General features: G+C 60.3%; 101 protein-coding genes, 1 tRNA gene and 2 riboswitches (1 of these 104 running past the window's edge). Of the genes, 36 read left to right on the forward strand and 66 right to left on the reverse strand.

The features are described from left to right. Positions 1–72 precede the first annotated feature (72 nt). The 3 genes from pulA to ACT3TP_RS06845 form a co-directional block, all read right to left on the reverse strand. Positions 73–5,742, reverse strand: a complete 5,670-nt coding sequence (gene pulA, locus ACT3TP_RS06835; protein ID WP_444620122.1) for a pullulanase-type alpha-1,6-glucosidase — start codon at positions 5,740–5,742, stop codon at positions 73–75. Between the two features lie 403 nt (positions 5,743–6,145). Beyond that, positions 6,146–7,693, reverse strand: coding sequence for a DEAD/DEAH box helicase (locus ACT3TP_RS06840; protein WP_444620006.1), 1,548 nt, complete (start codon positions 7,691–7,693; stop codon positions 6,146–6,148). A 303-nt stretch (positions 7,694–7,996) separates the two neighbouring features. Next, a complete protein-coding gene (locus ACT3TP_RS06845; RefSeq protein ID WP_374955691.1) occupies positions 7,997–10,114 on the reverse strand; it encodes an MMPL family transporter in 2,118 nt (705 codons plus the stop codon). Positions 10,115–10,225: 111 nt separating this feature from the next. On the opposite strand from ACT3TP_RS06845, the gene ACT3TP_RS06850 reads away from it, so the two are divergent. From ACT3TP_RS06850 to pabB, 4 genes are all read left to right on the forward strand, one after another. Next, complete coding sequence (locus tag ACT3TP_RS06850) at positions 10,226–10,726, forward strand: MarR family winged helix-turn-helix transcriptional regulator (protein WP_105553363.1); 501 nt, start codon at positions 10,226–10,228, stop codon at positions 10,724–10,726. Between the two features lie 9 nt (positions 10,727–10,735). Beyond that, complete coding sequence (locus ACT3TP_RS06855) at positions 10,736–11,359, forward strand: LysE family transporter (RefSeq protein WP_105553273.1); 624 nt, start codon at positions 10,736–10,738, stop codon at positions 11,357–11,359. 115 nt (positions 11,360–11,474) lie between these two features. Then, positions 11,475–11,984, forward strand: a complete 510-nt coding sequence (locus tag ACT3TP_RS06860; protein ID WP_105553364.1) for a low molecular weight protein-tyrosine-phosphatase — start codon at positions 11,475–11,477, stop codon at positions 11,982–11,984. After that, complete coding sequence (gene pabB, locus ACT3TP_RS06865; RefSeq protein ID WP_444620010.1) at positions 11,971–13,983, forward strand: aminodeoxychorismate synthase component I; 2,013 nt, start codon at positions 11,971–11,973, stop codon at positions 13,981–13,983. Before ACT3TP_RS06860 ends, pabB begins: the two co-directional genes overlap by 14 nt. 10 nt (positions 13,984–13,993) lie before the next feature. Here the strand turns inward: pabB and cls are convergent, their stop codons facing one another. Further along, entirely contained in the window at positions 13,994–15,490 is a 1,497-nt protein-coding gene (gene cls / locus ACT3TP_RS06870; RefSeq protein WP_444620012.1) for a cardiolipin synthase, read from the reverse strand. 160 nt (positions 15,491–15,650) lie between these two features. On the opposite strand from cls, the gene ACT3TP_RS06875 reads away from it, so the two are divergent. Next, positions 15,651–16,526 carry an aminodeoxychorismate lyase gene (locus ACT3TP_RS06875; protein WP_105553276.1) on the forward strand — a complete coding sequence of 292 codons (876 nt, stop codon included), beginning with the start codon at positions 15,651–15,653 and terminating at the stop codon, positions 16,524–16,526. Here the strand turns inward: ACT3TP_RS06875 and ACT3TP_RS06880 are convergent. Together ACT3TP_RS06880 and ACT3TP_RS06885 are read right to left on the reverse strand one after the other, a co-directional pair. Beyond that, positions 16,523–18,859, reverse strand: a complete 2,337-nt coding sequence (locus tag ACT3TP_RS06880; RefSeq protein ID WP_444620124.1) for an ATP-binding cassette domain-containing protein — start codon at positions 18,857–18,859, stop codon at positions 16,523–16,525. The genes ACT3TP_RS06875 and ACT3TP_RS06880 overlap by 4 nt on opposite strands. Position 18,860: 1 nt before the next feature. Next, entirely contained in the window at positions 18,861–19,478 is a 618-nt protein-coding gene (locus ACT3TP_RS06885; RefSeq protein ID WP_096283298.1) for an ECF transporter S component, read from the reverse strand. A 71-nt stretch (positions 19,479–19,549) separates the two neighbouring features. Further along, positions 19,550–19,668, reverse strand: a riboswitch (TPP riboswitch). 74 nt (positions 19,669–19,742) lie between these two features. On the opposite strand from ACT3TP_RS06885, the gene ACT3TP_RS06890 reads away from it, so the two are divergent. Beyond that, complete coding sequence (locus ACT3TP_RS06890) at positions 19,743–19,994, forward strand: DUF4235 domain-containing protein (RefSeq protein WP_096283297.1); 252 nt, start codon at positions 19,743–19,745, stop codon at positions 19,992–19,994. Positions 19,995–20,057: 63 nt separating this feature from the next. On the opposite strand, the gene mnhG is transcribed toward ACT3TP_RS06890, so the two are convergent. From mnhG to ACT3TP_RS06920, 6 genes are read right to left on the reverse strand one after another with little or no spacing between them, the layout of a single operon-like run. Continuing rightward, the gene (gene mnhG / locus ACT3TP_RS06895) at positions 20,058–20,471 is read right to left on the reverse strand and encodes a monovalent cation/H(+) antiporter subunit G (RefSeq protein WP_096283296.1); all 414 of its coding nucleotides are present in this window, start codon (positions 20,469–20,471) and stop codon (positions 20,058–20,060) included. Beyond that, entirely contained in the window at positions 20,471–20,737 is a 267-nt protein-coding gene (locus ACT3TP_RS06900) for a monovalent cation/H+ antiporter complex subunit F (protein WP_096283295.1), read from the reverse strand. The genes mnhG and ACT3TP_RS06900 overlap by 1 nt, the downstream gene beginning before the upstream one ends. Further along, positions 20,734–21,366, reverse strand: coding sequence for a Na+/H+ antiporter subunit E (locus tag ACT3TP_RS06905; RefSeq protein ID WP_105553278.1), 633 nt, complete (start codon positions 21,364–21,366; stop codon positions 20,734–20,736). Before ACT3TP_RS06905 ends, ACT3TP_RS06900 begins: the two co-directional genes overlap by 4 nt. Before the next feature lie 12 nt (positions 21,367–21,378). Beyond that, entirely contained in the window at positions 21,379–22,983 is a 1,605-nt protein-coding gene (locus ACT3TP_RS06910; RefSeq protein WP_096283293.1) for a Na+/H+ antiporter subunit D, read from the reverse strand. Positions 22,984–22,985: 2 nt separating this feature from the next. Continuing rightward, a complete protein-coding gene (locus ACT3TP_RS06915; RefSeq protein ID WP_096283292.1) occupies positions 22,986–23,435 on the reverse strand; it encodes a Na(+)/H(+) antiporter subunit C in 450 nt (149 codons plus the stop codon). Next, a complete protein-coding gene (locus tag ACT3TP_RS06920) occupies positions 23,432–26,407 on the reverse strand; it encodes a Na+/H+ antiporter subunit A (RefSeq protein WP_096283291.1) in 2,976 nt (991 codons plus the stop codon). Before ACT3TP_RS06920 ends, ACT3TP_RS06915 begins: the two co-directional genes overlap by 4 nt. Positions 26,408–26,617: 210 nt before the next feature. Between ACT3TP_RS06920 and ACT3TP_RS06925 the strand changes: the two genes are divergently transcribed. Then, entirely contained in the window at positions 26,618–27,946 is a 1,329-nt protein-coding gene (locus tag ACT3TP_RS06925; protein ID WP_096283536.1) for an MFS transporter, read from the forward strand. Positions 27,947–28,012: 66 nt separating this feature from the next. Then, a complete protein-coding gene (locus ACT3TP_RS06930) occupies positions 28,013–28,738 on the forward strand; it encodes a VIT1/CCC1 transporter family protein (protein WP_096283290.1) in 726 nt (241 codons plus the stop codon). A 100-nt stretch (positions 28,739–28,838) separates the two neighbouring features. Here the strand turns inward: ACT3TP_RS06930 and dcd are convergent, their stop codons facing one another. Both dcd and ACT3TP_RS06940 read right to left on the reverse strand, forming a co-directional pair. After that, on the reverse strand, positions 28,839–29,420 hold the full coding sequence (gene dcd / locus ACT3TP_RS06935) for a dCTP deaminase (RefSeq protein WP_096283289.1): 582 nt from the start codon (positions 29,418–29,420) through the stop codon (positions 28,839–28,841). A 101-nt stretch (positions 29,421–29,521) separates the two neighbouring features. Next, positions 29,522–30,016, reverse strand: a complete 495-nt coding sequence (locus tag ACT3TP_RS06940) for a hypothetical protein (RefSeq protein ID WP_096283288.1) — start codon at positions 30,014–30,016, stop codon at positions 29,522–29,524. A gap of 242 nt (positions 30,017–30,258) precedes the next feature. Here ACT3TP_RS06940 and ACT3TP_RS06945 point away from each other — a divergent pair, with 242 nt between their 5' ends. Next, positions 30,259–31,122 carry a M15 family metallopeptidase gene (locus ACT3TP_RS06945; RefSeq protein ID WP_096283287.1) on the forward strand — a complete coding sequence of 288 codons (864 nt, stop codon included), beginning with the start codon at positions 30,259–30,261 and terminating at the stop codon, positions 31,120–31,122. A 75-nt stretch (positions 31,123–31,197) separates the two neighbouring features. Here ACT3TP_RS06945 and ACT3TP_RS06950 read toward each other — a convergent pair whose 3' ends face one another. Further along, positions 31,198–32,904: a fumarate hydratase gene (locus ACT3TP_RS06950; RefSeq protein ID WP_096283286.1), complete on the reverse strand. Its 1,707-nt coding sequence runs from the start codon at positions 32,902–32,904 to the stop codon at positions 31,198–31,200. Positions 32,905–33,015: 111 nt separating this feature from the next. Between ACT3TP_RS06950 and ACT3TP_RS06955 the strand changes: the two genes are divergently transcribed. The 8 genes from ACT3TP_RS06955 to ACT3TP_RS06990 all read left to right on the forward strand — a co-directional run bounded on the left by ACT3TP_RS06955 (position 33,016) and on the right by ACT3TP_RS06990 (position 39,974). Further along, the gene (locus ACT3TP_RS06955) at positions 33,016–33,501 is read left to right on the forward strand and encodes an SseB family protein (protein ID WP_176484064.1); all 486 of its coding nucleotides are present in this window, start codon (positions 33,016–33,018) and stop codon (positions 33,499–33,501) included. Between the two features lie 104 nt (positions 33,502–33,605). Then, a tRNA-Gly gene (locus ACT3TP_RS06960) sits at positions 33,606–33,676 on the forward strand. Between the two features lie 84 nt (positions 33,677–33,760). Next, a complete protein-coding gene (locus ACT3TP_RS06965; protein WP_105553283.1) occupies positions 33,761–34,690 on the forward strand; it encodes an AEC family transporter in 930 nt (309 codons plus the stop codon). A 157-nt stretch (positions 34,691–34,847) separates the two neighbouring features. Further along, positions 34,848–35,654 (forward strand): transporter substrate-binding domain-containing protein, encoded by an 807-nt coding sequence (locus tag ACT3TP_RS06970; protein WP_444620015.1) that lies wholly within the window; start codon positions 34,848–34,850, stop codon positions 35,652–35,654. An 88-nt stretch (positions 35,655–35,742) separates the two neighbouring features. Continuing rightward, entirely contained in the window at positions 35,743–36,405 is a 663-nt protein-coding gene (locus ACT3TP_RS06975; protein WP_444620017.1) for an amino acid ABC transporter permease, read from the forward strand. After that, positions 36,395–37,165, forward strand: a complete 771-nt coding sequence (locus ACT3TP_RS06980) for an amino acid ABC transporter ATP-binding protein (RefSeq protein ID WP_096283281.1) — start codon at positions 36,395–36,397, stop codon at positions 37,163–37,165. The genes ACT3TP_RS06975 and ACT3TP_RS06980 overlap by 11 nt, the downstream gene beginning before the upstream one ends. 63 nt (positions 37,166–37,228) lie before the next feature. After that, positions 37,229–38,932, forward strand: a complete 1,704-nt coding sequence (locus ACT3TP_RS06985) for a helicase HerA-like domain-containing protein (protein WP_444620019.1) — start codon at positions 37,229–37,231, stop codon at positions 38,930–38,932. Between the two features lie 40 nt (positions 38,933–38,972). Continuing rightward, on the forward strand, positions 38,973–39,974 hold the full coding sequence (locus tag ACT3TP_RS06990) for a hypothetical protein (RefSeq protein ID WP_096283279.1): 1,002 nt from the start codon (positions 38,973–38,975) through the stop codon (positions 39,972–39,974). 7 nt (positions 39,975–39,981) lie between these two features. Here ACT3TP_RS06990 and ACT3TP_RS06995 read toward each other — a convergent pair whose 3' ends face one another. From ACT3TP_RS06995 to ACT3TP_RS07045, 11 genes are all read right to left on the reverse strand, one after another. After that, complete coding sequence (locus ACT3TP_RS06995) at positions 39,982–41,235, reverse strand: MFS transporter (protein ID WP_096283534.1); 1,254 nt, start codon at positions 41,233–41,235, stop codon at positions 39,982–39,984. A 174-nt stretch (positions 41,236–41,409) separates the two neighbouring features. After that, on the reverse strand, positions 41,410–43,326 hold the full coding sequence (locus tag ACT3TP_RS07000; RefSeq protein WP_444620022.1) for an NHL domain-containing thioredoxin family protein: 1,917 nt from the start codon (positions 43,324–43,326) through the stop codon (positions 41,410–41,412). Positions 43,327–43,431: 105 nt separating this feature from the next. Continuing rightward, positions 43,432–44,199 (reverse strand): hypothetical protein, encoded by a 768-nt coding sequence (locus tag ACT3TP_RS07005; RefSeq protein WP_444620024.1) that lies wholly within the window; start codon positions 44,197–44,199, stop codon positions 43,432–43,434. Continuing rightward, positions 44,189–46,303, reverse strand: a complete 2,115-nt coding sequence (locus ACT3TP_RS07010; protein WP_444620026.1) for a cytochrome c oxidase assembly protein — start codon at positions 46,301–46,303, stop codon at positions 44,189–44,191. The genes ACT3TP_RS07005 and ACT3TP_RS07010 overlap by 11 nt, the downstream gene beginning before the upstream one ends. Positions 46,304–46,408: 105 nt before the next feature. Then, on the reverse strand, positions 46,409–47,632 hold the full coding sequence (locus tag ACT3TP_RS07015; protein WP_444620028.1) for a Dyp-type peroxidase: 1,224 nt from the start codon (positions 47,630–47,632) through the stop codon (positions 46,409–46,411). Beyond that, a complete protein-coding gene (locus ACT3TP_RS07020; protein ID WP_444620030.1) occupies positions 47,633–48,181 on the reverse strand; it encodes a copper chaperone PCu(A)C in 549 nt (182 codons plus the stop codon). A 159-nt stretch (positions 48,182–48,340) separates the two neighbouring features. Next, a complete protein-coding gene (locus tag ACT3TP_RS07025; RefSeq protein WP_444620032.1) occupies positions 48,341–48,943 on the reverse strand; it encodes a copper resistance CopC family protein in 603 nt (200 codons plus the stop codon). A gap of 58 nt (positions 48,944–49,001) precedes the next feature. Next, the gene (locus ACT3TP_RS07030; protein ID WP_444620034.1) at positions 49,002–49,592 is read right to left on the reverse strand and encodes a hypothetical protein; all 591 of its coding nucleotides are present in this window, start codon (positions 49,590–49,592) and stop codon (positions 49,002–49,004) included. 184 nt (positions 49,593–49,776) lie between these two features. After that, a complete protein-coding gene (locus ACT3TP_RS07035; RefSeq protein WP_096283271.1) occupies positions 49,777–50,061 on the reverse strand; it encodes an HU family DNA-binding protein in 285 nt (94 codons plus the stop codon). Positions 50,062–50,348: 287 nt separating this feature from the next. Further along, positions 50,349–50,633, reverse strand: a complete 285-nt coding sequence (locus tag ACT3TP_RS07040) for an HU family DNA-binding protein (protein ID WP_096283271.1) — start codon at positions 50,631–50,633, stop codon at positions 50,349–50,351. A 172-nt stretch (positions 50,634–50,805) separates the two neighbouring features. Then, the gene (locus ACT3TP_RS07045) at positions 50,806–51,801 is read right to left on the reverse strand and encodes an SDR family NAD(P)-dependent oxidoreductase (protein ID WP_444616750.1); all 996 of its coding nucleotides are present in this window, start codon (positions 51,799–51,801) and stop codon (positions 50,806–50,808) included. A gap of 100 nt (positions 51,802–51,901) precedes the next feature. Between ACT3TP_RS07045 and ACT3TP_RS07050 the strand changes: the two genes are divergently transcribed. Beyond that, positions 51,902–52,423, forward strand: a complete 522-nt coding sequence (locus ACT3TP_RS07050; protein WP_444620036.1) for a J-domain-containing protein — start codon at positions 51,902–51,904, stop codon at positions 52,421–52,423. A 179-nt stretch (positions 52,424–52,602) separates the two neighbouring features. Here the strand turns inward: ACT3TP_RS07050 and rpsN are convergent, their stop codons facing one another. The 10 genes from rpsN to ACT3TP_RS07100 form a co-directional block, all read right to left on the reverse strand. After that, entirely contained in the window at positions 52,603–52,908 is a 306-nt protein-coding gene (gene rpsN, locus ACT3TP_RS07055) for a 30S ribosomal protein S14 (protein ID WP_060702423.1), read from the reverse strand. Between the two features lie 3 nt (positions 52,909–52,911). Then, positions 52,912–53,082 carry a 50S ribosomal protein L33 gene (gene rpmG, locus ACT3TP_RS07060; RefSeq protein ID WP_022874359.1) on the reverse strand — a complete coding sequence of 57 codons (171 nt, stop codon included), beginning with the start codon at positions 53,080–53,082 and terminating at the stop codon, positions 52,912–52,914. A 1-nt stretch (position 53,083) separates the two neighbouring features. Further along, positions 53,084–53,320, reverse strand: a complete 237-nt coding sequence (rpmB, locus tag ACT3TP_RS07065; RefSeq protein WP_096283268.1) for a 50S ribosomal protein L28 — start codon at positions 53,318–53,320, stop codon at positions 53,084–53,086. Positions 53,321–53,652: 332 nt separating this feature from the next. Next, positions 53,653–54,153 (reverse strand): MarR family winged helix-turn-helix transcriptional regulator, encoded by a 501-nt coding sequence (locus ACT3TP_RS07070; protein ID WP_096283267.1) that lies wholly within the window; start codon positions 54,151–54,153, stop codon positions 53,653–53,655. Between the two features lie 408 nt (positions 54,154–54,561). After that, a complete protein-coding gene (locus ACT3TP_RS07075; protein WP_096283532.1) occupies positions 54,562–55,359 on the reverse strand; it encodes an ABC transporter permease in 798 nt (265 codons plus the stop codon). 9 nt (positions 55,360–55,368) lie between these two features. Further along, positions 55,369–56,286 (reverse strand): ABC transporter permease, encoded by a 918-nt coding sequence (locus ACT3TP_RS07080; RefSeq protein WP_096283530.1) that lies wholly within the window; start codon positions 56,284–56,286, stop codon positions 55,369–55,371. 11 nt (positions 56,287–56,297) lie between these two features. Continuing rightward, positions 56,298–57,458 carry an ABC transporter ATP-binding protein gene (locus ACT3TP_RS07085; protein WP_444620039.1) on the reverse strand — a complete coding sequence of 387 codons (1,161 nt, stop codon included), beginning with the start codon at positions 57,456–57,458 and terminating at the stop codon, positions 56,298–56,300. A 6-nt stretch (positions 57,459–57,464) separates the two neighbouring features. Further along, entirely contained in the window at positions 57,465–57,764 is a 300-nt protein-coding gene (locus ACT3TP_RS07090) for a hypothetical protein (RefSeq protein WP_444620041.1), read from the reverse strand. 9 nt (positions 57,765–57,773) lie between these two features. Then, positions 57,774–58,688, reverse strand: a complete 915-nt coding sequence (locus ACT3TP_RS07095; RefSeq protein WP_444620043.1) for an extracellular solute-binding protein — start codon at positions 58,686–58,688, stop codon at positions 57,774–57,776. Between the two features lie 10 nt (positions 58,689–58,698). Then, positions 58,699–59,931, reverse strand: a complete 1,233-nt coding sequence (locus tag ACT3TP_RS07100; RefSeq protein ID WP_444620045.1) for an ABC transporter substrate-binding protein — start codon at positions 59,929–59,931, stop codon at positions 58,699–58,701. 271 nt (positions 59,932–60,202) lie between these two features. Here ACT3TP_RS07100 and ACT3TP_RS07105 point away from each other — a divergent pair, with 271 nt between their 5' ends. After that, positions 60,203–60,676, forward strand: a complete 474-nt coding sequence (locus tag ACT3TP_RS07105; RefSeq protein WP_444616761.1) for an Lrp/AsnC family transcriptional regulator — start codon at positions 60,203–60,205, stop codon at positions 60,674–60,676. After that, the gene (locus ACT3TP_RS07110; RefSeq protein ID WP_444620047.1) at positions 60,673–62,055 is read left to right on the forward strand and encodes an aspartate aminotransferase family protein; all 1,383 of its coding nucleotides are present in this window, start codon (positions 60,673–60,675) and stop codon (positions 62,053–62,055) included. Before ACT3TP_RS07105 ends, ACT3TP_RS07110 begins: the two co-directional genes overlap by 4 nt. A gap of 86 nt (positions 62,056–62,141) precedes the next feature. Here ACT3TP_RS07110 and ACT3TP_RS07115 read toward each other — a convergent pair whose 3' ends face one another. Continuing rightward, positions 62,142–62,558, reverse strand: a complete 417-nt coding sequence (locus ACT3TP_RS07115) for a hypothetical protein (protein ID WP_096283262.1) — start codon at positions 62,556–62,558, stop codon at positions 62,142–62,144. 93 nt (positions 62,559–62,651) lie between these two features. On the opposite strand from ACT3TP_RS07115, the gene ACT3TP_RS07120 reads away from it, so the two are divergent. After that, on the forward strand, positions 62,652–63,317 hold the full coding sequence (locus ACT3TP_RS07120; protein ID WP_096283261.1) for a helix-turn-helix transcriptional regulator: 666 nt from the start codon (positions 62,652–62,654) through the stop codon (positions 63,315–63,317). Positions 63,318–63,551: 234 nt separating this feature from the next. After that, a complete protein-coding gene (locus ACT3TP_RS07125) occupies positions 63,552–65,528 on the forward strand; it encodes an acyl-CoA dehydrogenase family protein (protein WP_096283260.1) in 1,977 nt (658 codons plus the stop codon). Here the strand turns inward: ACT3TP_RS07125 and ACT3TP_RS07130 are convergent. After that, on the reverse strand, positions 65,525–66,337 hold the full coding sequence (locus ACT3TP_RS07130) for a shikimate 5-dehydrogenase (RefSeq protein ID WP_444616765.1): 813 nt from the start codon (positions 66,335–66,337) through the stop codon (positions 65,525–65,527). The genes ACT3TP_RS07125 and ACT3TP_RS07130 overlap by 4 nt on opposite strands. Before the next feature lie 52 nt (positions 66,338–66,389). Then, positions 66,390–68,012, reverse strand: coding sequence for a PucR family transcriptional regulator (locus tag ACT3TP_RS07135; protein ID WP_096283258.1), 1,623 nt, complete (start codon positions 68,010–68,012; stop codon positions 66,390–66,392). Between the two features lie 124 nt (positions 68,013–68,136). On the opposite strand from ACT3TP_RS07135, the gene ACT3TP_RS07140 reads away from it, so the two are divergent. From ACT3TP_RS07140 to ACT3TP_RS07160, 5 genes are all read left to right on the forward strand, one after another. Next, a complete protein-coding gene (locus tag ACT3TP_RS07140) occupies positions 68,137–69,645 on the forward strand; it encodes a CoA-acylating methylmalonate-semialdehyde dehydrogenase (protein ID WP_444620049.1) in 1,509 nt (502 codons plus the stop codon). Between the two features lie 45 nt (positions 69,646–69,690). After that, a complete protein-coding gene (locus ACT3TP_RS07145; protein WP_444620051.1) occupies positions 69,691–71,061 on the forward strand; it encodes an aspartate aminotransferase family protein in 1,371 nt (456 codons plus the stop codon). A gap of 93 nt (positions 71,062–71,154) precedes the next feature. Next, positions 71,155–72,525: an FAD-binding oxidoreductase gene (locus ACT3TP_RS07150; RefSeq protein ID WP_258133547.1), complete on the forward strand. Its 1,371-nt coding sequence runs from the start codon at positions 71,155–71,157 to the stop codon at positions 72,523–72,525. 105 nt (positions 72,526–72,630) lie between these two features. Then, the gene (locus ACT3TP_RS07155) at positions 72,631–73,092 is read left to right on the forward strand and encodes a hypothetical protein (RefSeq protein WP_181148205.1); all 462 of its coding nucleotides are present in this window, start codon (positions 72,631–72,633) and stop codon (positions 73,090–73,092) included. A 100-nt stretch (positions 73,093–73,192) separates the two neighbouring features. Further along, positions 73,193–73,666: an HtaA domain-containing protein gene (locus tag ACT3TP_RS07160; RefSeq protein ID WP_181150516.1), complete on the forward strand. Its 474-nt coding sequence runs from the start codon at positions 73,193–73,195 to the stop codon at positions 73,664–73,666. A 71-nt stretch (positions 73,667–73,737) separates the two neighbouring features. On the opposite strand, the gene ACT3TP_RS07165 is transcribed toward ACT3TP_RS07160, so the two are convergent. From ACT3TP_RS07165 to ACT3TP_RS07180, 4 genes are all read right to left on the reverse strand, one after another. Further along, on the reverse strand, positions 73,738–75,150 hold the full coding sequence (locus ACT3TP_RS07165; RefSeq protein ID WP_105553315.1) for an aldehyde dehydrogenase family protein: 1,413 nt from the start codon (positions 75,148–75,150) through the stop codon (positions 73,738–73,740). A gap of 15 nt (positions 75,151–75,165) precedes the next feature. Further along, complete coding sequence (locus ACT3TP_RS07170) at positions 75,166–76,602, reverse strand: APC family permease (RefSeq protein WP_105553316.1); 1,437 nt, start codon at positions 76,600–76,602, stop codon at positions 75,166–75,168. 104 nt (positions 76,603–76,706) lie between these two features. Next, positions 76,707–77,636, reverse strand: a complete 930-nt coding sequence (locus tag ACT3TP_RS07175; RefSeq protein ID WP_181148203.1) for an AraC-like ligand-binding domain-containing protein — start codon at positions 77,634–77,636, stop codon at positions 76,707–76,709. Positions 77,637–77,743: 107 nt separating this feature from the next. Then, complete coding sequence (locus ACT3TP_RS07180; protein ID WP_105553318.1) at positions 77,744–78,331, reverse strand: TetR/AcrR family transcriptional regulator; 588 nt, start codon at positions 78,329–78,331, stop codon at positions 77,744–77,746. Between the two features lie 127 nt (positions 78,332–78,458). Between ACT3TP_RS07180 and ACT3TP_RS07185 the strand changes: the two genes are divergently transcribed. The 5 genes from ACT3TP_RS07185 (at position 78,459) to ACT3TP_RS07205 (ending at position 84,481) form a co-directional block, all read left to right on the forward strand. Then, complete coding sequence (locus ACT3TP_RS07185) at positions 78,459–80,378, forward strand: primary-amine oxidase (RefSeq protein WP_444620056.1); 1,920 nt, start codon at positions 78,459–78,461, stop codon at positions 80,376–80,378. A gap of 46 nt (positions 80,379–80,424) precedes the next feature. After that, positions 80,425–80,781: a hypothetical protein gene (locus tag ACT3TP_RS07190; RefSeq protein WP_146113292.1), complete on the forward strand. Its 357-nt coding sequence runs from the start codon at positions 80,425–80,427 to the stop codon at positions 80,779–80,781. A gap of 358 nt (positions 80,782–81,139) precedes the next feature. Beyond that, positions 81,140–82,585 (forward strand): NAD(P)/FAD-dependent oxidoreductase, encoded by a 1,446-nt coding sequence (locus ACT3TP_RS07195; protein ID WP_105553321.1) that lies wholly within the window; start codon positions 81,140–81,142, stop codon positions 82,583–82,585. Beyond that, positions 82,585–82,953 (forward strand): cupin domain-containing protein, encoded by a 369-nt coding sequence (locus tag ACT3TP_RS07200; RefSeq protein ID WP_105568671.1) that lies wholly within the window; start codon positions 82,585–82,587, stop codon positions 82,951–82,953. The genes ACT3TP_RS07195 and ACT3TP_RS07200 overlap by 1 nt, the downstream gene beginning before the upstream one ends. Before the next feature lie 37 nt (positions 82,954–82,990). Beyond that, on the forward strand, positions 82,991–84,481 hold the full coding sequence (locus ACT3TP_RS07205) for a gamma-aminobutyraldehyde dehydrogenase (protein WP_444620062.1): 1,491 nt from the start codon (positions 82,991–82,993) through the stop codon (positions 84,479–84,481). Here ACT3TP_RS07205 and ACT3TP_RS07210 read toward each other — a convergent pair. Genes ACT3TP_RS07210 through ACT3TP_RS07220 form a run of 3 tightly spaced genes read right to left on the reverse strand, consistent with a single transcriptional unit; the run spans position 84,478 to position 87,999 of the window. Beyond that, entirely contained in the window at positions 84,478–85,596 is a 1,119-nt protein-coding gene (locus ACT3TP_RS07210) for a CDP-glycerol glycerophosphotransferase family protein (RefSeq protein ID WP_105568669.1), read from the reverse strand. The two genes, ACT3TP_RS07205 and ACT3TP_RS07210, sit on opposite strands and share 4 nt — an antisense overlap. Positions 85,597–85,616: 20 nt before the next feature. Beyond that, on the reverse strand, positions 85,617–86,675 hold the full coding sequence (locus tag ACT3TP_RS07215) for a metal ABC transporter solute-binding protein, Zn/Mn family (RefSeq protein WP_105553325.1): 1,059 nt from the start codon (positions 86,673–86,675) through the stop codon (positions 85,617–85,619). Positions 86,676–86,721: 46 nt separating this feature from the next. Beyond that, positions 86,722–87,999, reverse strand: a complete 1,278-nt coding sequence (locus tag ACT3TP_RS07220) for a YibE/F family protein (protein WP_444620065.1) — start codon at positions 87,997–87,999, stop codon at positions 86,722–86,724. Between the two features lie 156 nt (positions 88,000–88,155). Between ACT3TP_RS07220 and ACT3TP_RS07225 the strand changes: the two genes are divergently transcribed. Continuing rightward, positions 88,156–89,313, forward strand: a complete 1,158-nt coding sequence (locus ACT3TP_RS07225; RefSeq protein WP_105553327.1) for a CPBP family intramembrane glutamic endopeptidase — start codon at positions 88,156–88,158, stop codon at positions 89,311–89,313. 71 nt (positions 89,314–89,384) lie between these two features. Here the strand turns inward: ACT3TP_RS07225 and ACT3TP_RS07230 are convergent, their stop codons facing one another. From ACT3TP_RS07230 to ACT3TP_RS07290, 13 genes are all read right to left on the reverse strand, one after another. Next, positions 89,385–90,515, reverse strand: a complete 1,131-nt coding sequence (locus tag ACT3TP_RS07230) for a baeRF2 domain-containing protein (RefSeq protein ID WP_444620067.1) — start codon at positions 90,513–90,515, stop codon at positions 89,385–89,387. Positions 90,516–90,657: 142 nt separating this feature from the next. Continuing rightward, positions 90,658–91,767 carry an oxidoreductase gene (locus ACT3TP_RS07235; protein WP_444620069.1) on the reverse strand — a complete coding sequence of 370 codons (1,110 nt, stop codon included), beginning with the start codon at positions 91,765–91,767 and terminating at the stop codon, positions 90,658–90,660. Between the two features lie 66 nt (positions 91,768–91,833). Beyond that, positions 91,834–93,198, reverse strand: a complete 1,365-nt coding sequence (gene mgtE, locus ACT3TP_RS07240) for a magnesium transporter (protein ID WP_444620071.1) — start codon at positions 93,196–93,198, stop codon at positions 91,834–91,836. Positions 93,199–93,605: 407 nt separating this feature from the next. Beyond that, positions 93,606–95,015 carry an L-serine ammonia-lyase gene (locus tag ACT3TP_RS07245; protein ID WP_105553330.1) on the reverse strand — a complete coding sequence of 470 codons (1,410 nt, stop codon included), beginning with the start codon at positions 95,013–95,015 and terminating at the stop codon, positions 93,606–93,608. A gap of 188 nt (positions 95,016–95,203) precedes the next feature. Further along, positions 95,204–96,526, reverse strand: a complete 1,323-nt coding sequence (gene glyA / locus ACT3TP_RS07250) for a serine hydroxymethyltransferase (protein WP_444620074.1) — start codon at positions 96,524–96,526, stop codon at positions 95,204–95,206. Then, on the reverse strand, positions 96,526–96,906 hold the full coding sequence (gene gcvH / locus ACT3TP_RS07255) for a glycine cleavage system protein GcvH (RefSeq protein WP_096283236.1): 381 nt from the start codon (positions 96,904–96,906) through the stop codon (positions 96,526–96,528). The genes glyA and gcvH overlap by 1 nt, the downstream gene beginning before the upstream one ends. A 60-nt stretch (positions 96,907–96,966) precedes the next feature. After that, positions 96,967–98,094: a glycine cleavage system aminomethyltransferase GcvT gene (gene gcvT / locus ACT3TP_RS07260; protein ID WP_444620076.1), complete on the reverse strand. Its 1,128-nt coding sequence runs from the start codon at positions 98,092–98,094 to the stop codon at positions 96,967–96,969. 9 nt (positions 98,095–98,103) lie between these two features. Next, positions 98,104–100,950 carry an aminomethyl-transferring glycine dehydrogenase gene (gcvP, locus tag ACT3TP_RS07265; protein ID WP_444620078.1) on the reverse strand — a complete coding sequence of 949 codons (2,847 nt, stop codon included), beginning with the start codon at positions 100,948–100,950 and terminating at the stop codon, positions 98,104–98,106. Between the two features lie 165 nt (positions 100,951–101,115). Then, positions 101,116–101,213, reverse strand: a riboswitch (glycine riboswitch). 97 nt (positions 101,214–101,310) lie between these two features. Further along, complete coding sequence (locus ACT3TP_RS07270) at positions 101,311–102,102, reverse strand: SGNH/GDSL hydrolase family protein (protein ID WP_096283233.1); 792 nt, start codon at positions 102,100–102,102, stop codon at positions 101,311–101,313. Further along, on the reverse strand, positions 102,099–103,247 hold the full coding sequence (locus ACT3TP_RS07275; protein WP_105554550.1) for a serine hydrolase domain-containing protein: 1,149 nt from the start codon (positions 103,245–103,247) through the stop codon (positions 102,099–102,101). The genes ACT3TP_RS07270 and ACT3TP_RS07275 overlap by 4 nt, the downstream gene beginning before the upstream one ends. A gap of 58 nt (positions 103,248–103,305) precedes the next feature. Then, positions 103,306–104,202 (reverse strand): RNase H family protein, encoded by an 897-nt coding sequence (locus tag ACT3TP_RS07280; protein WP_096283231.1) that lies wholly within the window; start codon positions 104,200–104,202, stop codon positions 103,306–103,308. 160 nt (positions 104,203–104,362) lie between these two features. Further along, positions 104,363–105,472 carry a glutathione S-transferase family protein gene (locus tag ACT3TP_RS07285; RefSeq protein WP_105570301.1) on the reverse strand — a complete coding sequence of 370 codons (1,110 nt, stop codon included), beginning with the start codon at positions 105,470–105,472 and terminating at the stop codon, positions 104,363–104,365. Between the two features lie 142 nt (positions 105,473–105,614). After that, a complete protein-coding gene (locus ACT3TP_RS07290; protein ID WP_444616794.1) occupies positions 105,615–106,190 on the reverse strand; it encodes an NADPH-dependent FMN reductase in 576 nt (191 codons plus the stop codon). A 151-nt stretch (positions 106,191–106,341) separates the two neighbouring features. Here ACT3TP_RS07290 and ACT3TP_RS07295 point away from each other — a divergent pair, with 151 nt between their 5' ends. After that, positions 106,342–106,830, forward strand: coding sequence for a MarR family winged helix-turn-helix transcriptional regulator (locus tag ACT3TP_RS07295; RefSeq protein WP_096283228.1), 489 nt, complete (start codon positions 106,342–106,344; stop codon positions 106,828–106,830). On the opposite strand, the gene ACT3TP_RS07300 is transcribed toward ACT3TP_RS07295, so the two are convergent. Further along, positions 106,827–107,693 carry an ABC transporter ATP-binding protein gene (locus ACT3TP_RS07300; protein WP_444620081.1) on the reverse strand — a complete coding sequence of 289 codons (867 nt, stop codon included), beginning with the start codon at positions 107,691–107,693 and terminating at the stop codon, positions 106,827–106,829. The genes ACT3TP_RS07295 and ACT3TP_RS07300 overlap by 4 nt on opposite strands. Further along, positions 107,693–108,655: an ABC transporter ATP-binding protein gene (locus ACT3TP_RS07305; protein ID WP_444620083.1), complete on the reverse strand. Its 963-nt coding sequence runs from the start codon at positions 108,653–108,655 to the stop codon at positions 107,693–107,695. The genes ACT3TP_RS07300 and ACT3TP_RS07305 overlap by 1 nt, the downstream gene beginning before the upstream one ends. Before the next feature lie 105 nt (positions 108,656–108,760). On the opposite strand from ACT3TP_RS07305, the gene ACT3TP_RS07310 reads away from it, so the two are divergent. Further along, the gene (locus ACT3TP_RS07310) at positions 108,761–109,210 is read left to right on the forward strand and encodes a MarR family winged helix-turn-helix transcriptional regulator (protein ID WP_176484060.1); all 450 of its coding nucleotides are present in this window, start codon (positions 108,761–108,763) and stop codon (positions 109,208–109,210) included. Positions 109,211–109,293: 83 nt separating this feature from the next. Here ACT3TP_RS07310 and ACT3TP_RS07315 read toward each other — a convergent pair whose 3' ends face one another. From ACT3TP_RS07315 to ACT3TP_RS07325, 3 genes are read right to left on the reverse strand one after another with little or no spacing between them, the layout of a single operon-like run. After that, positions 109,294–111,198 (reverse strand): SIP domain-containing protein, encoded by a 1,905-nt coding sequence (locus ACT3TP_RS07315; protein ID WP_444620084.1) that lies wholly within the window; start codon positions 111,196–111,198, stop codon positions 109,294–109,296. A gap of 3 nt (positions 111,199–111,201) precedes the next feature. Then, positions 111,202–112,227, reverse strand: coding sequence for a FecCD family ABC transporter permease (locus tag ACT3TP_RS07320; RefSeq protein ID WP_444620086.1), 1,026 nt, complete (start codon positions 112,225–112,227; stop codon positions 111,202–111,204). Continuing rightward, positions 112,227–113,270 (reverse strand): FecCD family ABC transporter permease, encoded by a 1,044-nt coding sequence (locus tag ACT3TP_RS07325; protein WP_105554541.1) that lies wholly within the window; start codon positions 113,268–113,270, stop codon positions 112,227–112,229. The genes ACT3TP_RS07320 and ACT3TP_RS07325 overlap by 1 nt, the downstream gene beginning before the upstream one ends. 20 nt (positions 113,271–113,290) lie before the next feature. On the opposite strand from ACT3TP_RS07325, the gene ACT3TP_RS07330 reads away from it, so the two are divergent. Further along, entirely contained in the window at positions 113,291–114,091 is an 801-nt protein-coding gene (locus ACT3TP_RS07330) for an MBL fold metallo-hydrolase (protein ID WP_444620088.1), read from the forward strand. Between the two features lie 3 nt (positions 114,092–114,094). Here the strand turns inward: ACT3TP_RS07330 and ACT3TP_RS07335 are convergent, their stop codons facing one another. Both ACT3TP_RS07335 and ACT3TP_RS07340 read right to left on the reverse strand, forming a co-directional pair. Further along, complete coding sequence (locus ACT3TP_RS07335) at positions 114,095–115,138, reverse strand: ABC transporter substrate-binding protein (RefSeq protein ID WP_105554539.1); 1,044 nt, start codon at positions 115,136–115,138, stop codon at positions 114,095–114,097. 174 nt (positions 115,139–115,312) lie between these two features. Then, positions 115,313–115,343 carry the 3' end of an FtsX-like permease family protein gene (locus ACT3TP_RS07340; protein WP_444620091.1) on the reverse strand. 1,301 nt of this gene lie beyond the right edge of the window, so only the last 31 of its 1,332 coding nucleotides appear in the window; its start codon lies off the right edge, out of view — the gene reads right to left on this strand; the stop codon is at positions 115,313–115,315.

Below are 115,343 nucleotides of genomic sequence, written 5' to 3' on the forward strand. Positions count from 1 at the left end.
GATCAGTTCATCTACCAACAATGGTCCTGCGAATAATCCCTACAGATGGTCCAGTAGGAATGCTCCGTTCTACTACTTAGCCGAGCCCTGAGGTTCCACTAGGACTGCCGCGGTGCGCGCCGGAATAGTCAGCTCACCGGTGGCACTGTCGAACGAAGTTGACTTCACCCGGTCATCACTGCCTTTCGCAAGAGACTTGGCAAGCGAGTAGTCGTGACCTACCAGCTCCTCAAGCTTTTGCGTGCTCTCCTTCGGCGAGGCATTGAAGAGGACTAAGGCACCGTCATGCTTGCGATCGACATCCTTACCCACCGTGTCGTCAATGCGCATCACGATAATTCCCGGTTCAGCCTCAGACCCGCCCAGCGGGAAGCTCACCTTTTGCCCAATGAGATCAGCTGAGCCCAATCGCAAGAGTCCAACTTCCTTGCGGGTCTGCAGCAAGTCCAAGGCTGCCCCTTCAGCATCAGCCATGGCCTTGGCATCCGGCTTGAGCGCAGGGTCTTCTAATAGTGGAGCCATCAGATCCCACTTCTCCCCGTTATCTGCCTCGGGCGGAAGACCCGAGCCAAAAGTATTTTCCACTCCGGTGAAGTCGATGCGGTTGAACCAGTCCCCCGAGTTATAGGAATTTCGGTCCAAAGACTTTGAACGCAATAACTCGGTTCCGGCATGCCAGAACGTAACAGCTTGTGAATACATCACGGTTGCTTGCGAGAGAGTATTCATCCGCACCCGATCCTCCATGGAAGTATCTCGTGGCAACTTGAGCACAGTGAGGTCGTAGAGCGTTTCATTATCGTGCGCGTCAACATAGTTGATCACTTCTCCCGGCTGCGAAGCATAGCCTGCTTTCGCTCCGCGGTAATCCAATTCATCACCACGGTGCACACTGCCATCCGAAGCGAGGAATTCGAAGTCTGCGAGATTGCCAGCCAAGCCGAGCTTCACTAGGTCGGTTTCGTGGCCGAGATCTTTCAACGCTTCCTCGGTGCTCCCATTGACCTTTTTACCGTTGGGATCCGTTCCCAAGCCAGTACCAAAGCCCTGACGGAATGTTGAGGATGATTCAACAGGACTGCCACCATGAACGGCATCGCGCAGTCGGTCGTTAAAGGTCCCGATGCCGGTACCGTTCATTTGCCCCTGAGTCGCTTGATAGAAGCGAGCATTGTCCGCCACCTCACCAAAGTTCCATCCTTCGCCATAGAGGTAAATGGACTTGCCGTCCACTCCGTCACGTCCCGGCTTCAGTTCATCTAATGCACTGCGTACGGCTTCCATGGTTTCTCGTGAGTGGTGGCCCATGAGGTCAAAACGGAATCCATCAACCTTATAGTCCTTGGCCCACACCACCAGGGCATCAACCATCAGTTTCTGCGCCGCAGCGTGTTCCGTGGCCAGGTTCTGACAGCAGGTCGAGGTTTCCACTTTCCCGGTGGCATCAAGTCGGTGGTAGTAGCCAGGCACGATCTTATCCAGCACACTGCGATCGGCTTGACCCGAGGCTGCGGTGTGGTTGAACACCTGATCAAGCACTACTTCTAGCCCCATGCTGTGCAAGGATCCAACCATCGAGCGGAATTCTTCGACACGGTTCGCTCCTTCAGGGTTCGTGGCGTACGAACCTTCCGGAGCCATGAAATGGAAGGGGTCGTACCCCCAGTTGAATCCGTCTTCATCACCGTGGGCAGTAACGCACTCTTGTTGTTTGCTGGAAGCTGCCGGCAGCGACTTCAGATCACAGTCCGTCTCAACACGTTGTGACTGTTCCTCCTCAATGGTGGCGATATCAAAACTTGGCAGCAGGTGAACGGTAGTCAGGCCAGCCTCGGAAAGCTGTTTGAGCTGTTTACTCCCGGCCCCATTTGCTCCAAACGCTCCGTAGCGGCCCCGCTGATTCTCGGGCACCGAAGCATCTGAAATCGAGAAGTCACGGATCTGCAGTTCATAGATGCTGCGGTCCACGTCCTTTTCGACGTTTTTGGCTTTGGCCTTACGCCACTGTTTTGGCTGGTGGTGAGGGTCTTCCAAGCTCACCGCGACCGAGTGGGTGGAACTAGTGGTCAACGCAACCGAATATGGATCGGTAACAATATTCGTTTCGATCTTGCCCGTTTCAGGGACAAAGACCTGAACTTCCCACCGGTACTTCGCCTCAGCCATCTGAGGTTTACCCTTTACCGTCCACACACCGCTGTCCTTCGAATAGCTAGCAGCGTATCGTGCAGTCTTCTCCTTCTTGTCAGTAATCAGCAGTGTTGTTTTTTGGGCCGTGGGTGCCCAGAGCCTAAAGGTAGGGCGTTTTCCGGTGAAGCTCACGCCGAGTTCTACATCGTCAAGCGCCTTGGCATAGAGATCATCAATGACACCAGCACTCTGAACTCCGGTGAAGGCGGTGAGTTTCTGGGTATCCCCTTCGCCATCAAATCGTGCCAATGCCAGTTGTGAACGCAATGCAGAGGCTACGTCTTCGCGATCTAGCTCAACACGCAAGGCACGGTAGTCGGCAAGGTGTGGGAACTTCTTGCGTTGTTCGGCACTCAACCCACCAATAATTTCTTTGAGCTCGATTGGCTTCGCACCGGAGATCTCTTCTCCCTCCAATTTCAAGCTGGCGTCCTTTGAAGCGTAGAGGGCATAGTTTTCACCAGTGCCTAGATCACGAGGAATCGCTAGGGTGTCAGCGGAAATCCACTGCGCTTTCATTTGACCAACGCCGGCGACTGTTTGGGTGTCAGAACCAATCTGCAACAGGTGAGTCTTCGAGTCGTAGCTGAAGCTCACTGGCTTTCCTTCGGTTACCGAAAGACTGTAGTTAGCACCTCCGACGGCACCGTCAACGCCATAATTTTCGTCCCACCCGAAGTTGTGTGACACCTTAAATTCGTAGGTACCAGCCGGGATCTTCTCCGTAGTGAATTCGTAGGTACCGTCAGCATCAGAGTCCGCCATTAAAGTAGCGAGACAGGTTGGATCCCAGTCGGATTCACAGCCCAATTCGTCTTGAAAACTTCCCGGTAAGGTGATCATCGGACCCTGTTGATCGCTTTGTGCGATGTTGTTGCGGGGATCGAAGAAGAACTTGACGGTCCCACCTTCGTGAGAATATTTAAGGTTGTCACCACCGGCAATACCAGCAGCGCCATAGTTCAGATCCCATGATCCATTGATGGCTACCTTGTATTCATAGTCCCCTGCTGGGACATCGAATTCACCAGAATAGACCCCGCCAGGCTGTTCAGTGAGTTTGGCTGCCTCGCAGGCCGGATCCCAGTCGGTGACACAACCCATTTCGGTGTTATGGCTTCCCGGCACGGTGACCATGGAGATATCCGATTCAGCCGGTTTTTCCTTCGCAAACCCGGAAACGTCGTTGCCCACGGAAGCATAGGTGGAAGCGGCGCTGTGTTCTCCTGCGGCATTGGTACTCACGGCACGATATTCCACCAAGGTGCCTTGTGGTAGCGATGAAACGTCGTGGAAGACTCGTGGGGTGTGGTCTTCTGCCACGCCCAGTAGGTGCCACTTCTCGGTGCCCACTTCACGCCACGACATGCTTGTTTCAGCCCACGCCTGTTCGCCTAAATCCACGGATACGGGTGTTGCGCCGCTGAGCCCGGCCCCAGATTTTGGAGCGGAAATCTCAGGTGTGAAGGCAGCACTATCTACGTTCTTGTCAGCTTTATAAACCACTGCAGATAGCGCTGGCACCGTCACGTTGAGTTTCCCGTCCGCAGCACTGCTGAGTTTGTCTTCGGCGCCATAGAGCGCTGAGTAGGTTGCGTCGGAGGTCAGAGTCGACAACTCAACATCAGCGGATTCTTCCGAGTTGTTCAGGGCCACCAGGTATTCGGTTTTCTCGTCACGGTCCACACGCGAGAATGCATAGACTCCCTTGGAATCTTGGGCGTATAGCTCTACTTGTGCCCCGCCCTTCAGCGCTTTGTTTGATTCGCGAAGTTTAGAGAGGGCCGCGATGTGCTGGTACATCGGAGAATCACTGTCATAACGATCTTGGGTTCCGAGCTTTTCTCCGGTAATCAATTCTTGGTTCTGATACTCCGAGACTTGAGAAGCGAACAGTGATTGGCGAGAATCCTTGTCTCCACCGGTGCCTGCAAATCCTTGTTCGTCACCGTAGTAAACCACCGGCTGGCCACGGGTCAGGAACATCAGTTCATGGGCCAGTTCATCACGTTTGAGTTTCTGATTGCTGTTGTTCAGGAAGTACCCAATGCGCCCCATATCGTGATTGCCAAGGAAAGTTGGTAGAGCATCAGCTGAGGTGTTTGCCGTGGTGTAGTAGTCATCCGCCGAGAACAGCGTGCTTAGCGTTTTGGCTGAATTTCCTCCCGCGAAACCGGCAGCAGCAGATTGGAACGTGAAATCAAGGACGGAATTCATTTCCGTCTTACGCACGTAGGGCGAAAGCTTCTTTGCATCGGCATCATAAACTTCGCCAAACATGAAGAAGTCGTCTTTACCCTGGGCTCGTGCATAGTCCTGAACTTGTTTGGTCCATTGTTCCCAGAATTCAAAATTCACATGTTTTGCGGTGTCGATGCGGAAGCCATCAATTCCGAAGTCCACCCATTTCTTGTAGACCTCTGCGAAACCGTTGACTACCTTAGGATTTTCGGTCATGAGGTCATCAAGCCCCTGAAAATCGCCATAGGTGACCGACTCACCTTCCCAGGTTGAGTCCCCGCGGTTGTGATAGAGCGTTGGATCATTGAGCCAGTCGGGGACCTTCTTGACTTGGTCAGAAACAACCGGGGTATAAGGGAAGGAACTGGAAGCGTCTAGCTCTGGGAAGGTATCACTGCCTGCGTAGTCCGCCGGGTCAAAGGCTTGACCCTGAGCATCCTTATAGGGAACGGAAGACTGCTCAACGTAGGAATACTTCTTTTCCTTATTGTCGATGAGATCCGCGGTATGGTTCACGAGGATGTCGAAATACACCTTGATGCCACGCTTGTGGGCGTCATCAATCAGTTCGGAGAGTTCTTCATTGGTGCCTAGATGTGGGTCGATCTGAGTGAAATCGGTGACCCAATAGCCGTGATATCCGGCGCTGGCATCATCACCACTACCCTGAACCGGCATGTTCTTAAAACTGGGCGTGAGCCAGATGGCGCTGGTGCCAAGGCCCTGAATGTAGTCGAGCTTGGAGTGTAAGCCTGCGATATCACCGCCTTGATAGAATCCTTTGTCCGTCGGATCAAACCCGGTGGTTAGTCGATCACCTTCCAAACCGCCGGTGTCGTTAGCCGTTGAGCCATTGGCAAAGCGGTCTGTCAAGACGAAATAGAATTGCTCACCAGAACCGGCTTGCCTGACCGGCGCAGCGACCAATTCGGCATCAGTATCTGAATATTCTCCGCGAAGGTCCAGTGGCACAACTTGTGTCAGCCCAGTGGCCGTATCAAAGGTGAAGCGCAATCGGCTATCCGCACTCAGGGCTAGGGGAATGTTCTCTTCTCCCCCATCCAGTCCATGAGACGTGTCAAAGCTTTTGTTCAACGCTACTTTGTATTCATAGTTCCCCGCCGGAACTTCCACTTCCAGGCTGTATTGCCCTTCCTGGTCCGTGGATTGCAGGCTGGTAGCTTCACAGTCAGCCATCCAGTCAGCGGAACATCCCAACAACGACTGAAAAGAACCGGCCAGAGTCACAGAAGTTTCATCTGCCACGGCGGGAATATTAGCCAGGGGTGCCATGGGTGCGAGCGCCAGCATCGGGGTTGCGGCCAAGGCGGTGACCCAACGACGCCAACTACGTTTATGAAGGTATGGTGGCAGTGGCTGACTGCGCACGGAGGAAGCAGCGCTTTTGCTGTTCACGAAATGCTCCATTGAGTTCGAAGGTGCGAGCGGCAAGCCATAAGAGCTGACTCGCCAGTGATTCAGCCCACACTACTGAGCGAATTCCATCAAGTGCAAGCGTTTCCAACATTTACACTCGGATGCAGGGAAAACATCAAACTTTTCAGTATTTTTCCAACTTTTTACATAGGAAACGTTTGCACAATGCGGCACAAAAGTCTCCAATTCCCATTGTCCGGTCAGGTCGGCAACCCCACTACAAAAAGAACCTCCAGACAGCTTTTGGCTGTCTGGAGGTTCTTTTTCGTACTAGTTCTTACCGTCCGCCGGTAGCAGGGCTTGATGCACGACGTGGTCCACGTGAGCGACCACCTGCGGCACCTGCAGCATTGCGGCCTCCGGATCGTGCTGAGCGTGAGGAGTTCGACGGACGCTCGCCATTCGCTCCACGAGCCGAACGGCTTGGACGCTCAGCATTAGCGCCGCGTGATTCGCGTGCTGGACGCTCCGACTGGTTCGATGCACCGGAACGATCTGAACGGCGACGGTCTCCGCCGCGGCCCTGTGCCTCACCGGCAGGCTTGCCGCCGCGTGCATTGCGTGCGCCACCGCGTCCGCCACGGGCGTTCGAGGATTCGCCGGCAGGCTTCTTCTTCGCTGGGTTGCGGGTCTGCTGTGCTGGAGCAACATAAGGAACGAGTTCGGCAACTTCGCCGACGACCTTAGCCACAACTGGCGAGTTCAGGTTGACCTTTTCGAAAGGTACCTTCAGCCCGGCCTGCTTCAGCAAAGTCGAAACGTCGCCCTGCTGATCAGGGGTGCAGATGGTCACTACGGTTCCATCCGAACCTGCACGTGCGGTACGGCCCGAGCGGTGGGTGTAGGCCTTGTGTTCTGCCGGTGGGTCCACGTGCACAACGAGCTCCACACCATCAACGTGTACGCCACGGGCGGCCACGTCGGTGGCTACCAGTACCTTCGCCTCACCCGAGGAGAAGGCTGCGAGGTTGCGATCACGAGCGTTCTGCGACAGGTTGCCGTGCAAATCAACTGCCGGGACTCCAGCCTTTGAAAGGACAACTGCCATCTTCTTGGCGTGGTGCTTGGTGCGCATGAACATGATGCGGCGTCCGGTGCCCTGAGCCAGAATACGGATCAGTTCCTTTTTGTCGTCAGCCGGGATCACGAAGACGTGGTGTTCCATGGTGTTCACCGCGGCTTCCGGGGCATCAACCGAGTGGATGGTTGGATTGCTCAGGTAGCGCTTGACGACCTTGTCCACGCCATTGTCCAAGGTGGCGGAGAACAGCATGTGCTGGATTCCTGTTGGCATGCGGTCCATGATGCGGCGCACTACCGGCAAGAAGCCCATGTCGGCCATGTGGTCGGCCTCGTCCAGAACCGAAATTTCCAGCTGGGACAGGTCAACGACCTTCTGCTTGATCAAATCGTCAAGGCGGCCGGGGCAGGCAATGACAATGTCAACGCCCTCGTTCATGGCCTTCTCCTGGCGGCTCTGAGCCACGCCGCCGTAGATCACGGTGGTGCGCAGTCCGGAGGCTGCCGCCAGTGGGTCCACTGCCTTGGCAATCTGGGTGGCCAATTCGCGGGTTGGAGCCATGATCAATGCTCGTGGGAAGCGAGCCTTGCGACGCTGTGGTCGCTGCGCCAAGCGCGCTACCAATGGGATCGAGAAGGCAAGGGTCTTGCCGGAACCGGTCTGTCCACGGCCCAGGACGTCGCCGCCTGCAAGTGTGGTGGGAAGGGTCGCTTCCTGAATGGGGAAGGCCGATTCGATGCCTAGCTTCGCCAAGACATTCGATAGGTTTTCGGGCACGCCAAGGGCGCTAAAAGTTGTAGTCACGCTCAAACTTTCTCTCTGATTCGCACGCCGGTTTCGACGTTTGGTTTCGCCGAGCCAGGAGGAAGTCCACCACAAGCAAAAGCCATAATCGGGCCGATAACTTGGGGAGAGGAAAGGCGCATTGCGGCGCAGATCATCAGCGGGAAATCTAAACTGTCGACGAATGCGCACCGAGCTTTCCGGGAGAATCACCAAATCACTTACTGGTGCGCACAACCCCAGTCTACAGGCCATTGACGGACCCAGACAGTGCCTGAGTCCGTCAAATGCCCGCAAATCAAGAGATCTCAGACACGTCGGGGGTTATTCGGCCTTCTTCGCGAGCTTCGAGGGCCACCAGACTTTCGGCCCGATTTCCTCCACTAGCGCCGGCACCAGCAGGCTTCGAACGATGAAGGTATCAAGCAGAACCCCGAAGGCCACGATGAATCCCAGCTGGGCGAGGAACATGATCGGCACGACACCCAAGGCCGCAAAAGTCGCTGCCAGAACTACACCCGCCGAGGTGATCACCCCGCCGGTTACCTTCAGCCCCCGGCGCATGCCCTCGCGGGTTCCATACTTCAAGGTTTCCTCACGCACCCGGGTCATCAGGAAGATGTTGTAGTCCACGCCGAGGGCCACCAGGAATACGAAACCGAACAGGGGCACCGCCGGGTCTGCGCCGGAGAAGTTGAAGATGCCGTTGAACACCAAGGCGCTCACGCCCATTGCGGTTCCGTAGGAGATGACCGTGGTGACGATCAACAGCACCGGCGCGAGCACCGAACGCAGCAACAGCATCAGAATGATCAGGATCGCTATGAGTGTCAGCGGAATGATCTTGGCCAAATCCGCCAGAGCGGTATCGGCCGTGTCGAGCTGCGTCGCGGTGGTTCCGCCGATCAGCGCCTCGGCGTCCACCGCATGAACCGCCGCGCGGAGTGCGCCAATGGTTTCCTTGGCTTCATCCGAGTCCGCGGCGTCGCTCAATGTGATGGAGATCAGGCTGCGTCCCTCGATCACTTGCGGGTCGGCACCGCGTGCGGCCATGGCTGGCCCGCCGTCTTCTGCCTGCAAGTAAGCGGAGTCCACTCCGGTGACATCCAGTACATCTTCGAGGATGATGGCCGCATCGGCTTCGCTCACCACCGCGATGGCTGGTGAGCCGGATCCCGCAGGGAAGTGCTCACCGAGGGCGGCCTGCCCGTCCCGTGATTCCGAACCGCCAATGACCAGCTCGCTTTGCGGAACGCCATGCGCCTTGAGCTGGGTTACCCCCAGCGCACCCGCGGCAAGAACCAACAACGTGAGGATCCAGATGGGACGCGGATGGGCAGCGACGAAGTTCGCGATGCGCCCCCACAGCCCTTCTTTCACCACGGCATGCTCACCGTGCTGTGCGGCTTTCGGCGGGAATGGCCAATAGGCGGCCCGGCCGAGCAGGCCAAGCACTGCGGGCAGGAAGGTCAGAGCGGCAATGATGGAGAAGATGATGCCGCTGGCCCCAATCGGCCCCAGCGCCTTGTTCGAGTTCAGATCGGAGAACAGCAGGCAGAGCAGGCCGACCGTCACGGTGCCGCCGGAGGCGACAATCGGCTCCAAGGAGCTGCGCCAGGCCTTGGCGACGGCTTGGCGCTTGTCCTTGCCTTCCGCCAGAGCTTCCTTGTGCCGCGCCACGAAGAGCAACGAGTAATCCGTCGCCGCACCGATCACCAGAATCGACAGGATTCCTTGCGACTGCCCGTCGAGGCTGATCCACTGCGCATCGGCCATGTAGTAAACAGTGAGGATCGCCGCGCAAAGCGCCACCACCGAGGTGAGCAATACTGCAAATGGCAGCAGCACCGATCGATAGACCAGCAGCAGGATGACGAGCACGGCCACGAGGGCTACGCCCAGAAGCACCCCGTCAATTCCGCCGAAGGCTTCGGTGAGGTCGGCGCTGAACCCGGCGGGGCCGGTGACATAACCCGTGGTGCCATCGGGGATGATCTGCGCCAGCTTCGCCCGAAGGTCTTCGACTCCAACATTCGCTTTCACCTCTGCGCTCACCGGCACCAGCAGTTCAACGGCTTGCCCGTCTTCCGAAACGAAGGGGCCGGTAACCTGCCCGTCAAGATAGGCGAAGTCCGCGAGCTGCGCGGCCAGGTCCTCCCCGGCACTGGCCGGGAGGTCGGTTTCGCTCGTGACCAGAACCACCGCCGGAATCGCATCCGAGGTGCGGAACTTGTTCTGCCATTCAAGGGCTCGGGTCGCCTCTGCGGTTGCCGGCAGGAAGGCAACCTGGTCATTCGTCTGGACTTCGGAGAGCTTGCCGAAAGTTGGCCCGCCCACCCCTGCAATCGCCAACCAAAGCAAGATCACCAGGGAATACACCCCCAAGCGGACTCCCACGGCTTTCTTTTTCGAAGGCAACTCTGGCTTTCTCAGATGCGGCACGATTTGTTCCTTTTCGCAATGACACGGTTCTGCCAAGAATGTCGGGCAAGCTCAGCCTAGCAGAAAGTAGTTCCATCATGGAATGATTAAATGAACTATACAATCAAAGCCATGTCTACGACTACAAACCATCAGCTTGTGGCGCTATTAAGAGAATTCGGCCTTGCATCCGATCGATATGTTGAGTCGACCGGATCGATCCACGGCACGCACCGCACGGATATGAACGCGCTTTCGATCATCATGAAGCATCAGCTGCGCGGCGCCCTTCCCTCCCCGCGGGATCTAAGCCGGGACCTGCAGTTAAGCTCGCCGGCAACGACGGCGATGCTCGATCGGCTGGAAAAGATCGGCTATATCGAACGGCAGCGAACCGACAAGGACCGCCGGGTCGTGCGCATCGCGATGACCGACAAAGCACGCCGCGCAGGGAAGGAGATGTTTCTGCCGCTGGGCAAGAACATGCTCGAAATCGTCGCCGACTACGATTCCGAGCAAATCTCGCTCATTACCGATTTCATGAGCCGAGTCGTAGCCGGGGTCGACGCCGCCAGAGCTGAAGTCGTGTCACGTCACGAAGCCAAATCCGCTCCGGGGGCCGAAACACACTAAGCTGATCCAGTGACTCTTGCACTTTGGATCTCCCTGCTCGGAGCGAGCATCGTCATCAGCTTCACCCCGGGCGCTGGCGCAATCAATACGATGACCAACGCGATGAGGCTTGGCTTCCGCTCATCCATCTGGGGAATCCTCGGCCAGCAGATCGCGTTGCTCATGCACGTGATCATCGTTGCCGCTGGAGTCGGGCTGCTGGTTGCCGGATCACCGGCGATCTTCGCCGCGGTGCGCTATGCCGGCGCGGCCTATCTGGTGTATTTGGGCATCCGCATGATTCTTTCCAAACCGGATGTCGCCTCGGACGGAACCACTCAAGGCGGTGCGGTGGGCCGCTGGGCGATGGTTCGGCGCGGAATCCTGGTGAATCTGCTGAACCCCAAAGCCATCGTGTTCTTCCTGGCGTTCACACCGCAGTTCATTCGTCCGGACCAGCCGCTGATCGCGCAGTATGCCATCTACATCGGCACGATCATTTGCGTGGATATCTTGGTGATGTGGTTCTTCTTCGCCGCCACGGCACGCACCTTTCAACGATTCACCGCCACCACGCGCGGAGCGAAGATCCTTAATCTGGTCTTTGGCACGCTCTTCATTTTCGTGGCCGCACTGCTGCTTTTCCTGCATTAGTCACCGCGCAGCACCACGGCACCGAAGCGCGTAGCAAAATCGTTGCCTTTTTGTTCTCATAAATTAGGGCGCGTAGCTCTCGAAGGTTAGCCCCACTTGTGCCTAGACTAATGACATGTTCCGGATAATGATCGTGTGCACGGGAAACATCTGCCGTTCGCCTATGGCCGAGTACATGCTCAAAAATGCGTTGGGCGACGCGGGGGTCTCCGAGGTCGAGCTCTCTTCCAGGGCGACCACCGACGGGGAAGTTGGCCATCCCATCGACCCGCGGGCGGCAAACACCCTGCGCGAGCACGGTCTTGATGCCACCGAGCATGTGGCGCAACAGGTCACCGTCGAAGAACTGGCGCATATGGACCTGGTATTGGCAATGGACACCGATCACTTCGAATTCCTTGTGCCGGACCTAGCCGAGATCGACCAAGCCGATCGACCGCTGCTTCGCATGTTCCGGTCTTTCGATCCGGCAATTGCCAACGAGCCCCATGACAGCCAGGGCGTTTACGACCCTTGGTATGGCGACGCCGGGGATTTCAGGGAAACTTGGAAGATGATCGCTGCCAGCCTGCCCGCCCTCGTCGATTATGTGCGGAGTAATATCGCCTCCCGTGGAAACCGCTAGACCATATATTATTGCCCTCGACGGTCGTTCCGGCGCGGGCAAAACACAATTCGCGGCCGCCCTAGCCACCACCCTGGGGGCCAGCGCAAGCGCGGATATCTTGCACCTCGAAGACCTGTATCCCGGATGGGATGGGCTCGGACGCGCCCGGAAGCTCTACGCTGAGATCCTGCCCGAACTGGCTCAAGGCCACGAAGTGGCTTGGCAAGCCTGGGACTGGGAAACGAACCAATATGGGGCGCCACGAACCTTTGCCCCCGGCCCGGTGCTCATCATCGAAGGCGTTGGCGCCGCTGGAACCGCTGCGCGCGACTACGTGGATGTGAGCATCTGGCTGGACGCGCCCGCGACCCTGCGCCGCGAGCGGGCGTTGGCGCGAGACGGCGAAACCTACCGCCCGTACTGGCAGCAGTGGGCTGCCCAAGAGACGGCCTATCTCCACGCAGAGGCCCCGCAAGAACACGCCACCATCGTGCTGAATGCGGCAACGGAGCAAACCCCGAGCCAACAGCTACGCGCGGCGCATCGATTCCTCCCGGCCGCGCTGCAACGCCTGCTCCCCCACGATGAACCGGCGCCGGCCCCAGCGCTGCAGGCGACCTTCGCGGCGCCGGCAGATGTAGCGGCCCTGTTTGAGGCCGTAGCCTCCGCCCTGCCGAGGGCCGCACTGCTGGAATCCACGAGCCACAAACTTACCGATCCGTTGGATCGCAATAGGTACTCGGTGCTCGCCTTGGCGCTGGATCCCGCCGCCGCAGTCCTTTCGAGCGTAGCGAATCGAACCGTAGTCCATGCCGGCTCGGCCACCGTGCAGCAAGGCGGGGAGTTCTTCACCGCCCTGCACCGTTTGTGGCCCCCGCACTCGGCGCTGGCCCAGGAGTATCCGCTGCCGCAATGGGTGGGCTATCTGGGCTATGAATTGAGCCGCGAGCTCGGCGCACGAGATCGCAGCGTCCTGTTGGCCGATGGCAGCACTCGGCCCGACGCGCAGTTCTTCTGCCCCGATGCCCTCTTGGTCGTCGACCACCGGCTGGATCGCCTGATGCTCCACTGCGCCGCCGACCGCGTAGCCGCGCTTAGCGAGATCATCGCGGCGGCCGCCGTGGCCGGTACGCGCCAGGGCGCCCCATTGCCGGCCCTGGCCTTCGAATGCGCAGATTCCGCCAACGGATATCGGCAGAAGGTCCGGACGGTTCAACAACAGATTTTTGAGGGAAACACCTACGAGGCCTGCCTCACCACTGTGCTGAAAGCCCGGGTCGAAGATTTCTCGCCCTTCGAAGCCTATTGCCGGATGCGCGAATCCAGCCCCGCACCTTTTGCGCACTACCTTCGCATAGCGGATCTCGAGGTCGCCAGCATCTCCCCGGAAAGATTCCTGAGCTTGGACGCCCACGGCAAACTTCGTGCCGAACCGATCAAGGGAACCCGCCCGCGCGGTAAAAGCGAGCCCGAAGATCTGGCGCTGGCCCACGATCTGGCCACGCACCCGAAAGACCGCGCCGAAAACATCATGATCGTGGATCTGCTGCGCAACGATCTGTCGCACTATGCGCTCCCCGGCACGGTAGCCGTCAAGCGCCTGTGCGCGGTGGAGACCTATGCGACGGTTCATCAAATGGTTTCCACCATTGATGCCCGGTTGCGAAGCCGCCAAGACGCGGCCCTGGCCCTGCGCGAAGCTTTTCCTCCGGGGTCGATGACCGGAGCCCCGAAGCTCTCGAGCATGGAGATCCTCGACGAATTGGAAGAGCAACGGCCCCGCGGGCTATACTCGGGCGCCGTAGGCTACCTTGGCCACGATGGATCGGCGGATTTTTCGGTAGTCATCCGTACCCTTGTCTGCGATCGGTTGTCCACCGATGGCTGGGAATTGAGCCTCGGGCTTGGCGGTGCCATCACCGCCGATTCCGACCCGCAGGAGGAATGGGAAGAAGTGCTCACCAAATCCGTGGGTGTGCTTTCGGCGCTCGGCACAGAATTCCCGGTGCGAGACTGAGCCCCGTGGATTACTGCAGCGTAGCGGTCAGCCGGCAGACGTTGTCGATCCAGCGCTGCAAGCGTGGACGGCGGCGCCACTCGCTCAAGGTCAGCTCCGAAGATATTTCGCGGTAGTGATCTTGCACCTTGTTCACCGCGTCGACAATCTCCGGGCCGAGCATCATCACCGAAATCTCCATATTCAAGCTGAACGACCGCATATCCATATTCGAAGAGCCGACCACGGCAACATCGTTATCGGCGGTGAAACACTTCGTGTGCAGCACCTTCGGGGCCGGGTAGCGGTAGATTCTCACGCCAGCTTGCAGCAGCTGCTGATAATAGGACTGTTGCGCGTGATGCACCAGGAACTGGTCTCCTTTTTCGCAGACGAAAAGCTCGACCTCCACGCCGCGTTGCGCGGCGGTGGTGATGGCATAGAGCAGCGAATCATCGGGGACGAAATACGGGCTGGTGATTTTCAGCCGTTCGGTGGCCGAGTACATCAGGGTATTGAATAGCCGCAAGTTATTTTCGGATTCGTAGCCCGGTCCACTCGGCAATACCTGGGCGAGTGTTGCTCCGGGTTGATCTGCCTGCGACAGCGGGTGCGAGGCTTCGGTCAAATCCGACAAGACATCGGTAGTGTCATCTTCCTGCCACCAATCGGTCGCGAAGGTGACGTCCAGGCTACGCACCAATGGACCCTCGACGCGCAGCATCATCTCGACCCATTCGCGGCCTAGGGCATGGGCTGACTCGCGCTTGTAGCCCGGTTCGATCAGGTTCTGGCTGCCGGTGAACGCTACCGCACCGTCCACGACGAGGATCTTGCGGTGGTTGCGCAGATCCGGGCGTCGCCAGCGCCGGCCAATCGGGTCGATGGGCAGCATCGCGCGCCATTCGATGTCCGATTTGCGCAGCCGCTTCTTCAAATCCCGGTAGCCGATCACGCGCAAGGTGCCTAGGTGGTCGAAGAGCAGGCGGACGTTCACCCCGCGGCGTGCGGCGGCCTCCAATGCGTCGAGGACCGGGCCAACATATTCTTCATCATCGCCCATGATGTAGAACTGGATGTGCACGTAGCGTTGCGCCTGCTCGATGGCCTGGCGCATGGATTCCAGGGATGCCTTGTAATTGGAAAGCACCTCAATTTTGTTTCCTCCGTCAAGCGGGAACGCCCCAAGCTTGCGATTGAGGACGACCGCAGACTCCACCCATTCTTCGGTGGAGTGGAATTCTTCGGGAAGCTGCATGTGGGAGGTGGCGTTCGTGATGCTTTCATTGGCGCGGCGTTGCTTCTCCAAACGACGCCGCGAAAGCCTCGGATTCGCAAAAAGCAGGTAAGCGGCCAGGCCTGCCACGGGAATGAAATAGATCGCCAATAGCCAGGCCATGGCGGTGGTTGGACGGCGGTTTCCGGGGACGATGCCAATCATCACGAAGCGCACAATGATGTCAATTGCTACGGCAATTGGCCACAGGAAGGCACCAATCTGAAGCAACAGTTCGCCGCTAGGCAACATCTAAACACGCTCCGCTCTCTTTTTCATTTACGAATTTAGCGTCTTTGACGCAGTCAGCGCGCCAAACTCCTTGACTTAGACTATCCAATCCGTGGCGACTTGTGCGTGCTTGAAGCCCTCATTGGTGCGTAGTGCGGCAAAGTTTCGATAATCTTTAACTATGAGCTCACTCGTATTCCTTGATCCGGCGTATCCTGCCGGGCGCTTGGCAGACATTAACGCACCACAACTTCCAGTAACCGCCCAAGGCGTGACTCGAGGCGATGGCGTGTTCGAGTCGATGCTGTACACCAACCAGGCCGTACGCAAAATGGAAGCGCATCTGGCCCGTCTGGCTATTTCCGCCGAGGCCTGCGATCTTGTCATCCCTGACGAGCACCGTTGGCGCGCGGCCATCGATACCGCCGTGGCTGACTTTGACGCCGATGGCGGCGCCGAAGAAGCAGTGGTCAAACTCGTGGTTTCGCGCGCTGATTCCGACGCCGAGCAAGCGCTGTGCTGGGTAACCGTGGCCCCCGCCCCGCAGTTGGGCAAAGACCAGCGCGAGACCGGAATCGACGTTCTGCTGCTGGACCGCGGCTACGATTCGAAGCTTGCCGAGCGGGCCCCCTGGCTTCTGATGGGCGCCAAAACCTTGTCCTATGCGGTGAATATGGCGGCCTTGCGTTTCGCGCACAAGCACGGAGCCCAGGACGTCATCTTCACCTCCTCGGACGGTGTGGTCTTGGAGGGCCCAACTTCAACCGTGCTCATTGCCCAACGCGATGGAGACACCAAACGGCTGATCACCCCGATGCTTGAAACTGGCATCCTGCCCGGCACTACCCAAAGCGCGATCTTCGACGCGGCGGAACAGTACGGTTGGGAGCTGGGCTACGGTCCGCTCCGACCGGAGGACCTCTATCAGGCCGATGGGGTCTGGCTGGTTTCTTCGGTACGGCTGCTCACTGCGGTCCACACCCTTGACGCGAAACCGCTGCGCCTAGACGCCGAGCTCCATGCGGAGCTCAGCGAGCTCAGCGCTTCGGTCCGCTAACTCCAGACCAGGTTGAAGGTGCCCGCCCACAAGGCGGCACCGATGGCCACGGTACCCAATAGCACACCCGTTGCCAACACTGCGCCGTCACGCCATGTGAAGGACACCGAGCGCACCCAGGTACGTGTTCCCGTGCCGAAGCCCTTGGCTTCCATGGTCACCGCAAGCCTTCCGGCACGGCGCAATGCCTGCACCAACAGCGCGAGCACCTGCCCGAGCTTCGCCTTCACCCGTTGGGTCGGTGAGCGAAGGTCGCCGACTCCTCGCGCGCGGCGGGCCAGCGTCAGGGTGGTGAATTCCTCCACCAGCAAGCCCAGCAACCGCATCCCGGCCAGGGCTCCCAAGACGAAGCGGTGCGGAACCTTGAGTTGTTGCGCCAAGGCGCCGCCGAGGTCGCTGGGGTTCGTGGAACTGAGCAAGAGCACCGTGGGCACCGCGAGCGCCAGGGTACGCAATCCGGTAGCTACTCCGGCGCTCACCGATCCTTCGGTAATGCTGAGTATCCCCAGGCTTAGCAGCGTTTCGCCGGAGTCTTCACCTACCAAGGCAATTCCCCAGGCGGCGAGGGCCCCGGCAACAATAAGCGGCCAGCCGCGGCGCATAAACGTGCCCAAACGCAAGCCCGCCAGCGGCAAGGCAAAGAGCGTAGCAAGGATGACCACGCAGGCAGAGACCCAGTCGATGGTCGAGATCAACGGAAAGGTTGCCGCAGCGATCGCACCCAGCTTGGCCAACGGATTGATTTTTGCCAGCCAGCTATCCCCCAAGGGCGCGTCGAGCATCGGGCCTTGGCGTACCGCTGCCGGCTTGGCATCCGGCCCCTCGCGAGTCATTACGATCTGCGCCGCGTTGAGCGCGTGAGCGAAATCTTCATCGTGGGTCACCGCGACCACGGTTATCCCCGATTCGAGCGCCTCGATCAGGATGTTTGCCAGTTCCAGCCACGTATTGGCATCTTGCCCGAAGGTCGGTTCGTCCAAGATCAATACATCTGGTGAGGCGGCCAGCACCGTCGCTACCGAAAGTCGGCGTTTCTCGCCACCGGAGAGCGTGAACGGGTTGGCCTCGCCCAGATGGGCAAGCCCCAAGCGGTCCAGCAGTTCCTCCACCCGCAGAGCAATCTGCGCTGGAGCGTACTTCTCGTTCTCCACCCCGGCCTGGCGTGCTCGGGTAGGTGCGAATGCCAATTCTTCGCGGACGCTTTGCGTGACGAATTGATGTTCCGGTTCCTGGAATACCGACCCGATCCGTGCAACCAATGCCCCTGCCCGCCAGCTGAAGGGTTGCGGACTCAACCCATCGGCCAGGTCGCTGCTTGCTTCGACACTGCCCGTGGCCGGCTCGAGCAATCCGCCTAAGGTCAGCGCCAAAGTGGATTTCCCTGCACCATTTTCCCCGCGAATGACCAACGCTTGGCCGGCGCGCAGCCGCAAGTTGATTTCGGCCGTGCGCACCGCCTGCGGATGGCGCGCCGCGCGCAAGTTCACCGCCGCGAGCAGTTCCGCTCCCTCGCGTGAGTGGAGAGGTTCGGTGTGCGGAACGTAGCCGGGAATCCAAATGCCCGCCCTGGCTAATTCACGGCGAATCTTTTCATTCTCAAAGAGCGCCCGCGGCTCGAGGTCATGGGCGATCCCTCCGCCAGGGGCAAGGACGAGTACGCGGTCTACGTGTTCTGCCCAGGCCTGCAAGCGATGTTCCACCACAAGCAGTGTCGCACCGGTGGCATTGGCGGCGGCAATCACCGCATCACGCAGCGGCGCGATCCCCGACGGGTCAATGTTTGCGGTGGGTTCGTCCAGGAGCATCAGACCGGGGCCCATAGCAAGAATCCCGGCCAAGGCCAGCCGCTGCTTCTGGCCACCGGAGAGTTCCTGGGTGCGGTGCGACAAATCCAGATTCCCAAGTCCTACCGCGCGAAGCACCTCGGGGATTCGCGCGCGGATCAGTTCCGGAGCCATTCCAAGATTCTCCGCACCGAAGGCGACATCGTCGCCGACCCGGCTCTGCACGATCTGTGTTTCGGGGTCTTGCTGCATCAACCCGACCGGGAAGCTGCGGGCAAAGGCATCCCGTCGCTGAATCTGCAGTTTGCCAGTGGCCTGCTGCCGTTCGTCGATCTCCAGAACTCCAGCCAAGGCGTGCAAGAGCGTTGATTTACCGGCGCCAGATGCGCCTAGCAGCAGGACCTTCTGCCCGGCGGGAATATGCAGGTCCAGTCCGCTAAGCGCCGGCAATGGACGTTCGGCATGGTGCCAGCCAAAGTTGTCGGCCGTGATCTCAAAGCCGCCACCGCCGAGGTGCCCGGGGGTGGCTTCGGTAGTCGAAGAACTCAATTCAGGCACTGCGCAGCGAACCTTCAAGGTGTGCCGAACGGCTAGCCAATGCTCCCAGAGCACCGGTCTTCGCCAGAGCACGGGTTGCCAACCACGAGAGAAGTCCGGCAATAACTAGGCCGGAAATGCCCATGGCAACTACGTGGAACAGCTTCATCGCCTCGGTGTACTCAGCGAAGTAACCCAGCAGGTAGGCTTCGCCGATTCCGCCGAAAATTCCCGACATGAATCCCGCAAGCAGTGCCACCGGCAGGTTCCACCGGCGGTACCTCACTGCGGCAAAGACCACCTCGGCTCCGAGCCCCTGGATCAGGCCGGAGAACAGCACCGCTAATCCCCATTGGGAACCTAGCAAGGCTGAGATGACGGCGGCGAGGATCTCGCAATACAGCGCGGCACCGGGTTTCCGGATAATCAACGCACCGAGCACCGCGGGAAAAAGCCACATGCCAGATACGAAGGCGCTTGCCGGTGGGAAAGCCACGAAAGCAAGGCTGACCAATCCGTATCCGGCGTTCCAAGCCCAAAAGATAACGCCCGAGGCGACCGCGATTACCGAGGCCACAACGATGTCGACCACGCGCCAGCTGGCACGGTTAGTTGCTGGTGCAACGTTCATAAGGTTTGTCCTCCTATGTAAGGAGGGGAGATGCACGGACCGGTGGGCGTTTAATCGCGCGCCATGATCCGCATCCGAGATGCTCGACTTCCTTCGCCGGTACTAGCCGGGGCAGGTTCGAGGGTCTGCGATCTATCGCACTCTCAGCGTCTTGCACCGCGAACGGCATGACGCTCCCCTGTCGGAATGATTACTGCTCAACCACCATACCGCAGGTATGCTGGGCTACAGAACGAAACCTTACGACGCGAATGCGAGGTCCTCATGAACTCAGTGCAGAAGCTTGTTACCCTTGGAATTTCAATGGGAGCGGGAATGCTTGGAAGCCGACTGGTCGACAAGGTCTGGAAAGGCTTCACCGGAAACGACGCGCCACGTCACGGCAAGGAAGCAGCCGCGGAAGCGAGTATGCGCCAGGCTTTGGGGTTCGCCATTTTCTCCGCCGTGGTCGCATCGATTATCCAGGTGCTGGCTGATCGCGGCACCAACAAGGCCATGAAGAAGTTCAGCAAGTAACATTGCCGAATTCCTTTGGTGGGGCAGGCCATTTGGCCTGCCCCACCAAAGTTTAACCAGCAGCTAGGTGCTCTCGGGCTCGTCGTTCTGTGCAGGTTTCGCTGGCGGCACCGCTGCGGTGGTTCCGGTCGTCTGCGAATGATTGCTAATGACCTGTTTTAGTTCATCAACATGCAAGGTTTCTTTCGCCACGTGCTTCGTGCGATATCCGGCGCGGCCAATCATGTGCGCCGATACCGGGGCAGTCAGCAGCTGCAATCCCCAGGCCAAAGCAAAGACCGGGATCAGTCCCCAGCTGCGCAAGTGGATGATGAGTCCGGCGAAGAGCAGCAGGAAGCCCAATACTTGTGGTTTGGTGGCCGCGTGCATGCGTGAAAGCAGATCCGGGAAGGTAATTAAACCGATTCCGGCGATCAGCGACATCAGGGAACCAAGTACCAGCAAGAGCGCAGCGAGTGCTTCTAAGAACGTGTCCATTAGGCGTTCCTCTGATCCGATACGAACCGCGAGACGGTAACCGAGCCGATGAATCCCAAGGTGCAGGCAACCACCGTGAACAGCAGGTAATCGGTGTGCCGGTTCAGCGCCATGTCTAGGCACAGCGCACTGGAAATGATCAACAGCATGACGTCGAGAGCGAGCACCCGGTCAAGAATCGAGGGGCCCTTGAAAACCCGCCACAGGCAAGCGATAGAGGCCAGCGCCAGCATCACTCCGCCAATCCATACAGCTATTTCAATCATTTCTTGGGCTTCCTGCTGGAGAAATCCGGACCGCATTCATTCTTGATCGCCTCGTATTCATCGGGGCTTCCGATGGCCATGATCAACCGGCGTTCAATGTCGTGGATATTCGCTCGCGCCTTTTCCACATCCGCATCGCTATTCACATCGAGATAGTGCAGGTACAAGGTGGAACTGCTGCGGTCCACGTCCACCACGAAGGAACCTGGGATCAGGGTCAGCACATGGCCCACGGTCATCACTACCAAGTCAGATTCGGTGCGCAGCGGCACTGCGATCACCGCGCTGCGTGCCTTCTTACGGCGTACTATCGCAACTCGCGCCACATGGCCGCTGGCGACGAATACCTGACCGAGGAACCACGCGAAGAGCTTCAGGCAATACCAAAGGTTTATTCGTCCGGGAAGCACCACCGGCGGCAGCGGGAATAGATTCACGATGACGATCGAAATAATCGCGCCAAACAATAGATTCCCGGCCGAGAAGTCCTGCCACAGTGCACCCCATACGAAGATGAGCAGCAGGAGCAACGGCCACTCCTGCTTGAAGGTGGCACGGTGACGGACACCGGAGGTATCCAGCGCATCATCGATGCGCTGGTCACGATGTTTGAGGTTCTTGTCCTTCATGCGCCTTTCCTCCTAACTCAACGGTAGTACTGCGTTGATGAATGGTTCACGTGCAATCAATTCGGCCGCCACGCGTTCACAGAAGGCGAAGATCGGCCCGGCGAAAATGGTCAGCGCGATACCTGCGGCAACGAGCGAACCGGTCGCGTAGCGCATCCCCCAAGGCAGGGACTCGGATTCCAACTCGCGGGCAAGCTTCCTGCCCAGATGCGGGGACTCGGCGCCGCCTGCCGCGGCATGTTCCAGAACCCGCGTCGATTCTGCGATCAATTGCGCGTTCGGCACCTCGGCATCCGCCGCACGGCGCCAGAACATACGCGCCCACACACGAATAATCGCAAGCAGGGTCAGCAAACTGGTCAGCAGCCCGGCGCCGATGACCACCCAAGTCAAGGCGTCTGCCTCGGACGACGCCGCATGCAACAGCCCGAACTTCCCGAGGAATCCGGAGAAGGGCGGGATGCCGCCGAGGTTGATGGCCGGAATGAAGAAGAGCACGGCAAGCATCGGAGACAGCTTGGCCAGCGAGCCGAGTTTGGTCACGTTCGCGCTGCCTGCTCGGCGTTCGATGAGCCCGGCAACCATGAATAGCGAGGTCTGCACGATGATGTGGTGGCCCACGTAGTAGATGGTGGCGGCGATGGCCAGCGGTCCGCCGACGGCAACACCGAAGATCAGGTAGCCGATGTGGCTGGTGAGCGTGAACGAAAGCATACGTTTGAGGTCCGTCTGGGCCAGCGCACCGAGAATACCGATGACCATGGTCAATGCCGCAACCACCAGCAGCGCGGCGTTAACCGTCCCGCCGGGGAACAACAGCGTTTCGGTACGGATGATCGCGTACACCCCGACCTTGGTCAGCAGCCCGGCGAATACCGCGGTGACCGGGGCCGGAGCCGTTGGATAGGAGTCCGGAAGCCAGAGCGAGAGCGGGAAAACGGCGGCCTTGATGCCGAAGGCAATAAGCAGCAGCACGTGCAGGATCAGGTGCGGGCCTTGGTCCAGTTCGGGCAGCTTCACCGCCAGGTCTGCCATGTTCACGGTACCTGTGGCGGCATAGATCATTGCGATCGCCATCAGGAAGATCACCGAGGACACCACCGAAACCACCACATAGGTGGTTCCGGCGCGGATGCGTTCGGCGGTACCGCCGAGGGTCAGCAGCACGTAGCTGGCGGTCAGCAGGATTTCGAAGCCGACATACAGGTTGAATAGATCCGCGGCGAGGAAGGCGTTGGACACGCCGGCGAGCAGAATCAGGTAGGCCGGGTGGAAGACCGATACCGGCCCCGGTTCGTCCCCATCGGCCAGGCCCTGGCTGGTCGCGTAGAACAGCACCGCGAGGGACACCACGGTCGAAATCAGCAGCATGAAGGAGCTGAAGCCGTCGACCATCAGCGCAATGCCGAACGGCGAGTCCCAGCCGCCAATATGGATGGCATAGCTTTCGCCGCCCCACACCGCTGCCACCATGCCGGCTTCGAGAACCAGCGTCAGGCAGAGGATGCCGATCGTGATCAGCCGCTGGACACGGAGGCGGCGGCGCGCCAGGAACGCTGCGCCGGCACCGAATATCGGCAGCAGAACAGCCAGCGGGGAGAGTTCGAGAAATTCCATGGTTACTCTTCCCCTTCTCTAATCGGTCGGCCTTCTTCATCGACGAATTCTGTCGTGTCCTCGGCTACCGGCGAATCTTCTTCTTCGTCATATGCGGTGGACTGCGAAACCTTAATATCCTCGGTATCGTCGGCAACCACATCGGCGCTGGTCAGCGCCCAGGAACGATAGATCATCGCGAGCAGGAACGCGGTCACCGCGAAGGTGATCACGATGGCGGTGAGGATCAAGGCCTGCGGCAACGGATCGGAGTACTCCTCCGGGGCAATGCTCGAATCGAACAGCGGCGCCACCCCGCGGCGTCCGCCGCTGGTCAGGATCAGCAGGTTCACCCCGTTGCCCAAGAGCATGATGCCAAGCAGCACGCGGGTCAGGGTACGTTCCAGTACCAGATAGAATCCGGCGGCCAGCAGCACGCCGGTAATCACCAGGAAGGTAATATTCACGCTCATCGTCCTACCCCCGAAGCCGTGGCGTGGGTGACATCGTGTTGTTCGATCGGTGAGCGCCCCTCGGAGAGCTCATCGATTTCGCTACCCAGGGAGCGCAGGACGTCCTGTACGAGGCCAAGGACCACCAGATACACTCCAATATCGAAAATCGTTGAGGTGACGAACTTATGTTCGCCAAAGACCGGCAGCCAGAATTCCCATACGTAGGTGGTGAAGATCGGGTCGCCGAAAAGCACCGGAATCACTCCGGCAATTCCGGCCAGGGCCAAGCCGCCACCGATCAGCATGCCAGGTGCGACACGCATCGATTCGGAGAGCTCCACGCGTCCGCCGGCAAGGTAGCGGATGGTCAAGGCCAGCCCCGCGATCAGCCCGCCGGCGAATCCCCCGCCGGGGGCGTTGTGCCCGGCGATCAGCGCATAGACGCTGAGCAGCAGCACCGTGTGGAATACCAGCCGGGTGACAATCTCGAAAATGATCGAACGCCGTTCGGCCACCAGCGTGTTGCCGGCCATCAGCCAGTCCTGGTTGCTGGAGCTGGCGAAACGCCGGGCCACGCGCAGCCCAACTTCCTTGCTCCGCTGGTCGCCCATGGCTTCGGAGCCGCGGTCGATGCTTCCCGGTGCTACATGATGGGCGCGCACGCGCTGCCCGAAGCTCCGGCCGGCGAAGATCAGCGAGGCCACGCCCGTGGCCGCAGCCGCCAGCACGGTGATCTCGCCGAAGGTATCCCAGACGCGGATGTCCACCAGCGTCACGTTCACGATGTTCTCGCCGAAGCCCTCGTAGTAGGCCAGATCCGGGTAGGCCAGCGAGATCGGGGCTTCGGTGCGTGCGGCCATCATCGCGATAGCGATATACACCACCATGATCGCCAGCGCGATGGCGAGCACCGCGCGGCCCCAATTGATCTCGGTCAGGCCAACCCAGAGGCGTTTGGGCAGGGCGCGCAGCGCCAGCACGAAGGAGACCAGCACGATGGTTTCCACCAACAGCTGGGTGAGCGCCAGATCCGGGGCGCCCTGCAGCGCGAAGATGGCAACCATCCCGTAGCCGGTCACCGAGACCATCAGCACCGCCATGAAACGCTTCGGCGCCACGATCGCGATCACGCAACCGGTGATGATGATCGCGCCGATGACCAGCTGGGCCGGATGATCGGCAATGACCCAGTTGGTGGGCCACGGAGTTTCGACGGTCAACGCGATGGACAGCGGCAAGATGAGCACGACCATGAGGATCACGCCCAGGTAGAAGGACAGCGAACCACGCTGGGTACGACCGGTGGTCCAAATGGCGACACGGTCCAGCACGTTGATGCTCCCGCGGTAGACTTCCTCGGCGGAAATCACGCTGCGCCGCAACGGCGCTCCGGTATCGGTGCGCTTGCGCAGCCAGAAGAACAAAATACCGATGGCCACCGAGATGGCGCTCAGTCCCAAGGCCGGGTTGAACCCGGCGAAAAGCATTAGATGCATCTGCCCCGGTCCGCCCTGCAGGAGCGACCAGTGGGCGATCAGCGGTTCGATGAATTTCGGGTAGAGGCCCAGCGCCAGGGTGCACAAGGTCAACACCAGCAGGGGGCTCAGGAAGATCAGCGAGGGACGCTTATACGTGGTCTCGCCGGCGATCTTCGGTTTCACGCCGAAGGCCCCGATGAGGAAGCGCAAGGAATAGGCCATGGTCAGCGCGGCGCCCAGAACCAGCCCGATCAGCGCGAACGTCCCCCAGCCGGTGTCCAGGTGCAAGGCGGCCTCGTAGACCGCCTCCTTGGCGACGAATCCGAACAATGGCGGGATCCCCGCCATCGACGCGACGGCGATAGCGGCGATCAGCGCCAGGATCGGCATGCTGCGCCGCAGTCCGGAGAGCTTGCGGATATCACGGGTACCGGTGTTGTGGTCGATGATGCCCACGGTGAGGAACAAGGTGGCCTTGAACAAGCCATGTGCCAGCGTCAATGCCAGCGCGGCGAAGGCGGCTTCGGCGGTGCCGAAGCCGAAGATCGCAATGATGAAGCCAAGCTGCGAGACGGTGCCGAAGGCAAGGATCAGTTTCAGGTCATACTGTTTCAGCGCGCGGTAACCGCCGATCAGCATGGTCAGCACGCCAATGCCTACGGTGAGCGGCACCCAAAAAGCAGTTTCGGAAAAGCCCGGGGCCAGTCGGGCGATGAGGTATACCCCGGCCTTGACCATGGCCGCGGCGTGAAGATAGGCGGAAACCGGGGTCGGTGCGGCCATCGCTCCGGGCAGCCAGAAGTGGAAGGGAACCAGCGCGGATTTGGAGATGGCTCCGAGCAGGATCAAGGCGATTGCCACGTCAACGAACATTCCGGTGGAGACCAGCTGTTCGGACTGCGCGATCCACTCGGAGAGCCGGTAGCTGCCGGTTTGAGCGCCAAGCATCAGCAGCCCGGCGAGCATGGCCAATCCACCGAAGGTGGTTACGATCAGCGCGTTCATTGCCGAGCGTCGCGCGGTGATCAGGTGCTGGCTGAAGCCGATGAGCAGGTAGGAAAGCACCGAGGTGATTTCCCAGAAGATGAACATGATGATGACGTCGTCGGCGGTCACCAGGCCGGTCATGGCGCCGGCGAAGGCGACCATCTTGGCGGCGAAGCCACCGATTTGCGGGTCATCGTTCTTGAAGTAGCGTCCGCAGTAGATCAGCACGAGTGCGCCAACGCCGAGGATCAGCAGCAGCAGGCTTGCGGCTAGCGCATCCATGCGGAAGTTCAGCCCGATATTCAGGCCCGGGATCCAGTCGATGCTCAAAGAAGGTGGCGCGTTCGGGGCCCCGGATGACAAGGTCGGGTCTGCTGCCAGGACGGCCGGCATGCGTGTGATGAGCCAGATAAAACCCACTGCGGGAACAATTGCCACTACATAGAAGGCGTTTCTTTTGAGCGCCCGGAACAGCATTGGGGACAACGTCGCCGTTGCAAAGAGTGCAATGAGAATTATTAACACACGTCTCCTCTGTCGACTGAACAAGGGGCCAGAGTCCGACGAACAGAAAATGTCCGCTACGCAATTTTATCAGTCCAGAGGGGATTTTATGCACTGTTGAGCGCTTCGGGGAGTAATTGCGCCACCGGAGAACAACATGATGAATTCCGACACTGGCATATGCATGTGCTAATTCATTTTCTGATCACCGCAAACCTGTACGATGCCCACATGGGATCGAATATTGAACCGGTGGTAGACCAACACGGTGGCAAGTGGCTCAATAAGTACACCTGGGCTTGGGCAAGTTGGGATTGGGGCCAGGCGGCGATCAACGCAGTGATGATCACCTTCGTGTTCACCGTGTATCTGACCAGTGAACTTTTCGGTGATACCGACCATTCATCGCTGGTCCTCTCGCAAGCCCTATCCATCGCAGGCTTGTTGATCGCCTTGCTTGTTCCGGTGACCGGGCTCCGGGCGGACGCCGCCGGGCGGCGCAAACTCTGGATCATCGTTAATACCTTGCTGCTTGTGCTGGTCTGCGCCGCCGGCTTCTTCGTTTACCCCGATCCGAACTACCTGCTCTTTGGTGTCGGGATCATTGCGGCCTTGTCGCTGTTCTCTGAATTCGCCGGGGTGAACTACAACGCGGTCCTGAACCAGATTTCCACGCGCGCCACCGTTGGCAAGGTCTCCGGCTTCGGCTGGGGCATGGGGTATGTCGGCGGAATTCTGGCGCTGGCCCTGGTGCTCTTCGGATTCGTCCAGCCAATCGTCGACTGGCCCGGAGCGAACACGGCCGACTCGCTGAACTTGCGGTGGGTCGCGGTGTTCAGCGCACTGTGGTGCCTGATCTTTGCGCTGCCGCTATTCTTCGTCATTCCCGAAAGCACCTCGACGGTGTCGACGAAGATTCCGTTGTCGCAGTCCTACAAGGTGTTGTGGGGCCGCATCGTGGGTCTGTGGCATGAAGACCGCAATCTGCTCTTCTTCCTAGGCTCCTCGGCCGTTTTCCGCGATGGGCTCAGCGCGATCTTTACCTTCGGCGGCGTGATTGCCGCCGGAACCTTCGGTTTTACGCTCACCGAGGTCATCATCTTCGCAATTGTGGGCAATATGGTCGCCGCGCTCGGCGCGGTAATAGGCGGTCGCCTCGATGACGTGATTGGACCGAAGGCGGTAATCACCGGTTCGCTCATTGGCTTGCTGATTGCCGGGGCCGGGGTGTTCTTCTCCCCCGGTGCCTCAGGATTCTGGATCTTCGGACTGCTGCTCACCCTATTCGTGGGACCGGCCCAGTCGGCCTCGCGCTCCTACCTGTCCCGGATGATCCCCGAAGGGCGAGAGGGCGAACTTTTCGGTCTCTACGCGACCACCGGACGTGCGGTCTCCTTCCTTGCTCCGACGCTCTTTGGACTGTCCATTGCCCTTGCCACCCCCTTGGTGGAGAGCGGTCAGGCACAACGTTATGGAATCCTGGGAATTTTAGTGGTGCTTCTGCTAGGCCTGTTGTTGCTGCTGCCGATCCGCTCGCCTCACAAAACACCGGGCAGCTAGAAACGCGAATGCCGTAAATCTTCTCCTGCTGGCTAAGCCCGGTGCACTTGTGATTGACTGTCGCTCATGAACGCAGAAAATACCGAGCACGGTGTCGAGCCGCATGATTCGGGGGTGGCCGAACGGCTCAATTGGTTACGCGCGGGAGTCCTCGGGGCAAATGATGGAATCGTTTCGGTTGCCGCCGTGGTCGTCGGTGTTGCCGGTGCCACGACCGCCAACGCTCCGATCCTCACCGCCGGCGCCGCAGCCGTGATTGGTGGAGCCATCTCCATGGCTCTCGGTGAATATGTGTCGGTCGCCAGCGCCGCAGATTCTCAGCGGGCGCTGATCGAGAAGGAGCAGGCCGAACTGCGCGACACGCCCCAAGCCGAGCTCGAAGAGCTGACCCAGCTCTACCGGGACAAGGGGCTGAGCGCCCGCACCGCGGCACAGGTTGCCGTTGAGCTGACCGAGCACGATGTGCTCAGAGCCCATTTGGATGCCGAATTGAATCTTGATCCGGATGAGGTGCTCAGTCCGTGGCACGCGGCCATCGCCTCGGCTATTGCTTTCCTCAGCGGTGCGGTCCTGCCTTTTGCCACCGCCGTCCTGCTGCCTGGGCCACTGAAGATTCCGGTGACCTTTGCCGCGGTGTTGCTCGCGCTGGCGGTCACCGGCATCTTAGGTGCCAAGCTCGGTGGCGCACCGGTGCTACGCCCAACGCTGCGCGTGCTGATCGGTGGGGCCACGGCATTGGTCGTCACCTTCGCCATCGGCTCTTGGCTCGGCGGAAGCGCCCTGATGCTTTAAATGGCGATGGTGTGGTTGCTCCTTATCGCTAAGGAGCAACCACACCTCGAAGGCCAATCCGGGCAGCCTGCCCAAGAACAGCGCGCGGGGAACTCGGGACTTATTCTTCGATAGTGGTGCGGTGGAAATTCAGGTGGCTACGTGAAGCGGTCGGCCCGCGCTGCCCCTGGTAGCGATTCCCGTATGGACCCGAGCCGTAGGGGTGTTCGGTATCCGAAGTCAGCTTGAAGAAGCACAGCTGCCCGATCTTCGATCCCGGCCAAAGCTTGATCGGCAGTGTTGCCATATTCGACAGCTCCAGGGTTACGTGACCGGAGAAACCCGGATCGATAAATCCCGCGGTTGAGTGCGTCAGCAGACCCAGGCGGCCCAAGGAGCTCTTGCCTTCGAGCCGCGCAGCAACTCCATGGCCAAGAGTCACCGCCTCATAGGTGGATCCCAGCACGAATTCTCCCGGGTGCAAGATGAAGGGTTCGTCCGGGGCGACCTCAACAAGCCGGGTCAGCTCATTCTGATCCTGTTCCGGATCGATATGAGCGTACTTGTGATTATCAAAGAGCCTAAAGAATCTGTCCAAGCGCACATCAACCGATGCGGGCTGCACCATCTCAGGGTCAAACGGCTCTAAGCCAATTTCACCGGATACAATTTCTCGACGAATATCACGATCTGAATACAACACGTAACTAAATTTATCCTGTTCATCCCTGTAAGTCGCAGTAGGAAACCCAAAAAGTAGCGTTTTTAGGGCAAACTATTCCCGAATCTGCTGAATCGCTCACCCTAGGCGCGCGTTTGAACGATATTCGCGTAGGGTAGCTGGCCATAGTGCGCAAGGAACTTCGCTTGATAGTTGGCCAGAGCCTGGTTCAGGTCTTCGGCTGGTAGTTCCTTCCAGGCAATGATGAGCTTCCCGGAGCCCGCAAGTTGCCAGAGCAAACGGCTGTCCCAGTGCCCCGGGGGTTTGCCCGCCCCAAAATCGATGATCTCTTTCAGTTGTATGCGGAGGCCGCGATTTCCTTGGCTGCCCGGGCTGGCCTTTCCGATATACAAGATGTCCGCCTCCTGGACCCAGCGGGCTTTCAAGTCTTCAATCGGCAGCGAAGGGTTTTTCTTCTTGAATATTCCGGCGCCGCTGCGCGCCAGGAAACGCGGTTCGAAATCCGCGGGGCGCAAGACCGCAAAGATGCCCTGACGCTGTGGCACACGGTTCGTCTCCAGCGCCTTAAAGGGCCGAAAACCGGTGAACCCATCGGCCTTGAGTTCGTTCTTATTCAACTAGATCGAGTTCCTTGCATGATTGGGGCTAGGTGCGGATCTTATGCGCGAAGCAAGACTCTTGATTCGTCTCCTTGATGCTACCGGTCATTCTCGCGGACACTGTGCTGTGCACCGGGTGAACCCGGTGACATCGAAACATGTGGTTCTGCTCAAATTCCCATAGTTTATAGAGGATTTGAGGCTATCGTGGTCTAGGGACTTGTGTCCCATTCGCCGATCCACAACAGAAGGTACGTTTCATGCGCTTGGCTTCAGCAGTCACTAGTGCCGTTTTGGCGGGCGTTGTTGTGCTCTCTGGCAGCGTGGCAGCTCATGCGGCTCCCGAAGCGCTGCCAGTAGTCGAGGCTGGAGAGTTTACCGATGCCGCAAGCTTCCTCGCGTTGATCAATCCCGACACCCAGCTCTCCCCTGCCGATTACACGCCAAAGAAGCTGGTGGATGTCGCGGGAACTTCCCATAAGCTGCGCCCCGAAGCGGCCGAGGCCGTTGAGGCTTTGATTGCCGGGGCACGCAAGTCCGGTCACCCCATCAAGCTTTTGAGCGCCTACCGATCCTATGGACGCCAAGCGGTGCTCTTCAACCAGTACCAGGCCAAATACGGTACGGCCTATGCCGAACGCATTTCTGCACGCCCAGGAACCAGCGAGCACCAGCTTGGCTTGGCCGCAGATGTTGGAAGCATCGGCGGCAGCACCGATCTCAAAGAATCTTTCGGCCTAACGAACGCCGGCATGTGGGTTGCCGAGCATGCGGTGGACTACGGATTGATCATTCGCTATCCGGAAGGCATGGAAGAGATCACCGGCTATAAGTACGAGCCATGGCATGTGCGTTATATCGGCAAGGAGCACGCCGCGGCCATGAAGGAATCGAAGGCCGAAACCTTCGAGGAGTATCACGAATTCCTGCACGACGCGAAAGCAGCGGCAAGCGAAGAGGCTGGCGAGAAAACCGTGGAAAACGCGGCAACCGTCGAAGAAGATTCCGCTCCGCCGGCTTCCAAGAAGAAGGACGAATCAGGTCCGGTCAAGGACGACGACCTGCTGGTGCTTCGTTTCCTTCCCCCGTATCGCGACTGGGGTTTCGGTTTCACCGAAAAGTAGTTCAATACCCATATGTTAAATGCTTGGGGGCTCACCATTCGGTGAGCCCCCAAGCATTTAAGCCACGTTCGCGTACTACTTGGCGCGAACCGGAATGCCGGTGAAGGTCGGCTTCATGGTCGCTTCAAAGAAGTCATTGCCCTTGTCATCGACAACGATGAACGCCGGGAAATCTTCGACGTCGATCTTCCAGATAGCTTCCATGCCAAGCTCCTCATATTCGACGACCTCGACCTTCTTGATGCAGTCCTGCGCCAAGCGGGCGGCCGGGCCGCCGATCGAACCGAGGTAGAACCCGCCGTGGGTGTTGCAGGCCTCGGTGACCTGGCCGGAGCGGTTGCCCTTGGCCAGCATGACCATCGAGCCGCCGGCTGCCTGGAACTGATCCACGTAGGAGTCCATGCGACCGGCGGTCGTTGGGCCGAAGGAACCCGAGGGCATGCCCTCGGGAGTCTTCGCCGGACCCGCGTAGTAGACCGGGTGGTCCTTCAGGTACTGCGGCATCTCTTCGCCGGCGTCCAGCCGTTCCTTGATCTTGGCGTGCGCGATATCGCGAGCCACGACCAGCGGACCGTTCAGCGACAGTCGGGTCTTGACCGGGTATTTGGACAGTTCGGCCAGGATCTCATCCATGGGCTTGTTCAGGTCGATTTTGACCACGGAGGATCCGCCGGTGCCGGAGACCCCAGCGGTTTCGTCGTCGTGCGCGGCGATCGCCGGGTGGTTCTCATCTGGCATGAAGCGCGCCGGATCGGTTTCCAGCTGCTCGACGAACAGTCCGTCGGCGGTGACCTTCGCCATCATCTGGCGGTCGGCGGAGCAGGATACCGCGATAGCCACCGGCAGCGAGGCACCGTGGCGTGGCAGGCGCACCACGCGCACGTCGTGGCAGAAGTACTTGCCGCCGAACTGGGCGCCGATGCCGAAGTGGCGGGTCAGCTCCAGCACCTTGTCTTCAAGCTCCGTATCGCGGAATCCGCGTCCGGTCATGGCACCCTCGGTGGGCAGCGAATCAAGGTATTTGGCCGACCCGTATTTGGCGGTCTTCAAGGCCATCTCGGCGCTGGTTCCACCGATGACGATGGACAGGTGGTACGGCGGGCAAGCGGCCGTTCCCAGCGAACGCAACTTCTCATCCAGGAACCGCAGCATCGCATTCTCGTTGAGGATCGCCTTGGTCTCCTGGTACAGGAAGGACTTGTTGGCGGAGCCGCCGCCCTTGGCCATGAACAGGAACTTGTAGTCGGTGTCGTGGCAGGCCTTGGTGTCTGCGTACAGGTCAATCTGCGCGGGCAGGTTGTTGCCGGTGGCCTTCTCTTCCCAGGTGGTGATCGGGGCGAGCTGCGAGTAGCGCAGGTTCAGCCGGGTGTACGCGTTGTAGATGCCGCGCGATAGCGAAATCTCGTCCTGCTCTTCGGTCAGCACACGCTGGCCGCGCTTACCCATGACGATTGCCGTTCCGGTGTCCTGGCACATGGGCAGGATGCCGCCGGCGGCGATATTTGCGTTCTTCAGCAGATCCAGTGCCACGAACTTGTCGTTCGGGCTGGCATCGTCATCGTCGAGGATGTTGCGCAGCTGCTGCAGGTGGGCCGGACGCAGGTAGTGCGAGATATCGTGCAGTGCGGTTTCGGCCAGCTGTTCCAGTGCCTCGGGGGCTACCTGCAGGAAGTTCTTGCCGTCCGGTCCGGCGACAACTTTGACGCCCTCGGAGGAAATCTTGCGGTATGGGGTCTGATCCTCGCCAATTGGCAGAAGATCTTCATAGCGAAATTCAGGCATGCTCAGTCCTTGGAAATGATGATGATTGCTCTTCAACTATTTTAGGCCTTTGCGCCGATTTTCCTCATTCGGCGTTTGCACCTGCGGGTTTGGCGCGACATGCTTGAGTACATGAGCTCCGATAACAGCAACGCCCCGCGGGACGGACGCAATCCCGACGAACAGCCGAATATGGTCGTCGAAACGCCAATGGACAAGGAACGCGAACGTCCCAAAACGCACTTCGAGATGATGTTGCAGGCCGGACTTAACAAACCCGAACTTTCCGGATCCGTGATCAGCGCCTTCATGACCGCCGAGGTTTACTTCCTCTCACGCGAAGAGGTGACCGAGGACAACAAGAATGCGCAGCCGATGCTGCTCACCAACCCGGCAGGGGCCGCAATGGTCGCGCTGTTTACCGGATTGGATCGTATCCCTGGCTCCTACATCGACATGGCCCCCTATGGAGTTAAGGTGCAGGGTGCCACGATTGTGCGCGCGTTGGAAGGAACCGGTTTCGTGGTGAATCCGGGAGATGAACTGAGCTTTGAAGTTCCAGCGGATGGAGTGGCCATCCTGAAGGAAGAACTGCTCAAGGAAAAACGGGCCGAGTGAGATCGGGTCAAAATTCGGACATCTCGGTTCGCAGATTTCTGACCTGCGATTTCGTAGGATAAGCTGGACTTCGCCCGGGCCGCCATTAGGCCGCCCGGAGCATTGCGGGCGTAGCTCAATGGTAGAGCGCTAGCTTCCCAAGCTCGATACGCGGGTTCGATTCCCGTCGCCCGCTCGCATTATGCCGAACGTCGGGACACCTCAGGTGTCCCGACGTTTTGCGTTGGCATCCCGCGCCTTATCGAACCGAGGAGTTTCCATGACCGGTGTGCTGTCAGGATTCTCAATCATCTGGATAGTGATCTTGGTGGGTTATCTGGTGGGTCGCACCGGAGTGCTGGGCGAACAGGGACGCCATGTGCTGAGCCGGCTGACGTTTTTCGTCGCCAGTCCGGCGCTGTTGTTTGTCACCTTGGCCGAGTCGGAACCGGTGGCCGTACTGGGGCCGCTGATGTGGGTTGCCGCGATCTCTGCCGGTTTGACGGCTCTGGCTTACCATCTGGTGACCTATAAGTGGCTCAAACGCGAACCGGCCGAACGAATCGTGGCGGCCATGTCGGCCTCCACGGTGAACTCCGCGAATCTTGGCCTGCCCATCGCCTTGTACGTGCTGGGCGACGTGTCTCATGCGGCGCCCATCATCCTGTTTCAGCTGGCTCTCTACCAGCCGATCAATCTGGCCATGCTAGATGCTACGACCAGCACACATCGCACTACCCCGATAGCCTTGGTGGTTGCCACTGCGAAGAACCCGATGATTATCGGTTCGATGCTGGGACTAGTGGTGGCGCTGACGGGATTCGAGGTTCCCGAATTGGTCTTGGCGCCCATCGAACTAATTTCCGGTGCGTCGATTCCAGCCATGCTGATGGCATTCGGCATCTCCTTGGTCGGTTCCAAACCCTTGGAAAAGAAGTCCGGACGCCGGGCAGATGTATTGCTGGGTTCGGTTGCGAAGCTATTCCTGCAGCCACTGCTCGCATGGTTGGCCGCCGCCTACCTCTTTGGCCTTTCCGGTGGGATGCTGGTCGCGGCGGTCATTATGGCCGGGCTACCCACCGCACAGAATATTTTTGTCACCGCGCAACGCTACGAGCGTGGTGTGACGGTCGCCAAGGATACGGTGTTAATCACCACTATCTGCGCCGTCCCCATGATGATGATTCTGGCATTGCTCCTCGGGCTTTAGCGGAAGATTCCGTGAAGGATGATCGATTACAGAAGAAGATATATGACATGTCAGTTGCTTCATAGGTTTATTCACGGAAATCTTACGGAATACCCGGTAAGTCAGCACCGTTGATTTGGGTAGAGAACACCTCGTCACCTCGAAATGTTAGGTCATCATGAAGCGCACAGCTCCCCTTCTGGCAATTACGGCAGTACTCGCACTGGCACTGAGTGCATGCGGTGCCTCAAGTACAGACTCCGCCAGCTCCCCCGCTGCGGATGAAAACCTGCTGCAGCATGTGAAAGACAGCGGCGTGCTGACCGTGGGCACCGAAGGCACCTACCGTCCCTTCTCCTTCCACGAAGGCGAGCAGCTGACCGGTTTTGATGTTGAAGTCATTGAGGCAGTCGGCGATCAGCTCGGCGTAGAGGTCGAGTTCCAAGAAACCCAGTGGGATGGCATTTTCGCCGGTCTGGAAGCCGGACGGTTTGACGTCATCGCCAACCAGGTCAACGTAACCCCGGAACGCGTTGAGAAATACCTGCTTTCCGAGCCATACAACTTCTCCAGCGGTGTCATCGTGACCAAAAGCGATAACACCGACATCACTTCCTTCGATTCGCTGGACGGTAAAACCACTGCCCAGTCGCTGACCAGTAGCTTCCACGATGATGCCAAGGATGCAGGCGCCAAGATCCAGGCGGTCGAGGGTTGGGCCCAGGCCGTCACGCTGCTCAAGCAGGGCCGGGTTGATGCCACGGTCAACGACAAACTGACCTTCCTGGATTCGCAGACGACCAACCCGGATGACAGCATCAAGATCGCTGCCGAGTCCGAGGAGAAGTCCGAGACCGTCGTCGCCTTGAAGAAGGACCAGGCCGAACTTCGCGATGCCATCAACACCGCGCTGGAGGAATTGTCGGCTGACGGGACGCTCACCAAGATCTCCGAAAAGTACTTCGGCGAAGACATCACCAAGTAACTAGCCTCGATCGTCACACCCCGACACGTAAGCTGGCCCAAGGACCCCTTTGGGCCAGTGTCCGCTGTCTAGGACGGGAAGAGAACAAATGGATTCACTCTGGCAGCTAGCCTTGGATTCGCTGTGGCCGATGGTCAGCGGCGCGTTAATGGCCACCATTCCGCTGACCTTGATCAGTTTCACCCTGGGCTTGGCGTTAGCGCTGATGGTCGCGCTGATGCGGATCAGCGCGAACAAGCTGGTCTCCGGAATTGCCCGTGGTTATATTTCGATCATCCGCGGCACCCCGTTATTGGTCCAATTGTTCGTCATCTTCTATGGCTTGCCCTCGCTGGGAGTAACCATTGATCCCTGGCCTTCGGCCATTTTGGCATTCACCCTCAACGTCGGAGGCTATGCCGCGGAAATCATCCGCGCTGCAATCCTTTCGGTGCCTGGCGGGCAGTGGGAAGCCGGTTACACCATTGGGATGTCCCGTACGCGCACCCTGTATCGGCTCATCTTGCCGCAGGCGACGCGTGTGGCAGTACCGCCGCTGTCGAATACCTTCATTTCGCTGGTTAAAGACACTTCGCTGGCATCGATGATCCTGGTGACCGAGATGTTCCGGCGCGCCCAGGAAATCGCCGCTACCACCTATGAATTCATGCTGCTATATCTCGAAGCGGCAGCCATCTATTGGGTCATTTGCCTGATCCTTTCGGCAATCCAGGACCGCATGGAAAGCAGGCTTGAAAAGTATGTCGCCTAGGAATACCACCCCCTTGCTCAACGTCACCGGGCTGCACAAGGCATTCGGCAGCAATCAGGTTCTGCGCGGCATAGATTTTACTGTGCATTCCGGTGAGGTTGTAGCACTCATTGGACCGTCTGGTTCGGGTAAAACTACCGCACTGCGTTGCTTAAACGGCCTGGAAAATCCGGATCAAGGAGTCGTAGCTTTTGCCGGTGGCCCCGAGGTGCATTTTGTCCCTGGGCTGCCGACCAAGAAAGCCCAGGTGCTCCGCGATCGCTCAGCGATGGTTTTTCAAGGTCACCACTTGTTCCCCCATCTCACGGTGCTGCAAAATGTGACCATTGGCCCCTTGCAGGTGCAGCGCCGGCCCCGCGAAGAGGTGATGGCTAGAGCCAATGAACTGTTGGAGCGCGTCGGACTTTCGCAGAAGGCCGCGGCTTATCCTTCTTCGCTCTCCGGCGGTCAGCAGCAGCGCGTGGGTATCGTGCGGGCGCTGATGCTGCAGCCGGACCTGTTGCTCTTTGACGAGCCAACCAGCGCCCTGGATCCGGAACTTGTCGGCGAGGTGCTGACCGTGATCAAGGAGTTGGCACAGGAGGGCTGGTCAATGGTGCTAGTCACCCACGAGCTGGCTTTTGCCCGTGATGTGGCCGATACCGTGGTGTTCATGGATGGTGGAGTTGTGGTCGAACACGGGCCGGCCGCCCAGGTTCTCGGTAATCCCTCGCATCATCGCACCAAGGCCTTTATGCAGCGGCTTTTGCATCCCTTCTAAGTCTTCTACGAATTTTTACGTGCCGTTCTCCCGATAGCTTCACGCGATGCGTAGGCTATGTGCATGGTTGAAAGTACCTCGCAGGAGATCATCACGCAGCTTCGAGCTGGTTACGCCTTCGACGGCGCAGGCTTGGAGCTTGGCGCTGCAATTGTCGCTGGAACGCCGGAGCCTGAGGCACAAGTTCGTGTTCCCTTACGAATGCTGAACCGCCATGGCATCATTGCCGGCGCTACGGGCACAGGCAAGACCGTCACCCTGCAGGTGATGGCCGAGCAGCTCAGCGCTCAGGGCGTGCCGGTTTTCTTAGCCGATATCAAAGGCGACCTGGGCGGTCTGGCCCAGCAGGGAGAGCCCAGCGACAAACTCACCGCACGCCTTTCAGGTATTGGCCACGAGTTCACCGCACGAGCGAACCCGGTGGAATTCTTGACCCTTGGCGAGGGCACCGACGGGCTTTCGGTGCGTGCCACCATTGATTCTTTCGGCCCGATCCTGCTTGCACGCGTTTTGGAACTCAATGAGACGCAGGAGGAGTGCCTCCAGTTGGTTTTCCACTACGCCGACCAGCGTGAGCTGCCCATGGACGATCTCAAGGATCTCAAAGCGGTCTTTAATTTCTTGCTCAGCGATGACGGCAAGCAGGACCTCGAAGGTCTCGGCGGAGTTCCCGCCGCAACGGCCGCAGTCATCTTGCGCGGACTGACCATCATGCAGTCACAGGGCCTGGATAAATTCTTCGGCCAGCCCGAATTCGATACCGATGACTTTCTGCGTTTCGACGAGGCCGGGAACGGCATCATCAGCTGCCTGGAACTGCCCTCGCTGAATCGCCAGCCGCTGCTGTTCTCCACCTTCATGATGTGGTTGCTTGCCGATCTCTTTGATGACTTGCCAGAAGCCGGCGATCTGGACAAGCCAAAGCTCGTCTTCTTCCTCGACGAGGCGCACCTGCTGTTCAAAGACGCTTCCAAGGCCTTCATCGATGCGATCATTTCGACCGTCCGCCTCATTCGATCCAAGGGTGTTGGCCTATTCTTTGTCACGCAATCGCCCGCGGATCTGCCCGACGAGGTCCTCGGACAGCTCGGCAACCGGATACAGCATGCCGTCCGCGTCTTCACGCCCAAGGACGGTGAAGCACTCAAGGCGATTATCAAGACTTTCCCTGCTGGTCCCCTGGACCTGCGCCAGGCTCTCACCCAAGCCGGTGTTGGCGAAGCTGTCATTACCGTGCTCAATGAACGCGGTGCGCCGACGCCGGTGGCTTGGACCAAGCTCACCTCGCCGGGCTCACGCATCGGTCCGCCGTCCCCGGAAACCCAGGCTTCGCTGATCCAGGCTTCTGAGCTGGCAGCAAAATACGCCACGGCGGTCGATAGGCGTTCGGCCATGGAGATGCTCAATGGCCAACCGGCGGCCGCAGAGGCGGCACCCCCGGCTGCGGCGCCAGGTTCCGGATCATCGGACGCGCAAGATGTCGATGCCGAAGCACGCCGGATCGCAGATTCAATTCTTGGCAAGCCCACTTCGGTACCGCCCAGTTCGCAGAGCCCGGCGGAACAGCCACCGGTTGAATCCACGCCGCCGTCTTCGTCACGTACGAAATCATCTCCGTCGTCCTCCGGGCCCCCACAGCGCCCCAACGATTCTTCAAACAATCAAGTCAACCCGCTGATGGACTTCGCGATGGACGCGGCGAAAATGGTGGGGCGCGAAATGCTCCGCGGAATGTTCGGCACGAAACGCCGACGCCGCCGCCGTTGAGTTACAACCTCTGAACGGAAACCCGCTAGCCTGATTAATAATGAAATCTCGTATCTCCGTGCCGCGCCTCGCCCTGCGCTGGGCAACTGCGGCCATCATCATCGTTGCACTGGCGGTAACCAGCGCCCTCGTTGCCAACCGCACGCTGTTCTCAGCAGAGCACGCGGTCGAGTCGTTGCACAAGCATCTGCTTGCCGGTGAAGGCGCCGAGGCACTTGGCCTAATGGGAGCCCAAGTTCCCCAGGGCGACGCCGTGGCACTCGACGGTGAGGTGCTCAAACGCACCCAAGCGGGGATTACCGAATTCGACGCGCAGAAGGCCGATTCTTCCGAGAACGACCCGGATTTGCATACGGTCACCGCCAAGTACAAGGCCGACGGTGTCGAACAGGAATCCACCTATACCCTGCGCCGCACCGGCAAGTCCTGGCTGTTCTTCGACCAGTGGTCCTTTGAACCGGTGATGCTCCCTACGGTGCGGGTCAAGGCCAATACCGTCAACGAGGTCGCCGTCAATGATCAGAAGATCCCTCTGGTCAAGGGGGTGAGCACCCTGCCGGTGTTCTACCCCTCGATTACCGACGCGAGCTTCAGCACCAAGAACTTCGAGGCCGACACCCGTGGAGTCGTGGTGACCGGTCCTGCCAAGGAACCGGTGGAAATTTCCTTGAAGACGCAGCCGACCAAGGAATTTATTGCTCAGGTCAACTCCAAGGTACGCACCTACCTCAATGAATGCGCCGCGCAGCAGGTGCTGATGCCTTCGGGCTGCCCCTTCGCCTATCACACTCCCTCACGGGTGAACCCCGAGACCATCGAGTGGTCCATCGCGAAGTACCCGACCATTGAAGTCAATTACTACAATGGCGCGTGGGTGCTCAGCCCGTTGAAAGTGACCGCAAAATTGTCGTTGACCGAGCAGGATCTGCGTACCGGTACGCTGGAGAAGAAGACCGTGAATGAGCAGTTCTCCTTCACCGCCCAGCTGACCACCAGCACCTCCGAAGTCAGCGTGGTTCCGGTAGCAGGCACCGAGGAATAAGTCCGGATTAGCCTCGTCGTTTGCGAACCGGTACGAGTTCTCTGAACTGGGTGCGCAATGGCACCGCGTCGGGACGGAAGCGCTGCCAAACCAGCAGAGCGACGACGCTGACCAGCAGCGAAAGCACCGCGCCGAATGCCACTGCTGCGCGCACGCCCAGCAGCTCGGCGAGCCAACCCACCAGCGGGGCGCCTAGGGGCGTTCCGCCTTGCACCACCATCAGATAAAGCGCCAGAACTCTGGCCCGGTACTGTGGCGAGACGGAGGTCTGCACCATGGTGTTGCAGCTGTTGAGGAAGGTCAGCGCGCTCAACCCGACGAGGACCAGGCTCGCGGCGAAGAGCAGATAGTGCGGCATGAACGCCGAGAGCAATGCGGTCGCACCGAAGGCGATGCCGCCACCGATCACGAAACGCCAGCGTGGCCTCGAGCGACGTGCCGCCAGCAAGGCGCCGGCGAAGGTGCCGACCGCCATAATGCTGCCCAGGATTCCGTATTCTGCGGCGCCCACCCCGAACACTTCGGCGGCCATCATCGCGTTGGTCATCTGGAAGTTCAGCCCGAAGGTGCCAATGACAAAAGCCATGGCAAAGATCAGCAGCAGGTCCTTGCGGTTTTTAACGTAGTTGAATCCCTCACGCACCTGCCCCTTGGCGCGAGCCACGGGTTTGGACTGGCTCAGTTCGGAGACTTTCATGGTGCTCAGCGAGAACAGCACCGCCAAGAAAGACAAACCGTTGAGCAGGAAGGCCGGGCCGGTCCCGACCAAGGCGATCACCGCACCGGCAATGCCCGGTCCCGCGAGCCTGGCAAGGTTGAAGTTGGCGCTGTTCAACGCCACCGCGTTTGTCAGATGGGTGCCGGGCACAATCTCGGAGACGAATGCCTGACGGGCGGGGGCGTCAAAGGCCGATCCGATGCCTAGCAGGGTGGCCAGCACATAGACATGCCACAGCTGAACCGTTCCGGTGATGACCAAGGTGCCCAGCACCAGCGCGCAGAGGCCCATAAAGGTCTGGGTGGCGAGCAGGACCTTGCGTTTGTCATACCGATCGGCAACCAGGCCTGCGTAGGGCCCGAGGAGCAAGATGGGCAGGAACTGCAGGCCGGTGGTGATACCGGTGGCCACCCCGTCATGATCGGTCAGCTCGGTGAGCACCAGCCAGTCTTGGGCCACGCGTTGCATCCAGGTGCCGATATTTGAAACGAGCGCACCGATAACCCATAAACGATAGTTCGGCACTTCCAGTGCCCGGAACATCTTATTTGCCACGAATTAATTAGCCGAACACCAGATGTTTCGACTCCTCCCGTCGGCATCCAGTCTAGCGACCGGGTACCGAAAAATTGGTGAGGTTTCCTCAATTTCCTGTCACTTAAATACTCGGGGCGCACCAAGCCATACTTGGTGCGCCCCGAGCTGAGTGCATGATTGCTAGTTCACGCCGCGCAGATCAAGCAATAATTCGTTATCGCCGCCGGCATCGAGTTCTACCGGGATGCCCCAATCCTGCTGGTACAGGTGGCACGCGGCATGATCTGGGATCTCGCCGCCGGGCTCGCCATCGCAGGCCGCTGCACGTGCGGTGATATGCAGGACGCCGTCGGCAATTTCAGGGTTCAGCACCAAGGTGCGCGTCAGCCCCACCGAGGTACCGGAACCTTCGAGGATCAGCTCTTCGGGGCTGGCGGAGATCTTCAGCTGTGTCGGGTCGCCCCAACGGTCATCGAGCTTCTGGCCCTTCGGCGCCGCGAAACGCACCAGGATCTCGTGGTTCCCGGACTGCACCTTGGTCTTGGGACGCTGGGTCTGGCTCGCGCCCTCGTCTACCACTAGCGCCTCGGCAGGAACCGGGATGCGGATCAGCTGGTGGGTGTTGGTCTCCACAACCAGCAGCACCGGGGCCCCGTCGACCGAATCGTCCAGCAACACGTCTGCAGGTTCCTTCAGCCCCTTGGCCAAAGTCGAAACCATACCGGTCACCGGGTCGAACCGGCGCACCGCACCATTGTAGGAGTCGGCCACCGCAATCGAACCATCTGGCAATGCGGTCACGCCCAGCGGGTGCTGCAGGCGAGCCTGCTCGGCTTCGCCATCGCGGAAACCGAAGTCGAAGAGTCCCGCGCCAATCGCGGTGTGCACCGCGACAGCGTTGCCCTGCGCGTCGATTTCCAACCGGCGCAGGGCGCTGGTCTCCGAGTCGGCGATCCACACATCGTCATTCGTGTCCAAGGTCAAACCCGAGGACTGGGCAAACCACGCTTCGAGCGGCTTGCCGTCGGCCAGGCCTTCCAGGCCGCTGCCGGCGAAGACATTAACCGCGCTGGTGACCGGGTCGAAGGAGAAGATCTGGTGCGTGCCGGCCATCGCGATGATGACCTTGCCCGAGGGGTGGTAGAGCACGTCCCAGGGCGAGGACAGCGAGATGTTCAGGGCGTCGGTGCCAAGCTCGGTAGGCTGCTGCTTTTGGCGGGCGTTCTCCGCGTCCAAGAGGCGCTGCACTCCATTGCCTGCAACGGTTCCGACCGCCCCGGTGCTCAAATTGACCGAGCGCAGCCGGTGGTTGACGGTATCGGCGACGATCACGTCGTAGCCGACCTTCGCGGCGAGTTCCGCCGGCAGTATGGTCAGGCCCTGCAGTTCGTTGAACTGTGCGGTATCCGCATCGCCATCGGCATAGCCTTTGACCCCGGTGCCGATGGTGCGCACCACGGTGCTCAGGTCATTGCCCAGCTCCACGAGGCGGTGGTGTCCGGAATCGCCGACCAGGAAGTTCCCGTTCTCCAAGGCGATTGCCTTGCCCGGGAAACGCAGATCCCCTTCGCGGGCCTCGGGCGCCACGTAGGGTCCGTCGCCGCGGTGCAGGGTTCCCTTGGCCTCATGCTCTGCCACGAGTTCGTCGACCAGGGAGCCCAGCCCCTGGGCATGGCCCTCCCCGGAAAGGTGCGCCACGATGTAGCCCTCGGGATCGAGCACCACCAGCGTCGGCCAGGCGCGAGCGCCGTAGGCCTGCCAGGTGACAAGCTCTGGATCGTCAAGCACCGGGTGGTGGATTTCGTAGCGTTCCACCGCGGCGGCGAGCGCCTCCGGGTCTGCCTCGTGCTCAAACTTTGGCGAGTGCACGCCTACGGTGACTAGGACATCGGAGTACTCCGCTTCCAACGGACGCAGCTCGTCCAGCACATGCAGGCAGTTGATGCAGCAGAAGGTCCAAAAATCCAAAAGGACAATCTTGCCGCGCAGGGCTTCGAGATTCAGTTGTTCTCCGCCGGTATTCAGCCAGTTGCGGCCCACCAGTTCGCTGGCCCTGACCTTGTAGTTTGCGCGTACCGAGTCGGAAGTTGCACTCATGATTGTCCTTTCAAGGCGACTTCACTATCTAGATGCGACAGTGAGATTTCAATTATCTGCCACTAGCCCTGCACCGCAGAACAGTATGAAGCGATGCTAAGCCGTTTAGAGCTGGGCGATCGCGGTGTCCATGATGGTCTTGGCTACGTCGTTGAATTCTTGCTCGGCCAGCGAAGCGGTGGACATGAATGAAACCATCACCACATAGTCTCCCTTGCTCTGCAATAGCACCAGCGATTCGCGGGCGTTCGCGGAATCTCCGGTGCGTGTGTAGTACAACTGAGACTCAACCTCGGATATTCCGGGGCTGGAGAACTTCAGCGTCTCGGTGTATTCCGGTCCATTGAGTTTCACGCTCTCGCATTCGGTGCGGATCTCCAACACGGTGCGGTAGTGATCCTCCAGCTTCTCGCGGTTCTTCACCTCAGCGACTTCGATGGATCCGGCAATGTTCTGCGCCTCATTGGTGAAGTCGGTGCGCGCAACCTCGGTGCCCAACTGCGCCGGGGACCAATTCAGTTCTTCGACCGGTTCCGAGCACTGCGCGGGCAGCACGACCACACCCTTCAGCGTGTCGGTCGGGGCGACCGCGAGGCCCTTGAGCTCTTCCGCGGTGATCTGACGTGAGTTCGGGAAACCCAGGGTCGCTGCCATCACCGCACCGGTGGAGGCAACCACCTGCGCCTTAGTCAGTTCGGCTTCCGCGGAGTCCGATGGTGCTGGATCCTTGGCGGATTCGCTCGGTTGCTCGGTGGCTTTTTGGTGCGTGAGGTCATCAGGCATTTCAGTGCCCGTTTCCTGAGCCGAGCAGGAGGAAAATAGCAGTGCCCCGGCCAGCATTCCGGCGGTCAGCTTCCATACCTTAGCGGCCACGATATTCTCCCTTTGCATCTTGCTGCTTCATCTTCGCAAACATCTCGTTGTAGGCTGCCAGTTCGGCATCTCCGTCACGGTCAGCCTGGCGGTCATATCGTTTGGTGTCCTTCTTGTCTTGGCGCAGCCAGGAAACCACCACGAGCATGGCCAAAACTAAGGTTGGCACCTCTCCAATGGCCCACATCGCCCCGGCGCCCACCACTTGATCCTCCATCGCGGTGCCACCCCAAGTACGCCCCATATTGCCGTACCAATCCGGAGCCAGCAGGTTTTCGTTGCCCATCAGCGCCACTCCGAAGAAGGCATGGAAGGCGACGGTGGCTAGGAGCACGATCAGTCGCATCGGGTACGGGTAGCGCTTGGGGATCGGGTCCGCGTCGACCAGCGACAGCGCGAAGATATAGCCGGTGAGCAGGAAATGCACGTTCATCAGTTCGTGCCCCGCGTGGTACCTCATCGCGATTTCCAGGATCGGGGTGAAGTAGAAAACGACAATCGAACCGGCGAACATCACCGCGGCGAAGATCGGATGGGTGACCACAGCCGAATACTTCGAGTGCACCGCCCACAAGATCCATTCGCGGGGTCCACGCGTTCCATCGGTTCGTGAACCAAGCACCTGCAGGGCCAGGGTGATCGGGGTTCCGAGCACCAGGAAGATCGGCGCGATCATGGTCAGCGACATGTGGTCGACCATATGGACCGAGAACTGCACCTTGCCATAGACGGCCAGCGCACCACTGGTGATGTAGAACAGCACCACCAAGCCGATGATCCAGCTGAACAGCCGCGGGAAGCTTGGCTTATCTCCGCGGCGACGCAGGATGATAAACGCCCAGAGGTAGAAGGCCAGCAGGAAGAAGCACACCGCAACCCACAGCCAATCCAGGCGCCAGACGGTGAACCAGCTGGCAGTGGTCGGCGGCGCTGGAAGTTCATAGCCGGTCAGCAGCCGTGCGGGGGTGGCCTCCACCGGGGGCTGGTCATCGGTGGGCGGAGCGGTCCGTGCCAGCACCGTAGCCAGCGACATCGTGGCGCCCATCAGGATGAATTCGGCCAGCACCACACGCCAAGCCGCATTGAGTGCCGTGAGTTTCCCGGCCAGCAGTTGCGGAATGACGTTTCGGCGGTGCATGAAGCCTAGGAAACCAAGTGCCAGAGTCAAGCCCACCTTGGCGATCACCACGAGCCCGTAGCTCGAAAGCCATTGGTCCGGCTCGGTGATGCGGATCGTTGCAGAGGCCAGACCGGATCCCGCCATCAAGACAATGGCGACCGTTGCCAAGGCGGAGAAACGCCTGAGCACCAGCCCGGCAAGCACCGGACGGGTTTCGAAGCGTCCGGGGGCGGCAGAAGTCAGCGTCGGCGACAGCAAGGCCAGCACCACGATGCCACCGAACCAGATGACCACAGCCAGCAGGTGCAGGGCAATGGAATTCACCGCGCCGTAGTGGTCATCTCCGCCGGCGGCGTGGCCGATAAATGCCATGGGGACAATGCCGAAGAGCGAGAACACCGCGGCCAGCCCCACCCCGGTGTGCGAACGAATTGCCAGGGCCAGGGAACTGGTGATCGCCGCGATGACGATCATCCAAGCCCAGGCCCGGCCGGTGGCCAACTGCAGAATGTAGTCAAGAATTGCCGCGGTATAGCTCGCGTCGAGGTTCATCGGCACACCGGCAAGGTCCCAGAAGGTCAGCAGCAGCACGGTAGCGGCCGCGAGGGTCCACACCACACCGGCGCCGGCGGCAATGTTCATCGCGCGGTTGAAAGCCGGATGGCTCTGGCCCACTTCTACTCGCCCGTCTTCGACGCTGGGGCGCCGGACCTTAGCGCTGCGGGGAAGTATGACCGCGGCAAAGATGAGCGCGGCGATAGTGATTGCCATGGAGCTGTGGTGGATCGCTCGGGAGATGGGCAACGCCCAACGCACGAAGGCCCCGGGGTCTGCGAGCTCGCTGGGAGCGGCGATTCCGGTGAATAGCGCCGCACCGAGGAAGACCAGCGCCATAACCGGGATTGCCGGTAGCAGATATCGCGATATGGAGGGTTGCTGCGGTGCCGACCTGGTCGCCGGTGGCTTTGGAGTTTGAGTGGCCATAACCTCTCCATCATCTCACTTGCATTTACCCGGCTTTGAATCGGGTAGTGGTTTTGGGCCGGTGAGGCGGTGCATCTCACACCGCCTCACCGCTTGGTAGTGCTCCTACTGCTCAATTTGGGAGAATAGGCCTTCCCCCAAATATTTGCCTTCCGCGACCCCGGGGAGGATTGCGTACAACGCCGAGCCCACGTGGGTAATCCATTCATTGAGCGCATCGACTTGCGCCAGGCGGCGTTGGATCGGCACAAAACTGCGCCTCGGGTCGCGCTGGTACGAAGCGAATAACAACCCCGAGCTCTGAGTCTCGTGGTAGTTATAGCCGCGGCGCCACAGTACCTCATCAGCCGTTTCCGGTTTCGCTCTGGCCACGTGGGCATGAGCCGCAACAGCAGGCAACCCCATGCCGTCGACCGCTTGCAGATCCACCGGATCCGTTGGCTTCGTCCCGGATAGCGGAGAGCCGTCGCTTTGCCGTCGCCCCAGAGCGAAGTCGCGACCGGCCCGATCCACCTCGTCCCACTTGTCCAGATTCATTTCGATGCGGCGAAGCACCAAGGTGGTGCCGCCGGCGATCCAGCTCGGCTCCTGAGCATCGCCAAACACCGCTAATTCGCGCGCCTCCCCGGTGGGATTGTTGATCCCGTCGAGTTGTCCGAACAGGTTTCGGAATCCCTGGCCTTGGCGTAAGGGGTGAGCCGCGTGCATGAAACCGCGTTGGGCAAAGGCGGGTTCGGTAATTCCACGTAGATTCTTACGCAGTGCACGTACCGCATGGTGCAGCACGGTCGGATCTTGAGCACAGCATTGAATGAGCAGATCGCTCTGGCCATAGCGCGCGTCGAGTTTCTCTCCCGCGAAGGCCGGAAGCTTTCCCAAGACCGCGGAGTCATGCCCGAGAAGATCCAAGATGCTTTGGCCGATTCCCACCGTCACGGTCAAATCGGTTGCCGCATGCGACATTTCCGGTTCGGTATCCGCAAGCACTCCCCTACCTGACATCAGCCGCTGGGCGTCCGCGGTCAGCATTTTGAGGATCGAACGAATCCGTTCGATCCGCTCGGAGCGGTCCAGCCCGTCAAGGTGCATGTTGAATCCGAGGAATTCCGCATGAGCCTGCGGTTCCGTGAGGATACCCGTTTGATATTTACCGTGGAAAGGTTGGAATCGCGGGTTGTGCGCAGCGTCGGTTGCCTTTGGCCCGGCACCACCGTTCTCGGCGGCGGTAGCGCGCCCAGCGCCGAAGCCCGCAAAGACGCCGCCAATGGCTGCGGCGGCCGAACCACCGAGTACTACGCGCCTAGTCGGTTGGACATTAGCCGCTCCCATCTAGTGGCCCTCGTGTTCAGCATGCTCTTCGGGCGACCCGTGGTAGCTTTCGTTGGCGCCGCTGAAGTTGCGTATTGGGAACTGCACTTCAGCGCTGGAGCCGTCGCTGAAGTTCAGTTCCAGCGTGGAGGTTTGCGAGGCAATCAGCTCGGTCTTCAAATCCATGTACATGAAGTGCGTGCCGCCGGGAGCCAAAACCACTTCTTCGGCTGGCTTGATGAGCAATGCACCTTCGTGCTGCGCCATCCGCGCTTCGGCGCCTTGGCCCTGCGTGTCATGGATTTCTATCACCGTGCCGTGAGTTTTATCGGTGACAGACTCCAGTTCCAGCGTTGAGTCGCCTTCGTTGCGCAATTCGCCGAACGCGGCGCTCATGCCATGCTCGGCGGCTTTAGCCCAGGTCTCATTCGTTCGCAGATTTTCTGCCTGGGTGTCCGGCACCTGCTCGGTAGAGCTTTGTGGTGCTGTGCTCGCGGGTTCTTGAGCGCAACCGGTCAGCAGTAACGTGGTGGCCGCGGCAAGAGCGGCGGTGAGCTTGAAATACTTCATTGGTGTGTCAGCTTTCGCTAGCTCGCAAGGCTTGATCCAGCAGGGTCGGCGAATCGGGCGCGCAAATGCGCGCGATCGGTCAGCCGGTATAACTCTGGCTCACCTCGCCTTGCGAAGATCTCATAAGGGTGGATGCTGTTGCGCGTGGAGCGCTGCGGCCTACTTATTCTGGCGAGTGAATTTCACCAGTACCGCAATGGCAGCACCGAGGATCACCACACCAAGCACGACCCAAATAATCGGGTTCACCTGTGAGCCGAGTTCCTGAATCGGCTCGGGCTGCTGGTCTGCGGGTTCCGATTCCACCGGCGCGTTGTTTGCTGAGGCGCTAGCGGTCTCGCTGGCTTCCGCTGCCACGTCTACGGTGAAGGAGATGCTGTCCTCGATTGGATGTCCGTCAGAGGAGGCGACACGGTAGGTCAACGTGTACGCTCCCGAGCTCAGATTCGTCTCTGGTACCACTGTGACGTTGGTGCCCTCGGTCGTAGCTTCGCTGGCGATCTTTGTCCCGTCCTCGGAGCTCAAGGCCACCACGCTGGTTTCCGCTCCGGCAAGCTGCTGCAATACTCCGGAGAATTCCAGGACGATCTGTTCCGGTGATTCGGTCACTGTCGAACCGCTGGCAGGATCCGAGGAGATCAATTGGTCGTGGGCCGAAGCGGCGCTAATGCTGCTGAACACGGCAAAGAATGCCACGAGCATGGCGGCCGAAAGTCGCACGAGGTGCGTGCGGGATGGCTGCTGGCTAGTAAGGTTTTTCAAGATTTTTCCTTCCAATGATCGGTGCACCTCGGTGCACGATCGAAGCGTATTGATTCGTTTAGGCGAAGAGGGTCAATACGTTGGAAGGTGGCCCGCGCCGGGCGGGAAGCCGGAGCAGGACAGAGATTTGGTTCAGTACCGGTTCGATGAATGTCGCTGGTGCCTGCGGAAATTCTGGAACGAGCCTTCGGGCGCGGGCCAGAATGTGGCGCACCGTACTCAACGTCAGCAGGCCACCAATGATCGCCAAGAGCTGTTCGCCGGTATGCAATACGACAATGCTGGTCACCGCCGCCAAGATGTGGGCGTAGAGCATCGAATCGGACTGCACGGCACCGTACTGTGATGCAATATTTCCTGCCAGCTCAGCACCGTGATGGTGCCCGGCATGTTGTTGAGTCATCGGCAATGCGGCCGGCGCATGGTGAGTCATGACGGACAGAGCCAGGTGATAGAGCCCTTGGCTGAGCAGCACTACGATGCTGGTAGCTGGCAAACTGAATTTCTTGCCAAGCATGGAGGTAGCGATGACCGCCGAGACGCAGGTAATCAAAACCATCACCACGAGCGAGGCTCGCGTTGGCGCACTGTGTGCGTGCGCAGCGAATGCCGTCCAGGTGCACAGGCTCGCAGCTAGCCAACCGCGCATTACGCGAGTGGCGCCGAAGTCCTTGAGCACGAAGAGCTACCGTTCAGTTGGAGTATTTGACCCTGCAGATCGATTCTACGCTAGGTAGAACAATGTCCCAAAGGGGTTGGTGTCATTCACCGTTAAAGAATGCGAGGACCCGATTCTTTGAAGAGAATCGGGTCCTCGGCAAAAGTCTGGGGACTTACTTCTTGGAGACAGCAGCCTTCAGCTTCGAACCAGCGGTCAGCTTGACCGAGTGGCCAGCTGGGATCTGGATAGCGTCACCGGTCTGTGGGTTACGCCCGGTGCGAGCTGCACGATCGGTGCGCTCCACGGCCAACCAACCTGGGATCGAAACCTTCTCACCCTGGGAGATCTGGTCAACGAAAACTTCGAACAGCGCATCCAGCACACCGTTGACGGCTACCTGGGAGTTTTCGGTCTTAGCTGCAACAGCGGCAACAAGTTCGCTACGGTTCATAGCCAATGTGTGGTCCTCCTGGACTAGTGGTCCATGACCCGGCGGGCCACGGATGCCGCACGCTCGTGCGGACTTATCAGTGAGAACATATCAAATCTTTGACCTCGAAACCGACGAAAACGTGCGAATTCTGGGGATTTTTTCAACTATTTACGGTTCTAAACGCCAGACGGTCATTTTTTTAGGTTGAGGGGAACCAAATACCGAGAATCTGATAGTTAACGACATCGACCCGCCACCGCGAAATAAATTCGGATAACGGGTCAATGGAATGCGCAAATTGCGCCGTGGCATTACTTCTTGGAGACAGCAGCCTTCAGCTTCGAACCAGCGGTCAGCTTGACCGAGTGGCCAGCTGGGATCTGGATAGCGTCACCGGTCTGTGGGTTACGCCCGGTGCGAGCTGCACGATCGGTGCGCTCCACGGCCAACCAACCTGGGATCGAAACCTTCTCACCCTGGGAGATCTGGTCAACGAAAACTTCGAACAGCGCATCCAGCACACCGTTGACGGCTACCTGGGAGTTTTCGGTCTTAGCTGCAACAGCGGCAACAAGTTCGCTACGGTTCATAGCCAATGTGTGGTCCTCCTGGACTAGTGATCCGCCGCCCCAATCCGGGGGCCGGATGCCGCACGCTCGCACGGGCTTACTTGAGAGAACTTACCAGCAATTACCGACAGTAGGCGCACAGATCCGCGGTTTTTGCCGATATTCGGTGAAGTTACATGGTGTGAAAGTTCACTGAAGCTCAAATTTTGAATGGATCCATCCCTTCATTCGCTTCAATAAAGATCTTCCAAACGGGGTCCATAAGCCGCTTCTGTCGAGTGACTTTTGCCGGTCTGGCCAGCGCAGATTCGCCTTTTGAGAGGAACCGCGGACCGAGATAGATCCCCCGGGGACTTGCTGGTATCCCGGGGTTTAGCGCCGCTTCCACGAGGGATACCGAACCTTCATGTTTGCCCTGCGCGAAACTGGCCTGCATTTGGTCCCGGACCCGCTTGAAATAGGGCGGTTCGTTGATTCCAGGCACAGGGAGGGTCAATCCCGAAATGGAATATCCGGGGTGTACCGCGACGGCGCGCGACGGCCACGAAAGCTGTTTCAGGCGGTGGTCCATGGCTAGAGTGAATGCTTGAACCGCCGCCTTGGATTGGGCGTAGGCCCGATAGGCGTGGTAGCCGTGATCCAGCGCTAAGTTATTTGGGTCTGTTTTCAGCAACAGCGTAGACACCGATCCGAGGCCGATCAAACGCATCGGCCGGCTGCGGAAATTTTCGGCGAGCTCCCCTACTAGTCGGGCGTGTCCCAAGAAGTTTGTGCTCATCGTTGACTCGTATCCCAGGCTGCCGGCCACCCGGGTTGCCGGGGTGCGAATCATCCCGGCATTGGCGATTAAGATATCTAGCTCCCGATGACGCAAAATGCTTCCAAGTGCCGTTGCAGATTCTAGGGATGAGGCTTCGAAGGGAAGATACTCTAATTTCGCGTGGGGTACACGACGTTGGATCTCTTTCATGGCCACCTCGGCCTTCGCTTCATTACGACAGGCGAGCACCACGTGGGCGCCGCTTTCTGCCAGTGCGAGGCTGGTGAAGAATCCAAGGCCGGAATTGGCGCCGGTTACGACGGCGGCTTTCCCGGCTCCGAGGCCAGCCCAACGGGCTCGATTGGCGTATACGTCATGGTGCGGCGTTCCATAGCCTAAGCGGTCCAGGGTTCCGGCACGGGCTTCAATGCTCATGGCTCAACGCTACTATGCCTTGCTCTGCAGATCGCGGTGCCAGCAGCCCAGCCTACCGTGCCCTGTTGCCGGTCTGTGCTGGGGATGCCACCATGGAAGGGTGAGCAACAAACCGGAGAAATCGGGACAGCACGCAGCGTTGAATGCCGCCCGCTATCAAATGGCCGCCGCCTCCGATGTGCCGGTTCCGGTAGACGAGTATGCCGAGAAAACGGGCAAGCCTAGTGTCACCGGACCGGCGCGTACACCCCTGCAATATTATGCCCAAGATGAAGCATGGGAAGTTGCAAATAGCGCCTTGGATGAGGCTTTCGCTCGCGGAGAGTTCGATAACCTGCCCTTGGCTGGCAAGAATATTGACCACATCACGGCCACTACCGATCCAGACTGGTGGTTAAAATCTATGATGCATCGAGAGCAGCTCTCCGGTCTCGGTCCGCCGGCCTTGACCTTGCGTGTTGAAGACGAACAGCTACACCAGACCCTAGATTGCCTGCCCACTACCGCCGCGGTACGCGAACACCTCGCCGATTTTAATCAGCGCATAGTCGACGCTCGCCGCCAGTTACTCGGCGGTCCACCGGTGGTCACCAAACTGCGCGATGTCCAGGCCGAGGTGTAGGCCTGGACAGCACGCCGAACCGTCCAGCATGTTGAGCCGAGGCAGCAAACGGCTACGCCGAGGCGTTGGTGGTCGCGTCGCAAGTAGCTGGCGGATTAAAAGACGAATGCCGCCTCACACCCCTTGCGGGATTGAGGCGGCATTCGCGCTAGAAAGCTAAAGCCGTAAGACTTTGTGGCTTACCAGGAAGACTTGGTGATGCCCGGAAGCTCACCACGGTGTGCCATGTCGCGGAAGCGAACACGGGAGATACCGAACTTCTGGAAGGTACCACGCGGACGGCCGTCGATGGAGTCGCGGTTGCGGACGCGGATCGGCGAAGCATCGCGTGGAAGCTTCTGCAGACCAACGCGTGCAGCCTCGCGGGCTTCATCGGTTGCGTTCGGGTCAACCAAGGTCTTCTTCAGTTCGAGGCGCTTCTCAGCGTAACGCTCGACGATGACCTTGCGCTGTTCGTTCTTTGCGATTTTGGACTTCTTGGCCATGTCTTAGCGCTCCTCTCGGAATTCAACGTGCTTACGGACAACTGGGTCGTACTTCTTCAGAACCATGCGGTCTGGATCGTTACGACGGTTCTTGCGGGTCACGTAAGTGAATCCGGTACCGGCGGTCGACTTCAGCTTGATGATAGGACGTACGTCCTTATCCTTCTTTGCCATATTAGAGCTTCACACCCTTCGCAAGCATGTCGGCAACAACAGCGTCGATGCCACGAACGTCAATGAGCTTGATGCCCTTAACCGAAAGGGTCAAGGTCACGTTGCGGCGCAGGGACGGAACCCAGTAGCGCTTCTTCTGGATGTTCGGATCGAAACGACGCTTGTTGCGACGGTGCGAGTGGGAGATGCTATGTCCGAAGCCCGGGGTAGTACCGGTTACCTGGCAAACAGCTGCCATGATCACTCCTTAGTTAGTTAGTAGTAAAATTCGGCGGTTCTCGCGCGCAGTGTCTTTACCGAAATAACGACACCACTTAGTGCGTTATGAGCCCCGCCAACCAGTGAAACACCGTTAATACTGCACACTAGGAAGGTAACCAGGCTGGGTGAGAACCAACCGAAGAGCCTTAAAGTATGTAAGTCGGTGAACTTTGCAACCGGTTGAGCAATTTCCCCGTACTCAGATGGTCGCAATATTCGGTATTACGGGCTACGCGTACCCGCTGCTCCACCGAAATGGCGGCACAACGAAACACGCGATTAACGCGCTATAAGAATATCTGGGATTGCTCAGGGAGCCAAATCGGAGGTGGAATCCTCTAAGACCCAGTGATCCGCGTCCAAAACCTTCACAACCTTGCGCGAAATCCTCGCAAGATCTTTAACGTCCTTGTCATCCAAGGTTTCGAGGAGAAGTGCGCGGACGGTGGCGACGTGATGCGGCGCCATCTTGACCACCGCGTCCCAACCTTCCTTGGTTAATGAGGCGATCTTCACACGTGCGTCTCCGGCAGATTGAGCACGTACCACCCATCCGCGCTTCTCCAGCTTCTTCACCACATGGGACAAGCGCGACAGTGAAGCGCTGGTGCGGGCGGCAAGATCGGTCATGGTCAGTTCACGGTCTGGCGTCTCGGAGAGCATCGCCAGCATATGGTAATCGAAGAGAGTGATCCCTTCGAGGCCTTGAAGGTCTGAATCTAATGCGGCGGGCAGCAATGACATCATTGTGTTCAGCCCCAGCCAGGCCTTTCGCTCTTGAGCAGAAAGCCAGACGACCTGTTCACCCATGTATTTTCACACCATTCCTCTACCGCACGCGCAGTAAGTCGCTACCACATTGTGGGAATATTCTAATCGGTTGAATCCTACCCTGTCCCCTGCCGGATACCGAGGCCAGCTCTGCTCCGGCAATACGGCAGGTCAGTGGCAGCGAGGTGCCAGACTTCGTCCGCTGCGCCACGATGCTCACGAAGGTCTAGCTCAGCGAACGCCGCAAGACCTTGGGGCCTCAATGCTTCAGACCGCTGTTCGAGAACTAATCGGAGAATAGCACCGAGTGCCGCAGCACAATCCGTTGCCAGCGGTCTGCCTGGTGGTTCTCGCAGATCCAGTCCCAATTGTTTGCCCTAACCGGCAAAGCCCGCCAGTTCCTCAACGCGAAGGAACTGGCGGGTGTTATGGCATTCTTATGCCGCGCTAAACCTGCGCTAGACGTTTCCGCTTTCGATAGGCCATCACCTGTCCAATGACTACTACCAGCAACGCGGTGATGAACATTGCCGAACCGATGACGTTAGCCTGGGCCGGAATGCCACGCGTTGCCGCAACATAAATGAACTTCGGGAAGGTCTGGAACGTTCCGGAGTTGAAGTTCGTGATGATGAAATCGTCAAAACTCATCGCGAAGGACAGCAGCGCTGCCGCAACGATGCCGGGCACCAACAACGGGAAGGTGACCTTCAAGAAGGCGGCCCGTGGGGTGGAGTACAGGTCAGCTGCTGCTTCTTCCAGACGCGGATCCAGCGAAGAGACTCGCGCCCGAACAGTCACGATCACAAAGGACATGCAGAACACCGAATGTGCGATCACGATCGTGGTGTATCCCAACTCCCACCCCAGGTTCAGGAACTGTGCCAGGAGCGAAGCGCCGAGAACAACTTCCGGGGTTGCCAGGGGAAGAATGATCAGCACGTCGGTCAGCTTGCGGAAACGGAACTTGTAGCGCACCAGGCCGATGGCAATGCAGGTACCCAGCGCGGTGGACACGAGCGTGGCAACCACGCCGATCTGCAAGGAATTGACCAAGGATTCGCAAACGGCCGGCGCACCGCAGGGGTTCTGCCAGTTGTCCAGGGTAAATCCGCGCCATTCAAGGTTCGTACGTCCCGCATCATTGAATGAGAAGACGAAGATGTACGCGATCGGAACCAGCAGGTAGATGAAAGCCAGTCCAGCAATGGCGGGAATGATCCAGCGCCCTATTTTTTGTTTCATCATTGCCTCCTACATCAATTCCTTGGTTCCGAAACGCCGGATATAGATCGTGACTAGCACCAAGATCGAGAGCATCAGCACGAAGCTCAGCGCCGCGGCTCCCGGATAGTCGATGACCCGGAAGAATCGTGAATCGATGACTTGTCCGATCATCGTGGTGTTTCGGTTGTTGCCCAGCAGCGCGGCATTCACGTAGTCGCCGGCCGCCGGGATGAAGGTCAAGAGCGTGCCGGCGAACACACCCGGCGCGGACAACGGCAGCGTCACCCGAAAGAACGAGGTCATCGGCCCGGCATAAAGATCCCCGGAGGCTTCCAACAGTCTCGTATCCAAACGGCCGAGGTTCGCATAGATCGGAAGCACCATGAAGGGCAGGAAGTTATAGGTCAAACCGGCCACCACGGCAAATGGGGTGGCGGTCAGGTGCGCTTCCGCGGGCAGGATCGCAAGGAATTTCAATGTTTGCGCCACGAAACCTTCATCGGCCAGGATTTGTTTCCACGCCTGGGTGCGCAGAATGAAGCTGGAGAAGAACGGCGCAATCAGCAAGACCAGCAAGATGCCTTGAAGCAAGCCATGCTGGCGCAAGCGCACGGCGACGAGGTAGGCCATCGGATAGCCGATCAGCAGTGCCAGCACCGTGGCAATGAGCGCGAAACCGAAGGAGCGCAATAAGTCGGGCCAGTATGCCTCGAGCACGGTCGCATAATTTCGGAATTCAAGTGCCGGGACGAACTCGCCGATGCCGGCGCCTTCCGGTCTGGCGTACAGCGACATCGACAGCAGCACCATGACCGGAACTGCGAAGAACAATAGAAGCAGCAGCATACCGGGCACAACCAGGTACACCCCGGTTCGTCCCTTGCGGCGTTCGGCCTTGATCTCGTCCCGGCTGCGCAGGTCCGAGATCTTTCCTTTCTTGGTCATCACCGTATTGCTCATGTTTTATCAACTCCGGCATTGACAAGTTCATCGCCGGCCAGGCCGAAGGAGTGCGCGCTATCCCAGCTGAGATACACGGTGTTCCCTACTTCCGCCGCTTGTTGTCCACGGTTTTGCGCGAAAGTTCCGATTCGTCCAATGCCAGCCACGTCAATGAGATACTCGGTGGTGGTTCCGGTGAACGACACATCGATAACCTCACCGCTGAGCTCGTTGTACCCCGTCGCCTCGGTGGGTGCTTCATGGTTCAAGTGCAGCTTCTCCGGGCGCACTCCGACAACGATCTCTCCCTCGTGTTGCACGGCCCGGTCCACGGCGACGAGTATCTTGTGCCCGGAGGCCGCAACTTCCAGCAGTCCGTCTCGTTCCCCGGTTACCGTTCCGCGCATAAGGTTCGATTTTCCCAGGAAGTTTGCCACAAAGGCTGTTTTAGGAAGTTCGTATAGATCGCGCGGCGCCCCCATCTGTTCGATTCGCCCTTCGTTCATCACCGCGACGACATCCGCCATGGTCATGGCCTCTTCCTGGTCGTGTGTCACGTGGATGAAGGTCAGGCCGACTTCGGTTTGAATGGATTTGAGTTCCATCTGCATTTGCCGGCGCAGCTTCATATCGAGGGCACCGAGCGGCTCGTCAAGCAGCAACACCTGTGGACGGTTCACCAGTGCCCGGGCCAGGGCGACGCGCTGTTGCTGTCCGCCGGATAGCTGTTCGGGGCGGCGGTTTGCAAGGTGCGCTAGTTCCACCATGTCGAGTCCGGCCTTGGCTTTTTCCATGGCTTGCTTGTCTTTTTTGCGCTTCAGCCCGAAAGCCACGTTTTCCAGCACCGTCATGTGCGGGAAGAGCGCATAGGACTGGAAGACCGTGTTGACTTCGCGTTGGTGGCTTGGCAGCGCGGTGACGTCCTTGCCACCGATTGAAATTTCGCCTTCGCTTGGCGCTTCCAATCCAGCGATCATGCGCAGGGTGGTTGACTTGCCGCAGCCGGAAGGCCCGAGCAAGGCGAAAAATGTTCCGGCGGGAACCGTGAGGTCCAGGTCTTTGACCGCAATAAATTCCGCGAAGCGTTTGGTGATGCCTTTAAGGTGCAGGTCCGCGCCCTCGCTGCGCGGCAGTTCCACCTGCTTGATCGATGGTTCTGCGGTGTTGGTATTCATCACGTTCTATACCCCAATTACTTCTTGGAACTGGTTTTGGAAGTCGTTTTCTTCTTCGACCGACAGTTCGCGTTCCGTGCTTGCTTTGTTCAGGAATTCTTCGGTTGGGAATATCAGCGGATCGTTGACGAGATCCGGGTCGATTCTTTCCATTTCTTCTTGCGCGCCAACCACCGGGCACAAATAGTTGACGTAGGCGGCGACCTCCGCCGCGACATCTGGCTGGTAATAGAAATCCATCAGCTTTTCAGCATTTTTCTTATGCGTTGCACCGATGGGAACCGTGAAATTATCCGACCAGATCAATCCACCGCGCTAGGGCATGATGAACTCCCACTTGTTGCCCTCCTCATAGTTCAACTGCGTAATATCGCCGGAGTAGGCGATCCCGGCCAAGGCATCGCCTGAGATCAGGTCCTGCTTATAGGAGTTGCCCTTAACCTGGCGGATCTGTCCGTTTTGGATATTCTTCTCCACGATTTCGATCGCGCCGGAGAATTCTTCCTGGCCCCATTGGCCCGTAATATCGATACCCTGGTCAAGGAGCAGAAGCGGGATGGTATCGCGCATCTCGTCGAGTAGCGTCACTCGGCCCTTGAGCTCAGGAGCCCAGAGGTCTGCAACGTTGCGCAGCCCCTTGGGAAACTCTTCCTTATTCCATACCAGGCCGGTGTAACCGGACTGCCAGGTCAGCGACTTGGTGCGTCCCGGGTCGAAGCGGACATCTTTCAGGCTGGGAAGCAGATTCTTCAGGTTCGGAATATTCGCGTGATCAAGATCCTGAACGTATCCCAGCCTGATCACCCGTTCGGTCATCCAGTCGGTGAGCACCATCAGGTCTTGGCCGATATCTTGCCCGGAGGCCAGCTGCGACTGCACCTTGCCGTAGTAGGAATCATTCGAGTCGATGTCTTCGACGTAGCGCACATCCAAACCGCTGGACTTCTTAAACTGTTCCAGCGTTGGATAGTGCTTGGCCTTGTCGTCGTAGTCAAGGTACAGGGTCCAGTTTGCCCATCGAACGAGTTGTTCGGTATCCGAAATATCTATTCCCGGGGTTAATGCCTGTGCCGGACCGCTGCTGGCCCCTTTGGTTCCGCAGGCGCTGAGCAGTCCAGCGAGCGCAAGGCCTGCCGCCCCGGCAAGAACCCCCCGCCGGCTGGCTTGCGCCTGCCCGATGGCTTGGGCAAGTCGGCCTCGTTGCTCATTGATGGCGCGTTGGCGTGACATATACGTACCCCTAGGCTCCAATCGCGCTTTGGAATTCACTGCCGAGGGTGTTTTCCTCATCAGCACTCAACGAACGGAAGACATGTGCATGGCTCAGGTCTTCGTCTGTCGGGAAGATCAGCGGGTTGTCCACCAGGCTCGGATCGATCTTTTCCATTTCTTCCTTGGCGCCGACAACCGGGCAGATGAAGTTCACATAGGCTGCCACTTCCGCGGCAACTTTCGGGTCGTAGTAGAAGTTCATGAGCTCTTCGGCATTGCTCTTTCGCGGTGAAGCGATGGGAACCATCAAGTTATCGCTCCACAGGGCTCCGCCTGCTTCCGGGATGACGAATTCCCATTGGTCGTCGTTTTCGAAGTTCATCTGCACGATGTCCCCGGACCAGACAACGCCTGCCACCGCGTCACCGGAGATGAAGTCCTCCTTGTAGGAGTTGCCTTTAACCTGTCGGATCTGGCCGTTGCCGATATTCTTGCGCAGATCATCCAGGGCCGCCCCGAATTCCGCTTCACCCCACGAACCGGTGATGTCAACGCCATTCTCCAACATCAGCAGGCCCATGGTGTCGCGCATTTCGTCGAGCACCGTGATGCGGCCCTTGAGCGCAGGATCCCAAAGATCCGAGACGCTCTTCAGGCCCTTCGGGAACTTCTTCTTGTTCCACGCGATTCCGGCGTAGCCGGTCTGCCAGGTCAGCGAATTCTTTCGTCCTGGGTCGAAGTCGACATTTTGGAGATTCGGCAGCAAATTGGCCATGTTCGGGATGTTCGCATGATCCAGCTCTTGGGTGTATCCCTGGCGGATGATGCGCCCCGCCATCCAGTCGGTGAGCGTAATCAGATCCTGTCCAATATCCTGGCCGGCATTGAGCTGGCCTTGCACCTTGCCGTAATAGGTGTCGTTGCCGTCGATGTCTTCGACGTAATTGACGCTGATTCCGGTCTGCTTCGTGAACTGGTCAAGGGTGGGGTAGGTCTTCTCCTTGTCGTCGTAGTCCAAGTACAAGGTCCAGTTGGCCCAATTGACCGTGGGGTCGGTTTCCGAAATGTCTTTGACGGTAGCCGCTGGCCCGTTGCCGCCACCGCCCGTTCCTCCGGTTCCGCAAGCTGCCAGCAAGCCGGTAAGCCCCAGTGCGCCGGCTGCCCCCAGCACGCCGCGTCGAGACATCGATCGCTGGCTCATCGCTTGCACGAGAGCTCGGATCTTTGGATCTTCAGGAAGTTGTCCTCGCGAGTGAGACATGGATCCGTCCTAACTTGAATTGTCCGAATTGTTGGGTGGCTGTGATGTGCCACACAACATATCAATGACGTTCATAATGTCAGTTCTTCGCTGGCGAAACAAGGGATGGACGCAAGAATCCTTGTTAATTTCGTGTTTCCAATGCTGGAAACAATCAAAATTTCCCCCTTTCGCAACTGGATCAGTAGCTGTAGGGTCGGTGCTATACCCAAAACGCTGGAAGCGTTTGGGTGGCGAATACGCATCGAAAGACCTGGGAGGTCGATACCGAATGACCATGCCACCGAATGGCCACGCGCCGGCGGTAATCGATGAGATTTCCAAGGAAATCATCGAACAGCTGCAAGAAGACGGACGGCGGTCCTACGCGGCGATAGGCAAAGCTGTGGGTCTGAGCGAAGCTGCAGTACGTCAACGCGTGCAGAAATTGGTGGACAGTCGAGCCATGCAAATTGTGGCGGTAACCAACCCATTGGAGCTGGGTTTCACCCGGCAAGCAATGATCGGAATTACCGCGTCAAGCGACATCAACGGGACCGCGGACCGCATCGCAGCGGTTCAAGAAGTGGACTACTGCGTGGTGACCGCAGGAAGCGCCGACATCCTGGCCGAAGTCATTTGTTCCAGCGATGAAGACCTCCTGCGCGTGATCAGCAAGATCCGCGGCACCGAAGGCGTCGTCAGCACGAATACGTACACGTACCTTTCTTTGAAAAAACAGGAATACAACTGGGGAACACGATGAGTACAACTCCACGCGGTACCGATCGCCAGCAGGCAGCTCGCGATCATCTTTGGATGCATATGGCCCGCCACTCAGGCCTTCACAATGGTGGCAATGTGCCAATTATTTCCCGCGGCGAGGGGCACAAGATCTATGACGATCAGGGCAAGGAATACATTGACGGACTCTCGGGCCTGTTTGTCGTCAACGCCGGACACGGGCGCGCCGAGCTTGCGCAGGCCGCCGCCAAACAGGCCGAAAAGTTGGCTTTCATGCCGCTTTGGTCCTACGCGCACGAGCCCGCAATCGACCTGGCCGAGCGGCTAGCGCACTATGCACCGGGAGACCTGAACAGGGTCTTTTTCACTACCGGTGGCGGCGAAGCGGTGGAATCGGCTTTTAAGCTTGCCAAGCAACATTTCAAGATGAAGGGCCTGCCAGGAAAAACCAAGGTCATTTCACGCGCCTTGGCCTACCACGGCACTCCGCAAGGTGCGTTGGCGATTACTTCCTTGCCGGATATGAAGACACCCTTCGAGCCTCTGGTTCCGGGAACCTTCAGGGTTCCGAATACCAACTTCTATCGAGCACCGGAAATGTTTGCGGACAATGAAAAGGACTTCGGGCTGTGGGCGGCGGAAAGAATCCGCGAGGCTATCGAGTTCGAGGGCCCCGACACCGTCGCGGCGGTTTTCCTGGAACCGGTGCAGAACTCCGGCGGTTGTTTCCCACCGCCTCCGGGGTACTTCGATCGCGTACGCGAAATCTGCGACGAGCACGATGTGCTACTCGTTTCAGACGAAACCATCTGCGCTTTCGGCCGCATCGGTTCGATGTTCGCTTGCAATGACTTCGGTTACGTCCCGGATATCATCACCTCGGCGAAGGCGCTCACCAGCGGCTACGCGCCCCTGGGCGTCATGGTGGTTTCGGACAAGCTCTTCGAGCCATTCACCAAGGGCGACACCACGTTCTATCACGGCTACACCTTTGGCGGCCACCCCGTGGCGGCAGCCGTAGCCATGGCAAACCTCGACATTTTCGAGCGCGAGGGACTCAACCAGAACGTCAAGAACAATGCCGAGAACTTCAAGTCGACCCTGGACAAACTCAAGGACTTGGATATCGTCGGCGACGTTCGCGGTGCCGGGTACTTCTACGGGATCGAACTGGTCAAGGACAAGAGCACCAAGGAGACCTTCAACGACGAAGAATCCGAACGGCTGCTCCGCCAGTACCTCTCCCCTGCGTTATGGGAGGCCGGGTTGTACTGCCGCGCCGATGACCGAGGAGACCCAGTCATCCAGCTTGCGCCCCCGCTAACCATCGCGCAACCGGAATTCGATGAAATCGAATCGATCTTGCGGGCGGTGCTCTCTGAGGCCGCCAACAAGATCTAGTCGATACCAAGGTAACCGGTTCCAACCCGGATATAGCGATCGGTTCCGTCACGGAGCCGGTCGCTATATTTATCTGGGAGTCGGTTTTATCGGTGCGCCGCAGCCCGCGCCGCAGCCAGCCGATTGAGCGCCAGCGCGCCGACCAGCAGTCCGAAGTCGCGCAAGGCAACATCAAAGTACCCGGGCAGGATCAGCAAGTTCACGATGATCCCCAGTAGCCAGAGGCTCACCACGAGAGAACCCAGTTTGGGCCGCAGAGCCACCAAGAGGCCGGCGGCAATTTCCACGATGCCGACGGCGTACATGAACTGTTGGGCCGACACCGGAATGATGTCGGTGGCCAACGGTGCGAGGTAAACCGTCCAGTCGGTGAGCAAGTTGAAGAACTTGTCCAAGCCGAACAAGATCGGGGCCACTGTAAAGATTGTGCGCAGCAGCAAAAACGCCTGATGCTCCAATGTGCGCGAGCGGACCTCCGCTGCGCTCATAGCTGTCGAAGCCATGTCCACCCCTCCTTTCTAAAAGCAGTTAATCTGATTTTAGAACTCCGCACACTCTAAGTCAACAAAAACCAATTTTAGATTTACACTTAACTTATGCAGTTCTTTCCCCGTAAACGTTCGGTCCAGGCGGTCTCCGCATTAGCCGATCCGCTCCGCGCGAGAATCTACGAATATCTCTCCCGCGCCGCGGAGCCGGCCAGCCGCGATGCGGTAGCGCAGGCGCTGGGACTGCCACGAAATACGGTGTCATTTCAGCTTGAACGGCTGGTCAAGGAAGGCCTGCTGAGCTACGAGTTTCGCAAGCTGCGCGAAAACACCGGCCCCGGCTCGGGACGTCCCGCGAAACTGTATTCCCCGGTCGCCCAGGAGATCGAGGCGAGCGTCCCGCACCGCGAATACACCCTGGCCGCCCAAATCATGGCAAAAGCCATCGAACGGGCGACACAGGAACAACGGCCGGTCAATGAATTACTCGCCGAAGTATCGCGCGAAACCGGACGGAGCATTGCGGCCTCCAAAGACTCCCTGCAACAGATCCTGGCAAATGGCGGTTACCTGCCACAGACGGATGCCGCAGGTTCAATTCACCTCACCGATTGCCCATTCCACCAGCTTTCGGCGCAACACCGGGACACCGTATGCCTGATGAACCGAGAGCTGTTAGGGGCGGTCGTCGAATCCGGCGACGCCCTCTACCGAGCCTGTCCTGTCACACCGGAAACCGGGCATTGCTGTGTACGTTTTGATCCGCTGACCTAGCGAGCGGCAAGGCCAGGGCCAGGCCTTGCAGTATTTTCGCTTCATGCTCCGTGGTGCCCGCTGAGCCGCAGCCATCGGTGTTGTTCGGCTTCTCCATCGAGTCGTGGTTCCTCCTCTGCACGCCAAGGCATGCCCCCTTTCTTGTCTGCTAATTCAGGGTTAGGCTTGGGCCAACCAAAGGACAGGCGCAGATGCCACCAGGGCAAAACGCGCCTGGAGTGCAAAGGATCTGCCATGTGCCCGAATCCGGAACCATCAAGCGCAAGCGTCGGCGCAGCCCAAGCCCGAGAAATTGCCGAGACTTCTCGCGAGCAAGGCTGGGAACGGCCTAGCTTCGCCAAGGGCCTCTATATGGGTGAGGTAGATTTCTCGCTGATCACCCCGATGCCAGTTCCGGAACCGAAGGCCGCGGCACGAGGGGAAGAATTCCTTGCGGAGCTGAAAACTGTGCTGGATGGTTTCAACGTTTCCGGTATTGAAGAAGAGGCACGCGTACCGGATGAATACATTGCCGCGCTACGGGATGTGGGCGCGTTCGGCATGAAAATCCCTGAGGAATACGGCGGGTTGGAACTGAGCTTGCTCGACTATGGGCGCGCTTTGATGCGCGTCGGTTCGGTGTCCCCCGCACTCGGAGCGCTGCTTTCGGCGCACCAGTCCATCGGTGTCCCTGAGCCCGTGAAGCGCTTCGGCACGGAGGCCCAGAAACGCGAGTATCTGCCGCGCTGCGCAGCAGGGGAAATCAGCGCTTTTCTCCTGACCGAGAACGATGTCGGCTCCGACCCGGCGCGCTTGGGGACGCATGCAACGCTGAGCGAGGACGGTACGCACTACCAACTGGAAGGCTCGAAGCTCTGGACCACCAATGGCGTTGTGGCCGACCTGCTGGTGGTAATGGCAGCGGTGAAGCCTCACGAGGCCTGCGGAACCGAACCGGCAGGCGGAGGCGGAATTACCGCGTTCGTCGTCGAGGCGAACTCCCCGGGCATCACTGTGGAAAATCGCAACGCATTTATGGGACTACGCGGGATTGAAAACGGTGTCACCCGTTTCTCCGCCGTCAAGGTGCCGGTGGGGAACCGGCTGAGCAGAGAAGGCTCGGGACTGAAAATCGCGCTGAGCACCTTGAACACCGGACGGTTATCAATTCCCGCAATGTGCGCGGGCGCCGGGAAATGGGCCACAAAAATTGCTCGCGAATGGTCCGCAGCCAGGGTGCAATGGGGCCACCCTGTGGGCAAGCACCAGGCGGTGGCCGCCAAGCTCTCCTATATAGCGGCAAGCACCTACGCGCTGGAGGCGGTCTTTGAACTGAGCGCGAGCCTTGCCGATGCGGGAATGAAAGATGTCCGCATCGAAGCGGCACTCGCCAAGCTCTACAGTTCCGAAGCCGCGTGCAAGATTGCCGATGAGCTCATTCAGATCCGCGGTGGGCGTGGTTTCGAAACCGCCGCTTCCCAGGCCGCCCGAGGCGAACGGGCTGTCCCGGCCGAGCAGCTGCTTCGCGACCTGCGCATCAACCGCATCTTCGAGGGCTCCACCGAAATCATGCACCTGTTGATTGCCCGCGAGGCGGTGGACGCTCACCTCCAAGCCGCCGGGGCATTGGCGCAGACCGACTCCACACTGGAAGAAAAGGCCCGAGCAGCCATGGAGGCCTCCGGCTTCTATGCCCGCTGGCTGCCAAAACTGATGGTCGGAGCCGGTACCGTGCCGGGGTCCTTTGCGGACCAGGGGCCGCTGGCCAAGCACCTGCGGTACATCGAACGCAGTTCACGCCGCCTGGCACGCCAGACCTTTGCCGGAATGGCGAGGTGGCAGGCCAGCATGGAAAAGCAGCAGGTATTCCTGGGACGCATCGTGGACATCGGCGCCGAACTATTCGCCATGTCCGCAACGATCACCAAGACCTTGTCGCTCCACGATTCGGGCGCCGCTCAAAGATTCTCGGCCGAAACCCTGGCCCAGGCATTCTGCGAACAGGCAACCAAACGCTGCGAAGAGCACTTCAGCCATCTGTGGAGCAATACTACGCACCGCGACGAACAGGTTGCCGCCAAGCTCTTGGACGGTGACTTCCAATGGCTCGAAGAGGGAGTGCGTGATGTCTCGGAAGGCACCGGCCCGTGGATCGCCGAATGGTCGAAGGAACCTCGCGAGGATGTCCGCAGACCCTACGGTGTCCCCGTGCAGCGCCCCAGCAAGGACTAGCTGCGGGAGAATTCCGAAGCGCGTCGCACCTGGTCCTCGCTGAGCCGAATTCCGGTGTACTTTTCAAATTGCGCCGCCGCTTGCAAGGCGATCACCTCGGCACCGGTGATGACCTGTTTCCCCAGCTGTTCTGCGGCGCGGATCAACGGTGTCTGCGCCGGAAAAGCTACCACGTCGAAGACGGTTTCTGCGGCCGCTAGATGCGGCATTTCGAAGGCCAGTTCCTCCTGGTGCGGACCGTCCATTCCCAACGGGGTCACATTCACCAAAATATCGTGTCCAGGTTCGGGGTCGCCGACCTGATGGCGGTAGCCATACTTCGCGGCCAGTTCCTTTCCACTAGCTGCGTTGCGGGCAAGTACCGTCAATTTTTCGAATCCCGCGTCGCGGAATGCTGCGCTGACCGCCTTCGCCATGCCTCCGGATCCCCGGACCAGCACCGAGGCGTTCGGGTTCAGCCCGTGGCGGGTTATCAACGTCGCTATCGCTTCGTAATCGGTATTCGACGCGCGAAGCACACCCTGGTCATTGACGATGGTGTTCACCGATTCTATGGACGCTGCCGAGGGCTCGATGACATCCACGAGCTCCATCACCTCTTCTTTGAACGGCATCGAGATGGCACAACCGCGGATGCCCAAGGCGCGAACCCCGGCGATGGCGCCGGCCAGATCCTGGGTATCAAACGCCTTGTAGATGAAGTTCAGCCCGAGTTCCTCGTAGAGGTAATTGTGGAATCTCGTGCCGAGATTCGAAGGACGCCCCGAGAGCGAAATACACAGGGTCATATCTTTGTTCAGGATGGGCATGGGTGCTCCGTTTCTCCGCCGGCCTCGTGGTGGGTGCAACTGCTGGATCCAGTTATCCGTGCATGCGATACCAAAGCAACGCTACCTGCAAGCTGGCTCGGGATTCTGCCGAATCCAGCGATACCCCAAGCTTCTCTTCGAGCTTCGCCAACCGGGCATACAGGGTTGGCCGCGAAAGATAGCCCTGTTTGGCCAACGCGCTTTTATTGCCTGCCTGCTCCAGATATAGCTGAAGCAGCTCCAGACCGGATACATCTGGCGGGTTCAGCAGCCCGGATAGTTCGGTCATCGCGAAGCTGCGCATGCGCGCATCCTGGCCCATGGCCGAGAGCACCCCGCGCAAGCGCAGGTCCGCGAAGCGGTAGTAGGGCCGGGCCCGGGTCGGGAGGTTGGGAACGATCTCCGCGACGTGGGCCGCTTCTTCCAACCGGCGAGCGCTCGCGCTGATGCTCAATTCTTCGGCCGCCACCCCGACGGCGACCTGAGCGGAGAGCATCTCGGTCAGCTGTCGGGTGAACCGCTGCAGCGAGTTTTCCACCAGCTGCTTCGCCGCGACAGGGAGAATGACCCCGAGGTATCCGGAGCGCAGCGACCCGGCGAGCACTCCCAGACGCATGTTCTCGGCCACTTGGTCCACGACCTCCAGCACTTCTCGTTCGCGCAGCTGGATGTCCGTGGGGCTGTGGGCCTCCCCCACGGCCAGCGCGACCACCAGTGGGACATAGTGCGCTCCGGCATCCAGGCCAAGAGACTCGGCGCGTACGGCCACTTCCTTATCCGTGTAGGAGTGGTGCTGCTGCAGCTCGTGCAGCATCGAGGTGCGGGCCTGGTAGAGAAGTTCGCGCTGGTCGCGTCCGGCCAGCCGCGCGATGGTCAAGGTTTGGCCGGCGCGTTCGAGGACCAGGGCGGCGTTATGCTCGTCCTCGAGCTCGGCCGGAACCACCAGCCTGCCCCAGCGGCTACGAACCGCGCCGACCGGGGTTTGCAACCAGCTCTCGGCGCCGTGGCCGCGCCCGGTCTGTTCGGCGTATCCGACGAATTTCGAGCGATTGATCCAGTGCTCCAGCACCGACTCGGCCCCGTATCCGGCACCTGCGTGGGCGAGCACATGGTGCCGGACATCTTCCAAGACCACCGGAGCCTGCAACAGCTCCGCCGTGCGCTCCACGATGCGCTGTTCGTTGGCTTCATGCAGCGAAAGTTCGGTATAGATCTCGTGGACATTTCGGGAAAATTGCACCGCGGCCAGCTGTTCCGCCACCAGGCGCTCGTGGATGACCTCGGTAATCTCCACGAAACGCACCTTCTTGCGCAGCCGGATCACCGGCAGCGCCAGGGCTTTCACCGCTTCGGCCAAGCGTGCGCCGATGCCGGCCTCCGCCTCGCCGGGATCCTCCAGCAGTTCCACCACCACCCCGGCCGCTCCGGAATCCTCCAGTTTGGTCATGAACGCACGCAGCCGCGCCACGGTGGGCTCCACATTCCGCAAGGTGGTGAGCACTACTTCCCGGCCGAAGAGCAGGTCGACGTTCTCTGCCGACTCGGTGACATGCACCCAGCGCAGCCTCACGTCGAGGTTCTTCTCCCCCGAAAGGACCAGCGGTTCGGCGTTCTGCACGACCTTCAGCGCCAGCACGTCAGCCATGGTCAGGGAACCAGTTGTTTCAGCACTCATCCGTCAACCTTTACAAAGCGTAAGACCTTCTGCCTAAATCATGACACATCGCTTGTGTTGCTTGTCATACTGGTGGCGCAAGATGGAATCAGATAACCACGAACGCACTTGAAGGGACTTTCTCATGACGACTACGCTGACCGAAACTCTGCAGCACTGGGTCAATAACGCACCGTTCTCCGGCGAAGGAGACACCCGCACCGGCAAGGTCTACAACCCTGCCACCGGCGAGATCGCCCGCGAAGTCGCCTTGGCGTCCAAGAGCACCACCGAAGCTGCCATCGCCGCAGCCCACGCAGCCTTCCCCCAGTGGCGCGATACTTCGCTGGCCCGCCGCACCGCGATCATGTTCAACTTCCGCCAGCTGCTCGCCGAGCGCAAGGGCGAGCTGGCGGCCATCATCACCGCGGAGCACGGCAAGGTGCTCGATGACGCACTGGGCGAAGTGGCGCGCGGCATGGAAGTAGTCGAGCTGTGCTGCAACGCCCCCTACCTGCTCAAGGGCGAGTACTCGGAGAACGCCTCCACCGGGGTGGACGTGCAGTCCCAGCGCCAGCCGGTCGGCGTTTCGGCCATCATCTCCCCCTTCAACTTCCCGGCCATGGTGCCGCTGTGGTTCTTCCCGGTCGCCATCGCCTCGGGCAACACGGTAGTGCTCAAGCCTTCGGAGAAGGATCCCTCCGCGGCCCAGTGGATGGCCGAGCTGTTCGCCGAGGCGGGCCTGCCAGAGGGCGTGCTCAATGTGGTGCACGGTGACAAGGAATCCGTGGACACGCTGCTGAACGATCCACGCATCGCTTCGCTGTCCTTCGTCGGCTCCACCCCCATTGCCCAGTACGTCTACTCCACCGGCACCGCCAACGGCAAGCGCGTCCAGGCCTTCGGCGGCGCCAAGAACCACATGCTCGTGCTGCCCGACGCCGATCTGGACTTGGCCGCGGATATGGCCATCAACGCCGGCTTCGGCGCGGCCGGCGAGCGCTGCATGGCGATCAGCGTGGTCGTGGCGTTGGAGAACATCGCCGACGAGCTGGTCGCCAAGATCGCCGAGCGCGCCAAGAACTTGCGCGTGGGCGACGGCACCCGCGGCTGCGATATGGGCCCGCTGATCACCGGCGAGCACCGCGACAAGGTCGCCGGCTACATCGAGGCGGGCATCGAATCCGGCGCCTCGCTGGTGGTCGACGGCCGCACCGGGGCGCTGGACGCGGACGGCAACGGCTTCTTCCTGCACCCCACCCTGTTCGACAACGTCGGCACCGACATGTCCATCTACACCGATGAGATCTTCGGCCCGGTGCTCTCGGTGGTCCGCGTGGAGACCTTCAACGACGGCATCGAGCTGATCAACGCCTCGAAGTACGGCAACGGCACCGCGATCTTCACCAACGACGGCGGCGCCGCGCGCCGCTTCGAGAACGAGATCCAGGTCGGCATGGTGGGCGTGAACGTGCCCATCCCGGTCCCGGTGGGCTACCACTCCTTCGGCGGCTGGAAGGCCTCGCTGTTCGGCGACCAGCATGCCTACGGACCGGAGGGATTCAAGTTCTTCACCCGCAACAAGGTGATCACCAAGCGCTGGCTGGACCCGAGCCACGGCGGAATCAACCTCGGCTTCCCGCAGAACGACTAATTTTCCCCGCGTGCCCACGTGGTTTGAGTAGAAGGATCTAGATTCATGACCGAACAGCTCACCGCCGACATCTCGGCGGAAGAGATCGAAGCAGGCAAGCGCGCCTACCAGCTGGACCGCGACCACGTCTTCCATTCGTGGCAGGCGCAGGGACCGTTCAACCCGATGACCATTCTGAAGACGCAGGACTCCTACGTCTGGGATGGCGAAGGCCGGAAGCTGATCGACATTTCCAGCCAGCTGGTCAACACGAATATCGGCCATCAGCACCCCAAGGTGATCGCGGCCATCCAGGAGCAGGCCGCGAAGATCGCGACCATCGCCCCGCAGCATGTCAACGATGCGCGTTCCGAGGCGGCCCGGCTCATCGCCGAGCGCACCCCGGGAGACCTGAATCGGATCTTCTTCACCAACGGCGGGGCCGACGCGGTGGAGCATGCCATCCGCATGGCTCGGCTGCACACCGGAAAGCACAAGGTGCTCTCCGCCTACCGTTCCTACCACGGCGGCACGCAGCTGGCGATCAATGCGACCGGCGACCCGCGGCGCTTCGCCTCGGACCATGCCACCGACGGGGTAGTGCATTTCTTCCCCGCCTACCCCTACCGGTCCTACTTCGGCTCAACCAGCGAAGCGGAGGAAACCGAGCGGGCGCTGAAGCACCTGGAAGACACCATCGTCCTGGAGGGCGCCTCGACCATCGGCGCGTTGATCCTCGAATCCATTCCGGGCACCGCCGGCATCTATATGCCGCCGGCCGGCTACCTGGCCGGGGTGCGCGAGCTGACCCGCAAGTACGGGATCGTGTACATCGCCGACGAGGTGATGGCGGGATTCGGGCGCAGCGGCCAGTGGTTCTCGGTCAACCACTGGGGCGTCACCCCGGATCTGCTGACCTTCGCCAAGGGGGTGAACTCGGGCTACGTGCCGCTGGGCGGCGTGGCGATCAACAACGAGATCTTCGAGACCTTCCGCGAACGCCCCTACCCTGGCGGCTTGACCTACTCGGGCCACCCGCTGGCCTGCGCGGCGGCGGTCGCTACCATCCACGCGATGGAGGACGAGTCCATGGTGGCCAATGCCAAGCGCCTGGGCGATGAGATCATCGGCCCGCGGCTGGCGCAGTTCGCCGCGCAGCACCCCTCGGTGGGCGAGGTCCGCGGAGCCGGGGTGTTCTGGGCCATCGAGTTGGTCAAGAACCGTGAAACCCGCGAGCCGCTGGCGGCCTACGGCGGCTCCTCCCCCGAGATGAACGAGGTGGTGGCCGCGGCCAAGGCTGCCGGGCTGCTGCCCTTCGCCAACTTCAACCGGCTGCATGTGGTTCCGGCGCTGAACATCCCGGACGATGTCCTGGTCGAAGCCCTGGACCGGCTGGAGCAGGCGCTGGTTGTCGCCGACAAGTTCGTGACCGGCTAGCCATGAGTTGTATCGGGCCCGGCGGGAGTGCATTATGCGCTCCCGCCGGGCCTTTTTAACACCCCCACCCCCTCTCGAGCCAAGGACGTCCCAGTGATCCCCGGAGAAGCCAACCAGTCCAGCAAGCAGCTATTAGACGCGCATCCACAGGCCTCGATACGTCCGGAAGACTGCCAACGGGCAAGCATCGACCGCTCGGGATATCTCCCGGAATCCTTCGCGGACGGCGTGGTTTTTGCCCGGAGCACCGCGGACGTGGTGCTGGCCATGGAGCTGGCCAGCAAGTTCGGGGTGAAGATTGTGCCGCGTGGCGCCGGAACCGGTTTGGCGGCCGGCGCAACGGCCCGGCGCGGCGAAGTGGTCCTGGACGTCTCGAAAATGGATCGGATCATCTCCATCGATCCCGTCGAGCAGATCGCGGTGGTTCAGCCCGGCGTCATCAATGCGGCGGTTAATGCCGCCGCCGGTGAGCTCGGCCTGTTCTACGCCCCGGATCCGGCAAGCACCGCCATCTGCTCCATCGGTGGAAATATTGCCACCAACGCCGGGGGCATGTGGTGCGCCAAGTACGGGGTGACCCGCGAATCGGTTTTGGCCCTGACCGTGGTGCTCCCCGATGGGCAGCTGCTGCGCACCGGGCGCCGCACCATCAAGGGCGTGGCCGGCTACGACATGAATGCCCTCTTCATCGGCTCCGAGGGAACCTTGGGCATTGTGGTGGAAGCCGTGCTGCGCCTGCGCCCCAAGCCGATTCGCACCGCGACCGCCGCCGCCTATTTCCCCGATGAGTCCCGCGCCGCGCAGGCCGCGGCGGCGATTATTTCCGCTCGGCTGCAGCCTTCGGTTTTGGAACTCATGGATGGGCCCAGCCTCTGGGCCATCGATGGCGCCCTGGGCACCGGGCACCGGGAGCTAGGTGGCGCCCTGCTCCTGGCGCAAACCGACGGGTTCGGCGCCGAACTGGAAATGCAGGCACTGGTGGAGGCCATTACGCCGCTGGCCTCGCGCATCGACCGCGCCGAGGATGAAGCGCAGGCGGCTCAGCTGATGGAAGCACGGCGCCAGGCGATCCCCAGCATGGAGCAGCTAGGCACGGTATCGATCTGCGACATCGGGGTGCCACGCAGCAAACTCGCCGAGGCGCTGGCCGGCCTGGCCGAAATCGGCGAGCATCGCGGCGTGCGCATCTTCACCATCGCCCACGCCGCAGACGGCAATCTGCACCCGGTCATCGTGGTGGATCCGGGGCAGTCCATCACCTCAGGGGCGCCCAAGGCGGCACTGGCCGACATGTTCCATCTGGCCCAACGCTTGGGCGGCACGCTGACCGGCGAGCACGGCATCGGCCTGCTCAAGCAGGATTGGCTCGAGGAAGAAATCGGGTCGCGTTCGCTGCGGCTGCAGCATTCCATCAGGCAGGTATTTGATCCGCAGGGAATCCTCAACCCCGGCAAGGGGATCTAGGCGCGTGCTGCCCGGCGCCCACAAGGGACCGGCCCCACTCATTGGACGATCTACTGGTGTTTAATACCTCTGGTCAGCTAGCGTATCTTTGGCTAGGATCGGACCATGGAGATGCTGGGATACGAACCGATAGATTTTCTGCGGCCACTGGTTTATTTTGGTGTCGCGGTGACTTTGGTGCTGATCTGCTTCCCCACGCTCATCCACGGGCTGATCCGCCGCGGCGACTTCCAGCGGAAGCCCGACGGGCTGCAAACCTATGCCTTGAAGTCTTCGATACGCACCGAACTGATCGTTGCCGGTGCCTCCGGCTTGCTTGCCATCGTGTGCACGATCGTCGCCGCCAGCGGCTATTTCACCGCCATGAAGCACCTCGAGGCGAACATTGCGCTGAAGTACGAGCCGACAAGCCTGGATCTGGGCTATTGGAATGGTTCCTGGGCTACCACCAGCTTGGTGCTGCCCGACGGCACGTCGTTCAGCGACGTCGTCGTCGAGGTTCGTGAGGCCGGGGAACCTTTTATCGAGGAGATTTGGTACCACGAGCGCAAACAAGGTAACCAGTAGTCTCTTTCAAGCTAATGTATATGCAATACTGATCCCCGGATCTAATTTGCGCACCGCGCGCGACGTCAAGCCGCAAAGGGGAATGAACACGATGATGGGTATGAATGGTGCACCGGCGGGTGATCCGTTCCAGCCTCACCTCGAGTGGGGCCTGAAGGCTTCCTTTGTGGGCTATATTTCTTCGCTTCCCGACGGCCGTATCGAAGCGTCCAACGGGGTGTGGCAGGTTGGCAATAACCTCGCGTTCCCGGTCGCCGTGGACGCCGAATCCCCCGAAGGCGAGCTGCGCTTCAACGGCCGTGTCTCCTTCGTGGGCCATGGCGGAATGATGAAGCTGGACCTCATCGAACCGCGCATCGAAGAACACGATGATTTGGTCTTGCTCAGCGTCGCCAACGAAAACGGCGAGCGCCTGCCCATCGCCGAGCTGGTCGAAACCGCGGTGTCCAATGCCTTCGGTCTGGTCAAAACCCGCTTCGCGGCATCACTGACGGAACAGGGTTCGGCCCTGTTCAACGGCCAGTACAAGTACGGCCAAGACATGGAGCCGGTTGAGGTCGTCTTGCGCGGCTAGCGGGCAGGCGCCACTTGCTTCAAAGGGTCCGCAGCTCCTTGCCGGAGTTGCGGACCCTTTGCGCTTTTTTATCAGCCCTTGATCAGCTGCGGCTGAGCCAGTGCCTTGAGCCCATCCAGCCCGAATTCCAAACCATAGCCGGACTGCTTGGCCCCGCCGAACGGAATGCGCGGATCGATAGTGCCGTGCGAATTGATCCAGACCGTGCCGGCCTGGATCCGTGCCGCCACGGCAAGAGCCTGCTCGCGATCCGAGCCCCAGACCGAAGCGCCCAGTCCGGTCTCCAACGAGTTAGCGTGGGTTATGGCTTCTTCCACGTTCTTAACCTTGACAATCGGCAAGGCCGGACCGAACTGCTCCTCGGTGACCAGAGGATTTTGCGGATCGATATCTGCCACCAGGGTGGTTGGGTAGAAGTATCCGGCAGCTTCGCTGTCCGGGTCGGCCCCCAGCAGCACCGTCGCACCGGAGTCCACCGCACTCTGGACCAGGTCGGCGACGATCTTATATTGGGCCTTATTCTGCAGCGGGCCGAGGACGTTGTTCTCATCAAGGCCCACGCCCATTGGCATCTTGGCGGCCACCTCGGTCAAGGCCTGGCAGACCTGCGCGTAGATGGATTCCGGGACGTACAGGCGCTTCAAGGCGGCACAGGTTTGGCCGGTGTTGATGAATGCGCCCCAGAACAGATCCTCGGCGAAGGCCTTCGGATCGGCGTCCTCCATGACGATTCCCGCATCGTTTCCACCCAGCTCGAGGGTCAGCCGCTTGACGGTGTCGGCCGAAGAGCGAATGATCGCCTTTCCTGTCGGGGTGGACCCGGTGAACATGATCTTATTGATCTCTGGGTGGGCGGAGAGCTTCTCTCCTACTTCACGGCCACCGGCCACTACATGCAGCACATCCGCTGGCAAGACCTCGTTGAGGACATGCCCCAAGGCCAGCACCGACAACGGGGTGTATTCGCTTGGCTTCATGACCACGGTGTTGCCCATGCGCAGCGAAGGCGCCAGCTGCCAGATGGAGATCATCATCGGCCAGTTCCACGGTCCAATGGCGCCGACCACGCCTAGGGCACGGTAGTGTTTGGCGGCGTAGGTTTCCCCGTCGTCCACCACGACCTCCGGCTCCACCTCATAGGCGGTGGCGGCGCGCAGCCAAGCCGCGCATCCTCCAATTTCGAAGCGAGCGTTGGGACCGTTTAGCGGTTTGCCCTGTTCCCGGGAAAGCAGCTCGGCCAAGGCCTCGGCGTTGGCTTCGATGCGATCCGCGGCCAGGTTCAGCAGACGATTGCGCTCTTCGTGGCCGAGTGCATCCCATGCAGGCTGCGCAGTTCGGGCGGCGCTCACCGCGGCGTCCAAATCTGCCACGCTGCTTTGGGCTACCCGGCCGACGAGCTCTCCGGTGGCCGGGTCAAAGATTTCGGTGCCGCCGGAAGCCGGCTGAATAGCGGACAGCAGTTCCTGTGCGTTGGAGTATGACATTGAGATCTCCCTTGGTTAGTTCAGAGTTGTTTCATGGATTTTAGATTGAGCAGACTTATTCCGGATCTTTCGCACCCACCAAGAAAGCAGGAAGCCGAGGATACCGGGCACAATGACTATTGCTTGCAAGATATAGGGCAACGCCCCTGGTTCCTCCAAGCCGATCAGAACATCGAAGTTGATGACGATCTGGACAAAGACAAAGCTCAGCGCCAGCCCGGCAGCAATTGGGGCGATAACACGGGTGAGCAGCGAATCTGCCGTACGGTTCCGGGCGAAGTATCCGCACACCGCGAATGAAGTCAGCGCCATCAGCAGCACCAGCCCGAAGGCGGCGGAGTTTGTCATCCAAGTGAACATGGTGAAGACGATAAATATCGGGTCCTTGCCGGCGGAGACCACCGCAAATACCACGATCACCAGCAAGGCAAGCAATGACTGGGCCTGGGAACCGGCGACCGGCGCGTGGGTTCGGCGTGAGGTCTTCGCGAGGAACTTCGGCAAGGCGCCACCGCGGCCCATGGAGTAGAAGTAGCGTGCCACCACGTTGTGGAAGGCAAGCAGCGCGGCGAACAGGCTGGTGATGAACAGCAGGTTAGCGATGTCAACGAACCAGCCCGGCGCATGGGCACCGAGGAATACGAAGATCAGATCGGGTCCGAATTCTGCCGAGGCCGCGGCGACATTTCCCTGCCCCTCGCCCACGGCAACGGCCCACGCGGAGAAGGCATAGAATACTGCGATGATCGTGACGGCAATCAGCGTGGCACTGCGGGCCGTGCGCTTTGGATCCTTGACCTCTTCGTTGTAGATAGTTCCAGACTCGAACCCCATGAATGCCGCGATGCTGAACGCCATGACCGCGCCCATGCCCGGCGCCATCGCGTCGCCGACGTTGAATGCAGCGCTGAATTCTGGTGCTTCCGGAGCGACCGCGAAGGTCATCGCGTCATAAACAATGACCACGAGGAATTCCAGCGCGACGACGAATCCAAGAATTTTGACGGAGAAATCGACCCGGTTCATCCCCAGCGCACCGACCAGAATCCAAGCGACTAGCGCCATAACCCACCAAGGGATGGTGGAGCCTAAGAGGCCGGAAGCGAAGGAAGCCGCCGCGAACCCGAAGAGCCCATAGATGCCGATCTGCATGAGGTTGTAGCTGACAACCGCGACCATAGCCGCGCCGACGCCGGCGGCTTGGCCCAGGCCTCCGGCGATATACGCGTAGAAGGCGCCCGCGTTAGGTATATGCTGGCTCATCGCGGTGTAGCCGATGCTGAAGATCAGCAGGATAATTCCCAGAATGACAAATGACAGCGGCACCGAATCCATGCCGGTCACCGCATAGTTTGTCGTTACGCCGCCGGCGACAACCGTCAGCGGTGCGCTGGCCGCGATAATCATGACTACCAGTGCTGGCACCGATAAGGTGCGTTGTTCGAGTCCCATTGGTTTCCCCACTCAATCTATCGATATCTCAAGGATCCATGACGGGGTTCACATTCACGTTGCCGTTGCGTGCTGGGCTCTTGCCCTTGCGCGCATACGATGGCTCAGGCCAACGCCTTGAGCCTGAATTTACCGGGAGTCAGCCCGTATTCGCGGGCGAAGGCTCTGGTGAATCCGGGTGCATCGACGATGCCTACGCGCGTGCCGACGCTCTGGACCGACACCTGTGCCAGCAATGGGTCGCTCAAAAGCTCGGCAGCGTATTTCATCCGATAATGCCGGATGAGGGCGGCAACGCTGCGTGGCTCCTCCGCGAAGAGAGCATGCAGGGTTCGCACCGAGATGAAGTGGGCTTCTGCAATAAAAGCGGGCGTTAGCTCCGGAGCGTCCAGGCGCTGCTCTATGAATTCGATAATGCGTTCGCGCTGGGCAATCCGTGGGTCCACCGCATGGGCATGGGATAGCACACCGCCCAGCGAGGTCGCCAGCAGATCCACGGTATTGCGGGCAAGCCCCGCGCCACCATATCGATCCCACTGTGCCAGGTTTTCGCCCAAATGCCGCAACAGCGGCGTAACAGTTCCGGTGAGCGGATGCCCGGCTTCCATTCGAGTAGCGGTGATTTCGCCGACCTGGTGGCGCGAGAGCCGAAACTGATGATGCGGAATGAGCACCACCATCAGTGAGGCCGCCTGGTCAAAGCTCAGCGTGTAGGGCCGCTGAGTATCGTAGATTGCCAAGTCTCCGGGGGCTAAAACGGTTTCGCGTCCATCTTGAATCAACAGGCCGTGCCCGGCGAGCTGATAAGAGACTTTGTAGAATTCCCCGTCTCCGGTGGAGGTCAGGTCCTCGGTACGCAAGACGGTGTGCGCCTTGGAATTCACTCGCATCAGTCCGATGTTGCCGAGCATATTGACCCCGAGGCTGGCCGAGAAGTGACCGGCGGTTACCTGCTCGCTGCGTAATTGCACGAAGGCATCAGAGATCAGCCTGGACCATGCGCTGAACGAGTCAACATGTTGAATCTGATACATCGAGACCTCTCTGGAACGCACCCCTGTTGTGTCGGGCATCACGTTTGAGGGTACGGCAGTTCTACTCCAAAGTCACCTTTATTCTTCAGGCGGAGAATAAAGAATATTTATCGCGGCAGGGCCACGAGCGCACGCAGCTGGTATTCGAGCTGCTCAACCAGCGATTGAGCGGTATTCGTCCGGGCGTCGAGCACGCTCGCACCCTGCGCACCAAGCATGAAGTTGAGCAGCGAGTCACGTGCCACCATCGCACCCGGGTGCCCATCACCCAAGATATCGACCAGCCAGCCGTCCAGCATGGTGCGCCAGCGATCCATCGCCACCGCATTCACCTCAGCCAAATCCGGCTCGCCGAGTGCCAGATGCCAGAAATGCACGGCAACACGCCCCTCGTCCCGACGCTCCTCATCCAAGGGGAGCACCTCGAGCGCAAAGGCGCGAATCGCGTCTACGCCCTTGAGCGTCGCGGTCTTTTCGGCAATGCGTCGGCTGGTTGAGTCGGCAACGTAATTGAATGTCGCAACCAGAATCGCATCGCGGTTCGGAAAATAGGTTTTCAATCCACCGTTGGCATAGCCAGCCGCGGCGGACAGGTCGCGCAGGTTCAGCTTGTCGAAGCCTTGCCTGGCAATAAAGCGCCAGGTGACTTCGACAATCTCGCGGCGCCGCTGGTTGTGGTCAACAATTCTTGGCATGCACCCAGCCTAGCTAAGACAAGTTTTCTTCGGCGCGCTATTGCCACGAGTCGCCATTTTCCGTATTCTCTACAAGCAGAGAATAAAAAGTGGTTCGACTCACATCAATCCAAAGGATGCGTTTGTCATGCAAGATACAAAAACTAACTTCTCCCTGCTTTCTGCAGAAGAAATTGCCGCGGCCAAGAAGATCTTGGTGACCGCGGGGATTTACGGACAGAACACCCGCATTGCCTACATGGGACTTGAAGATCCAAACCCGCAGGCCCCTGGGCGCAGGGTCCGCGCCATGCTGATGGACCGGCTGGAGAATGAGCCGAAGGATGTAGTCCTTGACCTCTCCACTGGGAAGATTGAAACGCTCGTGGAGCTGGATCCAGGGGCCACCGGCCAGCTGCCGGTGCTCGTGGAAGAATTCGAAATGGTCGAAGCAATCTTGGCCAAGAGCGAGCAGTGGGCCGCGGCGCTGGCCAAAAGAAATCTGAAGCCCGAGCAGGTTCGGGTCGCGCCATTATCCGCCGGCGTCTTCGAGTACCCGCAGGAATCCGGACGCCGTATCCTGCGCGGCTTGGCCTTCCGCCAGGACTTTGCCGAAGATTCCGCCTGGGCCCACCCGGTGGATGGGCTCGTGGTCTACCTCGACACCATCGCCGGCACCGTGGACCAGCTCCTGGATTTTGGTATCGTTCCGGTGCCGGAAACACATGGAAACTACACGGATCCGGAACTCACCGGTCCGGTCCGCACCACCCAACGACCGATCGAAATCACGCAGCCCGAGGGCGCAAGCTTCACGGTAACCGAGGGAAACCACGTCGAGTGGGAGAAATGGTCGCTGGATATCGGCTTCGATATGCGCGAAGGCCTAGTGCTCTACAACATCGCCTTTGACGACCAGGAGCAGCGCCGCCGCATCCTGGATCGCGCTTCCATCGCCGAAATGGTGGTCCCCTACGGCGACCCTTCTCCGGTGCGCAGCTGGCAGAACTATTTTGATACCGGCGAATACCTGGTGGGCCGATTCGCCAACTCGCTGGAACTGGGTTGTGACTGCCTCGGCGAGATCCACTACATCTCCCCGGTGATCACCGACGCCAACGGCGAGGCCCAAACAATTACCAACGGAATTTGCATGCACGAGGAGGATGCCTCGATTCTCGCAAAGCACTCCGATGATTGGTCGGGGGTCAAGTACACCCGGCGCAACCGTCGCCTGGTGATCAGCTTCTTCACCACCGTGGGCAACTACGACTACGGCTTCTACTGGTACCTCTACCTGGACGGCACCATCGAGTTCGAGGCCAAGGCCACCGGCGTCGTCTTCACCTCCGCCATGCTCGATGAGCGCTTCGCCTCCGAAATGGCACCGGGACTAGGGGCACCATTCCACCAGCACATCTTCGGCGCCCGCCTCGATTTCGCCCTCGACGGCGGCCCCAGCCAGGTCATCGAGGAGGAAGCCGTCCGCCTGCCGATCAGCGCAGAGAACCCGCGCGGCAACGCCTTCAGCCGTTCGCACACCGTGCTGGCCACCGAGCAGCAAGCGGTCCGCGATGCGAACATGGCCGCGGGACGTTCATGGGTAGTGACCAATCCCGAGTCGAAGAATTACCTCGGCAAGCCGGTAGGCTACAAGCTCATGCCGCAGGGGCTGCCGACCTTGCTTGCCGCCGAGGGCTCCTCGGTGCAGAAGCGTGCCGAATTTGCCTCCAAGGCCCTTTGGGTTACCCAGCGCAATGCGGCACAGCGCTACCCCACCGGAGATTTCGTCAACCAGAACCCGGGAGTTGCCGGCATTGGTTCTTGGATAGAGGAAGATAAGAACATTGACGGCGAGGCGGTGAGCCTCTGGCACACCTTTGCGCTGACCCATTTCCCACGCACCGAAGACTGGCCAATCATGCCGGTGGACACCGTTGGATTCAAGATCCGCCCCGAAGGGTTCTTTGACCGTTCACCGGCACTAGACGTCCCGGAACCAGCCAAGCACGGTTGCTGCTCAACCGCATCGGACTCCGCCGGTGGATGCTGCTCCACGAACAGCTAATCCCGTGCCGGCGGCTCTCCGGGTCCTGGTGGCCGCGACTCTCATCATGTCAGCTACCCATCTGGTGCTGCTCATCGCGGCGCCGCATGACCTTGGCTGGTCCTTGGTGCTGCTCCTCATGACCGCATGGTGCATAAAATGCGCGCTGGCGGTGGCGAAAGGCGAGTCACCGCAGGCGCTGATGCTGATGAGCGCGTTGATGGGGCTGGCGCACATCATCATGGTGCTAGGACTCCCCGGAGGCGCCGCCCATCACTCATCAGGCGCCGCGCCTGAACATGTTGCCCACGCCGTGCCAATGCTCGTGGTGGGAGTCGCCGAGCTCCTGCTGATGTTCTTCGCGGCCGTGTTACTCAACCGTTCACGAAGTCGGACGCCAAAACCGCAATACGCGGCAAATTAATCGCTGAGGATCAGATCATGGATCTGGTCCTCAGCCGTTTCATGTCATCATTTCGCTGCACAGAGAATTGAATTTTCCCTTGACCTGCCCGAGAAACCGGGCTTAGATAAGTAATGAATGACGTTCACTGCGAGGCAAGCACTCCGAGAAGAGGGATATCCGTGGCCAGCCAATGGCTATCGAATCATGCCGCGCACCGCATTGCCGCAAAACGCGATCCTGCCCTTCGGCAATCGGCATCCGTCATGCCTGCAATCCCTGGGGACCAGATCCCCGCTGCCATCCTGTGCCCGCTCGTGGTTCCCCTGTCGTAGCCCAACACAGCAAACTTCACACTGATACGACTCGAGGACCAATAATGAGCACGAATTTGCCCCTTACCTTTGACCGGCACGAAGCAAATGCCGCGGCCGGGCACATCAAAGAATCCCTGTCCGGTGCCAAGCACACCTCATACTGGCTTGATAACGAGCACCGCCCCGATGCAACGCACGCTTTAGACGGTTCGATCGAGGCAGACCTGCTCGTTGTCGGCGGTGGATATACCGGTCTCTGGACGGCGCTTCAAGCTAAAGAACGAGACCCCCACCGGGATGTGGTCCTCATCGAAGGGCAACGCATCGGCTGGGCTGCTTCGGGGCGCAATGGCGGTTTCTGCGAAGCCTCACTAGTACACGGTGAGGCCAACGGCGAAAACCACTTGCCTCGGGAAAATGCTCTGCTCGGCAAGCTGGGAACTCAAAACCTCGATGAGTTCCAAGCCACCGTCGAGCGCTATGGCATGGATGTGGAGTTCACTCGTGCTGGCGTACTCGAAGTGGCCACCGAGCCGCATCAGGTCCCTTGGGTTGCCGAAGCTGCCGAGTCCGAAGGCACCGAATATCTCGATGGCCAACAAGTCAAGGAAGTCATCAACTCCCCGGATTTCCTTGCGGGCTCCTTGGATCGAACGTCCACGGCGCTGGTGCACCCAGCAAAACTCGCTTGGGAACTGGCCCGGGTCTGCCGGGAGCTGGGAGTGCGCATCTACGAGCACACCCACGCGGCCGAGTTGAAAGAAGACAATGGGCAAATACTCGTATTGACGGCAGCCGGGCGCATTCGGGCCCAGCGCGTGGCCTTAGCCACCAACGTCTTCCCCTCCTTGCTCAAACGTCACCGGGCAAGGGTCATCCCCGTCTACGATTACGCGTTGATGACCGAACCGCTGACCGAAGAGCAACACCGTTCGCTGGGTTGGAAAGAGCCAGTCGGGCTGGCCGATCTGAACAATAGATTCCACTACGCCAGACCGACCGTAGATGAAAATGGCAACTGCCGGATCCTCTACGGGGGCTACGATGCCATTTACCATTTCGGTGGCAAAGTCCGCTCGAGCTACGACACCAATAACTCCACATTCGAGAAGCTCGCAGCCCATTTTTTCGGAAACTTCCCGCAGCTGAAGGACGTGAAGTTCTCCCACGCCTGGGGCGGGGCAATCGATACCTGCTCACGCTTCTTCTCCTTCTTTGACCTGGCTCACGGCGGCAAGGTGGCCTACTGCGCAGGATTCACCGGACTCGGTGTCGGCGCCACAAGATTCGGTGCGAAGGTCATGTTGGATCTGCTCTCGGGCGAAAAGACCGAGCTCACCGAGCTGGAAATGGTTCGCACCAAGCCGATTCCCTTCCCTCCGGAACCCGCCGCGTATGTCGGGGTTAAGCTCATGACCAGTCAGCTGATCAGCGCCGATCGCAATGAGGGTAAACGGCCGGCCTTCCTCAAGGTCATGGACAAGATCGGCATGGGCTTCGATTCCTAATGGCAGATGAAATCAGACCGCTAGCCACCCTTGTTGACGCTGCCAGCATCCCGCTAGCGGCCGAACCAATTCCGCAGCATCTGGAACTAGACGCGGCCGGCACCCGCACCGCCGTGCACGAGGTCGGTGACCTGGCCGGGACGTCCATCGGGATCTGGGAGATGTCGATCGGCGCAATGCGCGACATCGAAGCGGACGAATACTTCGTGGTGCTTTCCGGGTCCGGAAATATCAAGATTGCGCAGAGCGCGGGTTTCGCCGCGCAAGAAATTGAGCTTTTCCCCGGTGCCCTGGTGCGGCTGCACGCCCAGATGCATACCGAATGGCGCGTCACGAAAACTCTGCGCAAGATCTATCTGAGTCTCTAGCCCGCAAAGAATCCACAAATCCAAGGAACGATAGAACATGTCAGGTTTCAATTTTTCACAAGGACACCAATTCATCAACGGCTCCTGGCGCCGCGGTACCGGTGAGCTACTTATTCGAATCAATCCGGCGACCGGAGAGCAACTCGAAGAAGTTGATACTGCGAGCGTGGCCGAGGTAGACGAAGCGGTCCAGGCGGCGGCGAAGGCCTTCGAGATCTGGTCGGCCCTCACTCCCGGGGAGCGGTCCGATCATCTGTTGGCGCTGGCCCGCGAGCTGCAATCCCACGCACAAGTGCTGGCCGAAGTGGAGACCGCGCAGACCGGCAAGAGCATGCGCATGTCCACCGAGTTTGATGTGCCCGGTTCGATCGACAACGTGAACTTCTTTGCTGGAGCCGCACGCAACCTGCAGGGTCTGGCTTCCGGAGATTACGCGGGTAATACGACCTCGATGATTCGCCGGGAGCCCATCGGCGTGGTTGGCTCTATCTCGCCGTGGAACTACCCCTTGCAGATGGCCGCTTGGAAAGTGCTGCCGGCCATCGCCGCCGGAAACACCATCGTGCTCAAACCCAGCGAGCTAACTCCCGGAACAAGCCTGCTCTTCGCTCAGGCCGCCAAGGATGCGGGTCTGCCCGACGGCGTGATCAACGTTGTGGTTGGCAGCGGCGCAAGCGTCGGTGAGGCATTGGTCAGGCACAAGCAGGTTCGCATGACTTCCTTTACCGGTTCCACCCAAGTCGGCCTGAAGATCATGACGATGGCGGCCGAGACCGGAAAGCGTGTGCATCTGGAGCTCGGTGGCAAGGCTCCATTTGTGGTATTCGACGACGCGGACATCGAGGCGGCAGCCCATGGGGCGGTTGCCGGTTCAACGATCAATGCGGGGCAGGACTGCACCGCCGCCACGCGCGCCTATGTGCATTCGTCGGTATTCGAGAAATTCACCCGGCGGGTTGCCCAGCTGATGGACGCCATGGTGGTCGGTGACCCGCAGGATCCGAACACCGATATGGGAGCACTGATCAGCGCGGCCCATCTGCAGAAGGTCTCCTCGATGGTGCAGCGCGCGGTTGGCTCCGGTGCCAGCGTCCTGGCCGGTGGACGCCGGCTCGAAGGCCCGGGGAACTTCTATCGTCCTACGCTGCTTGTTGGGGCCAGCCAAGATTCCGAGATCGTACAGCACGAGGTCTTTGGCCCGGTGCTGGTGGCCTTGCCTTTCGAAACCGATGAGGAAGCGATCGAGCTAGCCAACGATACTCCGTACGGCCTGGCTGCCAGCGCTTGGACTAAGGACCTTAACCGGGCCATGCGTGCCAGTGCGCAGATTCAGGCCGGATGCGTGTGGATCAATGAACACATCATCATCGTCTCCGAGATGCCTCACGGCGGCTACAAGTCCTCCGGCATGGGCAAGGACATGAGCCAGTATTCATTTGATGAATACACCAACGTCAAGCATGTGTTGATCTCGCACGACACGGATACTCACCGCGAATGGCAGAATACCGTGTTCCTGCAGCGCTAGACGGAACCCAGCAACTGGCCCAACTTTTTCGTAGCGTCTCCCGGAGAGGTGGTGGCGAAGAAATACTGGGCCAGTTGCTTTTGTCGCCCAGATACGCCGGCCTTGGCCAGTTCGGCCACACGCTGCGCCAGCCCGTTTGCCGAGCCCAATAGCTGCTCCTGCGGTAGGCGATCACGCAATTGCGAGGGGCGTTTTCCGGTCAGGAACAACGGAACGTTTAACGCCACCGCGTCGTAGGCCATCGCCGAGGTGTCGCAGATCGCGACGTCTGCCCAAACCAATGACTGTCCCGGGTCGGCCAGCGGATCAAGTTCCGCGGCAAATCGGGTGCGTAGTGCCGCGATTTCGCGTTTGGTCGCTGCAGAATTGTCACCGGTTTTGGGATGTGGACGGAATCGCACCTCGAAGCGGCGGTCGCCCTCGAACTGGGTCAGGATGCTTTCACCCAACTGCACCACCGAGGAATAATCCATCGCCTCCGAGTCGCCCTCCCACGTCGGCGCGTAGAGCACTCGAATTTTTGTCGACGGGCTTTCAGGAGTCAACGCGTCCAGTTGCGGTCGGCCTATCTGCACCAGGTGCTTGATATCGAAACGAGCTATTGACTCGGAAATACGTGCCACGGCGGCCGGGCCGGCAACGCAGGCATAGTCATAGGCCTTGAGCTGGTTTGAAACCATGGAGGCCTTTTCGCTCTCCCCGTGGTTCAGGTGAATATGCGCCGGTCCATTAAAACGGAGCATGGTGAAATTGCGCTGTGAATTATTCACGTAGCAAATGGTCCTGGTTCCCAACTCGGTAAGCTTTCGCTCGATCTGCTCAATGGACCGCGTGAAGTAAACCGGCAATTTGCTGACCTTGAGCACTTCGCGGGCAGTCAATGCATCCATGACCACTACGCCGGCAGATTGCCCCTGCGCCGCCAACCGTTCGAAGGTTTCCAGCCAAACCCCAAGTTGGTAGAACTGTCCGGGACCCTCGGCGAAAAAGAGGACATTCTCCGCCTTATCCAAGTCTTGCTTGGCCTCGGCAATCTGCGTTCGCACCGCACGTTCAGCGAAAATTGACCTTGCACGTCCTGCGACTTGATTGACTTGGGAGGTAATCAGAGACATGCCTCTAGTCTACGTTTTAACTACTCGCCAATCGCGGAAGCCAAGGAGCTAATATTTTTCTCCATCCATTCAAGGTAGCTGGAGTCGTCGGTGATGGTTTCGCGGAAGTCCACTACCGCCACCTTGCCGGATTCGGCGCTCGCACGAAGTGCCGTAGTTTCAGGCCCTTCGGTCTGCACGTTATAAGCCAGCACATCCAGTTCGCCTGCATCCAGTGTGTCGCTCAATGACTTGAGCGTCAGCGGCGCGATCCCTTCGCCGGCTTCGACGGCTTCGCTCAGTCCAGCGGGAGTCTTATTTTCCATTCCTGCATCCTCGAGCAGATGGAATGGCACCGGCTCGGTCATGGCGTAGCTGCGCTTGCCAAGCTTCGCGGATGCGAGCTGCTCCTGCAATCCACCGATCCCCTCCGCGAAGCTTGCAGCGTTGGCTTTGAAGGTCTCGGCGTTTTCTGGGTCGGATTCGCCAAGCTCGGTAGCCAAACTGGCTGCGAGGGCTTCCATTGAATCCAGGTCATACCAAATATGTTCGTTGTATTCCGCGTGATCATGTCCAGCATGGTCATCGGCTGCTTCTTCTGCATGCTCGTGCTCGGCATGCTCCTCGCCCTCATGCTCATGCTCGGCGTGCTCCTCGCCCTCATGCTCGGCATGCGCTTCGCCTTCTTCGTGCTCTGCCGCTACCGGAGAGGAGTCCACAGCGTGGATCAGCTGCACCTGTTCAGCTTGCTCGGCAGGCAACGAGGAAACCAGCGAGTCCATGAATTGGTCATAGCCGCCGCCGTTGGCCAAGACGATCGAGGCCTTGGACACGGTGAGCTTGTCCCGGGCGGTTGGCTCGTAAGAGTGCGGATCCTGCGCCGTGGAAGTGATAATTTCGGTGACTTCTACATGCTCGCCGCCGACAGCCCGGGCAATCTGCCCGTACACATTCATCGTTGTGACAACCTCAACCTTGCCACCGGCAGCTGGCTCCTCGGTGCCCTGCGCCTCGGCGGTTGTATTTGCCGAGCATCCTGCCAGCAGTAAGCCGGTCAGTGGGATCGTCACCAATGAGGCCAGCATTCCACGGTTTTTCATCTATTAGTCTCCATTCACCCATCACGCTATTGAGAACTATTCTACATTAGTTTTGAGAACCATTCGCACTTAGCGCTGCTCGCCGTCCGAGCGGCACACTGCTTTTACCGTGTGCACCGCCGGTACCAGTCGCCTTCACGACAACCACGGCGATAGCCGTGGTGACCGGGATCGCGAGGACCAAGCCGATGGAGCCTATGAGGATTCGGATGACTTCCTCCGCCATCGAGCCCGAGCTCAGGGTGGTCCCGAAGCTTTGATCGCTCAATGCCGCGATGGCCAAGATCGGCAGTGACGCACCGGCATAGGCGAAGGCAATCGTATACACGGTCGAGGCGATATGGTCGCGACCGATGCGCATGCCCTTGAAGAACAACTCCCTGGCCGAAGCATGCGGAGCGGTCTCCGCCAACTCCCAGACCGTTGCGGACTGGGTGATGGTGACGTCGTTCAACACACCCATGCCACCCACCAGCAGGCCACAGATCAGCAGGCCGGGCAGGGATATTTGCGGCACCACGGTGGAGAGCGTCATCGCATGTTCATCATTGGCGCCCGTGAGCGCCGCGGCGTCGGTCAGCCACACCGCCAAACCGGCTGTCACCGCCAAGCCAAAGAGCGTTCCGAGCAGTGCGGTGGACGTTTTCGCGTTGAGCCCATGGGCGAAATACAACGCCACGAACATGATCGCGGTCGAACCCGTCAGCGCAATCAGCACGGGATTCCCGCCCTCCAACAACGCCGGCACCATGAAGATGATCATGAACGCGATGCCGCCAACGAGCCCAATGACCGCGCGAGCACCACGCCAGCCAGCTACCAGTACCACCACCAGGCCATAAGCCACCGCCAGCAGGGCCATCGGCAAGGTGCGCACGAAATCCACAAAGACATAGGGGCTGCCGCTGCCCGAGTCAACGCTTGACAGGTCCAAATATCGAATCTGGTCACCGGAACGCGCTTCGCGGGAATGCAGCGTCTCCGGCGGAATCTCCAGCTGAATTTCGGCGCCGCCACTATCTGGCATCAGGTAGGTGACGTTGCATTCCAGCGTCTTGCCTCCGACATCTTCAAGCCCGATGCTCGAGGGGCAGTCCTCAATCGCCGATCTGGTCACGGTGCCGACCTGCATGCTCGCGCCACCGGTTGTCTCCATGGCGCCATTCAGGGCAAAGCGATCATAGTTGCCCTGCGGCCAGAGCGCGATGACCATGATCAAAGCGAGCGCCCCGACGGGGGCGAGCAGGGCCCACAGAATGATTGAAGCGCGGCGCCTGCGGCTCGGGTCTTGCAAAATCGGCTGATCGTGATGGTGATGCCCCACGTGCGGTGTACTCCTCAAAGGAATTTTCAGAACTCGTCGCGCCCAAGTCTAGTCAGCCAACCTGTACACCCGGTAATGAACACCCCTAAAGGATGATCCAACAAATCCTCCGCAAGGTTCATACCTAAAGAACCTGTTCGGGGCGAAAATTGTATTATGAGCAAGCCAGAGATAAATGGGCCTACACCCAATGCAGCAAGCGCCGATGAACCTCGATACGAGTTCCATCGTCTGATGCGCCGGGATCCGAAATATGCGTGGTGGCGCCCGTTGGCATTGCTGGGAACGGCCACGGGTTTCTACCTGGTGGCAATTGTCATCTTGCTCATAGGCCTCATGATCGTGCTCTTCAGCTCGCTGGGGACGCGGCTTGACGAGCCGACCGATCCGGTGATGATGGCTTTCGACAGCATGAACATGGCCGACCCTGCGGTCTTCCTCTTCACCATGCTCTCGCTGATCGTATTGATCCCGGTAGCGTATTTCGCCTACCTGCTGCTCGGCCCCAAACCACTGGGGCTCTTGATCTCCGTGGCCGGCAGGATTCGCTGGAAATGGCTGGGCCTGTGCACCGGGATCGCGGTCGTGCTCTACGCAATTTATTTTGGGATTAGTTTAGGCATCGAGGCCGCCGGCCTCGTGGCTCCGACGAATGTCCCCGCAGAGAACCTCCCCGCGAATCCGCTCTTCTTCGCCTTGCTCGTGGTGCTGCTGGTGCCGTTCCAGGCAGCGGCGGAGGAAATCGTATTCCGCGGGATGCTCATGCAAACCATTGGCAGCTGGCTTAAACACCCGTTGTTCGCGATATTGCTTCCGGTGCCGCTATTCACCTTTGGCCACTTATACGATATTTACGGGCTGCTTGATGTGGCGTTCTTCGCCATAGCCGCAGGATTCCTCACCTGGCGCACCGGCGGCTTGGAAGCGGCCATCGCAATACACGTGATCAACAATGTGGGCTTGTTCCTGCTGGCCGCCGTCGGAGCGGTCGATATCAACGCCACGCAATCGTCGCTCTCTAGCCTGCTTACTTCGATAGGATTCACCGCGCTGGTGACCTACATCCTGCTTTGGGTGGCCAAGCGGCGGCATATCGAGAGAACGGCCGGGCCGGCACCGCAGCGCCGTGCCCCACAGCTGTTGCAGCCTTGGCCGGCGGCCTATCCTGCGGTTCCGCCGGCACCGGCGTATTGGGCTCCGCCCGCCCCGCAGAGCGGTTCGGCCTACCCTCCGGCGCAGCCACCGCTGGAAGGCTACCCCAATCCCAGCCAGCCGGACGCGAACCCCCACGACCATAACGCACCTAACCCGTAGCTAGGGTGGCGCTAAAAAGCTTCGCCGGTGAGCACGCATCATGCGCTCTCACCGGCGAAGCTTTCTCGGTTTTAGGACTTGGCCCAGCGCAGCAAGGCTGCGATGCCCACGCCATCGGGAAGAATCGAGTCGGGAACGTAACGGATTGTGGCATCCGTCAACGCCGTCGCTCGAAGCAGCACCTCTGGAGCCGGCCACTGCCCCATGACCAGGTCCGAATGATCATCGCCCTCTTCATGGGCCACCCAAGGTTCGGCGGATAGCGCCCGCAGGGTGTGTTCATCTTGATACTGTCCAACGAGCACCACTTCTGCCTGAGCGGATTGAAGCGCTGTCACCACCTCGGCGAGGCCTACGGCCAGTTGCGCGCGACCGTTGCCAGCCTGAGCCGACACCCGCTGCTCAAGCTCCGCTATCGCTTCGGCGTGCGTATCGGAGACTAACTGCGAAATGCGGTCATCAACCTGCTTGGTATCCGCGCCGCCGGTGCGCGTGTGCGCATCCAAGACCTCGACATACGGCTTGAGCGCCACCGGAAGCATCCCAGCGATGGCCTCTCGCGATTTCACGTCGCCGGAAAGCACGATGAGCCTGATATAGGTGTCCTTGCACATTTCGGTGATCAGTTCCGCAACTTCCTCGGCGTTGCGTCGCGCCATCTCATCGGCCGCGGACTGATTCTTCGGCTGGTCATACTCGCCTGGCACCTTGCGTGCATGGTGGGTTTCTTCCGGTGAGCCCACGATCCCGCGGCTGCCCACTCGCTCCGGGGACGTGGTGTTGTACAGGTGCACCTCTCCGCCATCGCGCCCGACCTCGGCCACAAGATAGGAAAATGCCCCACCCCGCGCCCTGGCTAGGGCGGTGAAATTCGGAAATGGCCCCGCATCCACGGCGGCGGATTCGACCTTCAGTCCGGGAATGAGTTCGTTGAGTACCGCCGTCCCGTCATGGACTGCGATGAATCGAGCTACCGGTGCACGAAGCCCCTTCGCCGGTTCCAAAGCCCCGGTCACAGCTTCAATATCATTGGAGCTGGCCTGCTGGCTTTTCAGTAGTTTGGCCACTTCCCCCGGCAATCGGTCAGCTGCTTCGTGCGCCGCGGTGGTTCCCAATGATGCATCCACCAAAGCGGTGCACCACGAACCATTTTCCCGATAAAGCGAAGCGTCGATTCCATTAGAATCCGCGCGTAGTGCCATGCTGACTCCCTTCCGCACGCGACCCCTGGCCGCCGTGCGACTAGCTCCGTGTGACTAACCTAACACCGCGCGTCGATAGCTGGAAGAGCAAAGCGAAAAGATCGCATGGGCAAAGCCCAAATAGCCACCCGACCTAAGTTTTTTACCAGCGTCCACGCCAGTAATGCGAGGGGTGCGACTTGCTGGCCCCCAAGACCTGTGCGGCGCGGTTTGGCCACTGCGGGTCGCCCAATGCCGCCCGCCCGATGCATACGCCGTCGGCCTGTCCGGTCACCAATATCTGCTCGGCCTGATGCGCTTCGGTAATTGCGCCCACGGCGGTCACAAAGGCGTCATCTGGCAGTGCCTGCTTAACCGCCTGGGCCAGTGGGACTTGGTATCCGGGACCGCTGGGGCCATGGAAGGCACCGATTCCGGCGCTGGAAAGGTCAAAGGCCCGCACTCCTGCCGCGTAGAGCTCCTCGGCCAATCTAACCGTGTCGGCGATGCGCCAGCCGGCTTCGACCCAATCGTCTCCAGAGAAGCGAATGCCCAGGGCCTTGTTCTCGGGCCAGCGGGCCGCGACCGCATGCACGATCTCGCGAAGGTAGCGTGTGCGGTTTTCCCAGCTTCCGCCATACTCATCGGTTCGCTTATTCGACAATGGCGAGAGGAACTGGTGAATCAAGTATCCATGGGCCGCATGGATTTGTATCATGTCAAAACCTGCGGCATCGGCACGCTCCGCCGCCGCGGCCCAGGCTTGGACGGAGTCGGCGATCTGCTCTTGAGTCATTCCGCTCGCTGGTTTCAGACCGTAAATTTCGCTCGGCGTGGAGGTGACGGTGTCCCACCCTCCCTCGGACGCGGCGAGGCTTCCGGTCTTCTGCTCTGCTTCGAGCTCCTGGAGCCAGCCATGGGTCGAGGCCTTCGCCCCGGCGTGAGCCAGCTGGATGGCCGTTGCGGCACCGTGCGCGTGCACGTATTCGTTGACGCGTGCCCATGATTGGACCTGCTCCTCGTTCCAGATTCCGGCGTCACGGTCCGAGATCCGGCCTTCGGGTACCACCGCCGAAGCTTCGGTGACGATCAGCGAAAAACCGCCATGGGCCATCGAGCCGAGGTGAACTAGCTGCCAGTCCGTGGGCACGCCGTCTGTCTTGTCAACGGCGTACTGGCACATAGGTGGCAGCACGACCCGGTTGCGCAGCATCAGGCCCGCTCCGCTGCGCGTAGGGATGGTGACTGGGGTGAACAATTTACTTAGAGGCATATCTAGTGTGACGCTGTAGTCCCGGATATTATTCCAACAGGCAAGTTGCCATGAGCTGGGGCCATGCTAGTTTGCGAGCACGGCAACTGCCACGCTGAAGTACACGATCAGCCCGGCGGCATCCACAAAAGTAGAGATGAATGGATTCGAGAAGACCGCAGGATCGACTTTCAGCCATTTGCCGATAATCGGCATGATGCCGCCGACTCCTGCCGCTATCGTGCACAGTGCCACCAGCGTGATCCCGATAATCAGCGCAATGGATCCGCCGAAGATGAATCCGGCCAGCGCAAATCCGAGGGTTCCCAGGCATAATCCGAGGATGAGCCCCACACAGAGCTCACGCAGCATGACCCGCCCGAGGTCCCCGACGCGAACATCGCCCATCGCAATTGCTCGGGTGACCGTGGTCGCCGCCTGGTTTCCGGTGTTGCCGCCGATGCCGACGATCAGTGGAATGAACAAGCTGAGCACCACCATCGACTCGAGGGTTTCTTCGAAACTCGAAAGCACCTGGACCGTGAGGCTTGCCCCGACGGCAAGCACCAGCAGCCATACAATGCGGCTTTTTACCAGAGAACCAACCGCGGTGCTCAGGTAGGGACGCCGCAGAGGTTCGGCACCGGAACCGCGCGCAGCGCGTTCCTCATCGGCCGCGGCGAGAATCGAGATCGCGTCGGTGGAGCTAAAGACTCCGACAACCCGCTGTTCGGAATCCACCACCGGGGTCAGCAGTTCCTTGCTAAGCACCACTTGGCGAGCCGCCTCGGTTGCGGGCTGCTCGGCGTGCAGACCGGCGCCAACGGTGAGCAGCTCCGATACCCGCTGTTCTTCGTCGGCGGCCATCAGTGCGCGCAGTGAAACTACCCCGAGCAAGCGACGCGTTTCATCGGTCACTACCAGCGTGTAGATACTCTCTGCGCTATCCAATTGGCCTCGTACCCGTTGCAGGCTTTCGGCAACGCTCAGCTCTGGGCGGGTCGTGACAAAGTAAGGATTCATCAGGTGCCCCACCACCCCAGCGCGATAGCCGAGCAGGACGTTGACCGCTTCGCGCTGCTCCGGGGCTAGGCCTCGCAGCAGTTTCGCCGCAAGCTGCGCCGGTAGTTCATCGAGCAGCGCCACGCGATCATCGGTTGCCATCCCGGCAAAGGTTTCGCTGACCGCGTCTTGCTGCAAGCTGCCAATCAGTTCGGCCTGGATGGCAGGATCCAGGCGTTGGAAAACACCAAGGGCTTGATCCTTGGCGAGCAGCCGGTAGACGATTGCCATGTCTTTGGCCGGCAGCCGGTGCAGCTGCTGGAGGGTTTGCTGCAAGCTCAGGCCGCGCAGCAGGAAGGCAAGCTCGTTGAAATCCGGTGAGCCGAGATGCTCGTGGATCAGCGTTGAAATAGTAGAGAAGTCTACTTCTTTGGAAATGTGCAAGGTCATCAGCCCAAACGGTGTATTGGCGCATCATTCCAGAGGTGCGGGCGAATCACCGGCAGGCGTTCACCTAGCGAAATCTAGGTGAAAAGTCCATCAGTGATCGTTGGCGGGAATCATGCGTGGAGGAGGGATTTGAAGCGCGGCTCTCCAAAGCTCACTCACCGCTGCACAGGAATTGTCGTGTAGCTCAGCGGCTGATTTGCGGAGGTCGCGTGGACATAGATCGACTAGAGCCGTCGTCCATGTAGCTCACCTCCTGGAATCCGTTCGGGCGTGCGCCCGAGAACCTTCTCCTTAGTTCTATCATCATCTTGGGCAATAGTTGCCACGTAGGCGACAAGATCACATCCGTCAGATGAAAAAGCGTGCGGCGGGCAAGAGCCCGCCGCACGCTTTTTCGGGGTGCTGAATTAGCATTCAACCACGTTGACGGCCAGGCCGCCCATTGCGGTTTCCTTGTACTTGTCGCTCATATCCTTGCCCGTCTCGCGCATGGTGATGATGACTTCGTCCAAGGTGACGTGGTGTTCGCCGTCGCCCATCAACGCCATCTTGGCCGCGTTCACCGCCTTGGAAGCGGCAATCGCGTTGCGTTCAATACATGGAATCTGCACGAGGCCGCCGATCGGGTCGCAGGTGAGTCCAAGGTTATGTTCCATGGCGATTTCCGCGGCGTTTTCAACCTGGGCTGGGGTACCGCCAAGAATTTCGGCTAGCCCACCGGCCGCCATCGACGAAGCCGAACCAACTTCGCCCTGGCAGCCGACCTCGGCACCGGAGATCGAGGCCTGTTCCTTGTACAGCACGCCAACGGCACCGGCGGTGAGCAGGAAGCGAACCACGGCATCGTTCTTTTCCTCTTCGTTCCAGTACTTGGCCCCTGGTGCGTAGTGGGTTGCGTAGAACAGGACGGCAGGGATGATGCCCGCGGCGCCGTTGGTTGGAGCCGTCACGACGCGACCGCCCGAAGCGTTTTCTTCATTGACGGCCAGCGCCACGAGGTTGATCCATTCCTGCCAGTAGACCGGATCACGGTCCTTGTCTTCCTTGCGCAAGCGTTCGTGCCATTCTGGTGCGCGGCGGCGAACCTTCAATCCTCCGGGAAGCACGCCGGTGCGTTCGAGCGATGCGTCCTTGCACTGTTCCATGACCTCGTAGATATGGACGAGGCCGGAGCGGATTTCCTCCCGGGTACGGAAGGTCTCCTCATTGGCCATCATGATCTCGGCGATCGACTTGCCGGTATCCTGCGTATGTTCCATCAAGCGCGCAGCAGTAGTAAAGGGATACGGCTGCTGCTTGACCTTCTTTTCGATATTCTTCTCGATACGTTCTTCGGTGCCTTCGCGGACAATGAAACCGCCGCCGACGGAGAAGAACGTTTCGTTGAGCAGTTCTGCACCTGCTGCATCCAAGGCTATGAACTTCACGCCATTGGTGTGCCGGGGCAGGACGGTCAATGGGTGCTGAATCATGTCACTGACCATGTAATTCAGGTCCTTGCGCACCTCCAGCTGAGACCCGAGACGAAGAATACCGGTGGATTCCATCTGTGCCAGACGCTCATCTACCTGTGCCGGGAGAATGGCTTCAGGTTCGAAGCCCTCCAGCCCGAGCATGATTGCGGTGAAGGTCCCGTGCCCGCGTCCGGTCGCTGCAAGCGAACCGTACACGTCGATGCGCAGGGATTCGAGTGCCTCAATCTTCCCCTCGCGAATTACCTGGGCAATGAATGCGTGCGCCGCACGCATTGGTCCCACGGTGTGGCTGGAGGAAGGTCCGATACCAACCGAGAAAAGATCGAATACGCTAACCGCCATGACGGTTCACATCCTTAGAACTTGGGGCAATAGGTGATGCTCACACCTAATGTGTGTGGTGAGGCAGAGAATAGGATGATCCCCGTCCCCGGTGATGCACGATAGTGGCCTGTTTGGCATTCGCACAAGAGACGAAAGGCCCGGAACGCGATGTTTTTGCTTTCCGGGCCTTCCTTACTTAAAAGCTGCTACTCGGAAACCTTCGCGAGTTCCGGGTAGAGCGGGTGAGCCTGCGCCAGATCCAGCACACGCTGCTTCAACTCCGGCAACACACCAGCATTACCATCAGCACCAGCAATCAAAGCCTGCGCAATAATCTCCGCAACCTCGCCAAACGCAGCCTCCGAGAAACCACGAGTCGCCAACGCCGGAGTACCAATACGCAAACCCGAAGTCACCATCGGCGGACGCGGATCAAACGGCACCGCATTACGATTCACCGTGATCTCCACCTGCGCCAACAAATCCTCAGCCTGCTGCCCATCAAGCTCCGAATGACGCAAATCAACCAGAACCAAATGCACATCCGTACCACCGGTCAACACGCTAATACCCTTAGCCGCCACATCCCCCTGGCCCAAACGCTCAGCCAAAATCCGCGACCCAGCCAAGGTACGCGCCTGGCGCTCCTTGAACTCCTGTGACCCAGCAATCTTGAACGCCACAGCCTTACCAGCGATCACATGCTCCAACGGGCCACCCTGCTGACCAGGGAACACCGCCGAATTGATCTTCTTGGCAATATCAGCATCATTCGACAAAATAATGCCGCCACGAGGACCAGCAAGAGTCTTATGCGTCGTGGAGGTCACCACATGCGCATGCGGCACCGGCGAAGGATGCAACCCAGCAGCCACCAGACCAGCAAAGTGCGCCATATCCACAAACAAGTACGCACCGACCTTGTCAGCGATCTCGCGGAAGCGAGCGAAGTCCAACTGGCGTGGATACGCCGACCAACCAGCAACAATCATCTTCGGCTGGCTCTCCACGGCGAGGCGCTCCACCTCATCCATGTCCACCTCGTAGGTCTCTTCATTCACACCATAAGGAACGATGTTAAAGAGACGACCCGAGAAGTTGATCTTCATCCCGTGGGTCAGGTGACCACCATGAGCCAAGTTCAGGCCCATCACCGTATCGCCCGGGCGAACCAGCGCGTGGAACACCGAAGCGTTGGCCTGCGCACCGGAATGCGGCTGCACATTGGCATACTCCGCACCGAACAGAGCCTTCAAGCGCTCAATCGCCAACGTCTCGATAACGTCAACCTCTTCGCAACCACCGTAATAACGGCGGCCCGGGTAACCTTCGGCGTACTTGTTGGTCAGCACCGAACCCTGCGCCTGCATCACAGCCTGCGCGGTATGGTTCTCCGAAGCGATCATCTCCAGACCACGCTGCTGACGAGCGAGCTCGGCATCGATCCGCTGGGCAACCTCAGGATCGAGCTGCGCCAGGGACTGAGTCAATGATGCAGGGGCTAGGGATTCAAAAGTCTTGTTGCTCATTACTCGACGTTTCCACCGTTCGCGCTGGCGTAGTCTGCTGCCGAAAGCAGCGGACCTTCGGACTCAACTTCAACGGTGAACAGCCAGCCGTTGCCGTATGGATCTTCGTTCAGGATTGCAGGATTGTCTGCAGCTTCCTGGTTGATCTCGACGATGGTGCCGGTCACTGGCGAGTACAGGTCGGAAACCGACTTCGTGGACTCGACTTCGCCACAGGTCTCGCCCGCGGTCACGGTGTCGCCAACTTCTGGCAGGTCAACGTAGACCACGTCGCCCAGAGCGTCGGCGGCGATCTGTGTGATACCGATCTTGGCTGGCGATGCTGCATCGATCCACTCGTGCTCGGCCGAGTAGCGCAACGATGAAAGAACTTTACTCACGATAATTCCTCTCCCAAGGGAAATGGTGGGCGTCTTACGAACGCCCGCTTAGGTTAAACGTTACTTTGCTCGGGTGTAGAACGGCAGTTCTACGACCACAAATGGCAATGTCTTGCCACGAAGGTCGACATCTAGCTCGGTTCCCACTTCACTAAATGCAACATCTACGTAGCCCAGTGCTACCGGGTAGCCCAAGGTCGGCGATGGCTGGCCGGAGGTGATCTCACCTATGGTCGCTCCATCCTTGACGATGGCGTACCCGCCTCGGCCGGCGCGCTTGCCCAGACCTTTCAGGCCCACCAGCTTGCGTGGCGGTGTCTGTCCGCGCAGTGCCTCCAGCGCTTCGCGACCGACAAAGTTCTCGGTCTTCTTGAAGGACACCACCGGCGCGAAGCCGGCATCGAAGGGGGTGCGCTCGACGGAAAGCTCGTTGCCGTAGAGCGGCATGCCGGCTTCCAGACGCAGGGAGTCACGCGAAGCCAGCCCGCAAGGGACCAGTTCGTGGCCGGTGCCGGCTGCGACGGTCTTGTCCCAGATGGCGGCGGCGACTTCGTTGGCGATGATCAGCTCGAAGCCGTCTTCGCCGGTGTAGCCGGTGCGGGCCAGCAGCACGTCGATTCCGCCGAGAACCACTTCGATGGCCGCGTAGTAGTTCAGTTCCTGCACCGCGGCTGCGGTCTGCTCATCCGCCGCCAGCGATGCCACGATCGCCTCGGCGTTCGGGCCCTGTACAGCGATCAGCGAGGTGCGTGCCGAGGCGTCATCCACCACGACGTCGAAACCTGCTGCGCGCTCGGCCAGTGCGGCCGCCACAACCGGCGCGTTGCCGGCGTTTGGCACGACCAGGAAGCGCTCTTCGCCGAGGCGGTAGACGATCAAGTCGTCAAGGATCTTGCCCGCTTCGTTGAGGATCAGCGAGTACTTCGCCTTGCCGACCTTCATGATGGACAGGTTGCCGGCCAGCGCGGTGTTCAACGCCTCGCCGGCCTGGGGACCGGTGAGCCATACCTCGCCCATGTGGGACAGGTCGAACAGGCCCGCGGTGGAACGCACGGCCTTGTGCTCGGCAAGTTCCGAACCATACTTCAGCGGCATATCCCAGCCGCCGAAGTCGGTGAACGAAGCGCCAAGCTCGGCATGCTTGCCGTGCAGCGCGGTGTGCTTGATATCGGTGCTTGTCTCAGTCATCGCGATGTCCTAGTCTTCGAAGGCTTCAGGAGCTGGGCAGGAGCAGATCAGGTTTCGGTCACCGGCTGCGCCGTCGATGCGCCCGGTGGCCGGGAAGTACTTGTCCCGCTTGAGGCTGGCTACCGGGAAGGCGGCCTGCTCGACGCTGTACTTGCGGTCCCAATTGCTGGAGATCAGCGCGGTGGCGCTGTGCGGTGCGTTGCGCAGCGGCGACTCTTCGATGGTGTAGACCCCGGACAGCACTTCCTGCATTTCCTGGTGGATGGTGATCATCGCTTCGATGAAGCGTTCGATTTCCGCCAGGTCCTCGGACTCGGTTGGCTCCACCATCAGGGTGCCGGAGACCGGGAAGGACAGCGTTGGTGCGTGGAATCCGAAGTCGATCAGGCGCTTGGCCACGTCTTCTGCGGTCACACCGGTTTTCGCGGTCAGTTCGCGGAGGTCCAGGATGCACTCGTGGGCCACCAGGGACTTGTTGCCGGTGAACAGGATCGGGAAGTACTCGTTCAGGCGCTTGGCAATGTAGTTTGCGTTCAGGATCGCGGTCTTGGTTGCTTCGGTCAGCCCGTCGCCACCCATCATCGCAATGTAGGCCCAGGAGATCGGCAGCACGCCGGCGGAGCCGAAAGCGGTGGACACTACCGGCACACCGTCGCGTTCGGTGTAGCTGCCCGAAGCGTCGCCGGGCAGGAATGGCACCAGGTGCTCGGCGACAGCGACCGGGCCGACGCCCGGTCCGCCACCGCCGTGCGGGATGCAGAAGGTCTTGTGCAGGTTCAGGTGGCTGACGTCGCCGCCGAACTGGCCCGGCTGCGCGAGGCCCACCAGGGCGTTCATGTTCGCGCCGTCGATGTAGACCTGGCCGCCCGCGGCGTGGATCTTGTCGCAGACCTCGCGCACGTCGGCGTCGTAGACCCCGTGGGTGGATGGGTAGGTGATCATGATGGCCGACAGGACGTCCTTGTTGGCCTCGATCTTGGCATCCAGGTCGTTTGCGTCGATGGTGCCGTCCGCTGCGGTCTTCACCACGACGACCTTCATCCCTGCCAGCACGGCCGAAGCCGCGTTGGTGCCGTGGGCCGAAGCCGGGATCAGGCAGACGTCGCGCTGGGATTCGCCGCGCGAGGCGTGGTAGCCGGAGATGGCAAGCAACCCGGAGTATTCGCCCTGCGAGCCGGCGTTGGGCTGGATCGAGATGCCGGCGTAACCGGTGATGGCGGTCAACCGGCCTTCGAGGTCGGTGATCAGTTCGCGCCAGCCGATGGACTGCTCGGCGGGAACGTAGGGGTGGATCGTGGCGAACTCCGGCCAGGTGATGGATTCCATCTCGGCGGCCGAGTTCAGCTTCATGGTGCATGAGCCCAGTGGGATCATGGTGCGGTCCAAGGCCAGGTCGCGGTCCGAGAGGCGACGCAGGTAGCGCATCATCTGGGTCTCGGAGGAGATGGTGTTGAAGATCGGGTGGGTCATGTAGGCGCTGGTGCGCACCTGCGCCTCGGGGATCTCGAAGCCCTCCGGTACGGACAGCTCAACGCCGAAGACCTCGGCCAGGGTGCGCACGATATCCGCGGTGGTTGCCTCATCGGTGGAGATGCCCACCTGGGTTTCGGAAACCTTGCGCAGGTTGATGCCGGCTTCGGCCGCCTTGGCGATGACCGCTTCCGCGTTCTCGACGTTGACCACAACGGTGTCGAAGAAGGAGTCGGACGCCAGGGTGAAGCCGCCGGAAACCAGCGAGCTGGCGATGACGCGAGCGTGGTTGTGCGCCCGGGTCGCGATCTGCTTCAGGCCCGCCGGGCCGTGGTAGACGCCATACATCGAGGCGCAAATGGCCAGCAGCGCCTGTGCGGTGCAGATGTTGGAGGTGGCCTTCTCGCGGCGGATGTGCTGCTCGCGAGTCTGCAGTGCCAGGCGGTAGGCTGGGGTGCCGGCGTCATCGGTGGAGACACCGACCAGGCGCCCGGGCATCGAGCGCTGCAGGCCCGCGCCGACGGCGAGGTAGGCAGCGTGCGGTCCGCCGAAGAACAGCGGCACCCCGAAGCGCTGGGTGTTGCCCACTGCGATATCCGCGCCCTGTTCACCGGGAGGGGTGATCATGGTCAGCGAGAGCAGGTCGGCGATGACAGTGACCATCGCGCCGGCGTCCTTGGCGGCGGCGATGATCTGCTTGTGGTCGGCAATCGAGCCGTCGTTGCCCGGCTGCTGGAGCACGATACCCGAGATGTCGCCTTCCGGCAGACCCTGGGAGAGGTCAACAACTTCGATTTTGAAGCCGAGCGCGTCGGCGCGGCCTTCGATGACCTTGATGGTCTGCGGGAAGATGTTCGAGTCCAGCACGGTCTTGCCGCTGGCCTTCTTCTTATTCGAACGGCGCATCATCAGCACGGCTTCGGCCGCCGATGAGGACTCATCGAGCATCGAGGCGTTGGCGATGGGCAGGCCGGTCAGGTCCATGACCATGGTCTGGAAGTTCAGCAGCGCTTCGAGGCGGCCCTGGGAGATTTCTGGCTGGTACGGGGTGTAGGCGGTGTACCAGGCCGGGTTTTCCACGATGTTGCGGCGAATCACCGCTGGCGTGAAGGTGTCGTAGAAGCCCTGGCCGATCATCTGGGTCTTCATCACGTTCTTGGATGCCAGGTTGCGCAGGTGAGCCAACGCTTCGGTTTCGCTCAGGGCAGCAGGAAGATCCAATGCCGCACCCTGGCGGATGTCGGCCGGAACTGCGGTGTCGATCAGCTCGTCGAGGCTGGAGTAACCCAGCGTCTGGAGCATGTGGTTTGCATCGGCCGGACGTGGGCCAATGTGGCGGGACACGAATTCGCTACTCGTTGATGCCGAGGTCTGCGTAATAGTCATGGTGCAGTTATCTCCAGGGGGATCTGTCTTGGCGCATGCCAAAGGAAGGTCTCTGTCCCTCCCCATCCCTGTTGCATAACCTGAGAGTTTTACGCATCCGACCTACAAAGCCGGGCGCTTGCACCTTCGGTGAACCGGAACGGGCCGGTTTCTTTCCAGAGTTGCCTCGTGATGGCGGTACGGGGGCCTGAGAGTTTCCTGGGGAGGAATTGCTCCTACGGCGCCCATCCATGGTGTGAACGGGTCTCTCCCGCCATCCGTCGAAGGCTGTGCCGTGGATCTGATGATCCAAAACACATCACCATCTTACCTGCACCGCATGCTTCTATCCAAGACCGGCGGCTCGGTTCGATTCACAAATTAACTTGCACTGGAGCCTTGAGCGAGTTTTACATAGGCGGGATATCTCGCTGGCAAGGAGTCTCCCGAGGACGTGCCCGTCAGCCGGCGCTTGATCCAGGGTCCCAAATGCTCCTTCACCCAGCCCATATCCTCGCGTAATCTCTCGCCACGGGAGTTGACCGGCAGCTGCGGCAACCCCGGAAGATTGATCTGCCCGGCCCATTCGGGCTCAACGATGCCGTGCCTGCCGAGCAGTTCGAGCACCTTGCGCGCCATCAACGCGTGGCCGAATTCGTTCATATGCAGCCGGTCCCCCGCCCAGTAGCGCAGGTCCGAGAATTCCCGCCAGCGCCAGTAGTCGGCCACCAGCGCACCATGGGTGTCAGCGATTTCGCGGATCTTCTCGTTGTAGATGGCGGTCCGCGGACGGGTCTTGTTGAATAGCGGGGAATCCACGGTGTCGAACCCGGTGAACAGCACCACGGTGCTGCCGGACTCGGCAAATCGGCGGACCATCCCGTCATAACCGCGCATGAGCGCGTCCAGATCGGCGCTGGGGCGCAGAATGTCGTTGCCCCCTGCATAGATGGTCACCAGATCGGGTTCCAACGCCAGCCCGGCGTCGAGCTGCTGGTTGATGACCTGGGAGATCTTCTTGCCGCGAATGGCAAGGTTCGCGTATTCCCAGTCGCCCTGGGTGCCCAGCACCTCGGCCACCCGGTCGGCCCAACCGCGCACCCGGTTAGGGCGCACCATGCTGATATCTCCGACACCTTCGGTGAAGGAATCCCCTAGTGCAAGGAATTTCATTTCGCTCCCTTGGCCAAGATGAGCTGGCGGGCCAGCTGGCTCAGGCGCACGCCGGTCGAGATATCCTTTTCTCCTTCATTGCGCGAAGGGATGTAGCCGAAGCCCAGCTGGTAGGCCGGGTCGGCGAAGGCCAGCGACGAATTCGCCCCGTCATGCCCATAGGCGAAGATCGAGCCGTAGTCCTTGCGCGCGGTGGGTTTCATGAAACCGACGGCGAAGGCCTGCAACTGACCGTTGGTGCGGTCCGGTCCGTAGACGAGTTCGGTGGAAACCTCGGCCCAGGTATCTGCGCTGAGCAGCCCCTCGGTGGCACCGAGCTCCGGCACCGCGCCGAAGGACGCGGCGTAGATCCCGGCGAGCGCCTGGGCGTTGGCCACCGCGCCCATGGAGGCCGGACCCAGCTGCCGGACCTGTGGCGAGTTCGCCAGTTCGTGCCAGTTGTACACCGGTCCGGATTCCAGGGCGAAGCCCGAGGTGGAGTTGACCGAGAGCCCGGACGGCGAGAACGGGTCCATGAAGGCAGGTGCTTCATCCAGCGCGGGTAGCACGTCGCGGTAGCGCGGTTCGAGTTCTGCGCCGTGGCCGATGAAGGCGTCGACTCCCAGCGGCTTGCGGATGCGCTGTTCGTAGACTTCTTTGAGTTCCTGGCCGGTGACCCGGCGTACCAGTTCTTCCATGAGTACGCCCATGGTGATGGCGTGGTAGCCGACGATATTCTGTCCCTGCGGCCAGATGCTCGGCATGGAGGCCAGCACCTTGGCGTATTCGGCCGAGTTGAGCAGAACCTCGCTTGGAACTCCCCCGGGGACGCCTAGCACGCCGGCTTGGTGGCTGAGTACTTCGCCCAGGGTCAGGCGCTGTTTGCCGCCGCTGGCGAATTCGGGCCAGTAGGTTCCGATCGGCTTGGCCGGATCGAGCAAGCCGTCCTGAATCAGCATCGCGATGACCAGCGCACCCAGGCCCTTGGTGCAGGAGAAGACGCAGGTCACCGCGTCGCCGGCGAGATGCTCGCCGACCGCGTGGCTGAGCACCAGCTGCCCGCGGTGATAAATCGCGAGCTGGGCCGAATAGCCCTCTTCTTCCGCCGCTCGGGCGTCAAGCGCTTCGGCGAGGGGCGCGAAATCTTCTGTAATGACCGAATCCATGAAAATCCTTAAAGTGCTTGCTGCTTGTCAACTAACACTAGTGCGAAAGGGCAAAAATCTAGGCGTGGCTCTCGACTGTTTCCTGGCGGAAACGCAATTTCCAGCCCCGCTCCGTCTGCTGCCACCACGAGGAGCAGACCAAAACCTGCGAGCCTTCCGGGCTCATCCGGTAGGCGATCAGCACCAGCTTGGAATCCAGCGGACGCGCGGTGAGCAGCTGCACCGGACCGGTGGCCGGAAGCGCACCGCCGGCGTCGAGGATCGAGCGCACGGTGGAGACATCCAGCAGCGAACCGTCACGGCAGACTTCCTGGTAGCTCGGGTGCAGAAAATCGCTGACCTCGGTGAAGTTCGCGCGCACCTGCGCGTCGAGCAGACCCTGCTCCAATTCGAAGACGGTGCTTGCCACGTCCACGGCTGGTTCGGCGGCGGCCTCAGCCACCGGAGGCGGGGCTTGGCCCGGTTCGTTGCCAGCAATCGTGCCCGAGGAGCCGGTATAGCCGGGCCCGGCGTCCGGGTCCTTCCCGCTTTGATATGCGGTGGCGGCGGCTCGGGCCCGGTCATCGGCTTCCTCGTTGAGTTCGTGGCCGGCATGGCCCTTGACCCATTCAAAGGTGTATTTGCGTCCAACGATCACCGCGTCTAGTTCTCGCAGAATGTCCTGGTTGAGCACCGGCTTGCCGTCGGACTTCTTCCAGCCCTTTTTCTTCCATCCCGGCATCCACTTGGTGATGCAGTTGATGGCGTACTGGGAATCGCACAGGATTTTCAGTTCGGTTTCGGGTTCTTTGGCCGTGGCGCGGAAGAGCTCGAGCACCGCTTGAAGCTCGCCCATGTTGTTGGTTCCGTGGTCCCAGCCCCCGGCTCCCCAGTTTTCGTGGTCGATATACCAGGCCCAACCGGCAGGTCCAGGGTTACCGAGTGCAGAACCGTCAGCTGCCGCAATGATCGTCATATGAATAATCCTGCCATGTCCACCCCACAAGTGCAGATGACCAGGTGTGCCATGTTCGTTTTTTAACGGGCAATGACCCGGTGAAAACTCCGTGAGTTCTCGCCGGGACATTGCCAGGACCTCTCGATGCGTCGGTTCAGCGGGTTTGCCTTCGATTCATTCAGGCCGGATACATCGGGTTATGCCCCGCGGCCACACGCTCTTCGGCGCGCACCTCGCCCGGTGCGGTACCGTCGAGGAACGGTCCGGAATCCGCCAGCTCTTCGCGCCCGTGGGCTTCGAGCCAGTTGCTCAGCTCCGGCCCCTTCGGCACGATCCCGGTGGGGTTGATGTCTTCGTGAACCACGTAGTAGTGCGCCTTGATCTGCTCAAAGTCGGTGGTATCGCCAAACCCTGGGGTCTGGAACAGGTCGCGGGCGTAGCCCCACAAGTTAGGCATGTCGATCAGCTTGTTGCGGTTGGTCTTGAAGTGACCGTGGTAGACCGGGTCGAAGCGGGCCAGCGTGGTGAACAGGCGCACATCGGCCTCGGTGATGTGGTCGCCCATGAGGAAGCGGCGGGTTGCTAGACGCTCTTCGAGATAGTCCAGCGCGTCAAAGAGCCGGTCATAGGCATCGTTGTAGGCCTGCTGGTCGCCGGCGAATCCGGCGCGGTAGACGCCGTTATTCACCTCGGTGAAGATGCGCTTGATCAGGGGCAGCATCTGTTCAAGCTGATCTTCGGGCAGCAGATTCGGCGCGCCTTCGCGGTGGAATTCCTTCCATTGCGTCGACATGTCCCAGGTGATTTGCGGGTAGTCGTTGGTCACCACTGCACCGGTGGGAATATCCACGATTGCCGGGACGGTGATGCCGCGCGGGTAGTCCGCGAATCGCTTGAAATAGTTTTCCTGCACACGCTCGGTACCCAGCACCGGATCCTTGCCGCCCGCGTCCAGGTCGAAGGTCCAGCTGCGCGAGTCATGGGTTGGGCCGGGCAAGCCGACCGATATCGCGTCTTCCAGGCCGAGGAGGCGGCGCACAATCAGCGTGCGGTTGGCCCAGGGGCAGGCGCGTGCGGCCACGAGGCGGTAGCGCCCGGCTTCCACCGGCCACAGCTGCGCACCGTCGCCGAGCCCGGCCTGCGGGTGGCCGATCGAGCTATTGGGCACGCCAGCGGCAAAAGCTTCGGGGCGCGGGTCCGCCACGATGCGGTCCTGGATGTAGTTGGTATCCCGGCTGAACTCGCCTCCGGTGACGTAGGCACCCTTGGTCGAAAATTCTTTGGTCATTTCTCCCCTTAAAGCATCTGGCGTAGTTCCTCTGAGGCTCTTAGCTCTCAGGTTAACCCGCTGGGCTGGTAAAAAAGTAGTCAATTGCGCAGAACTGCGAAAAGTTTGTTTGCCGGCTTCGCGCAGTTCTCTTGATGAAAATTTAGGCGTTGGCCATGTCGCCGGCGCGCACCGTGTTCATGGCGGTCGTCCAGGAAATCAGCTGGTCGAACATCGGCTGGACGGAGGCGGCGGACTGTTCGGTCGGCTTGAATACGGAGAAGTTTTCGAAGTCGGTGAACAGCGAGAACATGCCGGTCTTCTGCACGTGGGCCAGCTGCAGTTCGGAAAGGATGCCGCGCAGGTGCTCCACCGCACGCGCTCCCATGGCCGAGCCGTAGCCGACAATTCCGGCTGCCTTGTTGGAGAATTCCGCGTTCAGGTAGGACAGTGCGTTAGCCAGGGCCGGTGCGATCGAGTGGTTGTATTCGGGAGTGATGAAGACGTAGCCGTCGAATTCGGCGATCATAGCCGACCAGTTCTTCGTGGCTTCGTTCTGGTAGTTCTGGTACGCGGCCGGGAAGGCCTCGTCCAGCAGCGGCAGGTTGAAGTCGGCGATATCCACCAGTTCGTAGCTTGCGTCGTTGCGCGCCTGCGCCTGCTCCAGCACCCACTGCGCCACTGCGGCGTTATTGCGTCCTGGGCGGGTGGAACCGGTAATGATGGCGATCTTCAGCATGTTTCTACTTCCTTATGTGGCGGTACGCCCAACCATTATGGTTGACGCGTCATCAACTCTTGCTAAAAACAACATTACACGAGATAATTGATGTGTCAACAACTTTGCTGGCCTGCCCCGCAGCATTTAACGCTTCAGGAGAATAGAAAACATGGGAACCGAAAATACCCGCTGGCTCAACGACCGCGAGCAAGACCTCTGGCGGACCATTCGCGAGTTCCTCTGGCAGTTTCCCAGCGCCATGGATCGTCAGCTCACCCAGGACTCCGCCATGCAGTCCGGAGAATACTCGGTCCTCGCGGTACTCTCCGAGGCCGAAGAGTCTTCCCTTCGCCCCGCCGAGATGGCCGAGGAGCTGCGCTGGGACCGCTCCCGGCTCTCGCACCTATTGCGCCGCATGGAGGCCAAGTCGCTGATTACCCGTTGCTCAGATGCCTCGGATCGCCGCGGCCACCAGATCGGGTTGTCCGAACTCGGCTGGCAGGTGATTCGCGAAGCGGCTCCGAAGCACGTTGAGTTCATTCGCCAAACGCTGTTCGATTCGCTCACGCCAGCGGAGCATGCCGCCCTGGAGACTGCGTTGCCTAAAATTTTAGCCGCAATCGCACCGCACGCACCAACCACGCCGCTCTGCGACTAGCCGGGCTGCTGGGCGAACTCGCTATTGCGCACTAGTCGGGCAAATTTCCCTTCGAGCTTCACCAGCTGTTCAAAGGTCCCGGACTCGGCTATCCGCCCCTCGTCGAGCACCACGATCTGATCTGCGCGCAACACCGTGCTCAGCCGATGCGCAATCAGCAGCGTGGTGCGCCCGAAAGCCAATCGATCCAGGGCCTGCTGCACCAGCGCCTCGGTCACCGTATCGAGGGCACTGGTTGCCTCGTCCAGGACGAGGAGCTTCGGGCTGCGCAGCATGGTGCGTGCGATCGCGAGCCGCTGCTGTTCGCCGCCGGAGAAACGGTGGCCGCGTTGCCCTACGCGGGTATCCAGCCCTTCGGGCAACCCGCGAATCAGCTCCGCAATCTGCGCCGCCTCCAAGGCTTGCCACAATTGCCCCTCGCTGGCGTGCGGTGCGGCCCAGAGCAGGTTCTCGCGCACACTGGTATGGAGCAGATAGCTTTCCTGCGCCACCACGGAGACCACCGCGGCGATCTCTTGTGGCTTCACCTCGCGAAGATCTACGCCGTCCAAGGTGACACTGCCAGAGCTCGGATCCAAGAGCCGCGGCAGCAATGAGCCCAGCGTTGATTTGCCCGAACCGGTGGCGCCCACAATGGCAGTGACGGTACCGGCCGCTAGCTTGAGGTTGAGCTCCCGCAAGGTGTCGGTGTGCGCCCCGGGATAGCGGAAGCTCACATCCTTGAGCTCCAGTTCTCCGCGCACCTCGCTGGCCACGAGTTGGCGCGGGTTATGCGGGACCGGGAGCGCCTGATCGGCATCGAGGTATTCAAAGACCCGGCTGAATAGTGCCATCGCCGAGACCCACTGGATGGAGATGCTCATCAGCCCAGCACCGGGCGGAAGATCCCTGCCTGCAGTCCGGTAAAGGCCACCAAGGTGCCGATGCTCATGCCATCCCCGGTGACCGGAAGACCGGCCACAATATAGAGAACCGCTGGCACCGCGGCAAAAATGATCGACATCGCGGCCATGCGCCAGCGACCGGCCAAAGCGCTACGCATCTCCAGATCGATGAGCTTCGAACTGGATTCGGTGAACTGCTCCGCGTCAAGCGTGCCGGTACCCATCACCTTGGCCAGGCGTACCCCGGAGATGCTCAAGCGTTCTTCGATAATCGAGGTGAGCGTGGACATTTCCCGCTGCCGCGCTCCGGTGATCTTGCGCCGCAGCCTGGCGGTTTGCCTGGCCAGGATGATGGCCGGCGGCAGGACCACCAGCGAGATCAGGCTCAACTTCCAGGAAATGGCTACCATCGCGCAAGCGGTGGCCACCACGGTGGTCAGATTTGAAGCGATCGAAGTCGCCGAGTTGGTGATCACCGACTGCATCTGGCCGACGTCATTGGTCAGCCGGGATTGCACCTCCCCGGAGCGAGAATTGGTGAAAAAGGCCAGGGACTGCTTCTGCAGGTGGGCGAACAGTCCGGTGCGCAATCCATGCATCACCTTCTGGCCCATCAGGGTCGCTCGCCACGTTTGAATCACGCCGAGCACCGCGTTGATCAAGGCAATGAGGACCAGCCCGCCAGCCAGCGCCAGCAATAGCTTGACGTCCTGCTCGGGAATAGCCACGTCAATGAGTTCACGGACGATAAATGGTTGCGCCAGCCCAATCAGCGATGAGGCCACGATCAGCAATATCACCACGATGACGGTTCTCAGGTGCGGGCGAAAAAGCCCGGCCACCCGGTGCAGCGAGACCGGATGCTCCGCCAGCCATTCCTTATCCTGTTTTGCATCCCCCGGGCGCCCGCCGCCGGGGCCACCCATTGCCATGGGAATCATGCGCACCTCCATTTATCTCTGTGTTCACAAACCAGAATAACAGAGGTTACCTCACTATGTGGTTCCATCTTGAGTTTGTCGGGAAGAACACCCTATTCTTTAACCATGCCTACCCAAGAGTCCGGCCCTGACTTGGTCGACCTGTTCAACCGCAGTTCGCGTTTGCTTCGCGGCAAGTGGCGCCATACCCTCACGCCCTACGGCATCACCCCGCATCAAGTACGAACGTTGATGTTGCTGGGACGCGAAGGAACCGAGGGAATGCGCAACTCGCAACTGGCCGAAAGGCTGCACATTGCCCCGCGCTCCACCACCGAGGTCATCGACCAGCTGGTCGCCAAGGAGCTAGCCACACGCACCGCGGATCCCGCCGATCGCCGCGCCAGCTTGATCACGCTGACCGCGTCGGGCAGCGAGCTGCTGCAAATTCTGCATGCCGAACGCAAGCAAAGCCACGAGGAATTCTTCGCGAGCCTCGGTGCGGAGGACCGCAGCGAGCTCACCCGGATATTGGGGCTGCTCGTTGCAGATGCAGCAGGCAGTCCGCGGTGCTAATCCAAGGTCATTGAGCACAAAAGAGGGCGGTTTCCCGCAGGATAAAAGTCCCGGGAAACCGCCCTCATCTCTAACTGCTTCGCCTAGTTTTCGGTCTTTCCGCGACGCCAGTACCCCATGAAGGCCACCTGCTTCCGGTCAATGCCTGCCTCGCGCACCAGATAGCGGCGCAGGTCCTTGACCATGCCCGCCTCGCCGGCAATCCAGGCATAGAACGGTGCGGATTCTGCGGCGCCGGTTTCCCACAGGATCTGCGCGTCCACGTCAATGTCTTCGGGATCCGCGTCGGTATGCACCGCGCCGGCCGCCGGAATAGCCACCACGTCGCGTACCGCCGCCGCAAGCAGCACCCCATGCTCGCTGGTGCCACGCGTCAGCCATTGCACCGATACTCCGGAGCGGGTGGAAGCGCCCAGAATGTCGGTGGTCTCCGGAACCTCGATCAGGGCGTGGCCGGTCACATTGGATGGCAGCGCCTCGAGAATCGCACAAATTGCCGGGGCCGCGGTCTCGTCGCCGGCCAGCACCACGCGGCCGGCGCCGCCCGGACGGAATTCGATTCCCCCGTAGGTTTCATCGCTCAACGCCCGGTTCGGACCCAGCAGCAGCAGTTCGTCGCCGATCTGCGCCCGATCGGCGAATTCGGTCGCCGGGCCGCCGCGCAGGCGGCCATCGACAACCTCGCCATGCATCACAAAGTCGATATCCAGTTCGGCGGTATCCCCGAGGTTGTCGCGGTGCCCCATCTCCCGGAAGGCGCGCACCGTGTAGGTGCGCATATATCCGCGCGTCGCCGGGTCGATCGACAGCCAGCGGCGGTACCAGCCTTCCTGGTCCGCCGGGCTGGATAGGGCCCGTGGACGCAGGGCCGCGATCTGCGGGGTCAATGCCGAACCTCCGGCAGGCGGCAGCATCAGCTTGATCCGCATATCCAGCGGGTGGCTGTTCGTTCCGAAGTGCGCCAGGTCGGCGCCGCCGATGGTGATCCTCCGGAAGGAAGGCGCCAGATCCTGGGTGCGCAAGACGGTGCACTGGTAGGCCAGGGTTGCCAGATGCTCGGATCCCGGACGCATCCGCGTCTCCTGCGCGGCCTCCGGTTCGGGGGCCGCAGGCTTCGGCGGTTGCGCCGCCGGCTTAGGGGCCCGGGCACTCTCCGCGGAGCGCACGATCCCCTGTGCGGCCAGCACGTTTTCGGTGCGCAGCACGCGGTGGCGGCCGATGGGCAGCACCAGCGGGGTGCCGGCTACCGGGTCCGGGATCACCCGGCTGGGCATGCCGAACACGTCCTTGACGGTGCGTTCGGTCACCACATCGTTGGGGTGGCCGGCGGCGTAGATCTTTCCCCCGCGCAGGGCCACGAGGTGATCGGCATAGCGCGCGGCGAGGTTCAGGTCATGGAGCACAATCACCACGGTGATTCCCCGGGTGCGGTTCAGCTCGCTGATCACGTCCAGCACTTCGAGCTGGTGGGCTACGTCCAGGAAGGTGGTGGGTTCATCGAGCAGCAGCAGCTCGGTTTCCTGGGCCAGGGCCATGGCGATCCACACGCGTTGGCGCTGTCCGCCGGAGAGCTCGTCCACCGCGCGGTCCGCCAGCTCCATGGTGCCGGTCAGGTCCAGGGCGCGGTTGACCGCCGCCTCGTCTTCGGGGCCGAAGCGCTTGAACAGCCCCTGATGCGGGTAGCGGCCGCGGCTGATGAGCTCGCGGGCGGTAATTCCGTCCGGCGCGGTGGGCGACTGCGGAAGCAGCCCGAGCGTCCGGGCTACCTCCTTGGCCGGGCGCGTGTGGATATCCTGCCCGTCGAGCAGCACCTGGCCACCGGCCGGGCGCATCAGACGCGACAGCGCCCGCAGCAGGGTGGACTTGCCGCAGCCGTTGGCCCCGACAACGATGCTCACCTGCCCGGTGGGGATATCCAGGGACAGCTCGTCCACGATAGTGACCTTGTCATAGGCCAGAGTCAGGTCGGTTGCCTGGAGTTGGGCCATGGCTTATCCCCCGCTTCCTGTTGAGTTGGAACGCACCAGCACCCAGATCAGGAATGGTGCGCCGAATGCACCGGTGATGACGCCCACCGGCAGCGACAAATCCGAAAACAGATTTGCGGCGAAAAAGTTTGCAACGACCACAATGACCGCTCCGGTCAGCCCGGCGAGCCAGATATTCATTGCCCCGCGAGTCAGCGCGGCGGTGATCGGGCCGGCGAGAAACGCGACAAAGGCCAGCGGCCCGGTGACCGCAATGGGGATGGCGCCAAATGCCACGGCCACGAACACCAGCAAGATCCGCGCCCGGGACACGTTCAGGCCCAGCGCCGCGGCCGCATCGTCTCCGAGTTCCAGCAGCTTCAGCTGCCGCACCACCACCGGAAGCAAGCAGAGCGCCAGGATTCCCAGGGATACCAGCAGGATCGTGGCACGTTCCCAGGTGCTCGGCGCGAGCGACCCGGTCAGCCAGCGCATCGCGTCTCCGGCGGTGTTCAGCTGGGCCTGGGTGAGCAGGTACTGGATGATTGCCTGCAGCATCGCACCGATGGCCAGACCGGCCAGGATGAGCCGGGAACCGGTGCGCTTGCCCGAAGCCGACAGCCAGTAGATCAGAGCCGCCACGGCCAGGCCGCCGGCCAGCGCGGCGGCATTCAGCTGCCAGCCGGTGGTGCCGAAGTAGATCAGCGCCACGATGGCGCCGGCGGCCGCCCCGTAGCCCACGCCGATCACGTCCGGGCTCGCCAGCGGATTGGCAAGCCAGCGCTGGAAGAGCGAACCGGAAATTCCCAGCCCGGCCCCGGCGAGGGCACCCACCGCAATGCGCGGCAACCGGTCCTCCAGCAGGATGAAGCTGGTTCCGGGCACCGTTTCACCGGAAAAGACCGCGAAGATCTCTTCGGCCGGCAGCCTGTCCCGGCCCCAGAAAATATAGGCTACGGAGGCTGCGGCGAAAGCCAGGAGCAGCCAGAGCACGCTGGAGAGCACTCGTTGCTTGCGCCGGGCGGGCCGCACGCTTTGTACTGGTGCCATCACAGGGTCACCGACTTCATGCCGCTGCGCATCATGATAATGAATAGCGGCGCTCCAAGAATTGCGCACATCACCCCGACCTGGATTTCTCCCGGCGGATTGATCACCCGCCCCAAGGTGTCAGCGACCAGCAGCAGGATCGGCCCGGCGATGATGCTCGCCGGCATCAGCCACCGGTAGTCCGACCCGACCAGCAGCCGCACCGCGTGCGGAATCATCAGCCCGACAAAGGCAATGGGCCCCGCCACCGCGGTGGCGGTTCCCACCAGCAAGACGATGCCCACCGACCCGAGGACTCGCGCCCGTCCCAGCCGGAAGCCCAGCGCGGTCGCCGAATCGTCGCCCATGGCCACCGCGTTGGAGACCCGCGCGGTGCCCAGCACGATCAACGCACCGACGGCAACGACCGGGATGACCAGCAGGTAGGTTTCCACGCCCCGGGCCGCCAGCGTGCCGATTTGCCAGAAGCGGAACTCGTCCAGGGCCAGGGTTGAGACCATCAGCACCGCGCTGGTCACCGCGGTGAATCCCACCGAGAGGGCCGCGCCGGATAGGGCAAGCTTGATCGGCGTGGCGCCTTCACGACCCACGCTGGCCACCACATACACCAAGGCCATCACCACCGCGGCGCCGAGGAAGGCGGCGATCATGGTGCCGGTCAGGGAAGTCATTCCAAAGAAGGCGATACCCGTAACGACCGCTAGGGCCGCGCCGGCATTCAAGCCAAGAATTCCGGAGTCTGCCAACGGGTTGCGGGTCAACCCCTGCATGGCGGCACCGGAGAGTCCAAGGGCGGCGCCGACAACAATTCCGCCCACCGTCCGGGCAATGCGCGAGTGCACGACCACATGGTCCGAGACGCCGTCGTCAAAGTTCGTAAAAGAATCCGCGAGGGTCCCCAGCGCAACCGGTCGCGCACCAAAGATCAGCGAGGCGATCACCGCAATCCCCAGCACGGCCAGCAGGCCCAGGCAGGCGGCAATCTTACGTCCCAGCTTCATCTTCGGCGCGCTGCTGCGCTTGGTGCTTTCGGTGGCCGTCATTGCTTCCTACACTCGTTGTCATGGAACATCTTGCTTTTCCCACCGTTTTGTCCCCCGGTATTGCCGTGCTGCGCGCGGACAATCCCTCGGAAATGACCTTGGAGGGGACAAATACCTATCTGCTCTTCGACCCGCAGACCACGCAGTTGAGCCACGACACCGAAGTCCTGGTGCTGGATCCGGGGCCCGACATGCCGGCGCATCTGCACGCGTTGGCGGCCTTTGATGTCCAAATGATTTTGTTGACGCACCGCCATGGGGATCATTCCGGAGGGATCCCGCTGCTGCATGAGCTGACCGGAGCACCGGTGCGGGCCCGGCTCGCGGAATTCTGCCGCAACGCCGAACCATTGGTCGATGGCGAGCGGCTCGAATTCTGCGCAACCACCCTGCGCGTGCTGTTCACCCCGGGCCACACCTCGGACTCGGTGTGCTTTGTCCGTGAAGGCCAGCAAGGTGCGTTGTTCACCGGAGATACCGTGCTCGGCCGCGGAACCACTATTCTTGAGCATCCCGATGGAACGCTGGCCGACTATCTGGACTCCTTGGCACGGCTTTCGGCCTTGGCAGACATGCCGCTGCACCCGGCCCATGGCGAGCAGCATGCTGGCTCGCATAAATTGCTGACCGCCTACCGGGAGCACCGCGAGTCTCGCCTGGAGCAGGTCCGCGTTGCCCTGGCCAAACTCGGCAAGGCCGGGGCAGACGCCGAGCCAGCGGAATTGCTGGATCTTGTCTACCCCGACCTGGATCCGCGCCTGGCCGGCGCGGCTAGCAGCTCCCTGGAAGCGCAATTGCACTACTTGGCGGTGAATTCTTGAGGCTTACTTAGCCGCGTTCTCTGCGGCCTTGGCGATGGTGGGCACCACGTTGTCGATTGCCCATTCGATGGACAGCGGGGATGCCGCCGAAACCGAGAGAACTGCCTGATCGTCACCGAGGATCGCTACCGAATCGGTTGCTGCCGCAGGAAGCTGGCCGTAGAGCTTATTGCTCTTGACCACGTCGTCGAGGTCGTCCCCGGCGAGCGCCGAGGCAAAGACGACGTCTGCATCCAACTCGTTAGCGCGCTCCGGGGACCATTCGAAGAAGAACGCGTCCTTGGGGGTGTTCTTGGTGACGATCTCCGCCTGCTTCATGCCCAGCGAGGTCAGGAAACGCGGGCGGTTGTCCCCCGTGGCGTAGACGTACATGGTCTTCGGGCTGGAGAGATCTACCGAAGCGAAGGTCGCGTCTTTCAGCGCCGGGAACTTTTCCGCCTGCGCCGACAGTTCACCTTCCAGATCCGAGACCAGCTTCTCGGCTTGCTCGCTCTTGCCCAGCAGTTCGCCGGCCGCTTCGGTGGTGTCCTGCCAGCTGGTGAGGTAGTTGGCCTTCAGCGGTCCCACGGTCGGGGCGATCTTGGAGAGCTTGTCGTACTGTTCCTGGGTCAGTCCCGAGTAGGCCGCGAAGATCACGTCTGGCTTGGATCGGGCAATCTCGTCGAAGTTCACGCCGTCGGCGATGTCGTACTGGGTCGGGGCCTTCTCCGAGCCGATGGAAGCGCCCAGCTCTTCGAGCTTCGCGTCCTTCCAGTCGGTCGAGTTGTTGGCGTTCTGCCCATAGGCGTCGATATCCATGCCCACCGGAACGGTGCCCAGCGCCAGCAGCGCGTCTGCGTTGACCCATGAAATGGTGGCTACCTTGCTTGGCTTCTTGGTGATCTCGGTTTCACCGTAGATGTGCTCGATGCTCACCGGTGCGTAACTCGTCTCTGCGGTCGCAGAGGCGGTTGGTTCCGTAGAAGAAGCTGAGCCACAGGCGCTGAGGCCGAGTGCCAAAATTGCGGAGGATGCTGCCAGCAGGCCAGCACGGCGCGAAATGTTCATGGGTCATAATCCAGACGTTGCGAGTTGTCATGAGATAACGGTTACTTAGGTTAGCCTATGCGAACCGCATGCAACATTACGCTGATTGTGATTCAATACGCAACACGAAGGACATGTAATCCACGCCTCACGGCGCAGAATCGCTTTAGCGGCACCTAACATTTTCCCGGTTCATTAGTCACGACGTGAACCAGCCGGCAACAAT

Source organism: Glutamicibacter sp. AOP38-B1-38 (assembly GCF_052377485.1).
Classification (GTDB): Bacteria; Actinomycetota; Actinomycetes; order Actinomycetales; family Micrococcaceae; genus Glutamicibacter.

What these genes read in the sequence shown, in the direction of transcription:
- gcvT (WP_444620076.1), bottom strand. Translation starts at nt 98,094, where the DNA reads ATGACTGAGACAAGCACCGATATCAAGCACACCGCGCTGCACGGCAAG.
- ACT3TP_RS07205 (WP_444620062.1), top strand. Translation starts at nt 82,991, where the DNA reads ATGTCAGGTTTCAATTTTTCACAAGGACACCAATTCATCAACGGCTCC.
- ACT3TP_RS07075 (WP_096283532.1), bottom strand. Translation starts at nt 55,359, where the DNA reads ATGAAACAAAAAATAGGGCGCTGGATCATTCCCGCCATTGCTGGACTG.
- ACT3TP_RS07120 (WP_096283261.1), top strand. Translation starts at nt 62,652, where the DNA reads ATGCAGTTCTTTCCCCGTAAACGTTCGGTCCAGGCGGTCTCCGCATTA.
- ACT3TP_RS07170 (WP_105553316.1), bottom strand. Translation starts at nt 76,602, where the DNA reads ATGGGACTCGAACAACGCACCTTATCGGTGCCAGCACTGGTAGTCATG.
- ACT3TP_RS06925 (WP_096283536.1), top strand. Translation starts at nt 26,618, where the DNA reads ATGGGATCGAATATTGAACCGGTGGTAGACCAACACGGTGGCAAGTGG.
- ACT3TP_RS07320 (WP_444620086.1), bottom strand. Translation starts at nt 112,227, where the DNA reads ATGGCACCAGTACAAAGCGTGCGGCCCGCCCGGCGCAAGCAACGAGTG.
- ACT3TP_RS07305 (WP_444620083.1), bottom strand. Translation starts at nt 108,655, where the DNA reads ATGATTCCCATGGCAATGGGTGGCCCCGGCGGCGGGCGCCCGGGGGAT.
- ACT3TP_RS07315 (WP_444620084.1), bottom strand. Translation starts at nt 111,198, where the DNA reads ATGGCCCAACTCCAGGCAACCGACCTGACTCTGGCCTATGACAAGGTC.
- ACT3TP_RS07225 (WP_105553327.1), top strand. Translation starts at nt 88,156, where the DNA reads ATGAGCAAGCCAGAGATAAATGGGCCTACACCCAATGCAGCAAGCGCC.
- rpmG (WP_022874359.1), bottom strand. Translation starts at nt 53,082, where the DNA reads ATGGCAAAGAAGGATAAGGACGTACGTCCTATCATCAAGCTGAAGTCG.
- ACT3TP_RS07295 (WP_096283228.1), top strand. Translation starts at nt 106,342, where the DNA reads ATGGGAACCGAAAATACCCGCTGGCTCAACGACCGCGAGCAAGACCTC.
- ACT3TP_RS06905 (WP_105553278.1), bottom strand. Translation starts at nt 21,366, where the DNA reads ATGAAGGACAAGAACCTCAAACATCGTGACCAGCGCATCGATGATGCG.
- ACT3TP_RS07270 (WP_096283233.1), bottom strand. Translation starts at nt 102,102, where the DNA reads ATGAAATTCCTTGCACTAGGGGATTCCTTCACCGAAGGTGTCGGAGAT.
- pulA (WP_444620122.1), bottom strand. Translation starts at nt 5,742, where the DNA reads ATGCTGGCGCTCGCACCCATGGCACCCCTGGCTAATATTCCCGCCGTG.
- ACT3TP_RS07230 (WP_444620067.1), bottom strand. Translation starts at nt 90,515, where the DNA reads ATGGCACTACGCGCGGATTCTAATGGAATCGACGCTTCGCTTTATCGG.
- ACT3TP_RS06950 (WP_096283286.1), bottom strand. Translation starts at nt 32,904, where the DNA reads ATGCCTGAATTTCGCTATGAAGATCTTCTGCCAATTGGCGAGGATCAG.
- ACT3TP_RS07045 (WP_444616750.1), bottom strand. Translation starts at nt 51,801, where the DNA reads ATGAGCATTGAAGCCCGTGCCGGAACCCTGGACCGCTTAGGCTATGGA.
- ACT3TP_RS06990 (WP_096283279.1), top strand. Translation starts at nt 38,973, where the DNA reads ATGAAATCTCGTATCTCCGTGCCGCGCCTCGCCCTGCGCTGGGCAACT.
- ACT3TP_RS07015 (WP_444620028.1), bottom strand. Translation starts at nt 47,632, where the DNA reads ATGGGAGCGGCTAATGTCCAACCGACTAGGCGCGTAGTACTCGGTGGT.
- ACT3TP_RS07215 (WP_105553325.1), bottom strand. Translation starts at nt 86,675, where the DNA reads ATGAAAAACCGTGGAATGCTGGCCTCATTGGTGACGATCCCACTGACC.
- ACT3TP_RS07125 (WP_096283260.1), top strand. Translation starts at nt 63,552, where the DNA reads ATGTGCCCGAATCCGGAACCATCAAGCGCAAGCGTCGGCGCAGCCCAA.
- ACT3TP_RS07210 (WP_105568669.1), bottom strand. Translation starts at nt 85,596, where the DNA reads ATGTCTCTGATTACCTCCCAAGTCAATCAAGTCGCAGGACGTGCAAGG.
- ACT3TP_RS06975 (WP_444620017.1), top strand. Translation starts at nt 35,743, where the DNA reads ATGGATTCACTCTGGCAGCTAGCCTTGGATTCGCTGTGGCCGATGGTC.
- mnhG (WP_096283296.1), bottom strand. Translation starts at nt 20,471, where the DNA reads ATGGACACGTTCTTAGAAGCACTCGCTGCGCTCTTGCTGGTACTTGGT.
- ACT3TP_RS07195 (WP_105553321.1), top strand. Translation starts at nt 81,140, where the DNA reads ATGAGCACGAATTTGCCCCTTACCTTTGACCGGCACGAAGCAAATGCC.
- ACT3TP_RS07115 (WP_096283262.1), bottom strand. Translation starts at nt 62,558, where the DNA reads ATGGCTTCGACAGCTATGAGCGCAGCGGAGGTCCGCTCGCGCACATTG.
- ACT3TP_RS06965 (WP_105553283.1), top strand. Translation starts at nt 33,761, where the DNA reads ATGACCGGTGTGCTGTCAGGATTCTCAATCATCTGGATAGTGATCTTG.
- ACT3TP_RS07280 (WP_096283231.1), bottom strand. Translation starts at nt 104,202, where the DNA reads ATGACGATCATTGCGGCAGCTGACGGTTCTGCACTCGGTAACCCTGGA.
- ACT3TP_RS07080 (WP_096283530.1), bottom strand. Translation starts at nt 56,286, where the DNA reads ATGACCAAGAAAGGAAAGATCTCGGACCTGCGCAGCCGGGACGAGATC.
- ACT3TP_RS07310 (WP_176484060.1), top strand. Translation starts at nt 108,761, where the DNA reads ATGCCTACCCAAGAGTCCGGCCCTGACTTGGTCGACCTGTTCAACCGC.
- ACT3TP_RS06900 (WP_096283295.1), bottom strand. Translation starts at nt 20,737, where the DNA reads ATGATTGAAATAGCTGTATGGATTGGCGGAGTGATGCTGGCGCTGGCC.
- ACT3TP_RS07160 (WP_181150516.1), top strand. Translation starts at nt 73,193, where the DNA reads ATGAATGGTGCACCGGCGGGTGATCCGTTCCAGCCTCACCTCGAGTGG.
- rpsN (WP_060702423.1), bottom strand. Translation starts at nt 52,908, where the DNA reads ATGGCCAAGAAGTCCAAAATCGCAAAGAACGAACAGCGCAAGGTCATC.
- ACT3TP_RS06995 (WP_096283534.1), bottom strand. Translation starts at nt 41,235, where the DNA reads ATGTTCCGGGCACTGGAAGTGCCGAACTATCGTTTATGGGTTATCGGT.
- ACT3TP_RS06985 (WP_444620019.1), top strand. Translation starts at nt 37,229, where the DNA reads ATGGTTGAAAGTACCTCGCAGGAGATCATCACGCAGCTTCGAGCTGGT.
- ACT3TP_RS06915 (WP_096283292.1), bottom strand. Translation starts at nt 23,435, where the DNA reads ATGAGCGTGAATATTACCTTCCTGGTGATTACCGGCGTGCTGCTGGCC.
- ACT3TP_RS07190 (WP_146113292.1), top strand. Translation starts at nt 80,425, where the DNA reads ATGTCAGCTACCCATCTGGTGCTGCTCATCGCGGCGCCGCATGACCTT.
- ACT3TP_RS07155 (WP_181148205.1), top strand. Translation starts at nt 72,631, where the DNA reads ATGGAGATGCTGGGATACGAACCGATAGATTTTCTGCGGCCACTGGTT.
- ACT3TP_RS07010 (WP_444620026.1), bottom strand. Translation starts at nt 46,303, where the DNA reads ATGGCCACTCAAACTCCAAAGCCACCGGCGACCAGGTCGGCACCGCAG.
- ACT3TP_RS07145 (WP_444620051.1), top strand. Translation starts at nt 69,691, where the DNA reads ATGACCGAACAGCTCACCGCCGACATCTCGGCGGAAGAGATCGAAGCA.
- ACT3TP_RS07110 (WP_444620047.1), top strand. Translation starts at nt 60,673, where the DNA reads ATGAGTACAACTCCACGCGGTACCGATCGCCAGCAGGCAGCTCGCGAT.
- ACT3TP_RS06980 (WP_096283281.1), top strand. Translation starts at nt 36,395, where the DNA reads ATGTCGCCTAGGAATACCACCCCCTTGCTCAACGTCACCGGGCTGCAC.
- ACT3TP_RS07030 (WP_444620034.1), bottom strand. Translation starts at nt 49,592, where the DNA reads ATGCGCGGTTGGCTAGCTGCGAGCCTGTGCACCTGGACGGCATTCGCT.
- ACT3TP_RS06850 (WP_105553363.1), top strand. Translation starts at nt 10,226, where the DNA reads ATGTCTACGACTACAAACCATCAGCTTGTGGCGCTATTAAGAGAATTC.
- ACT3TP_RS07140 (WP_444620049.1), top strand. Translation starts at nt 68,137, where the DNA reads ATGACGACTACGCTGACCGAAACTCTGCAGCACTGGGTCAATAACGCA.
- ACT3TP_RS07185 (WP_444620056.1), top strand. Translation starts at nt 78,459, where the DNA reads ATGCAAGATACAAAAACTAACTTCTCCCTGCTTTCTGCAGAAGAAATT.
- ACT3TP_RS06890 (WP_096283297.1), top strand. Translation starts at nt 19,743, where the DNA reads ATGAACTCAGTGCAGAAGCTTGTTACCCTTGGAATTTCAATGGGAGCG.
- ACT3TP_RS06910 (WP_096283293.1), bottom strand. Translation starts at nt 22,983, where the DNA reads ATGGAATTTCTCGAACTCTCCCCGCTGGCTGTTCTGCTGCCGATATTC.
- ACT3TP_RS07130 (WP_444616765.1), bottom strand. Translation starts at nt 66,337, where the DNA reads ATGCCCATCCTGAACAAAGATATGACCCTGTGTATTTCGCTCTCGGGG.
- ACT3TP_RS07300 (WP_444620081.1), bottom strand. Translation starts at nt 107,693, where the DNA reads ATGAGCATCTCCATCCAGTGGGTCTCGGCGATGGCACTATTCAGCCGG.
- ACT3TP_RS07165 (WP_105553315.1), bottom strand. Translation starts at nt 75,150, where the DNA reads ATGTCATACTCCAACGCACAGGAACTGCTGTCCGCTATTCAGCCGGCT.
- ACT3TP_RS07070 (WP_096283267.1), bottom strand. Translation starts at nt 54,153, where the DNA reads ATGGGTGAACAGGTCGTCTGGCTTTCTGCTCAAGAGCGAAAGGCCTGG.
- ACT3TP_RS07085 (WP_444620039.1), bottom strand. Translation starts at nt 57,458, where the DNA reads ATGAATACCAACACCGCAGAACCATCGATCAAGCAGGTGGAACTGCCG.
- ACT3TP_RS07175 (WP_181148203.1), bottom strand. Translation starts at nt 77,636, where the DNA reads ATGTATCAGATTCAACATGTTGACTCGTTCAGCGCATGGTCCAGGCTG.
- mgtE (WP_444620071.1), bottom strand. Translation starts at nt 93,198, where the DNA reads ATGACCTTGCACATTTCCAAAGAAGTAGACTTCTCTACTATTTCAACG.
- ACT3TP_RS06885 (WP_096283298.1), bottom strand. Translation starts at nt 19,478, where the DNA reads ATGAACGTTGCACCAGCAACTAACCGTGCCAGCTGGCGCGTGGTCGAC.
- ACT3TP_RS07275 (WP_105554550.1), bottom strand. Translation starts at nt 103,247, where the DNA reads ATGGATTCGGTCATTACAGAAGATTTCGCGCCCCTCGCCGAAGCGCTT.
- ACT3TP_RS07285 (WP_105570301.1), bottom strand. Translation starts at nt 105,472, where the DNA reads ATGACCAAAGAATTTTCGACCAAGGGTGCCTACGTCACCGGAGGCGAG.
- ACT3TP_RS07100 (WP_444620045.1), bottom strand. Translation starts at nt 59,931, where the DNA reads ATGTCTCACTCGCGAGGACAACTTCCTGAAGATCCAAAGATCCGAGCT.
- ACT3TP_RS07325 (WP_105554541.1), bottom strand. Translation starts at nt 113,270, where the DNA reads ATGACGGCCACCGAAAGCACCAAGCGCAGCAGCGCGCCGAAGATGAAG.
- ACT3TP_RS07095 (WP_444620043.1), bottom strand. Translation starts at nt 58,688, where the DNA reads ATGTCACGCCAACGCGCCATCAATGAGCAACGAGGCCGACTTGCCCAA.
- glyA (WP_444620074.1), bottom strand. Translation starts at nt 96,526, where the DNA reads ATGAGCAACAAGACTTTTGAATCCCTAGCCCCTGCATCATTGACTCAG.
- ACT3TP_RS07200 (WP_105568671.1), top strand. Translation starts at nt 82,585, where the DNA reads ATGGCAGATGAAATCAGACCGCTAGCCACCCTTGTTGACGCTGCCAGC.
- ACT3TP_RS06945 (WP_096283287.1), top strand. Translation starts at nt 30,259, where the DNA reads ATGCGCTTGGCTTCAGCAGTCACTAGTGCCGTTTTGGCGGGCGTTGTT.
- ACT3TP_RS07180 (WP_105553318.1), bottom strand. Translation starts at nt 78,331, where the DNA reads ATGCCAAGAATTGTTGACCACAACCAGCGGCGCCGCGAGATTGTCGAA.
- ACT3TP_RS07335 (WP_105554539.1), bottom strand. Translation starts at nt 115,138, where the DNA reads ATGAACATTTCGCGCCGTGCTGGCCTGCTGGCAGCATCCTCCGCAATT.
- ACT3TP_RS07235 (WP_444620069.1), bottom strand. Translation starts at nt 91,767, where the DNA reads ATGCCTCTAAGTAAATTGTTCACCCCAGTCACCATCCCTACGCGCAGC.
- ACT3TP_RS07020 (WP_444620030.1), bottom strand. Translation starts at nt 48,181, where the DNA reads ATGAAGTATTTCAAGCTCACCGCCGCTCTTGCCGCGGCCACCACGTTA.
- ACT3TP_RS06875 (WP_105553276.1), top strand. Translation starts at nt 15,651, where the DNA reads ATGAGCTCACTCGTATTCCTTGATCCGGCGTATCCTGCCGGGCGCTTG.
- ACT3TP_RS07105 (WP_444616761.1), top strand. Translation starts at nt 60,203, where the DNA reads ATGACCATGCCACCGAATGGCCACGCGCCGGCGGTAATCGATGAGATT.
- rpmB (WP_096283268.1), bottom strand. Translation starts at nt 53,320, where the DNA reads ATGGCAGCTGTTTGCCAGGTAACCGGTACTACCCCGGGCTTCGGACAT.
- ACT3TP_RS06970 (WP_444620015.1), top strand. Translation starts at nt 34,848, where the DNA reads ATGAAGCGCACAGCTCCCCTTCTGGCAATTACGGCAGTACTCGCACTG.
- ACT3TP_RS07135 (WP_096283258.1), bottom strand. Translation starts at nt 68,012, where the DNA reads ATGAGTGCTGAAACAACTGGTTCCCTGACCATGGCTGACGTGCTGGCG.
- ACT3TP_RS07245 (WP_105553330.1), bottom strand. Translation starts at nt 95,015, where the DNA reads ATGGCGGTTAGCGTATTCGATCTTTTCTCGGTTGGTATCGGACCTTCC.
- ACT3TP_RS07290 (WP_444616794.1), bottom strand. Translation starts at nt 106,190, where the DNA reads ATGCTGAAGATCGCCATCATTACCGGTTCCACCCGCCCAGGACGCAAT.
- ACT3TP_RS07000 (WP_444620022.1), bottom strand. Translation starts at nt 43,326, where the DNA reads ATGAGTGCAACTTCCGACTCGGTACGCGCAAACTACAAGGTCAGGGCC.
- gcvP (WP_444620078.1), bottom strand. Translation starts at nt 100,950, where the DNA reads ATGACTATTACGCAGACCTCGGCATCAACGAGTAGCGAATTCGTGTCC.
- ACT3TP_RS06930 (WP_096283290.1), top strand. Translation starts at nt 28,013, where the DNA reads ATGAACGCAGAAAATACCGAGCACGGTGTCGAGCCGCATGATTCGGGG.
- ACT3TP_RS07330 (WP_444620088.1), top strand. Translation starts at nt 113,291, where the DNA reads ATGGAACATCTTGCTTTTCCCACCGTTTTGTCCCCCGGTATTGCCGTG.
- ACT3TP_RS06860 (WP_105553364.1), top strand. Translation starts at nt 11,475, where the DNA reads ATGTTCCGGATAATGATCGTGTGCACGGGAAACATCTGCCGTTCGCCT.
- ACT3TP_RS06955 (WP_176484064.1), top strand. Translation starts at nt 33,016, where the DNA reads ATGAGCTCCGATAACAGCAACGCCCCGCGGGACGGACGCAATCCCGAC.
- cls (WP_444620012.1), bottom strand. Translation starts at nt 15,490, where the DNA reads ATGTTGCCTAGCGGCGAACTGTTGCTTCAGATTGGTGCCTTCCTGTGG.